95 protein-coding genes, 2 pseudogenes and 2 riboswitches are annotated in these 98515 nt (G+C 73.4%); of the genes and pseudogenes, 56 read left to right on the top strand and 41 right to left on the bottom strand.

The window, feature by feature from the left end:
- Positions 1-191: 191 nt before the first annotated feature.
- Positions 192-959: an enoyl-CoA hydratase/isomerase family protein gene (locus tag ACFYOS_RS25510; RefSeq protein WP_387146472.1), complete on the top strand. Its 768-nt coding sequence runs from the start codon at positions 192-194 to the stop codon at positions 957-959.
- A gap of 111 nt (positions 960-1070) precedes the next feature.
- Here ACFYOS_RS25510 and ACFYOS_RS25505 read toward each other — a convergent pair whose 3' ends face one another.
- Entirely contained in the window at positions 1071-2027 is a 957-nt protein-coding gene (locus ACFYOS_RS25505) for a ribokinase (RefSeq protein ID WP_387146469.1), read from the bottom strand.
- Between the two features lie 167 nt (positions 2028-2194).
- On the opposite strand from ACFYOS_RS25505, the gene ACFYOS_RS25500 reads away from it, so the two are divergent.
- The 6 genes from ACFYOS_RS25500 (at position 2195) to ACFYOS_RS25475 (ending at position 7863) form a co-directional block, all read left to right on the top strand.
- A complete protein-coding gene (locus ACFYOS_RS25500) occupies positions 2195-3277 on the top strand; it encodes a LacI family DNA-binding transcriptional regulator (protein WP_387146467.1) in 1083 nt (360 codons plus the stop codon).
- A 12-nt stretch (positions 3278-3289) separates the two neighbouring features.
- A complete protein-coding gene (locus tag ACFYOS_RS25495) occupies positions 3290-4342 on the top strand; it encodes an ABC transporter substrate-binding protein (RefSeq protein WP_387146464.1) in 1053 nt (350 codons plus the stop codon).
- 3 nt (positions 4343-4345) lie between these two features.
- Entirely contained in the window at positions 4346-4939 is a 594-nt protein-coding gene (locus ACFYOS_RS25490) for a hypothetical protein (protein WP_387146461.1), read from the top strand.
- Positions 4936-5763, top strand: a complete 828-nt coding sequence (locus tag ACFYOS_RS25485) for an ABC transporter ATP-binding protein (protein ID WP_387146458.1) — start codon at positions 4936-4938, stop codon at positions 5761-5763. The genes ACFYOS_RS25490 and ACFYOS_RS25485 overlap by 4 nt, the downstream gene beginning before the upstream one ends.
- Before the next feature lie 101 nt (positions 5764-5864).
- Positions 5865-7397: an ABC transporter permease gene (locus ACFYOS_RS25480; RefSeq protein ID WP_387146456.1), complete on the top strand. Its 1533-nt coding sequence runs from the start codon at positions 5865-5867 to the stop codon at positions 7395-7397.
- Between the two features lie 52 nt (positions 7398-7449).
- Complete coding sequence (locus ACFYOS_RS25475) at positions 7450-7863, top strand: OsmC family protein (RefSeq protein ID WP_387146453.1); 414 nt, start codon at positions 7450-7452, stop codon at positions 7861-7863.
- A 133-nt stretch (positions 7864-7996) separates the two neighbouring features.
- Here ACFYOS_RS25475 and ACFYOS_RS25470 read toward each other — a convergent pair whose 3' ends face one another.
- From ACFYOS_RS25470 to ACFYOS_RS25460, 3 genes are all read right to left on the bottom strand, one after another.
- Positions 7997-8440: an HNH endonuclease gene (locus tag ACFYOS_RS25470; RefSeq protein ID WP_387146450.1), complete on the bottom strand. Its 444-nt coding sequence runs from the start codon at positions 8438-8440 to the stop codon at positions 7997-7999.
- 327 nt (positions 8441-8767) lie between these two features.
- Positions 8768-10294, bottom strand: a complete 1527-nt coding sequence (locus tag ACFYOS_RS25465; protein ID WP_387146447.1) for an FAD-dependent oxidoreductase — start codon at positions 10292-10294, stop codon at positions 8768-8770.
- 38 nt (positions 10295-10332) lie between these two features.
- Positions 10333-10824 carry an MSMEG_6728 family protein gene (locus ACFYOS_RS25460; RefSeq protein WP_387146444.1) on the bottom strand — a complete coding sequence of 164 codons (492 nt, stop codon included), beginning with the start codon at positions 10822-10824 and terminating at the stop codon, positions 10333-10335.
- Positions 10825-10912: 88 nt separating this feature from the next.
- On the opposite strand from ACFYOS_RS25460, the gene ACFYOS_RS25455 reads away from it, so the two are divergent.
- The 4 genes from ACFYOS_RS25455 (at position 10913) to ACFYOS_RS25440 (ending at position 14037) form a co-directional block, all read left to right on the top strand.
- Entirely contained in the window at positions 10913-12694 is a 1782-nt protein-coding gene (locus tag ACFYOS_RS25455) for an NAD-binding protein (protein ID WP_387146442.1), read from the top strand.
- A 91-nt stretch (positions 12695-12785) separates the two neighbouring features.
- Positions 12786-13259, top strand: coding sequence for a hypothetical protein (locus tag ACFYOS_RS25450; RefSeq protein ID WP_387146440.1), 474 nt, complete (start codon positions 12786-12788; stop codon positions 13257-13259).
- Positions 13256-13609, top strand: a complete 354-nt coding sequence (locus ACFYOS_RS25445) for a hypothetical protein (protein ID WP_387146437.1) — start codon at positions 13256-13258, stop codon at positions 13607-13609. The genes ACFYOS_RS25450 and ACFYOS_RS25445 overlap by 4 nt, the downstream gene beginning before the upstream one ends.
- Positions 13610-13620: 11 nt before the next feature.
- Positions 13621-14037 carry a hypothetical protein gene (locus tag ACFYOS_RS25440; RefSeq protein ID WP_387146434.1) on the top strand — a complete coding sequence of 139 codons (417 nt, stop codon included), beginning with the start codon at positions 13621-13623 and terminating at the stop codon, positions 14035-14037.
- A 5-nt stretch (positions 14038-14042) separates the two neighbouring features.
- Here the strand turns inward: ACFYOS_RS25440 and ACFYOS_RS25435 are convergent, their stop codons facing one another.
- Together ACFYOS_RS25435 and ACFYOS_RS25430 are read right to left on the bottom strand one after the other, a co-directional pair.
- Positions 14043-15284: an APC family permease gene (locus tag ACFYOS_RS25435; protein ID WP_387146431.1), complete on the bottom strand. Its 1242-nt coding sequence runs from the start codon at positions 15282-15284 to the stop codon at positions 14043-14045.
- Positions 15285-15293: 9 nt separating this feature from the next.
- The gene (locus ACFYOS_RS25430) at positions 15294-16031 is read right to left on the bottom strand and encodes a phosphatase PAP2 family protein (RefSeq protein WP_387146495.1); all 738 of its coding nucleotides are present in this window, start codon (positions 16029-16031) and stop codon (positions 15294-15296) included.
- 140 nt (positions 16032-16171) lie between these two features.
- On the opposite strand from ACFYOS_RS25430, the gene ACFYOS_RS25425 reads away from it, so the two are divergent.
- Entirely contained in the window at positions 16172-17383 is a 1212-nt protein-coding gene (locus tag ACFYOS_RS25425; protein ID WP_387146428.1) for a DUF4032 domain-containing protein, read from the top strand.
- A gap of 144 nt (positions 17384-17527) precedes the next feature.
- On the opposite strand, the gene ACFYOS_RS25420 is transcribed toward ACFYOS_RS25425, so the two are convergent.
- Positions 17528-18046: a hypothetical protein gene (locus tag ACFYOS_RS25420; protein WP_387146425.1), complete on the bottom strand. Its 519-nt coding sequence runs from the start codon at positions 18044-18046 to the stop codon at positions 17528-17530.
- Positions 18047-18220: 174 nt separating this feature from the next.
- Between ACFYOS_RS25420 and ACFYOS_RS25415 the strand changes: the two genes are divergently transcribed.
- The gene (locus ACFYOS_RS25415; RefSeq protein ID WP_387146422.1) at positions 18221-19207 is read left to right on the top strand and encodes a helix-turn-helix domain-containing protein; all 987 of its coding nucleotides are present in this window, start codon (positions 18221-18223) and stop codon (positions 19205-19207) included.
- Positions 19208-19264: 57 nt separating this feature from the next.
- Here ACFYOS_RS25415 and nagA read toward each other — a convergent pair whose 3' ends face one another.
- Genes nagA through ACFYOS_RS25400 form a run of 3 tightly spaced genes read right to left on the bottom strand, consistent with a single transcriptional unit; the run spans position 19265 to position 22242 of the window.
- Complete coding sequence (nagA, locus tag ACFYOS_RS25410) at positions 19265-20374, bottom strand: N-acetylglucosamine-6-phosphate deacetylase (RefSeq protein ID WP_387146419.1); 1110 nt, start codon at positions 20372-20374, stop codon at positions 19265-19267.
- A gap of 21 nt (positions 20375-20395) precedes the next feature.
- Positions 20396-21316: an ROK family protein gene (locus tag ACFYOS_RS25405; protein ID WP_387146416.1), complete on the bottom strand. Its 921-nt coding sequence runs from the start codon at positions 21314-21316 to the stop codon at positions 20396-20398.
- Complete coding sequence (locus ACFYOS_RS25400) at positions 21313-22242, bottom strand: SIS domain-containing protein (protein ID WP_387146413.1); 930 nt, start codon at positions 22240-22242, stop codon at positions 21313-21315. The genes ACFYOS_RS25405 and ACFYOS_RS25400 overlap by 4 nt, the downstream gene beginning before the upstream one ends.
- A 199-nt stretch (positions 22243-22441) precedes the next feature.
- Here ACFYOS_RS25400 and ACFYOS_RS25395 point away from each other — a divergent pair, with 199 nt between their 5' ends.
- From ACFYOS_RS25395 to ACFYOS_RS25320, 16 genes and pseudogenes are all read left to right on the top strand, one after another.
- Complete coding sequence (locus tag ACFYOS_RS25395; RefSeq protein WP_387146492.1) at positions 22442-23227, top strand: DeoR/GlpR family DNA-binding transcription regulator; 786 nt, start codon at positions 22442-22444, stop codon at positions 23225-23227.
- A gap of 122 nt (positions 23228-23349) precedes the next feature.
- On the top strand, positions 23350-24363 hold the full coding sequence (locus tag ACFYOS_RS25390; protein ID WP_387146410.1) for an ATP-binding cassette domain-containing protein: 1014 nt from the start codon (positions 23350-23352) through the stop codon (positions 24361-24363).
- Complete coding sequence (locus ACFYOS_RS25385; protein ID WP_387146407.1) at positions 24360-25376, top strand: ABC transporter permease subunit; 1017 nt, start codon at positions 24360-24362, stop codon at positions 25374-25376. Before ACFYOS_RS25390 ends, ACFYOS_RS25385 begins: the two co-directional genes overlap by 4 nt.
- 135 nt (positions 25377-25511) lie before the next feature.
- Positions 25512-25943, top strand: coding sequence for a DUF3263 domain-containing protein (locus ACFYOS_RS25380; protein WP_387146404.1), 432 nt, complete (start codon positions 25512-25514; stop codon positions 25941-25943).
- Positions 25944-26030: 87 nt separating this feature from the next.
- Positions 26031-26933 (top strand): hypothetical protein, encoded by a 903-nt coding sequence (locus ACFYOS_RS25375; protein ID WP_387146401.1) that lies wholly within the window; start codon positions 26031-26033, stop codon positions 26931-26933.
- A gap of 149 nt (positions 26934-27082) precedes the next feature.
- Positions 27083-27592, top strand: a complete 510-nt coding sequence (locus tag ACFYOS_RS25370) for a GNAT family N-acetyltransferase (RefSeq protein WP_387146399.1) — start codon at positions 27083-27085, stop codon at positions 27590-27592.
- Positions 27593-27883: 291 nt separating this feature from the next.
- A complete protein-coding gene (locus ACFYOS_RS25365; RefSeq protein WP_387146397.1) occupies positions 27884-28333 on the top strand; it encodes a hypothetical protein in 450 nt (149 codons plus the stop codon).
- 1 nt (position 28334) lies between these two features.
- Entirely contained in the window at positions 28335-29534 is a 1200-nt protein-coding gene (locus tag ACFYOS_RS25360; protein ID WP_387146395.1) for an SRPBCC family protein, read from the top strand.
- Positions 29534-29755: pseudogene (gene gvpJ, locus ACFYOS_RS25355) on the top strand (gas vesicle protein GvpJ); the annotation flags it as partial. The gene ACFYOS_RS25360 and the pseudogene gvpJ (ACFYOS_RS25355), both read left to right, overlap by 1 nt.
- Positions 29756-29957: 202 nt before the next feature.
- Entirely contained in the window at positions 29958-30713 is a 756-nt protein-coding gene (locus tag ACFYOS_RS25350) for a GvpL/GvpF family gas vesicle protein (protein ID WP_387146392.1), read from the top strand.
- A gap of 3 nt (positions 30714-30716) precedes the next feature.
- Positions 30717-31058, top strand: coding sequence for a gas vesicle protein GvpG (locus ACFYOS_RS25345; protein ID WP_387146390.1), 342 nt, complete (start codon positions 30717-30719; stop codon positions 31056-31058).
- A gap of 1 nt (position 31059) precedes the next feature.
- Complete coding sequence (locus ACFYOS_RS25340; RefSeq protein ID WP_387146387.1) at positions 31060-31410, top strand: gas vesicle protein; 351 nt, start codon at positions 31060-31062, stop codon at positions 31408-31410.
- 46 nt (positions 31411-31456) lie between these two features.
- A pseudogene (gene gvpJ, locus ACFYOS_RS25335) lies at positions 31457-31612 on the top strand (gas vesicle protein GvpJ); the annotation flags it as partial.
- Between the two features lie 151 nt (positions 31613-31763).
- A complete protein-coding gene (locus ACFYOS_RS25330) occupies positions 31764-32570 on the top strand; it encodes a GvpL/GvpF family gas vesicle protein (RefSeq protein ID WP_387146384.1) in 807 nt (268 codons plus the stop codon).
- Positions 32561-32788: a gas vesicle protein gene (locus tag ACFYOS_RS25325; protein ID WP_387146381.1), complete on the top strand. Its 228-nt coding sequence runs from the start codon at positions 32561-32563 to the stop codon at positions 32786-32788. Before ACFYOS_RS25330 ends, ACFYOS_RS25325 begins: the two co-directional genes overlap by 10 nt.
- Positions 32785-33138, top strand: a complete 354-nt coding sequence (locus ACFYOS_RS25320) for a gas vesicle protein K (protein WP_387146378.1) — start codon at positions 32785-32787, stop codon at positions 33136-33138. Before ACFYOS_RS25325 ends, ACFYOS_RS25320 begins: the two co-directional genes overlap by 4 nt.
- A gap of 5 nt (positions 33139-33143) precedes the next feature.
- Here ACFYOS_RS25320 and ACFYOS_RS25315 read toward each other — a convergent pair whose 3' ends face one another.
- The 7 genes from ACFYOS_RS25315 to ACFYOS_RS25285 are packed head-to-tail and all read right to left on the bottom strand — an operon-like array spanning position 33144 to position 41341.
- Positions 33144-35486 (bottom strand): AAA family ATPase, encoded by a 2343-nt coding sequence (locus ACFYOS_RS25315; RefSeq protein ID WP_387146375.1) that lies wholly within the window; start codon positions 35484-35486, stop codon positions 33144-33146.
- A 55-nt stretch (positions 35487-35541) separates the two neighbouring features.
- Positions 35542-36003, bottom strand: coding sequence for a hypothetical protein (locus tag ACFYOS_RS25310; protein WP_387146372.1), 462 nt, complete (start codon positions 36001-36003; stop codon positions 35542-35544).
- Between the two features lie 28 nt (positions 36004-36031).
- Positions 36032-36796 (bottom strand): ATP/GTP-binding protein, encoded by a 765-nt coding sequence (locus ACFYOS_RS25305; RefSeq protein WP_387146369.1) that lies wholly within the window; start codon positions 36794-36796, stop codon positions 36032-36034.
- Entirely contained in the window at positions 36774-37220 is a 447-nt protein-coding gene (locus ACFYOS_RS25300; RefSeq protein WP_387146366.1) for a DUF742 domain-containing protein, read from the bottom strand. Before ACFYOS_RS25300 ends, ACFYOS_RS25305 begins: the two co-directional genes overlap by 23 nt.
- Complete coding sequence (locus tag ACFYOS_RS25295) at positions 37217-37681, bottom strand: roadblock/LC7 domain-containing protein (protein WP_387146363.1); 465 nt, start codon at positions 37679-37681, stop codon at positions 37217-37219. The genes ACFYOS_RS25300 and ACFYOS_RS25295 overlap by 4 nt, the downstream gene beginning before the upstream one ends.
- Positions 37678-40167, bottom strand: coding sequence for a nitrate- and nitrite sensing domain-containing protein (locus tag ACFYOS_RS25290; protein ID WP_387146360.1), 2490 nt, complete (start codon positions 40165-40167; stop codon positions 37678-37680). Before ACFYOS_RS25290 ends, ACFYOS_RS25295 begins: the two co-directional genes overlap by 4 nt.
- On the bottom strand, positions 40154-41341 hold the full coding sequence (locus tag ACFYOS_RS25285) for a hypothetical protein (RefSeq protein WP_387146357.1): 1188 nt from the start codon (positions 41339-41341) through the stop codon (positions 40154-40156). The genes ACFYOS_RS25290 and ACFYOS_RS25285 overlap by 14 nt, the downstream gene beginning before the upstream one ends.
- A 372-nt stretch (positions 41342-41713) precedes the next feature.
- Between ACFYOS_RS25285 and ACFYOS_RS25280 the strand changes: the two genes are divergently transcribed.
- Positions 41714-44584: an alpha/beta fold hydrolase gene (locus ACFYOS_RS25280; protein ID WP_387146355.1), complete on the top strand. Its 2871-nt coding sequence runs from the start codon at positions 41714-41716 to the stop codon at positions 44582-44584.
- Positions 44584-45471, top strand: a complete 888-nt coding sequence (locus ACFYOS_RS25275) for an ABC transporter permease (RefSeq protein ID WP_387146352.1) — start codon at positions 44584-44586, stop codon at positions 45469-45471. The genes ACFYOS_RS25280 and ACFYOS_RS25275 overlap by 1 nt, the downstream gene beginning before the upstream one ends.
- 48 nt (positions 45472-45519) lie before the next feature.
- Here ACFYOS_RS25275 and ACFYOS_RS25270 read toward each other — a convergent pair whose 3' ends face one another.
- Positions 45520-45825, bottom strand: a complete 306-nt coding sequence (locus ACFYOS_RS25270) for an ArsR/SmtB family transcription factor (RefSeq protein ID WP_387146349.1) — start codon at positions 45823-45825, stop codon at positions 45520-45522.
- 90 nt (positions 45826-45915) lie between these two features.
- Between ACFYOS_RS25270 and ACFYOS_RS25265 the strand changes: the two genes are divergently transcribed.
- The 3 genes from ACFYOS_RS25265 (at position 45916) to ACFYOS_RS25255 (ending at position 49722) form a co-directional block, all read left to right on the top strand.
- On the top strand, positions 45916-46881 hold the full coding sequence (locus ACFYOS_RS25265) for a DMT family transporter (RefSeq protein WP_387146346.1): 966 nt from the start codon (positions 45916-45918) through the stop codon (positions 46879-46881).
- Between the two features lie 79 nt (positions 46882-46960).
- A riboswitch (SAM riboswitch) is annotated at positions 46961-47093 on the top strand.
- 11 nt (positions 47094-47104) lie between these two features.
- The gene (gene thrC / locus ACFYOS_RS25260) at positions 47105-48394 is read left to right on the top strand and encodes a threonine synthase (protein WP_387146343.1); all 1290 of its coding nucleotides are present in this window, start codon (positions 47105-47107) and stop codon (positions 48392-48394) included.
- 308 nt (positions 48395-48702) lie between these two features.
- Positions 48703-49722 carry a GNAT family N-acetyltransferase gene (locus tag ACFYOS_RS25255; RefSeq protein WP_387146340.1) on the top strand — a complete coding sequence of 340 codons (1020 nt, stop codon included), beginning with the start codon at positions 48703-48705 and terminating at the stop codon, positions 49720-49722.
- Here ACFYOS_RS25255 and ACFYOS_RS25250 read toward each other — a convergent pair.
- Positions 49712-51922 (bottom strand): hypothetical protein, encoded by a 2211-nt coding sequence (locus ACFYOS_RS25250; protein ID WP_387146337.1) that lies wholly within the window; start codon positions 51920-51922, stop codon positions 49712-49714. The two genes, ACFYOS_RS25255 and ACFYOS_RS25250, sit on opposite strands and share 11 nt — an antisense overlap.
- Positions 51923-52062: 140 nt before the next feature.
- Between ACFYOS_RS25250 and paaN the strand changes: the two genes are divergently transcribed.
- Positions 52063-53736 (top strand): phenylacetic acid degradation protein PaaN, encoded by a 1674-nt coding sequence (gene paaN / locus ACFYOS_RS25245; RefSeq protein ID WP_387146334.1) that lies wholly within the window; start codon positions 52063-52065, stop codon positions 53734-53736.
- A gap of 52 nt (positions 53737-53788) precedes the next feature.
- On the opposite strand, the gene ACFYOS_RS25240 is transcribed toward paaN, so the two are convergent.
- The gene (locus ACFYOS_RS25240; protein WP_387146489.1) at positions 53789-54244 is read right to left on the bottom strand and encodes a GNAT family N-acetyltransferase; all 456 of its coding nucleotides are present in this window, start codon (positions 54242-54244) and stop codon (positions 53789-53791) included.
- Positions 54245-54523: 279 nt separating this feature from the next.
- On the opposite strand from ACFYOS_RS25240, the gene ACFYOS_RS25235 reads away from it, so the two are divergent.
- From ACFYOS_RS25235 to groL, 3 genes are all read left to right on the top strand, one after another.
- The gene (locus ACFYOS_RS25235; RefSeq protein ID WP_013288855.1) at positions 54524-54727 is read left to right on the top strand and encodes a cold-shock protein; all 204 of its coding nucleotides are present in this window, start codon (positions 54524-54526) and stop codon (positions 54725-54727) included.
- Positions 54728-54837: 110 nt separating this feature from the next.
- The gene (locus tag ACFYOS_RS25230) at positions 54838-55995 is read left to right on the top strand and encodes a hypothetical protein (protein ID WP_387146331.1); all 1158 of its coding nucleotides are present in this window, start codon (positions 54838-54840) and stop codon (positions 55993-55995) included.
- Between the two features lie 276 nt (positions 55996-56271).
- Entirely contained in the window at positions 56272-57894 is a 1623-nt protein-coding gene (gene groL, locus ACFYOS_RS25225; RefSeq protein ID WP_387146328.1) for a chaperonin GroEL, read from the top strand.
- A gap of 66 nt (positions 57895-57960) precedes the next feature.
- On the opposite strand, the gene ACFYOS_RS25220 is transcribed toward groL, so the two are convergent.
- The 3 genes from ACFYOS_RS25220 to ACFYOS_RS25210 all read right to left on the bottom strand — a co-directional run bounded on the left by ACFYOS_RS25220 (position 57961) and on the right by ACFYOS_RS25210 (position 61777).
- Positions 57961-58203, bottom strand: coding sequence for a hypothetical protein (locus tag ACFYOS_RS25220; RefSeq protein WP_387146325.1), 243 nt, complete (start codon positions 58201-58203; stop codon positions 57961-57963).
- Positions 58204-58292: 89 nt separating this feature from the next.
- Positions 58293-59219, bottom strand: a complete 927-nt coding sequence (locus tag ACFYOS_RS25215) for a GNAT family N-acetyltransferase (RefSeq protein ID WP_387146322.1) — start codon at positions 59217-59219, stop codon at positions 58293-58295.
- A 50-nt stretch (positions 59220-59269) separates the two neighbouring features.
- The gene (locus ACFYOS_RS25210; protein WP_387146319.1) at positions 59270-61777 is read right to left on the bottom strand and encodes a S8 family serine peptidase; all 2508 of its coding nucleotides are present in this window, start codon (positions 61775-61777) and stop codon (positions 59270-59272) included.
- A gap of 78 nt (positions 61778-61855) precedes the next feature.
- Between ACFYOS_RS25210 and ACFYOS_RS25205 the strand changes: the two genes are divergently transcribed.
- Positions 61856-63670 carry a glycerol-3-phosphate dehydrogenase/oxidase gene (locus ACFYOS_RS25205; protein ID WP_387146487.1) on the top strand — a complete coding sequence of 605 codons (1815 nt, stop codon included), beginning with the start codon at positions 61856-61858 and terminating at the stop codon, positions 63668-63670.
- Positions 63671-63732: 62 nt separating this feature from the next.
- Positions 63733-64242, top strand: a complete 510-nt coding sequence (locus tag ACFYOS_RS25200) for a hypothetical protein (RefSeq protein ID WP_387146317.1) — start codon at positions 63733-63735, stop codon at positions 64240-64242.
- A gap of 3 nt (positions 64243-64245) precedes the next feature.
- Here the strand turns inward: ACFYOS_RS25200 and ACFYOS_RS25195 are convergent, their stop codons facing one another.
- Positions 64246-65646: an FAD-binding oxidoreductase gene (locus ACFYOS_RS25195; protein ID WP_387146314.1), complete on the bottom strand. Its 1401-nt coding sequence runs from the start codon at positions 65644-65646 to the stop codon at positions 64246-64248.
- A gap of 58 nt (positions 65647-65704) precedes the next feature.
- Here ACFYOS_RS25195 and ACFYOS_RS25190 point away from each other — a divergent pair, with 58 nt between their 5' ends.
- A complete protein-coding gene (locus ACFYOS_RS25190; RefSeq protein WP_387146311.1) occupies positions 65705-66016 on the top strand; it encodes a DUF4031 domain-containing protein in 312 nt (103 codons plus the stop codon).
- A 42-nt stretch (positions 66017-66058) separates the two neighbouring features.
- On the opposite strand, the gene ACFYOS_RS25185 is transcribed toward ACFYOS_RS25190, so the two are convergent.
- Positions 66059-66694, bottom strand: coding sequence for a metal-dependent phosphohydrolase (locus tag ACFYOS_RS25185; RefSeq protein WP_387146308.1), 636 nt, complete (start codon positions 66692-66694; stop codon positions 66059-66061).
- 74 nt (positions 66695-66768) lie between these two features.
- Between ACFYOS_RS25185 and ACFYOS_RS25180 the strand changes: the two genes are divergently transcribed.
- Positions 66769-68028 (top strand): aromatic acid exporter family protein, encoded by a 1260-nt coding sequence (locus ACFYOS_RS25180; protein ID WP_387146484.1) that lies wholly within the window; start codon positions 66769-66771, stop codon positions 68026-68028.
- Between the two features lie 28 nt (positions 68029-68056).
- Here the strand turns inward: ACFYOS_RS25180 and ACFYOS_RS25175 are convergent, their stop codons facing one another.
- Positions 68057-69319 carry an aminotransferase class V-fold PLP-dependent enzyme gene (locus tag ACFYOS_RS25175; protein WP_387146305.1) on the bottom strand — a complete coding sequence of 421 codons (1263 nt, stop codon included), beginning with the start codon at positions 69317-69319 and terminating at the stop codon, positions 68057-68059.
- A gap of 51 nt (positions 69320-69370) precedes the next feature.
- Positions 69371-69491: riboswitch (SAM riboswitch) on the bottom strand.
- A 23-nt stretch (positions 69492-69514) separates the two neighbouring features.
- Here ACFYOS_RS25175 and ACFYOS_RS25170 point away from each other — a divergent pair.
- Entirely contained in the window at positions 69515-71005 is a 1491-nt protein-coding gene (locus tag ACFYOS_RS25170; RefSeq protein ID WP_387146481.1) for a PrsW family intramembrane metalloprotease, read from the top strand.
- Between the two features lie 45 nt (positions 71006-71050).
- Here the strand turns inward: ACFYOS_RS25170 and ACFYOS_RS25165 are convergent, their stop codons facing one another.
- Both ACFYOS_RS25165 and ACFYOS_RS25160 read right to left on the bottom strand, forming a co-directional pair.
- On the bottom strand, positions 71051-71218 hold the full coding sequence (locus ACFYOS_RS25165; protein WP_387146301.1) for a hypothetical protein: 168 nt from the start codon (positions 71216-71218) through the stop codon (positions 71051-71053).
- A gap of 82 nt (positions 71219-71300) precedes the next feature.
- Positions 71301-71648 (bottom strand): GroES family chaperonin, encoded by a 348-nt coding sequence (locus ACFYOS_RS25160; protein ID WP_387146298.1) that lies wholly within the window; start codon positions 71646-71648, stop codon positions 71301-71303.
- Between the two features lie 88 nt (positions 71649-71736).
- On the opposite strand from ACFYOS_RS25160, the gene ACFYOS_RS25155 reads away from it, so the two are divergent.
- Entirely contained in the window at positions 71737-73101 is a 1365-nt protein-coding gene (locus ACFYOS_RS25155) for an AI-2E family transporter (protein ID WP_387146295.1), read from the top strand.
- A 54-nt stretch (positions 73102-73155) separates the two neighbouring features.
- Here the strand turns inward: ACFYOS_RS25155 and ACFYOS_RS25150 are convergent, their stop codons facing one another.
- Positions 73156-75168, bottom strand: a complete 2013-nt coding sequence (locus ACFYOS_RS25150; RefSeq protein WP_387146478.1) for an ATP-dependent DNA helicase — start codon at positions 75166-75168, stop codon at positions 73156-73158.
- Between the two features lie 262 nt (positions 75169-75430).
- Here ACFYOS_RS25150 and ACFYOS_RS25145 point away from each other — a divergent pair, with 262 nt between their 5' ends.
- Complete coding sequence (locus ACFYOS_RS25145; RefSeq protein WP_387146292.1) at positions 75431-75937, top strand: DUF402 domain-containing protein; 507 nt, start codon at positions 75431-75433, stop codon at positions 75935-75937.
- Between the two features lie 9 nt (positions 75938-75946).
- Here ACFYOS_RS25145 and sigJ read toward each other — a convergent pair whose 3' ends face one another.
- Positions 75947-76900 carry an RNA polymerase sigma factor SigJ gene (sigJ, locus tag ACFYOS_RS25140; protein WP_387146289.1) on the bottom strand — a complete coding sequence of 318 codons (954 nt, stop codon included), beginning with the start codon at positions 76898-76900 and terminating at the stop codon, positions 75947-75949.
- 128 nt (positions 76901-77028) lie between these two features.
- Between sigJ and ACFYOS_RS25135 the strand changes: the two genes are divergently transcribed.
- The 3 genes from ACFYOS_RS25135 to ACFYOS_RS25125 all read left to right on the top strand — a co-directional run bounded on the left by ACFYOS_RS25135 (position 77029) and on the right by ACFYOS_RS25125 (position 79771).
- Entirely contained in the window at positions 77029-78006 is a 978-nt protein-coding gene (locus ACFYOS_RS25135; protein ID WP_387146286.1) for a PPK2 family polyphosphate kinase, read from the top strand.
- 132 nt (positions 78007-78138) lie between these two features.
- A complete protein-coding gene (locus tag ACFYOS_RS25130) occupies positions 78139-78765 on the top strand; it encodes a DUF47 domain-containing protein (protein WP_073837884.1) in 627 nt (208 codons plus the stop codon).
- Positions 78766-78769: 4 nt separating this feature from the next.
- Positions 78770-79771: an anion permease gene (locus tag ACFYOS_RS25125; protein ID WP_387146282.1), complete on the top strand. Its 1002-nt coding sequence runs from the start codon at positions 78770-78772 to the stop codon at positions 79769-79771.
- 42 nt (positions 79772-79813) lie between these two features.
- Here ACFYOS_RS25125 and ACFYOS_RS25120 read toward each other — a convergent pair whose 3' ends face one another.
- Positions 79814-80782 (bottom strand): Gfo/Idh/MocA family protein, encoded by a 969-nt coding sequence (locus ACFYOS_RS25120; RefSeq protein ID WP_387146279.1) that lies wholly within the window; start codon positions 80780-80782, stop codon positions 79814-79816.
- A gap of 70 nt (positions 80783-80852) precedes the next feature.
- Here ACFYOS_RS25120 and ACFYOS_RS25115 point away from each other — a divergent pair, with 70 nt between their 5' ends.
- Positions 80853-81680: an NUDIX hydrolase gene (locus tag ACFYOS_RS25115; protein WP_387146276.1), complete on the top strand. Its 828-nt coding sequence runs from the start codon at positions 80853-80855 to the stop codon at positions 81678-81680.
- Positions 81681-81692: 12 nt separating this feature from the next.
- Here ACFYOS_RS25115 and ACFYOS_RS25110 read toward each other — a convergent pair whose 3' ends face one another.
- Positions 81693-82649: a helix-turn-helix transcriptional regulator gene (locus ACFYOS_RS25110; RefSeq protein WP_387146273.1), complete on the bottom strand. Its 957-nt coding sequence runs from the start codon at positions 82647-82649 to the stop codon at positions 81693-81695.
- A gap of 62 nt (positions 82650-82711) precedes the next feature.
- On the opposite strand from ACFYOS_RS25110, the gene ACFYOS_RS25105 reads away from it, so the two are divergent.
- The gene (locus tag ACFYOS_RS25105; RefSeq protein ID WP_387146270.1) at positions 82712-83899 is read left to right on the top strand and encodes an epoxide hydrolase family protein; all 1188 of its coding nucleotides are present in this window, start codon (positions 82712-82714) and stop codon (positions 83897-83899) included.
- Between the two features lie 59 nt (positions 83900-83958).
- Here ACFYOS_RS25105 and pstB read toward each other — a convergent pair whose 3' ends face one another.
- From pstB to ACFYOS_RS25070, 7 genes are all read right to left on the bottom strand, one after another.
- Entirely contained in the window at positions 83959-84735 is a 777-nt protein-coding gene (gene pstB, locus ACFYOS_RS25100; RefSeq protein ID WP_387146267.1) for a phosphate ABC transporter ATP-binding protein PstB, read from the bottom strand.
- 20 nt (positions 84736-84755) lie between these two features.
- Positions 84756-85847, bottom strand: coding sequence for a phosphate ABC transporter permease PstA (gene pstA, locus ACFYOS_RS25095; RefSeq protein ID WP_387146263.1), 1092 nt, complete (start codon positions 85845-85847; stop codon positions 84756-84758).
- Positions 85844-86932, bottom strand: a complete 1089-nt coding sequence (gene pstC / locus ACFYOS_RS25090; RefSeq protein ID WP_387146260.1) for a phosphate ABC transporter permease subunit PstC — start codon at positions 86930-86932, stop codon at positions 85844-85846. Before pstC ends, pstA begins: the two co-directional genes overlap by 4 nt.
- Positions 86933-86964: 32 nt before the next feature.
- Positions 86965-88068, bottom strand: coding sequence for a phosphate ABC transporter substrate-binding protein PstS (gene pstS / locus ACFYOS_RS25085; protein ID WP_387146257.1), 1104 nt, complete (start codon positions 88066-88068; stop codon positions 86965-86967).
- A 300-nt stretch (positions 88069-88368) separates the two neighbouring features.
- On the bottom strand, positions 88369-89295 hold the full coding sequence (gene mshD, locus ACFYOS_RS25080) for a mycothiol synthase (protein WP_387146254.1): 927 nt from the start codon (positions 89293-89295) through the stop codon (positions 88369-88371).
- 66 nt (positions 89296-89361) lie between these two features.
- Entirely contained in the window at positions 89362-90207 is an 846-nt protein-coding gene (locus ACFYOS_RS25075) for a polysaccharide deacetylase family protein (RefSeq protein ID WP_387146475.1), read from the bottom strand.
- A gap of 180 nt (positions 90208-90387) precedes the next feature.
- The gene (locus tag ACFYOS_RS25070) at positions 90388-91101 is read right to left on the bottom strand and encodes a winged-helix domain-containing protein (protein WP_387146251.1); all 714 of its coding nucleotides are present in this window, start codon (positions 91099-91101) and stop codon (positions 90388-90390) included.
- A gap of 255 nt (positions 91102-91356) precedes the next feature.
- Here ACFYOS_RS25070 and ACFYOS_RS25065 point away from each other — a divergent pair, with 255 nt between their 5' ends.
- The 6 genes from ACFYOS_RS25065 (at position 91357) to ACFYOS_RS25040 (ending at position 95905) form a co-directional block, all read left to right on the top strand.
- On the top strand, positions 91357-92406 hold the full coding sequence (locus ACFYOS_RS25065; protein WP_387146248.1) for a hypothetical protein: 1050 nt from the start codon (positions 91357-91359) through the stop codon (positions 92404-92406).
- Positions 92407-92510: 104 nt separating this feature from the next.
- Positions 92511-93296: a DUF2993 domain-containing protein gene (locus ACFYOS_RS25060; RefSeq protein WP_387146245.1), complete on the top strand. Its 786-nt coding sequence runs from the start codon at positions 92511-92513 to the stop codon at positions 93294-93296.
- A gap of 122 nt (positions 93297-93418) precedes the next feature.
- The gene (locus ACFYOS_RS25055) at positions 93419-93496 is read left to right on the top strand and encodes an Ms5788A family Cys-rich leader peptide (protein ID WP_311202345.1); all 78 of its coding nucleotides are present in this window, start codon (positions 93419-93421) and stop codon (positions 93494-93496) included.
- 205 nt (positions 93497-93701) lie between these two features.
- On the top strand, positions 93702-94550 hold the full coding sequence (locus ACFYOS_RS25050; RefSeq protein ID WP_387146242.1) for a sulfurtransferase: 849 nt from the start codon (positions 93702-93704) through the stop codon (positions 94548-94550).
- Between the two features lie 5 nt (positions 94551-94555).
- Complete coding sequence (locus ACFYOS_RS25045) at positions 94556-94897, top strand: DUF1416 domain-containing protein (RefSeq protein ID WP_387146239.1); 342 nt, start codon at positions 94556-94558, stop codon at positions 94895-94897.
- 141 nt (positions 94898-95038) lie between these two features.
- Complete coding sequence (locus ACFYOS_RS25040; protein ID WP_387146237.1) at positions 95039-95905, top strand: hypothetical protein; 867 nt, start codon at positions 95039-95041, stop codon at positions 95903-95905.
- Positions 95906-95910: 5 nt separating this feature from the next.
- On the opposite strand, the gene ACFYOS_RS25035 is transcribed toward ACFYOS_RS25040, so the two are convergent.
- Together ACFYOS_RS25035 and ACFYOS_RS25030 are read right to left on the bottom strand one after the other, a co-directional pair.
- Positions 95911-97965: a glycogen debranching N-terminal domain-containing protein gene (locus tag ACFYOS_RS25035; protein WP_387146234.1), complete on the bottom strand. Its 2055-nt coding sequence runs from the start codon at positions 97963-97965 to the stop codon at positions 95911-95913.
- Positions 97962-98342 carry an SCP2 sterol-binding domain-containing protein gene (locus ACFYOS_RS25030; protein ID WP_387146230.1) on the bottom strand — a complete coding sequence of 127 codons (381 nt, stop codon included), beginning with the start codon at positions 98340-98342 and terminating at the stop codon, positions 97962-97964. The genes ACFYOS_RS25035 and ACFYOS_RS25030 overlap by 4 nt, the downstream gene beginning before the upstream one ends.
- Between the last annotated feature and the right edge of the window lie 173 nt (positions 98343-98515).

The raw sequence follows: 98515 nt of genomic DNA, 5'->3' as shown, positions 1-98515 counted from the left end.
CCGGCCAGAGCGTCACCCTGAAGTTCACCGGCACGGAGGACATCTCGCTGCAGACCTCCTTCGTCATCGACGACACCGCGGTGAACGTCTCCTGACGTAGCCGCCGAACCCGGGGCCCGGCGGCCACCCCAGGCGGGTGGTCACCGGGCCCCGCCGCTATGGTCGGCCGGACCACGGGCGGAGGGGGAGACATGTCGGACGCGGAGCTGACCGTCACGGTGACCGGCCCGGTGGCGACCGTGGTGATTCGGAATCCGGCCCGCCGCAACGCGATGACTCCGGCCATGTGGCGCCAGCTCCCGGTGCTGCTCGACGGCCTGGAGGCGGACCCGGCAGTACACGCGTTGGTGCTCACCGGCGCCGACGGCACCTTCTGCGCCGGCGCCGACCTCGGCGACCTGGACGAACTGCTGGAGGCCGGCGACGGCAGCATCGCGGTGGCCGCCGAGGAGCGGCTCGCGGATTTCGCCAAGCCCACCGTGGCCGCCGTCCGGGGCGCCTGCGTCGGCGGCGGGTGTCAGCTCGCCGTCGCCTGCGACCTGCGGCTGGCCGCCGCGGACGCACGGTTCGGCGTACCCCCGGCGCGGCTCGGGCTGGTCTACCCGGCGCCGACGACCCGCAGGCTGGCCCGGCTGGTCGGGCCGTCCGCCGCCAAGCACCTGCTCTTCAGCAGCGAGCTGGTGGACGCCGAGCGGGCGCTGCGGATCGGCCTGGTCGACGAGGTGCTGCCGGCCGACGCGCTGGATGCCCGGGTGGCGGCGCTCACCGCCGCCATCGCCGAGCGCTCCCGTCTCACCGTGGCGGCGGCCAAGGAGATCATTGACGGCCGCGCCGATGGCGACCGGATCGCCTGGTGGCACGGGCAGGTCCGGGCCAGCGGCGAGGCCCGCGAGGGGGTGGCGGCGGCCAACGAGCGTCGGCCGCCGCGCTTCGGCTGGGCGCCACCCGGCCGTCCCTGACCGCCGTTCGACCGCCCTCCGTCGGTGGGCGTCGAAGCCTTCGACGGGGATTGGGGCGATCAGGAAGTCCGCCGGCAGAACGGCAGGGCCGCGAACCGGCGCCGCGCTGGGTCACAATCCGGTGGCCGCCCAGGCGAGGGCGTCGTCCAGGTCGCCAGCCACCGGGAACGACGACTGAGTGCCTGGGCGGGCCACGCTGGCGGTCGCGCACGCACAGCCCAGCCGTGCGGCGGCCGTGGGTGGGAGCCCGGCGGCGAGCCCGTACGAGAATGCGCCGACGAAGGCGTCCCCGGCGCCGGTGGTGTCCACCACCCTCGTCTTCGGCGGCGTGATCCGGACGACGGCTCCCGAAGCGTCGAGGACGGCGGCACCTGCCTCGCCGAGTGTCGCCACGAGTTTCACGCCGAAGCGCTGCGCCACCTCGGCGAGCGTCGCATCCGTCGGGGCGCTGCTGACATCTTCCGCCGCCCCGGCTCCGGCCAGGAAGCCGAACTCCACCTCGTTGGGGATGAGCCAGTCGGTGACAGCGAGCAGTTCGGTGCTGATCTCCGCGGCGGGCGCGGGGTTCAGGATGGTGATCGCGCCCCGCGCCTTGGCCGCTTGAAAGCCGGCGGCGGTCACGGCCTGGGGAACCTCGAACTGCCCGACGACGACGTCGACCCCGGGGACCGACTCGACCGCGGTCTTCGCTTGATCTTCGGTCATGTAGGCGTTCGCGCCCGGAACACAGACGATCCGGTTGTGCCCACCAGCCTCCACCCAGATCGGTGCCACCCCGCTGCTGGCCTCCGGCGTGCGCGTGACGTAGGTGGTGTCGATCCCAGCCGCGTGGAAGTTGTCCACGGTCATGTCGCCGAAGACGTCGGTGCCGAGGCAGCCGACCATCCAGACGTGCGCGCCGAGTCGTCGTGCCATGACCGCCTGGTTGGCTCCCTTGCCGCCGAAGCCGAGGGCGAACTGGTCACCGATCAGCGTCTCGCCCGCGTCCGGGACCCGCGGCATGTACGAAATCATGTCGATCATCGTGCTGCCGATGACGACGATGCGCGCCCCTTCGACAGTGCTCATGGCGTGCGGTTCCAGGCCGTGGGGTGGCTGCCCAAGCTCATGCGTTGTCTCTCCGCGAGGTCGGATCTCGGGGATCTCTTCCAGGTGCTTGACGGGGATGCTCGCACGGTTCTACGGTCCGGTGCAATCGATACCAGGTTTCGATTTCAGAGGACGGGTGACCCGCGATGTCTGACGCGACGATTGCCGACGTGGCGCGCCGTGCCGGCGTCTCCGCGACGACGGTCTCGCGGTTTCTCGCAGGTCAGTCGGTCCGCGCGGCCGACACGATCCGGGCGGCCGTCCAGGAGCTGGACTATCGTCCGAGCCCGGTTGCGCGCAGCTTGCGCTCGGGACGTACGAGGTCGATCGCGCTCGTCGTTCCCGACGTCACCAACCCGTTCTTCGCCGCCGTGGTGAAGGGCGCGGAGGCGGTGGCACGGCAGGACGACTACAACCTGTTCCTCTACAACACCGACGAGAACGTGGACCGGGAGGTTTCCGTCCTCGCGGATCTTGTCGGCCGCGTCGACGGGGTCATCCTGGCGCCGACGGTCGAGTCCGACGACGCGCCGTTGCGCGCGCATCAAGCCGGTCTGCCTGTCGTCTTCCTCGATCGCGAGATCGGTGGGTCCCCGATGTTCGACGCCGTGCTGGTCGACAACGCCGGAGGAAGTCGACGTGCCGCGGAGCATCTTCTGGATCTCGGCCATCGGCGGATCGCGATCGTCAACGGCACCCAGCACTCGACCCCCGGCCGACAGCGCCGCGAAGGCTTCCTCGAGACACTGAAGTCGCGGGGGGTGGAACCGCCCGAGGCCTACCACGAGCTTGGCGATTTCCGTGAGGAGGGCGGCTACCAGTCGGTGATGCGCCTCCTCGCGCTGGAGCACCCGCCGACCGCCATCTACGTCACGAACAATCTGATGACGATCGGGGCGCTGCGTGCTCTGCACGACCTCGGCGTCCGGGTGCCGGACCAGGTGTCCCTCGTCGGCTTCGACGATCTCCAGCTGGCGGCGTTGCTGCCGCCGCCCCTCACGGTCGTCGACCGCCCGATGGAAGAACAGGGGGCCCTGGCCATGCGGCTCCTCCTCGGACGACTGCAGGACAGCCAGGACTCGACGCCGCGTCGGATCGTGCTGGAGACCAAGCTGCTGGTCCGCGGATCGACCGCGCCACCCCGGGATCCAGCACCGATCGCGGCCACCGGAAGCGCAACGCCGGCGCCCAGGCACCCCTTCCACACCTCTCACCGACGCCCGACCTGATTGGACATCGACATGCCGACCACTCGCCGTGACTTCTTGTCCGCGACCGCGAAAATCCTCGGTGGCGGGGCGCTCCTGGCCGCAGCTGGCGGAACTCTCGCAGCCTGCGGCGGAGACCCGACCGAATCCACCTCCACGGGTGCCGCCCCGGTCACCTTCCAACTCGGCTGGCTCGCGAACGTCGAAAACATGGGCATCTTCATCGCGGACGACGCGGGCTACTTCGCGAAGGAGGGCCTGCAGACGACCATCGTCCCGGGCGGACCGTCGGTGTCCGTAGGGCCCCTGGTCGCCAGTGGGAAGGCGTTCGTCGGACTCGACTCGGTCGACACCGTCGCCCGGGCGCGTAAGGAGGGCGCCCCGCTGAAGATCGTCGGCGCCACCCTGCAGAAGAACCCCTCGGCCGTGATGTCCCTGGCCAAGAACCCCATCCGTACGCCGCAGGACCTGGTCGGCAAGCGGCTCGGCGTGCAGCAGTCCGGCATCGAGATCTACAACGCGTTCTTCAAGGCGAACGGGGTGGACCCCAAGTCGGTCAAGTACGTGCCGGTCCAGTTCGACCCGGCTCCCCTGGTCAACGGCGAGGTGGACGCCTTCGCCTCCTTCCTGACGTCTCAGCCCATCCAGCTCAAGCGTCAGGGGATCGAGGCGGAGGCCTTCCTGCTCGCGGACTTCGGCTACGGACTGTGGGCCGACGCCTTCGTCGTCAGCGAGGAAACGCTTGCCGACAAGCAGAAGCGAGCGCGGCTCGTCAAGCTGATGCGCGCCAGCGTGAAGGGCTGGCAGGACGCGGTTCAGGATCCTCAGCGCGGGGCGAAGCTCGCCGTCGAGAAGTACGGAAAGAGCCTTCAACTCAACTCCGCCGAGCAGTTGCTCACCGCTCAGGCATTCGTCCCGCTGATCTCGACGCCGGAGACGAAGACCAACGGTCTTCTCGCCATGTCGAAGGACGGCATCGAGTCCAACATCAAGACGATGGCGTCAGTGGGCATCACCACCTCGGCCGAAGACCTGTTCGACACGACGATCCTGGAAGACGTGTTCCAGGGAAAGACCACGGTGTAGGTCATGACGACCGGGGAGGAGAGCGGGTCCGTGCGGCAGTTCGATCCGTGGACCAAGGTCAGGACGCTGCACGACCTCGCGGCGGACGAGGTCATCTCGGCGTTCCAGAAGGCGGTCCGTCGCGGCGAGCTCGAGGAGGCGACACTGCTCGCCTACGAGATGTACGCGACCAGCGAGGAGCTGGAGGAGTGCCTCTGGCACCGGCTGCAGGTCATCTCCGTGGAAGACGTCGGTTCGGGATCCTTCCTCGAGCCGGTCATTGTGGATGCGGTCTATCGCATGCACGCGCGCGTGCCGCGCGGGCGCGGCGACCGGTTCCTCTTCGCCGTGCACGCCATCCGCGTGCTCGTCGGTAGCACCAAGGACCGGACGTCCGACGAACTGGCCAACTGGGCGGCGGGGGTTGTGCAGAACGGACAGCGACTGCCGCAGATCCCGGACCATGCGCTGGACATGCACACCCGACGTGGTCAGGAGATGGGCCGCGACCTGCTCCATTTCCTGGAGACGGGCGCATTCGTGAACAACGAGGTCCCGCACCGGGACACGACCTACCGCGAGTGGCTCCTCGCGGCGGCGAGAGCGGAGCGGAAATGAGCGAGGTTGCGGCGCCCATCGGCGCAGCGGCCACCCCGCCAGCAGCGCAGGGGCTGGTCGCCGCCGGCGTGACCAAGTCGTTCCGGATGGGCCGATCCACCGTACTGGCGCTGAACGAGGTCGACCTGACCACCGCCAGCGGTTCCTTCACCGCCCTCCTGGGCCCCTCGGGCTGCGGGAAGTCGACCCTCATGCGGATCTTCGCCGGCCTTGAGACCGCCACCTCAGGTCGCGTGCTCGTGCACGGCCAGGAACCCGATCGGGTACGTCGCGAGCACCGCGTCGGCGTCGCCTTCCAGGATTCCGCGCTGCTGCCGTGGCGCAGTGTCGAGGCCAACATTCGGCTCCCGTTCCAGGTCGCCGGCCGAAAGGCGGATCCAGCGGAGATCCGTGATCTCATCAAGCTGGTGGGGCTCAACGGCTTCGAGCAGGCACGTCCCGGCCAGCTCTCCGGGGGGATGCGTCAACGCGTGGCCATTGCCCGCACCCTGGCGATGAACCCCGACGTGCTCATGCTCGACGAGCCGTTCGGCGCGCTCGACGAGATGACGCGGCAGCGTCTCAACCTCGAACTCCAGCGGATCTGGCTGGAGCGCGCGACGACGACGCTGTTGGTGACCCATTCGATCGCGGAGGCCGTCTTCTTGGCCGACCGGGTCGTGGTCATGGCGCGGCGGCCGGGCCGGGTCCTGTCGACGGTCGATGTCGACCTTCCTCGACCCCGCACCCCGGAGATCCTGCGGAGCGCCGAATTCCACGCGCTCTGCGACCACCTGGGCGAGTTGCTCTTCACCCAGCAGTCCACCGAAGAGGCAGAGCTCTGATGAAACCGAACCCGGCGGTGCGAGCACCCGCCTCGTTGGCGCTTGCCCCTGCGCCTGCGTGGCTGCGACGGGCGCTGCCCGGCGCAGTCGGACTCGGCCTGGTGCTGCTCGTCTGGACCGCGCTCTCGAGCGGCCTCGCCGATCTGAAGGTCATCCCGGCTCCGCTCGACGTGGCGGTCAAGATCTGGCAGGACCGGTCCGCGCACGAAGCGAACATGGCCGTCACACTGCGGGAGGCCATGGTCGGGTACGTCTGGGGCAACCTGGCCGCGATCCTGCTGGCCGTGCTCTTCGTTCGCCTCCCGGCGGTCGAGCGCGTGCTGCTCCGCCTGGCCATCGCGAGCTACTGCGTCCCGCTCGTGGCCATCGCGCCGATCCTCGTGGTGGTGCTTCCCGGTGACGCGCCGAAGGAAGCCCTCGCGGCGCTGTCCGTGTTCTTCACGACGCTCGTTGCCACTGTCGTCGGCCTGCGCTCAAGCGACAAGGCCGCCGTGGACCTCGTCCACGCCTGCGGCGGGTCGGGCTGGCAGACCCTGCGGCTGGTGCGGATCCGTGCCGCGCTGCCGAGCCTCTTCGCCGGTCTCCGCATCGCGGCCCCGGCCGCACTGCTCGGGGCAATCATCGGGGAGTATCTCGGCGCGAGCCGTGGATTGGGTGTCGCGCTCGTCCAGGCCCAATCGTCGTTCGAGGTGGAGCGGACCTGGGGGATCGCACTGGTGATCTCGGCACTGGCCGGGCTGCTGTATGCCGCCACCGCCGTCGTCGCCCGGCTGTTGACGCCTTGGGTGGGCAAGCAGCTGGATGTGGGAGCGGGCACCGTCGACGCTGCCGACCGCCGCGGCGGCAGGATTTACCGAGCGCTCGAAACCGCCGGCTTCCTGCTGCTGTCCGTGGCCGTGACGCTGGTCGGATGGTATGCGCTGCTTCGGCTGTTCGACCTGAACGGCTACTTCGCCAAGACGCCGGTCGATGTCTTCCAGTATGTCGCAGCCGACCCGGACGCCGCGGCGCATCGCCACGAGCTGTGGGCGGCGCTCAGGGTCACGCTGCTGGACGCGGCCATCGGCTACCTCGTGGGCACGGTCGTCGCCGTGGTGATGGCGATCGTCGTGGTGACCATTCGCGCGGTGGAACAGACGATGATGCCGGTCGCCATCGTTCTCCGGTCGGTCCCGTTGGTAGCCATGGCGCCGCTGATCGCGCTCGTCTTCGGCCGCGGCCTGCTCGGTGTGTCGGTGATCGTCGCGCTGGTCGTCTTCTTCCCCACCCTGGTCAACCTCTCCGTCGGGCTGCGCGCGGCACCGCTGCCCGCCTGCGATCTGGTCACCTCGATGGGTGGTTCGCCGTTCCACACGGTGACCATGGTCCGCCTGCAGTACGCGCTGCCGGCGCTGTTCGCGTCGGCACGGATCGCCGTGCCTGCGGCGATCGGCGGTGCGACCCTGGCCGAATGGCTGGCGACCGGCGACGGCCTGGGCAGCCTGCTCGTCGTCGCCTACAGCAGCTCGCGCTTCGGCACCCTGTGGGCCGGAGCGGTACTCGTGGTCGTCGTCTCGGTCGGTCTCTACGCGTTGATCAGTGCGGTCGAGCGACCGGTGCTCCGGCGCTACACACCCCAGTACTCGACGCGATGAGGAGCAGTGCCTCGGTAGTTTCGGTCGCATGACTGATGACACTTTCCGCTCGGTGGACATCGAGCGCACCAGCGTCGGGCGGTACGTCGCCCGGAACGTACGCGGCGGCTCGATCTCGATCGGGATGGGCGACGACGACAGCTTCACGCCGGTGGAGCTGCTGTTGGCGGCCATCGGCGGCTGCACCGCAATCGATGTCGACCTCGTGACCAGCCGGCGCGCGGAGCCCAGCGAGTTCACCGTGAAGGTGACGGGCGACAAGATCCGGGACGAAGCCGGCGGAAACCGGATGGAGAACCTGAGGGTGGAGTTCGTCGTCGCGTTCCCGGACGGCGAAGCCGGCGACGCGGCGCGGGAAGTGTTGCCGCGCTCCGTGCAGATGTCACACGACCGGCTCTGCACGGTCTCGCGCACCGTCGAGCTCGGCAGCCCGGTGTCGACCGTCATCGTTCCCCGCCCCAGTTAGCCCGCCGACTCGGGAGGCAGACGGAGCGCTCCGGCCCGGGAGCTCGCCGTGGGCACGACCACGCTCAGGGCCGGCGGGCGCCGCGCCGGAGGCGTACCTCCGACGCGGCCCCCCGTGCCCGCCGGCCGGCCCGTCACCGCCCGGCGAGCGCCGCCCAGCTCGGCGTCACCGGCTCGCGCCGCAGCGGCATGCCCGCCTCGGCCGGCGTCCGGTCGCCCTTGCGCTGGTTGCACTCGTAGCAGGCGGCGGTGGTGTTCTTCCAGGTGTTCCGGCCGCCGCGCGAGCGGGGCAGGATGTGGTCGATCGTGCTGGCCGGGGCGTCGCAGTACGCGCAGCGCCGGGCATCGCGGCGCAGCACGCCGGCCCGGGACCAGGCCGGGCCGGCGCTGAACCGCCAGCGGGTGACCACGTACCGGACGAGGCGGACCACGCGCGGCATCGGGAACACCCCGATCACCTGGTCCGGCTCGGCCTCGTGGATCTCGGCGACCCGCCGGCAGAGCATCCGGATCGCGTGCTGGACGGTGACCCGGTGCAGCGGGCCGAGGTCGGCGTTGATGACGAGGACGGCGTCCACCGGGCTCTCCCTTCACGATCGGTGGTGCGGCAGCAAAAAGCCGCCCGGTCCACGGGACCGGGCGGCGACGACGCGGGTAGGCGTCAGTCGGGCCTCCCGGCGCGGGGACCTTCGGCTCGGTAACCATCGACAGGCAGCATTGGCGACCCGCACGTGACGTGCGACAACGACATGACATGCTCCCCGACGGGCTGGTTGACCTTGCGGGGATCACGGTAGGCGCGGGGCGCAGCGGCGGGCAACGCATTTCGATGCCCCTGCCGACAGCGCCGCCGACCGTGAGAAGGGCACCCTTCTCGACACCAGGCGTCAAGAAGGCGCCCTTCCTTACCGCCGGGCGAGCAGGCCGCGGGGGCGGACCGAGCGGACCGGCTCGGCCGCGGTGCCCTCGGCCCGCAGGATCTGGTTGGCGGCGAGGATCCCGGTCGCCGCCGACCGCTCCATCAGCGCGCTCGGAAACTCCGTGCGGATCCCGTCGCCAGCCAGGTAGAGGCCGTCGGCGTCGGTGCGTACGCCGGGCCGCCGGGCATGACTGCCCGGGGCGAACGCGGGGGCCTGCGCCGCAACCCGGGCGCGCAGTTCGCGGACTCGCAGTCCGGCCGCCTCCGGCCAGAGCGCGGTCAGCTCGACCCGCATCCGCTCGGCCAGCTCCTCCGCCGGCACGTCCGGCTCGCAGGCGTACGCGTGCAGCTCGACCACCGAGCCGCCGGTGCGCTCGGCCCAGCGGCGCGGCTCCCGCTCCAGCCGGTGGTAGAGGGTCACCGAGTCCAGCGTGGCCTGCCGGGACACCCCGCTGAAGGGTGCCCGGTCCGGCGCGACGTCCCCGTCCAGCCAGTAGCGCGCCACCGCGTACGGCGGACCGGGCTTGCCGAACGCGGGCATCCGCGCCACCAGCCGGGGCGCCGCCGCGACCAGGCCGGGGGACGCGGCGACCAGCGCGGCGGTCGCGGGCGGGTCGACGGCGAGCACCACGTGCCCGGCGTCGTGGGTGCCGCCGTCGGCGGTGGTCACCCGCCAGCCGCCCGGCGTCCGGTCCAGTCGAGCGGCGGGGGTGCCGGTGCGCACCCGGCCGCCGTGCTGCTCCACGTGCCGGGTCAACGGCTCCCAGATCGCCGTGGCGTAGTCCTCGTCCGGGCAGTCGAAGGCCAGCCCCTCCGGGTTGCCGAGCAGGTAGAAGTGGAACTGGGCGATCAGCTCGGCGGCCGACATCTCCGCCTCGTGGTTGAAGAACGAGTGGGAGAAGACTTCGAAGAGCATCGCCCGGGCCCGGTCCGGCAGCCGCAGCGAGGTGAGCAGCTCGTCGGCGGTCCGCCCGTCGAACTCGGCGTAGGTGCGTACCGGGTCGTAGCTGAGCAGCGGCAGCGCGGCGTCCCGGTCCATCGTGCGCAGGTCGGTCAGGCGCAGGCTCGGGCTGCGTAGCAGCAGGGCGAGCAGGTTGGCCGGCGGCGCCGGGGGAAGCCGGCCGAACTCCTCGGTCGGCCACTGCGCCGACAGGATCGGATAGCCGGAGACCGGCTTGAGGAAGCCCAGGTCGGGGTCGACCCGGCGGAGGACCGACCGCCAGTTGTAGTACTGCCGGAAGAACGCGTGGAAGCCGTGCTCGTTGCGCTGCGGGCCGTCCGGCAGCTCCTCCGGCCAGGCGCCCAGCCGGCCGCCCAGGGTGCGCGCGGCCTCCAGCACGGTCACGTCCACGCCGCGTTCGGCCAGCACCACCGCCGCCGACATGCCGGCGATGCCGCCGCCGACCACCACCGCCCGCACCGGGCGCGGCACACGGGGTGCACCACCACCGCCGGGGTCCACCACGTGCTCGCGTACGCCGATGAGCCGACCGAACACTCGCGACAGTGCCATGTGTACCTTCCCTGCCGAGAGGCCTCCAGTCTGCCGGCTCAGCCGTCCGGCGGCAGCAGGCAGCGCCGCTGCCGATCCGACGCGGGCCAGACGTATTCCAGGTCGGGCGGGACGTCGCCGAAGCGCGGGCCGTAGTGCGCCGGGTCCTTGCGCAGCAGGGACGAGCGGTGGCTGCGGTGCAGGTCCTCCCGCCCCAACCAGGGCGGCAGCTCACCGGCCTCGGCCAGCTCCGCCTGGGTGCGGATGGTCTCGATCCCGCAGGCGGTGGCGAGATCGGTGGTCATGGTCGCCGCGCAGGTGTCCGCCCGGCCCGGCTCGGACCACACGGCGCACATGTCCAGCCCGTACCGGGTCAGTGCCTCCTCGTACCCGGCCCACATCTTCACCGCCGGGTGGTTGCGCCAGCCGTAGTCCGGCCGGGTCAGCCCGCGCAGCACCTGGATGGTCTCCACCCGCTGCTTGCCCAGCCGCTTCTGGTCCAGCGCCCGGGCGCTCGCCAGAAAGTCCGGGTACGGGAGGAACGTCTGCATGCCGCTGCTCTACCCGTACCTGGGAACACCATGCGTTCATGATCAAAGGGGGCTGCGCGTACGGCGATCGACTGACTACGATCCGGGCATGGCCGAGCCCCTGCGCGACCGCGCGCGCCGCGCGACCGGTTGGCGGCTCCGGATGAACGGGGACACCCGCCCGCACTACGTGGTCTGCGGCTCCGACCCGCTCACCTACTGGGTGGTCCGGTCGCTACTGGCCACCGAGTCGCCCACCGGGCAGGTCCGGATCACCCTGGTCCTGCCCGAGCGTCGCCGCTCCGACGGACCGGACGGCCGGGACCTCGAGGGCGTACAGGTGGTCCTCGCCGACCGGCTCGACGAGGCCACCTTCCGCCGGGCCGGCCTGGCCGGCGCGGACGGGTTGGCCCTGCTGCACCAGGACGACGTGGGCAACATGCACGCAGCGCTCTGCGCCCAGGAGGTCGAGCCCCGGCTGCGCCTGGTGGTACGCATGTTCAACACCAGCCTCGCCAACGGCCTGCGGCAGCTCTTCCCCGACTCGGCGGTCCTCTCCGACGCCTCGATGGCCGCCCCGGCGTTCGTCGCCGCCGCGCTGGGCGAGCTGGCCCCCACCCACTTCCGGCACGCCGGCCGCACCCTCTACGTGGCCCGCCGTGCCGACGTACGCCCGCAGGACGTGCTCTGCGGGCTGGCCGTCACGACGGACCCGCAGCTGGTCCGGGTGCTGCCCGCCGACGAGCCGTCGGCCGACGTGGTGCTGGCCGAGGCGACCGGGCAGCCACCCGGCACCGAGCTGGCCGCCCGCCGGCTGGTCCGGGCCCGGCGCCGCCGGGAGCCCGTGCTGGTGCTGCTCCGAGCGGTCCGCAGCTTCGCCACCCGCAAGATCGGTATCGCGGTGCTGGTGCTGCTGGCTGTGATCGCCGTCCTCGGCTGGCTGAACGCCCGCGCGTCGGATCTGAACTGGTCCGAGGCGCTCTACCTCACCCTGGTCACCACGCTGAGCGGGCAGGATCCGGACGTCAACAAGCCGGTCGCCGCTCAGGTCATGCAGGTGGTGCTCAACCTGGCCGGGTTGGCGCTGATCCCGCTGATCACCGCCGCCGTGGTCGACGGCATCGTCAACGCCCGGCTCGCCCTGCACAATGGCCGGATCCAACCCGACCGCACCGGGCACGTGGTGGTGGTCGGGCTCGGCAACATCGGCACCCGGGTGATGGCCCAGCTGCACGACTTCGGGGTCGAGGTGGTCGCCATCGACAAGAACCCCGACGCGCGCGGTGCCGCCCTCGCCCACCGGCTCGGCGTACCGCTGATCGTCGGGGACGCCGGGCTGGAGGAGACCCTGCGGGCCGCCTCGGTGGCCACCTGCCAGGCGTTGGTGGTGGTCTCCACCGACGACGGCACCAACCTGCGCGCCGCGCTGAACGCCCGCAGCCTCGACCCCGACCTGCAGGTGGTGCTGCGCCTCTTCGACGGCGACTTCGCCGAACGGGTCCAGAAGGCGTTCGGCATCGGCATCTCGCGCAGCGTGTCGTACCTGGCCGCGCCCGCGTTCGCGGCGGCGCTGCTGGATCGCGCGGTCATCGCCACCATCCCGGTCGACCGGCACGCGCTGCTGGTCACCGAGGTGCCGGTGGTCGCCGGCTCCCCGCTGGACGGCCGCCCGCTCGCCGCGGTGGCCCGCCCCGGCGAGGTACGCCTGCTCGCGCACACCCGGGCCGGGCAGAAGACCGACTGGTCCACCGACCCGCGCATGGTGATCCAGGCCGGGGACCGGCTGACCGTGGTGGCCCGGCGGGCCGGGTTGAGCGCCCTGCTCCGGGAGACCGCCCCGATCTCGCCGGAGCCCACGGGTCTGCCGGTGCCGCGCCAGCCGGAGGACTGAATGCGAGACGTCCCCCGGCTGGTACGGCTGGCCATCGTGATCAGGGTGTCGACAGCGCACGGGACAGGACTTCCACGGTAGTGTGGATGTCGTGGGTGCGGTCTACGAAGAGCTTCCCTTCAGCGAGTTCCTCCACCGGCCGGCGGCTGCTGCCGACCGGCTCGACAAGGTGCGGGCCCTGCGCTTGCGCCGCCGTGACGCCGGGGACCTCGCGCTGACCCGGGCCGACCAGTTGGAGCGGGACGCGATCGTCGTTGACTTCACCGCCCGGCTCCTCGCCGGTCTGGTGCGGACCGAGCCGGCTGAGGTGGTTCGCCGGGTGCTGAACGAGGCGCTGCCGTGGGTGGCCTTCCTACCCGACGCGGACGTCGACCAGTTGCTTGCCGAACTGACCACGGTTGCCCAGGGCGCTGCATCGCTGGAGAACCTGTCGCCGGTTGCGGTCCTGCTGACCCAGTGGCGGCATACCGCCGAGATTCATGCCGACCCGACCCTGCTGGAGATCGTGACCAGGGAGCCCAGCGGCGACCTCGGCCCGGTGCCGATGCCGGGCGCGGAGCGATGAGTCCGAAGCGCGGCGACCGGGCAGCTCCGCCCGCGGTCGATGGTGAGTACGAGCTGCGCTTCGCCGACTCGGCGGCCGCCGACGGCTGGGAGCAACTCGCCCGGCAGGCGGCCACGAACCTGCGCCGCGCCTACGACCTACTGCGCGCCGACCCGAGGTCGAAGGCGAGCTCGGAATGCCATCACCGGCTCAAGGGCTCGCTGGCCACCGCTCAATGGAAGGGCCAGGCCCTGGAACGCTGGCAGTACGAGGTCACCGGTGGTGGTCGCATCTGGTACCTGATCGATGACGACCGCCGCACGGTGTGGTTGACATACGCGGGCACCGCCCATCCTCGGGAGACCGACTGACGATGTCGTCGGTGGACCGCCTGGGTGCGGCCGGCTTGCCTGTCCTTCAAGCGCCGTACGCCGCGCCGGGGCTGCCCTCGCGTGCGGCGGCCTGGCGGCCGGTGATCAGCTCGCTGACGCACGCCGCCTGTCGAGTCGGCCACGACGAGGAGGATGGGCCGGCCCGCCTGGAGCGGGAGTGGCGCCGCCTCCTGGTCGAGCATCGCGTGGTGAGCGACGACGGCAGACTGCTGGTGAGCCTGTCGGGCGCGGACGGCGACTGGGCGCTGGTCCGGCTGCCGGACGAGCCGGTACGACTCGGAGAGCTCGGGCCCTACCGGGGGGAGCCGGAGTTCGTGGCCATGTCGGTCGCCGGTGACGTCGTCTGCGGGGTGACCGTCGAGGAATACGACATGTGGATCATCTGCACCCGACCCGCGCCCGAGTAGCGGGCTCAGGCTGCCCCGACGGCGTGGCGGAGGGCGTACCAGAGGGCGCCGAGGGCGAGCACGCCGAAGCCGGCGAGCACGCTCGCCACCGGCAGGTTGACCGCCAGCACCAGGCAGCCGACCAGCCCGAGCGCGGCGAGCAACTGCACCGGGATCCTCCGGTCCCGGTCGCGGCCCAGGGTGAGCGATGAGGCGTTGGTGATCGCGTAGTAGACCAGCACCGTGCAGCTGGAGAAGCCGATCGCGCCGCGGACGCCGCCGAGGGCCACCACCACGATCACCACGGCGGCGACGGCCAGCTCGGCGCGGTGCGGCACCCGGGTGCGCGGGTGCACGGCGGCCAGCGCACCGGGCAGGTCTCGGCGGCGGGCCATCGCCAGGGTGGTCCGGCCGACCCCGGCGAGCAGGGAGAGCAGCACCCCGGTCACTGCCACGGTCGCGCCGGCCCGGACCAGCCAGGCCAGTCCGGGCAGCCCGGCGGCCCCGACCACGTCGGCCAGCGGCGCGGCCGAGCCGGCCAGCCGCTGCTCGCCCAGCACGCCGAGGGCGACCACGGCCAGCACCAGGTAGATCGCCAGCACGATGCCGAGGGCCACCGGCACCGCGCGCGGGATGGTCCGCTCCGGTTCGCGTACCTCCTCGCCGAGGGTGGCGATCCGGGCGTACCCGGCGAAGGCGAAGAAGAGCAGGCCGGCGGCGGTCAGCACGCCCCGGATCCCGGTGCCGGCCACACCGTCCAGCCGGTCGAGGGCGACGTGCGGCGCGCCGGTCACCGCGACCACGGCGAGGACGGTGAGCACGACGCCGACCAGGATCCGGGTGGCGGTGGCGGTCTTGCCGATACCGCGCAGGTTCACCGCGGTCACCGCCACCACCGCGAGGACCGCGACGAGCCGCGCCCGCCCCGGCCAGAGGTACGCCCCGATGGTCAGCGCCATCGCCGCGCAGCTCGCCGTCTTGCCGACCACGAACCCCCAGCCGGCGAGGAAGCCGGCGAACGGGTGCAGGCGTTCCCGGCCGTAGACGTAGGTGCCGCCGGACTCCGGGTAGCGGGCCGCCAGCCGGGCCGAGCTGGTCGCGTTGCAGAAGGCGATGAAGCCGGCCAGGGCCAACGCGACCAGCAGCCCGAAGCCGCCGGCCGCCGCCGCGGCCGGGGCGAAGACCACGAAGACGCCCGCGCCGAGCATCGATCCCAGACCGATGACCACCGCATCGGGTACGCCCAGCCGCCGCGTCAGATGATCCACGCCCGGACCCTAGGGGTACGAGGTGAACGGGCGGTCCCAGTTCCGCAACCGTTCCGGCAACGGCAGGCCGTCCCAGGGCACCCGGTGCAGCAACCGGTCCAGCAGCAACCCGAGCAGCAGCCCGGCGACCGAGTCGGTCAGCCAGTGCCAGCCGAGGTAGGTGGTGGTGCAGAGCACGATCAGCGGCGGCAGCACCCGGACCATGGTGGCCAGCCGGGGTGGCATGGTCCGGCCGAAGGTGCGTAGCAGCGGCGCCAGCAGCAGGGCGAGCACGCCGTACCAGACGATCGCGTTGGCCACGTGCCCCGACGGGTAGGACTGGGCGAAGCGCACCGGCAGCTCGTGCTGGAAGAGCGGCAGCGTCTGCTCCGGCGACAGGAACGGCTCCTTCATGCTGGCGCTGGGCGCCGGCCGGGCGGTCCACACCTTGAGCGGCCCGATCGTCAGGTAGGTGAGCACGAACGCGACCACTGGCGGCAGCACCGGACGGACCGAGCGGAGCCGGATCGCCAGCAGCACGCCGAGGCCGGCCGCAAGGAGCGTCAGCGGGGTGCCCTGACCCAGCAGGTTAAGGATCCGGGCGGTCCACTCGGCAACGGTGGGACGGTGGGCGTCGGCCCAGTCGGCGACCGCACGGTCGAGACCGAAGAGGTGGCCGGTGGCCAGCGCCACGGTCAGCCCGACGAGGACGGCGAGCAGCAGCCCGTCGAACCACCAGCCGGCCGGTCGGACGGGCCGGAGCCGCAGCTTCTCGCGTACCCCTGTGGTCTCCCGCACGCGACCACGCTACCGGCCGTCGGCGGCGCCGGACCGGCGCGGGCGCCGGCGGCTGTGTGCCGGTTCACGATGGGAAGCGCTCGCCGGGGGAAGCGGTCACACTTGTGGCCGTGCGGATCACCTCGGCCCTCGTCGACCCGGCGCTGCTCGACCTTCCCTGGTCGACCCCGCTGGAGGAGTGGCCTGCCCAGCACCTGGTCGCACTGCCCCAGGGCATCTCGCGGCACATCGTGCGTTTCGTCCGCCTCGGCGATTACGTGTACGCGGTGAAGGAGACCGGCGAACGGGTGGCCGAGCGGGAGTACGACCTGCTCCGGGCCCTGGAGCGGATCGACTTCCCGTCGGTCGAGGCGGTCGCGATCGTGGCCGACCGGCAGACCGAGGACGGCGAGCCGCTGGATCCGGTGCTGATCACCCGGCACCTCCAGTTCTCGCTGCCCTACCGCGCGCTCTTCTCCCGGACGCTGCGGCCGGAGACCATGAACCGGCTGCTCGACGCGCTGGCGGTGCTGCTGGTCCGGATGCACCTCACCGGCTTCTTCTGGGGCGACTGCTCGCTGTCCAATACGTTGTTCCGCCGGGACGCGGGCGCGTTCGCCGCCTACCTGGTGGACGCCGAGACCGGAGCGCTGCACCGCTCGCTCTCCAACGGCCAGCGCGGCGAGGACCTGGAGATCGCCCGGGTCAACATCTTCGGCGAGGCGTTGGACCTCCAGGCCGCCGGGCTGCTGCACGAGTCGATCGACCCGGAGGTGGTCTGCGAGGAGGTCGTGCAGCGGTACGAGCGGCTCTGGCACGAGATCACCTACGAGCAGCAGGTAGAGCGGGCGGCCCGGCACGACATCGAGAGCCGGATCCGACGCCTCAACGAGTTGGGCTTCGACGTCGCCGAGGTGGCCATGTCGACGGCGGACAACGGCCGGTACCTGGTCCGGCCCAAGGTTGTCGACGCCGGCTACCACACTCGCCGGCTGCTCCGGCTGACCGGCCTGGACGCCGAGGAGAACCAGGCCCGCAAGCTCCTCAACGACCTGGACGCGTACCGGGTGGAGAGCGACCTGGCCGACGAGCAGCAGGCCGCGCACCGCTGGCTGACCGAGGTTTTCGAGCCGGTGGTCCGGGCGGTGCCGGCGCACCTGCGGCGCAAGCTGGAGCCGCAGGAGCTGTTCGCGCAGATCATCGAGCACAAGTGGCTGCTCTCCGAGCAGGCCGGCCGGGACGTCGGCATGCGCCACGCGGTGCAGTCGTTCCTGGCGGACGTGCTGGTGCACCGTCCGGACGAGCAGGCCGTCCTCGGCGTCGAGGTCCCCACCGCCGGCTAGATGTACTGCCCAGGGCGTTGCTCGCCCCCGGCCACGCCGGCGGTAGGCCACCAGCCTTCGACAGGGTGACCTACCGCAGGCGCAACGTGGTCGAACGCCGCTTCAACAGGCTCAAGCAACGTCGCACCCACGTTCAGGCTGAGCTCAGTCGAACGATGGCCACAGGCCGGTGTTGGGCGTCCAGAGGCCGAAGCGGTCGTAGTTTCCGGTGTATTGGTAGGGGATGCCGGCCCAGGCCTCGCCGTGGTCGGCGTCGAGCGCCCAGATGTCGGAGGGCGTGGTGACCTGGACGCCGGAATAGCAGTCGGCGCGGTCCTTGAAGTAGCCGAGGTCCTTGCTGGAATTGCTGCCGTACTTGACCATTACCCGGAGAACGACGCCGCGGCCGTTGGCGAGCTCATCGTGGACACAGAGGGTGAGCATGCGCATGGTGCGCGGCGTGCTGCCGACCTCGGCCCACAGCTCGTACGAGCCGATGATCTGACCGCTGGAGTTCTTCACCCACATGCGGCCGGTTCCCGGTGGCTGGTTCTCCAGAAATCGCCGCTGGAGGTAGTCGCCTGACTTCAGGGTGGGCAGCGCGGCGTAGGCGGTCGGTGCGAGCAGGGCCAGGACGGCTACGAATACGCCTCCGACCACTGTGGTGCGCAGGAAGGTCTTCATGGCCGTCGATCTTGGTGGCGGCCGATCACGGGCCGCAACGTCTTTGCCCCCTGCGGAAAACACCCTGGTCCGACGATGCCGGCCCGGAGTCGGTCGTCGCGATCCGGTCGGCGGAACCGTGACGGCTGGACGGTTGTCAGACTGGACGCACGTCCAGCCGACCCGGGAACCGTCATGCTTCGGATTCACTTCACCGCTGCCGACCTCGCCCGCACCCGGATCGCCCGTGCGCCTGACCCGCTGTGGGAAAGCGTGCTCAGCATGCACTGGCTGCGGGTCCGGTGCCCGGATCCGCTGCTGGCCGGGTGGCGGCAACGAACGTTCGGGTTGCTGCATCAGCGCCACGGTCACCGGGCCGAGGTGGCGTTGCCGCTGTCGATCAACCCGCCGGCGGGCTACTTCCCGGACTTCCTCACCCCCATCGAGGCGACCGGCGGGTTCGAGCCGGGACTGGACGCCCTGCTGCGCACGCCCAAGGCCAGACTCGCCTCCGACCTGGCGACGCTCGGGTCGACGGGGGTCCGGCTCCCATCGGCCGTCGCGGATCTGGCGGCTGGCGACGTGACCGCCCTGCGCCAGCTCGGGGCGGGCCTCCAGCGCTACTACCGGCTCGCGATCCTGCCCCTGTGGAACGCGATCCACTCCGCGTTCGACGCCGACCGGGCGTTGCGGTCCCGACGGCTGCTGAACCAGGGCCTGTCGGCGCTGCTCAACGACCTGCACCCGACCGTCAGGTTCGACGGCGGCGTTCTGACGATCACCGACTACATCGCCGAGCGTGACCTCCACCTGGACGGGAGGGGGTTGCTGCTCGTGCCCTGCTACTTCAAGCGGCACGAGAAGCCGATGGTGCTCGCCGATCCGCTGCTGCCGCCGGTGCTGGTCTACCCCATCCATCCGCACGCCCGCACGGTGTCGACGGCGGCTGCGGCCGGATCCCTGTCGGCCCTGCTGGGCGGTACTCGGGCCGCCATCCTCGTGCTGGCCGCCGAAGGCGGAACCACGTCGGAGATCGCCCACCGGCTCCACATCAGCGTCCCGTCGGCGAGCAGGCACCTGACCGTGCTGCGCTCCACGGGCCTGGTCACCAGTGCCCGCGACCGCAACGCCGTGCACCACACGCTCACCCCGCTGGGCCTGGCGCTGCTCAACGGCGGATGATCCGGCAGTCCGCCCTGTCCTACCGGGCGATTCCGCCGCTGGGCGCTGCGGGCCGCGTCACTCCACCCAGGCGCCGGCGCGCATCACCCGGACCACGTTGAGGTCGTCGTCGAGCACGACCAGGTCGGCCCGGAGGCCGGTCTGGAGCGCACCGACCTGGTTGCCCAGGCCGATCGCGCGGGCCGGGGTGGTGGCGACCATCCGGGCGGCGTCGGGCAGGGCGACGCCGGCCCCGACGGCGTGCCGCAGGGCGGCGTCCATGGTCAGGGTGCTGCCGGCGATCGCGCCGTCCCGGCTGAGCCGGGCCACCCCTTCGGCCACGGTGACGGCCTGACCGCCCAGCTCGTACTCGCCGTCGGGCATGCCGGCGGCGGCCATCGCGTCGGTGATCAGGGCGGCCCGCTCCGGGCCGGCGACCGTGGTGGCGAAGCCGAGCATGCCGTCGTGCAGGTGCACCCCGTCGGCGACCAGCTCACAGACCACGTTGGGGGCGTCGAGCAGGGCCACCACCGGCCCGGGCTCCCGGTGGTGCAGCGGGCGCATCCCGTTGAACAGGTGGGTGCCGACGCTCGCCCCGGCCGCCACCGCCGCCCGGGTCTGCTCCCAGGTGGCGTCCGTGTGCCCCACCGCCGCGACCACGCCGTGCGAGACGAGCAGCTTGATGGCCTCCAGTGCGCCGTCCCGCTCCGGGGCCAGGGTGACCATACGGACCGTCCCGCCGCCCAGCTCGATCAGCTCCGCCAGCTCCGCGATGGACGGGTCGCGGAGGAACTCAGGGTTCTGCGCGCCGCAGCGGTCCGCGGACAGGTACGGTCCCTCGAAGTGGACGCCGGCCAGCACGCCGGAGGAGACCAGCGGGCGGAAGGCGGCGGTGGCGTCCCGCATCAGCTCGAACGGCGAGCTGACCAGGCTGGCCAGCAGCGTGGTGGTGCCGTGCCGCAGGTGGAACGCGGCCGCCTCGCGGGCCGAGTCGGCGTCCCCGGTGGTGAAGGTGTGCCCGCCCCCGCCGTGGGTGTGCATGTCCACGAAGCCCGGCACGATCCAGTGCCCGTCGCGCACCGACGGGTACTCGGCGACCCCACTGATCCGGTCAGCCCTGATTTCCACGCAGCCCTGCCGGATCACGCCGGTCGGGGTCACCACCTTGCCGGTCACGCGCAGGGTCATCGGCTCCTCATCTCCAGGGGGTCAGGCCCGGGCGTCCAGGGCGAGCAGGGCGGCACCGAGGCAGCCGGCCTCGTCGCCGAGGGCCGCCGCGACCAGGCGCGGCTCCCGGTGGAAGGTCAGGCGTTCGCGCAGTGCCGCGCGCAGCGGGTCGAGCAGCCGGGCACCGGCCTGGGCCAGCCCGCCGCCGAGCACGACGGTCTCCACGTCGAACAGCGCCTGGCCGGTGGCGAGGCCGTCGGCGAGCGCCTCGACCGCCTCCTGCCAGACCCGGCCGGCCAGCGGCTCGCCGGCCGCCGCCCGGTCCGCCACGTCGGCCGCGGTGGCCGGGGCGCCGGCCAGTTCGGCGTACCGGCGGCCGATCGCGGAGGCGGAGGCCACCGCCTCCAGGCAGCCGGGGCGGCCGCAGCCGCAGCGCGGGCCGTCGGGGCGTACCAGGATGTGGCCGATCTCGCCGGCGGCGCCGTGCGCGCCGGCGGCGGCCGACCCGTGGACCACGTGGGCGGCGGCGATGCCGGTGCCGATCGCGACGAAGAGCACATGGTCGGCGTCCCGCCCGGCACCCAGCCGGGCCTCCGCCAGGCCGCCCACCCGCACGTCGTGGCCGAGCGCCGTCGGCAGACCGAGCCGCGCCTGCGCCAGTTCCCGCAGCGGTACGTCCCGGAAGCCCACGTTCGCCGACCAGACCGCGACGCCGCGGGCCTCGTCGACCACCCCCGGTACGGCGATCCCGCAGGCCACCGCCGTCAGCCCGTCGGCGCGGGCCTTGCCGGCCAGCCCTTCGGCGACGTCCAGGATGGTGCCGACCACCGCCTCCGGACCGCGCGACGCCTCGGTGGCGTGCCGTTCGACGTGCACCGTGGTGCCGTCCGGACGGACCAGGGCGCACTTCATCCCGGTGCCGCCCACGTCCAGCGCGACGACGACCTCGCCGCTTGACGTCACGCGAGCACCACGGAGCGGGTCAGGTGCCGGGGTGCGTCGGGGTCGAGGCCGCGGCTGGTGGCCAGCGCGACGGCGAACCGCTGGGCGATGATCAGGTCGGCCATCGGGTCGACCGGGGTACGCCCGGCCGCCCAGCTGGTCAGCACCGTGTGGCAGCCGTGCGTACGGCTGTGCACGAAGGTGGCGCCGGTGGCGGCGACGTCCTCGGGCAGCCCGTCGGGGATCCCGCCGAACGCCCAGACCAGCCGGCCCGGGGCGCCGATCGAGATCGGGCCGTGCCGGTAGTCCATCGCCGGGTACGCCTCGGCCCAGAAGGTGGCCGCCTCCCGGCACTTCAGCGCGGCCTCCTGGGCCAGCCCGACAGTCCAGCCGCGACCCAGGAAGGTGACCTGCTCGATCCGGGCGGGGTCGATCGGCAGCGGCGCGCGGATGGCGACCTCCGCGTCGGCGGCCAGCCGGCCCAGGTCCTCGCCGAGGTGGGCGCGGAGCAGCGCGAGGGCGGTGGTGGCGAAGCGGGTCTGGACGACCGCGCGCTCGTCGGCGAAGGGCATGGTCACCGCGGCGTCGGCCAGCTCGACGGCCGGGGAGGCGGGGTCGCCGACCAGGACCGTGGTGGGGACCTGGCCGCGCAGCGCGCCGAGCAGCTCCAGCACCTCAGTGGTGGTGCCGGAGCGGGTGATCGCGATGAGCCGGTCGTAGCGGCGGCCGGTGGGGAACTCGCTGGCCTGGAAGGCGTCGGTCTCGCCCTGCCCGGCCTGCTCGCGCAGCCCGGCGTACGCCGTGGCCATGAACCACGACGTGCCGCAACCGACGACGGCGACCCGCTCGCCGGGGCGCGGCAGGCGGTCGGCGACGGTCGGGGCGAGCCGTGCCGCCTCCCGCCAGCAGTCGGGCTGGCTAGCGATCTCCGCGTGCACGTACGCCATGACAACTCCTCGCCAGGGGAGACCTTGCGCAATACGGCGCGATATAGCCGCCTTTCGCGCGCCATTCTGCGCGAACCCGGGTGGCCGTGGCAACCGTCTCTCAGATCGCGCAGGTCAGGGTTTTGCGCCTTGGTAGTTTCGCGCACTACTGTGCACGCAATCAATCACCCTTCGTGCAGAGTCAGTGGAGGCCCCCGCGGTGGACCGGTACGCCCGATGGAACGCGTTGCTCGAGATGCTGACCGACAACGGACGGGTCAGCGTCGAGGAGGCGGCCGAGCGCCTGGACGTCTCCCAGGCGACCATCCGGCGTGACTTCGACCAGCTCGCGCAGCAGCAGATGATCACGCGTACCCGGGGTGGGGCGGTCGCCAACGGCGTCTCGTACGACCTGCCGCTGCGCTACAAGACCGCCAAGCACTCGGCCGAGAAGCAGCGGATCGGGGCGGCCGCCGCCGCGCTGGTCTCCCCGGGCACCGTGGTCGGTCTCAACGGCGGCACCACCAGCACCGAGGTGGCGCGGGCCCTGGCCGTCCGGCCGGACCTCAACACCAGCGCCGAGGGCGCCCAGCTCACCGTGGTCACCAACGCCCTGAACATCGCCAACGAGCTGCTGGTCCGCTCGCGGATGAAGGTGGTGGTGGCCGGCGGCGTGGTCCGGCCCAAGTCGTTCGAGCTGGTCGGCCCGCTGGGCGGGGCGCTGCTGCGCGAGGTGACGCTGGATGTCGCCCTGCTCGGCGTGGACGCGATCGACCCGCAGCTCGGCGCCGCCGCCCACCACGAGGGCGAGGCGGCGATGAACAGCCTGATGGTGGCGCGGGCGAAGCGGGTCGTCGTGATCGCCGATTCGTCCAAGCTGGGCGGACACGCCTTCGCTCGGATCTGCCCGGTGGACCGGGTGGAGACGCTGGTGACCGACTCCGGCGCGTCCCCGGCCGTGGTGCAGGCGTTCCGGGACGCCGGCGTGCACGTCGTCTGCGCCTGAGGCACACCCGTCCGGCGCGTTCGACGCGATTTTCGGCGGAACCCGATGCATACGCGGTATTGTCTTCGCCTGCATACCGCGTATGGTGACCGCTGTCGCCTAACTCATCGGGGGAGGTCAGCTTGACGGCTGTCCTGGAGATCGAGGGTCTCCGTAAGACGTACCGGAGCCGGAGCCGGAGACGCGGGACACGCCACGCGCTCGACGGCTTCGACATGCGGGTCGAGGCCGGGCAGGTGCACGGCTTCCTCGGCCCCAACGGCTCTGGCAAGACCACCACGCTGCGGACGCTGCTCGGCCTGATCCAGCCGAACGGCGGACGGATGGCCATCCTGGGCCGGGAACTGCCGCAGGCGCTGCCGGCGGTCGCCGGCCAGGTCGGCGCCATCGTGGAGAGCCCGCAGTTCTTCCCGCACTTCTCCGCCCGCGACACCCTCGGCCTGCTCGCCCGGGCCGGCGAGCTGCCCCGGCAGCGGGTCGACGAGGTGCTGGAGCTGGTCGGGCTGCGGGACCGGGCCGGCGAGCGGGTGAAGACCTACTCGCTCGGCATGAAACAGCGGCTCGCGGTCGCCTCCGCGCTGCTGAAGAACCCGAAGCTGCTGATCCTGGACGAGCCCGCCAACGGCCTCGACCCGGGCGGCATCCGGGAGATGCGCACACTGATGCGGGACCTCGCCGCCGCCGACATGACCGTGGTGCTCTCCAGCCACATCCTCGGCGAGATCCAGCTCATCTGCGACTCGGTCACCATCATCTCGCTGGGCCGGCGGGTCGCGTTCGGGCCGGTCGAGCAGGTGCTCGCCGCGCACTCGCACGGCGCGGTCCGGGTCCGCCTGGAGGCGGCCACCGACCTGCCCCAGGCGGCCGACGCGCTGACCCGGGCCGGGATCCGGGTCGCCGCCGAGCCGGACCACCTGATGCTCTCCGGCGTCGACAAGCCGGCCACGGTCAGCCGTCTCCTCGCCGAGCAGGGCCTCTACGTCAGCGAGCTGACGCCCGTCGCGGTCGACCTGGAGAGCGTCTTCCTCGAACTGACCGCCACCGCGCCGGTCCCCGGCCAGCACCGGCAGGTCGACCAGTCCGCGAAGGTCGGTGAGCCGGGCACCGGCAGCACCGGAGGAGGTTGGGGCGCATGAGTTTGTACGTCACCGAGCTGCGCCGGCTGGCCAAGCGCCGGCTCACCCGGCTGCTGTTGGTCCTGCTGGTGCTCGGGCTGGCCGGGGTGGCCACCGCCTTCAGCTTCTCCAGCCACAAGCTGTCGAAGGAGGTCGTGGCCGAGGCGCAGGCGAAGGCCGATGCCGACTACCAGCGCGAGCTGGCGAACTGGCAGCGGAACGTCGCCGACTGCGATGCGGCCAAGGCGCGCGGGGACCAGAACACCGAGGACCGGTACGGACCGAACTGCGGCCGGGACTGGCAGCCGCAGCCGGAGATGTTCGATCCGAAGTGGAACCTGCCCTACCAGTTCGACTTCCGGGGCGAGTTCCCGATGTTCATCGCCGTCTTCGCCGGCGCGCTGGCGCTCTTCGCGTTCATCGTCGGCGCCTCCTTCGTCGGGGCGGAATGGAGCACCGGCGGGATGATGAACCTGCTGCTCTGGCGACCGAAACGGCTCGCCGTGCTGGGCACCAAGCTGGCCGCGCTGCTGACCACGGTGCTCGGGGTGAGCCTGGTGCTCGGCGCGTTCTGGACCCTGGCCTTCTGGCTCGTCGGCAGCTACCGGGGGACCACCGCCAAGGTGACCGCCGGGGTGTGGCGGTCGCTCGGGCTCGACGGCCTGCGGGCGGTCGGGATCATCCTGGCGGTCGGCGCGGTCGCCTTCGCGCTCGCCTCGCTCGGCCGGCACACCGCGATGGCGCTGGGCGCCGCCGTGGCGGTCTTCGCGATCAGCGAGATCGGCATCCGGATCGCGGTCGGCGTGCTCTCCGTCCCGTTCGGCGGGCGGTACGTCCTCTCCACGTACGCCCAGGCGTGGTTCATGAAGAAGGCGCAGCTGCTCGACTACCAGGCATGCGAGTTCACCAAGGGCCAGTGCCAGCCGGCCGAGCTGGTGCTCACCTGGCAGGACTCTGCGCTGGTGTTCGGCCTGGGCGGCGCGCTGGCGCTGGTCGCGGCCTTCTGGTCGATGCGCCGGCGGGACATCGCCTGACCGTCCGGCGCGGCTCGCCGCGCCACCGACCGGCCCGGACACCGCGTCCGATGCGGCCGGGGCGGGCCCTGGTTACGCTGGGGTCCCCCCGGCCGGTGGTCCCCGCGCCGGTTGTCCGCCCTCCCGAGGAGCGCCATGCCCGCCGACGCCTCCGCGGCCGCCACCGACCGGCCCGAGCCGTCCGGGCCCACCGACACCGCGCGCCGCGAGTCCGGCGTCACGGTCCCCCCGCCCCGGTCCGCTCCCGCCGTCGAGGCCGACCCCGCCCCGCACGCGTCCGACCCGGTCGCCGACGTCGCGACGGGCGCCGACGCGGGCGTCGCGGACGGTGGACCGGGTGAGCTGACCGAACGGGAGCGGCGGATCCTCGCCTTCGAGCAGCAGTGGTGGAAGCACGCCGGAGCCAAGGAGCAGGCGATCCGGGACACCTTCGGGCTCTCCGCGACCCGCTACTACCAGCTGCTCAACGCGCTGCTCGACCACCCGGCCGCGCTGGCCGCCGAGCCGGTGCTGATCGGCCGGCTGCGCCGGCTGCGCTCGTCCCGGACCCGCAACCGCCGACGCTGACCGGTTCAGTTCTCGTCGGTCCGTACGGCCACCGGCGGCATGGCGTCCGCCGGTCCGGGTAGGCGGGCGGCGACGGAGGGAGGACGGATGGGCGCACCAGATCGCCGGTACCCGACCGGGAGCCGGCCGGCGCGGCCGGTCGGGACGGCGCCGATGATGCGGGTACTTTCCGCCTCCGACCCGTCGCACGGCCGGCTGGAGAACGAGGACGTGGTCTTCGGCTTCGGCCCGCTGGTCGGCGTCCTCGACGGGGCCACCGTGCCGGGCGGCTACGACACCGGCTGCGTGCACGGGCCGGCCTGGTACGTCCGGCACCTGGCCGCCCGGATCGGCCTGGCCATCGCGGCCCGGCCGGCGGCGACGCTGATGAGCAGCCTCGCGGCAGCCATCCTGGCGGTCCGTGCCGACCACGGCGACGAGTGCGACCTCGATCATCCGGGTACCCCGTCGTCCACGGTGTGCCTGCTCCGGGAGGGCGGCGACCAGGTCGACTACCTGGTGCTCTGCGACAGTCCGTTGGTGCTGGACACCGGTGGCGAGGTCAGCGTGGTGTCCGACGAGCGGCTGGCCGCCGCCACGGCGGACCTGCGCCGGACCGCCCACACCCTGCCCGGCGACGACGTCGATCCGGCGACCCGGTTCCACCGGTCGGTGACCGTGCAGCGGGCGCAGATGAACCGGACCCACGGCTACTGGGCGGCCGCCAGCGACCCGGACGCGGCGTACCACGCGCTGACCGGGACGCTGCCGCTGCGCGGTCCCGGGGCGTTGCGGCGCGCCGCACTGCTCAGCGACGGCGCGTCCTGCGCGGTCGAGGAGTTCGGCCTCTTCGACTGGGCCGGGCTGCTGGACGTGGCGGCCGCGGAGGGGCCGGCGGGGCTGATCGGCCGGGTCCGGGCCGCCGAGCGGGACCATCCGGACCGGCTGCGCCGGCACAAGCGGACCGACGACGCCTCGGTGGTGCTCTGCGAGTTCGATTCGCCGGAGTGAGCACCCTCACCGAAGAACGACCGGTCGGCTGACAACTGAGCGTGAGGCGGAACACCCCGGGGGTACGACCGGCCGACACCCTCGGCCGGACCGGCAGTCTGCGCCCAAAGGGGTGGACTTGGGCCGGTACGGCGGGCAGACTGCGGCTCGTGACGGGTGCCGTACGACTGGAGCCGGTGGACGAGCGGAACCTCGAGCCGTTGCTCTCCGTAGCGGCCGCCGAGGCCGAGCCCGAGGACGTCATGCCCCCGATGGAGGCCCCGGCCGGGTGGTCGCTGGCCCGTCGGGAAGCGTTTCGCGAGTTCTACCGGGCGAGCTTCGGTGGGCTGGACGGCCCGACCCGCACCCGGATGTACGCGATCGTGGCCGGCGGCGAGGTGGTCGGCATGGTCCGGATGACCCGTTGCGACGAGCCGGGGACCGTGGAGACGGGCATGTGGCTGGGGCGTTCGGCCCGTGGTCAGGGCCTCGGCGCGGCCGCCCTGCGCGAGCTGCTGAATGCGGCCGCGGCGGCCGGGATGCGGACCGTGGTGGCCGAGACGACTCCGGACAACCTCGGTGCGATTTCCGTGCTGAAGAAATGCGGCGCGGAATTGCGCCCACAGGGCGGAAAGCTGCGTGCGGAAATGTGCCTAGATTCGGTGCTGCCGGCCCGCTGACGTTGTTGCTTACCTTCGTGTAATTATCTCCTTCTCCCTGCTCAGGACAGCCCGTCTGACCGCTTTGCGGGGGTATCTCCGGCACCCTCACCGCCTACCCGATTGCGCTGTGACCGAGGCGTCGGAATGGACGCGGAAATGTTTTGCGATTGGGGCCACGGGTACTGCCGGCCGGGTCCGCTGATTCGGGACGCCGGTCGCAGGCCCATTTCCCGCTGATCCCCGGTAGCTGTTTCCGGGCCTGCTCCACGCAAGAGGTGTCCGCTTCCGCCGGGGAGCGAAGGAGAACTGATGAAGAGTGGAGCCCGGATCGCCCTGGCGGTCGGTTTCGGCTATGTCCTCGGCCGCCGCAGGAAGTTGCGTACCGCCCTCACCCTGGCCGCCGCCGTGGCCGCGGGTCGGGCCAGCCAGAACCCCGGCGGCCTGCTGAAGTACGGCACAGATCTGCTGAACGCGCCCCAACTTGGCAACCTGACCAGGCTGGGCGGACCGCTGGCCACGGCCGGCAAGGCCGCGGCCACCGCCGCCGCCGGCAGTGGCATCGAGGCGTTGAGCGGCAAGGTGCGCGGCAGCGCCGACGCCCTGCGCCGGAAGTCGGCCGGTCGGGCCGGCGCGGAGCGGGAGCCGGCGGAGCGCTCGGCCCCGGACGAGGAGCCGGAGCTCGACGAGCAGCCCGAGGCGCCGGAGGACGAGGACCGGGCCGAGCGCCCGGTCGTCGCGCGTCGACAGCGGAGGCGGTGACATGGCGACCGAGAACCTCGCCGACAAGGCGCGCGACCAGCTCGGTGGCGAGCTGCGCAACCTCGCCGCCGCCATCGGGGAGCGAGCGGTGCAGGTCGTGACCGAGCGGATCACCGGTGCCACCGGCCGGCTCAGCGACTACGCCAAGCAGGGCGGCGGCCCCGGTCTGGTCGCCGCCGCCACCGGCGCGCAGAAGCTCGCCGAGGGCCACTCCCCGATGAGGGCCATGTTCCATGCCGGCCTGGCCGGCGGTAAGGAGAAGCTGATGTCGGCGTTCGGCGGCGGCGGCACGGGCGGCACGGGCGGCAAGGGCGGCAAGAAGCTCAAGCTCACCAACATCGTCGAGACGATCGAGGTCGGCGTGCCGGTCCAGGTCGCGTACAACCAGTGGACGACCTACGGCGACTTCCCGAGCTTCATGAAGAAGGTGGAGCAGGCCGACCGCGAGTCCGACGAGAAGATGACCTGGAAGGCGCAGGTCTTCTGGTCGCACCGGAGCTGGGAGTCGACCATCGTCCGGCAGATCCCGGACCGCCTGATCCACTGGCGGTCGAAGGGCGAGAAGGGTTCCGTCGACGGCACGGTCAGCTTCCACGAGGTCGGCCCCGAGCTGACCAGGATCCTGGTCGTCCTCGAGTACCACCCGCAGGGCCTGTTCGAGCGCACCGGCAACCTCTGGCGAGCCCAGGGCCGCCGGGTGCGGCTGGAGCTGAAGCACTTCGTCCGGCACGTGATGACCCACACCGTGCTCGCCCCAGACTCCGTCGAGGGCTGGCGCGGTGAGATCGAGGACTCCCAGGTGGTCAAGGACCACGAGACCGCGCTCCACGAGGAGCAGGAGGCCCGCGAGCGGCCGGAACAGGGTCGCGCCGAGGAGGCCGAGGAGGAGCGCGAGGAGGAGCCGGCGGAGGAGCGCCGGCCCGCCGAGCGCGGCCGCCGCCGGCCGCCGCAGCGCCGCCGTCCGCCCGAGGAGGAGGAGGAGTACGAGGCCTACGACGAGGGTGACGACTTCGACGACGACGAGTACGCCGAGGAACCCGAGGAGGAGCAGCCCTCGCCGCGCCGCCGGCAGCCCGAGCGGGCCCGCCGCCCGCAGCGCGAGGACCGGGAACCCCGCGAGGAGCGGGCCCGCCCGGTTCGCCGTACCCCCGAAACCCCCCGACGACCGGTGGTCCGCCGCCGGCGAGAGGAGCGTGACTGATGACGATCGCCTCGACATCGTCTCAACCCGGCAGCGCCCTGGAACGGACCGGCGGCGGGGCAGGTGGCACCCTCGCCGACGTCGTCGAGACGGTGCTGGACAAGGGCGTGGTGATCGACGCGCAGGTGTCGGTCGCCGTGGTCGGCATCCAGCTGCTGGAGATCAACGCTCGGATCGTGATCGCGAGCGTCGAGACGTACCTCCAGTTCGCCCAGACGGTCGACCGGCTGAGCATCGTGCCGAAGGGCACCAAGGGCCTGCCGGACATCGTGGGTGACACCGCCAGTGGGGCCGCCAAGGGCAGGGCCCTGTCCGGCCTCGGCCAGGCGGCCAAAGAGATCACCGGGGTGGTGGTCGACTCCCTCGGTGACCGGGACGGCGACCGCCCCCGGCAGCGCCGCAGCTGGGATGAGGAGCGCTGAGATGGCTCAGGAAAACGGACTGTTCATCTACGGCATCGTGCCGGCCGACGTGGAGCCGACCCCCGACGCGGAGGGGGTGGGCAACCCGCCGGGTGAGGTCACCGCGATTCGGCACGGGGACCTCGCCGCGCTGGTCAGCGAGGTCGGGCTGGAGGAGCCGATGGGCCGGCCGGCCGACCTCACCGCGTACGAGCGGCTGGTGGACGGCACGGCGGCGGTCGCGCCGGTGCTGCCGGTCCGGTTCGGCACGGTGGTGACCGGCGCGGACGCGGTGGAGGACCTGCTGGAGGCGCACCACGATCGGTTCGCCGCCGCCCTGGCCGAGCTGGAGGACCGCGTCCAGTACACCGTGCACGGGCGCTTCGACGAACGGGAGTTCATCGGCGGCTTCCTGGCGGAGGACGCCTCCGCCGCCGCGCTCGCCGACCAGGTGCGCGGCCGGCCGGAGGTGGAGAGCCGAGAGCAGCGGATCCGGCTCGGCGAGATGATCGGCCAGGCGGTGGAGCTGCGCCGGGAGGCGGAGAACCGCGACCTGATCGACGTGGTGGGCCGGCTCGCGGTGGCGAACGTCCCACGCCAGCCCAGCCACGAGATGGACGCGGTGAACGTCGCCTTCCTGGTCGCCGTGGACGACGAGGACGAGTTCGTCCAGGCGGTGGAGGACTTCGCCGAGCAGCGCCGGGACCTGATCCGGATGCGGCTGATCGGGCCGCTCGCCGCGTACGACTTCGTCAGCGCGCACCAGTTGGTGGAGTGAGCCGTGGACATCCTCTGGGGGCTGCTGACTCTGCCGTACGCCCCGGTGCGCGGGCTCACCGTCGTGCTCAAGGTGGTTGCCCGGGAGGCGGAGTGGCAGCAGCACAACCCGGTCAACATCCGGCGGGAGCTGGAGGATCTGGACCGGGCGGCGGAGGCCGGCGAGATCAGCCCGCAGGAGCGGGATCGGGCCCAGCAGCAGGTGCTGGACCGGCTGACCACGCCGGCCGCCGTCCCCGGTCGGACCCCGTCCCGGGAGACGGGCGCCGGCCGGCGGCGGCAGCGGCCCGTCCGCTGGCGGACCGCCGGTCGACGCGGTGAGCAGCATCGCGGACGAGGGAGATGACATGGCACCAGGACGCACCCGCGGCGATGGCGACCGCGAGCGCTGGCGCGACCGCGACGTCCGCGACAACGACTCGTACGCCGAAGAGGAGGAGTACGAGGAGGTGTCGGCGGCCGAGGCGGCTCGGGAGGGGCTGCGCCAGATCGTCGAGCTGACCGGCAAGGACCCGCTCGGGATCACCTCGATCCAGCCCACCGACGACGGCTGGCTGGTCGGGGTGGAGCTGGTCGAGGACCATCGGATCCCGGCGTCGACCGACCTGCTCGGCCTCTACGAGGTGGAGCTGGACCTGGCCGGCAGCCTGCTCGGTTACCAGCGGAAGCGCCGCTACCAGCGCGGCAAGGGGGACTGAGATGACCATTGGACGGAGTCCGTCGGTGGTGCAGAACTCCGGTCAGGTGCTGCCGGCCGGGCACGAGCCGGCGAACCTCGGCGACATCCTCGAACGGGTCCTCGACCGAGGCATCGTCATCGCCGGTGACATCCGGGTCAGCCTGCTCGACATCGAGTTGTTGACCCTGAAGCTGCGGCTGGTCATCGCCTCCGTGGACACCGCGCGGCAGATCGGCATCGACTGGTGGGAGCACGACCCGTGGCTCAGCTCCCGGGCCCGCCCACCCGTCGAGCCGGGCCCGCGCGACCCGGAGGAGGTCGAGGCGTCCCGGCGGCCGCGGGTCGCCGCCCGGGCGGAGAGGGAGGAATGGGATGAGTACGACCGCTGAGCCGGCTGCGGCGATCGAGAGCGGCGTCTGGCTGCACGGGGTGGCCGCCGAGGTCGCCCCGGCGACGCTGGCCGGGATCACCGGGATCGCCGGCACGCCGGCCCGGGCGGTGACCGCCGCCGGCCTGGTCGCCGTGGTCAGCGACGCCCCGCTGGCCGAGTACGGCGAGGAGGCGCTGCGCCGCAACCTGGAGGACCTGGCCTGGCTGGAGCGGGCCGCCCGGGCGCACCACGCGGTGGTGGACGCGCTGTCCCGGTCCGGCGCGGTGGTGCCGGCCCGGCTCGCCACCGTGCACCGGGACGACGACCGGGTGACCCGGGTGCTGGTCGAGCGGCACGACGAGCTGGCCGGCACGCTGACCCGGCTCACCGGCCGCGAGGAGTGGGGCGTCAAGGGGTACGTCGTACCGGGTGCGACGCCGCCCACCGGGGAACCGGCCGGTGGGGGTGGGGCCGGCGTGGCGTACCTGCGACGACGGAAGGCCCAGCTCACCGCCCGGGAGGAGGGGCAGCGGATCACCGCCGACGCGGCGGCCGCCGTGCACGCCGCCCTCGCCGGGTACGCGGCCGCCGCCCGGCGGCACGCCCCGCAGGACCGGCGCCTCTCCGGCGCGCCCACGGCGATGGCGCTCAACGGCGCGTACCTGGTCGACCGGGACCGCCTGGACGGCTTCGCCGTGCTGGTACGCGAGCTGGCAGAGCGGCACCCGGAGATCCGGCTGGAGCCGACCGGCCCCTGGCCGCCGTACTCCTTCGTGGCGGAACCCTCGGCGGAGCCGGCATGGGCGTGACCACGCTGGCGCCCAGCAGCGCCGACGACCCGCTGGCCTACCGGCCGGTGGCCCTGGTCGACCTGCTCGACCGGGTGCTCGCCACCGGCGTGGTGATCACCGGCGACATCACCCTGGCCATCGCCGACATCGACCTGGTCCGCGTCTCGTTGCGCGCGTTGATCGCGTCGGTCGGTGCGCTCGCCCCGGACCCGTCCGACGTGGAGGTGACGTCATGACCGGGCGCGACGAAGCGGCCGAGCTGGCGGCGGCGCTGGGGGAGCCGCGGTGGCAGGCGCCCCAGGTCCGGCCGCTGGACCGCCGGCTCACCGTGGACCAGGACTCCGTCGAGCGGGGGCTGGCCAGCCTGGTGCTCACCGTCATCGAGCTGCTGCGCCAACTCATGGAACGGCAGGCGCTGCGCCGGGTCGACCTCGGTGACCTCACCGAGGAGCAGGTCGAGCGGATCGGCACCACGCTGATGGCGCTGGAGGAGCAGATGACCCAGCTCCGCGAGTACTTCGGCCTCGCCCCCGAGGACCTCAACCTCGACCTCGGGCCCCTCGGCCCGCTACTCCCCACCGACTGACCCGGTCAGCGGTGGCGGGCCGCGTAGGACGCCAGCCAGGCGACCTGGGTGGGGTCGAGGGAGGGGCCGACCCGGGTGCGGGCGGTCGCCACGTGGGCGGCGGTGACGGTGCTGGCGGTCAGCGACTCGCGCATCGCAGCGAGGGCTGACTCGCGGACCAGGGCGGTGCAGTCGGCGGCGGAGAAGCCGTCCAGCTCCTCGCCGAGCGCGACCAGGTCCACGTCGGGCGCGAGCGGGACGTCCCGGGCGGCCGCGCGAAGGATCTCCGCCCGGGCCGGGCCGTCCGGCGGCGGCACGTACACCAGGCGTTCCAGCCGGCCCGGCCGGAGCAGCGCCGGGTCGACCAGGTCCGGCCGGTTCGTCGCGCCGACCACCACCACGTTGCGCAGCGCCTCCACCCCGTCCAGCTCGGTGAGCAGGGCGGCGACCACCCGGTCGGTCGTACCCCCGTCGGTGGCCTGGCCGCGGACCGGGGCGAGCGCGTCGACCTCGTCCAGGAAGACCAGCGTGGGCGCGGCCTCGCGGGCGCGGCGGAACAGCTCGCGGACCGCGCGTTCGCTCTCGCCCACCCACTTGGAGAGCAGCTCCGCGCCCTTCACCGACAGCACGTTGGCCCGTCCGGACCCGGCCAGCGCGGTCACCAGGTAGGTCTTGCCGCAGCCGGGCGGCCCGTAGAGCAGCACCCCGCGCGGCGGCGTCACGCCCAGCCGGGCGAAGGTGTCCGGGTAGGTCAGCGGCCAGAGCACCGACTCGGTCAAGGTCTCCTTGACCTCGTGCAGGCCCCCCACGTCGTCCAGGGTCACCGAGGCCAGCTCCAGGGTGGACGCCGCCATCGTGGTGGGCCGGACCACCTCCAGCGCGGCGGTGAAGTCGGCCATCGCCACGGTGGGCGTCTCGGCCGCCTTCTGCCGCAGCGCCGCGCGCACCCCGGCCTCGCGGACCAGCGCGGCCAGGTCGGCGGCCACGAACCCGGGGGTACGCCCGGCCACCTCGTCCAGGCGGACGTCCCCGGCGAGCGGCACCTGCCGGGTGAGCACGGTCAGCTGCTCCCGCCGCAGCGCCTGATCCGGCAGGGGGACGGTGATCCGCAGCGCGAGCAGGTCCGGGCCGCGCAGTCCCGGGTCCACCGCCTCGGGCCGGCCGGTGGTGCAGACCACGGCCGCCCCGGCGCGGACCGTCTCGGCGACGACCTGCCGGAACACGGTGGCCACCGGACCCGGCTCGTCGGCGGGGGCCAGCGCCTCCACGTCGGTGACCAGCAGGACGGCGGGTCCGCCGGCGCGTACCGCCGCGGCGGCCTCGCGGAGCCGGCCGGCGGCCGCGTCGTTGCTCAGCGCGGCCAGCTCAGGGGCCCAGATCGGGCAGACCCGGGCGCGTACCCGGGCGGCGACCGCGCGGACCAGCGCCGACTTGCCCGAGCCGGCCGGCCCGCTGAGCAGGACGCCCAGCGAGATCGTGGTGCCGAGCCGGCCCAGCACCTCCCGGTGGTGGAAGCCCAGGTCGAGCAGCTCGGTCAGCTCCTCGGCCTGCGGGCGCAGCCCGGGCAACTCGTCCACGTCGGGCGCGTCCTCGGGGCCGACCAGGCCGGCGGTCGCCGGCGCCACGCCGGTCCCACCGGCCGCCCGGGAAGCGCCGCCGACGGTCGGGCCCGTCCCCGGGGCGAATCCGGTGGGGGAGGCCGCGGGCCTACCGGCCGGGCCGGGCGTCCCGCCCGGGGCGCCGGCGGTGAGCCGACCGGTCGCGTCCTGGCCGACCGGGCCCGAGCCGCGGGTGGCCGGACCGTGCTCCCAGCCGACCACGCTGTCCATGGTGACCAGCCCGCCGGCCGCGGGCTCGGCCGCGACCACGGTGAGCAGGGTGCTGGTCCAGGCGTACCCGACGGTGTTGGCGAGGCTGCGCCGGGCGGCCTCGACCAGGCCGCGGGCGGCGGCGTCGGGGAGCACGTCCTGGGGCAGCAGCGAGACATCGTCCCCGGCGGTGACCACCTTGCCGAGCAGGGCGAGGCGGAGCATCTCCGGCGAGACCGCGACGACGATACCGACCGGGCCGGCCAGGGTCACCCCACGGGCCGGGGTGACCGGCAGCGGGCTCACCGTCACCTGCCCGCCGTCGCGGACGCCGAGGTTGCCCAGGAGCAGGTCGTCGGCGTAGAGCAGGGCGGTGCTCGCGGTCGGCTCGGCCGGGGCCGCGATGCCGGCGGTCACCCGCCGGCCGGCCAGCCGCACCGGGTCGCCGGGGCGCAGCGCCAGCGCGGTCAGCACCTCGGGGTGCAGGCGGACGACGCCGCGCCGGGCGTCCAGCGCCGCCGGCCGCAGGCTCGCGGTGAGGGTCAGGTCCGGTTCGGCCACCCGCCCGACAGTAGCCGCCGGCACCCACGTGGTGCCCGTGGCGCGTCCCGCCGGATCATTGCGGGTCGGTGTCCTCCAGCAGGGACGGGTCGCGCCGGATCATCTCGGCCAGCCGGGCGGCCGGGTCGGGGACCATCGCGTCCTGCCCGGGGGCGGGCACCGTCTTGGCCGACATCGGCCAGGCCGGTGGGGGAGTCGGGTCCGGCGCCGGCGTGACCGTCACCTCCGGCCCCGACCAGGAGACCCGCAGCGGGTACGCCTGCCCGCCGTGCTCCACCTGCAGGTTGACCGCCAGTCCGGGATGTTCGGCCACCACTTGGCGTACCGCCTCGGCGACCTCCTCGAGCGGATTCCGCCGCTCCGGTCCGGGCGCCCCGCGCAGCCGGTAAGCACCGTACCCCTCCCGCGTCACCGGTCCGGTCTCGTCCGCCTCCTCGCCCGGAGCCGGCCCCCGGCGGCGCTGCGCCTCCTCGCGGCGCGCGAGCCGGGCCAGTGTCTCGTCCAGATCACCTCGCATCGCGTCCACCCCTTTCGTGAAACGGCTACTACCCAGCGGCCGGCTCAGAACCCCTCTCGCGGGTCGCCCGGTCCAGCGCCCGGTCCAGCACGACCAGCAGGGCGTCCCGGACGGAGAGCCGGTCCCGGGCGTCGAACTGCACCAGCGGCACGTGCTCGCCGATCGCCAGCGCCCAGCGGATCGAGGGCAGGTCGAGCGCCGACCGGCCGTCGAAGGCGTTCACCCCGACCGCGAACGGCAGCCCGGCCCGCTCGAAGAAGTCGATCGCCGGATAGCAGTCGTCCAACCGGGCGCCGTCCACCACCACCAGCGCGCCGAGCGCCCCCCGGGCCAGGTCGTCCCACATGAAGCCGAAGCGGGCCTGGCCGGGCGTGCCGAAGAGGTAGAGCTTGAGGCTGCGGTCGATGGTCACGCAGCCGAAGTCCATCGCCACCGTGGTGGCGGTCTTCGCGGAGTCGGCACCCGGGTCGTCCACGCCGATGCCGGCGCTGGTCATCTCCGCCTCGGTGGTCAGCGGGGCGATCTCCGAGATCGCGCCCACGGTGGTGGTCTTGCCCACCCCGAAGCCGCCGGCGATGAGGACCTTCACCGGGATCGGCGCCCGGGTGGTCGCGGTCCGGGTCGGAGCCGACGCGCCGGCCACCGGCGGCCGGTACGGCCGCGGCGCGGCCGGCGGTATCGCGCCGGTGACCGGGTCCGGGGCGGCCGGACCGCCGTACCGGGCGGCGGCGCTGTTCGCGGCCGGTCCGCCCATGGCGGCGGCCGGCCAGTCAGGAGATCGCACGGAGTCCATCAATCACTCGCACGATGACGTCGGGGTCGACGTCCTCGTCGGCGTCGTCGGCGTGCACGTCGAGGTGACCGGCGGCCCGCAGGTCGCCGATCAGTACCCGGGTCACGCCGAAGTGCATCCGGGTCCGGGCGGAGATCTCCGCGACCGAGATCGGGTCGGCGCAGAGCGCGACGATCGCGGCCAGTTCCGGGGCGAGCCGGGCGCTGACCGCCCACGAGCCGCTCTCCGGCCGCGCGCTCACCTGGGTCTCCAGGCCGATCGCCGGGTCACCGGCCCGGCCGGCGGTCAGCACGAACGGTCGCGGGCGCGGCGGTTCGGCGTCGGCCTCGTCCAGCTCCTCGCCCGGGGACGGCGAGCGCAGGTAGGGGCGGATCCGGACCTCGGGTTCCGGGTCCGCATCGTCGCCGGCCGCCTCCGGCGTCATTGCTGTACGGCGTTCTTCAGCTCGGCGATCAGCCGCGGGCTGAGGGTGCCCCCGGCCCGGCCGGCGAAGAGCGTCATCTCGTACGCCACGGTGCCGAGGTTCGCCGAGCGGTCGGCGACCACCCCGAGCACCGAACCGCTGCTGATCGCGCTGATCAGCAGGTAGCCCTCGGCCATGTCCACGATCACCCGGTTGAGGCCGCCCAGCGCGTACCAGCTCGCGGCGCCGCCGGCGAGGCTGGTCATGCCGGAGACGACCGCGGCGAGCCGTTCCGCGTTGGACTTGTCCCTGATGGCCGACATGGCCATCAGCAGCCCGTCGGAGGAGACGGCGATCGCCTCGATGACCCCGGCCGTGCTGGAGGTGAACGAGTCGAGCAGCCAGTTGAACGTGCGCGCCTCGGGGCTGAGCCCGCCGGTGGAGTTCTGGTCGACGTTGTCGTGCAGGAAGGGGCTGGTCACCGTGATGCGTCCTCTTCGTAGCGGCGGTCTGGACTGACTTCGCGCAGAGCACGGGCGACGCCCGCCTCGAACTCGGTGATGAGGTCGCGGACCTCGGCCGGGTCTCCGGGGTGCTGGCTGGCCGGCGGGGTGGCCGGCAGCGGGGAGGCGAGCAGGTTCGCGCCCGGCACCCGCCGGCTGAGCTGCGGCCGCCCAGGGGTGGGCGCGACGCGGTCCGCGTCGCCCTCGGCCCGGCGTACGCCGTCCTGGAACGCCTCGACCAGCGCGCGGACCGTGGCCGGGTGCGCGGTGGTGCCGTCCACCGGCCCGACGGCCGGCGTGCGGGCCGGCAGGCTCGCCCCGGGCACCCGCTGTCGGATCACCGGCCGTAGCTCGGACCGCCCGGTCGGCACGTCGACGGCCGGAGGGACCGCCGATTCGACCGTGCCGGTCCCGGCGGCCGAGGGCTCGGACCCGGCGCCGAAGGCGTTCCAGGGCACCCCGGACTCGATGCTGAGGGTGGCCCGGCTCAGCAGCACCGGGTCGAATCCGGGGCGCTCCTCGGCGGGGGGCGCCGCCGGCGTCCGGACCGGCTCGGGCAGCGCGCGCCGCTCCCGGGGCGGCACGGCGGCCCGCGCCACGGTGGCGCCGGGCCGCGCGGGCCGGCGGACCACCAGCAGGGCGGCGGGGATCTCCAGCCGGGCGGTCACGCCGCCACCCGCGGTCGGTGCCAGGCCGACCGTCCAGCCGTGCCGGCGGGCCAGCCGGCCCACCACGAACAGCCCGAGCACCTCGGTCGGGGCCAGGTCGAGCCGCTCCCGGCGGGTGAGCCGGGCGTTCTCCTCGGCCAGGCGTTTCTCGGTCATGCCGATGCCCCGGTCCACCACGGTGAGCCGGCCGCCGCCGTCGGTCAGCTCGCCGGACACCGTCACCCGGGCGTGCGGCGGGGAGAATACGGTGGCGTTCTCCATCAGCTCGGCGAGGGCCAGCACCAGGTCGCCCGCGATCGCGGGCGCGGCGGACACCCCGGGCGGGACCTTGACATCGACCCGGGTGTAGTCCTCGATCTCGCCGAGCGCGAGCCGCACCACGTCGGCCAGCGGCACCGGCGCGACGTGCCCGTCCGTGCCGCGGGCACCGGAGAGCACCACCAGGCTGCCGGCGTTGCGGCGCAGCCGACTGGAGATGTGGTCGAGCCGGTACAGGTGCTCCAGCCGGCCCGGGTCGGTCTCCTGCCGTTCCAGCCGGTCGATCAGCGCGATCTGCCGGCCGACCAGGTTCTGCGTACGCCGGCCGACGTGGCCGAACATCTGCGCCACGTTGCGCCGGCCGGCCACCTGGCGTTCGACCAGCCGGGCGGCGGTGCGCTGCACCCGCTCGAACGCCCGGGCCAGGTCGCCGATCTCGTCCCGGGCTTCGACGTCCACCGGGTCGAGGCGGACCGGCTGGACGGACTCGGCCTCGTCGTCGACCACCCGGGTCAGCTCGGCCTCGGCGACCCGGGCGACCCGGTCGGCGGAGCGGGTGAGCCGGGTCAGCGGCCGGGCCACTGTACGGGCCACGGCCATGCTGAGCAGCACCACGATCAGCAGGATCAGGGCGGCCGCCGCGCCGACCAGCCAGGCGGCGGTGAGCGCCTCCCGGTGGTCGGTGGCGGTCTCGGCGATGACGTCCGCGACGATCTTCTTCGCCACGAACTGGCCGAGGGCGATCATCGAGCGGACCGAGGGGAAGAGCGCGTCCAGCGGCACGGCCGCGATCGCCGCCACCGGGTCCTGCACGCTGTCGGCGAGGAAGGTCGGGCTGGTCCGGGCCGCCACCGCCGCGTCGTCCAGCATGGCCAGCTGGTACTGCTCGGCGGTGATCAGCTTGCGGAACCGCTGGTTGTCCACCTGGAGCGCGGCCACGCAGGCGATGTAGGCGGTGGACGCCGTCGGGTCGCCGGTCGCCTTGACCAGCACGATCAGGGTGGCGCAGGCGCCCAGCCCCTCGTCGGCGCGGAGCAGCGCGTCCAGTGCCAGCACCTGCCGCCCGGCCGAGGTGTTGGTGTCCACCTGGAGCGGCAACCGCAGCGCATCGATCAGCGCCAGGTCGACCGCGCCGAACGCCGCCATGATCCGGTCCGGTGTCGCGGTCCCGGCGAGCACCGCGGTCCGCAGGTCGGCCAGCGTGTGTACGCCGTCGAGGGCGGCGGCAACCGGGGCCGGCAGCGACTCGGCCCGCAGGTCGGCGACCCGGTCGTCCACGGCCGTGGACTGCTGGATCAGCTCGGTCCGGGTCACCCGGCCGAGCAGCAGCCCCACCGAGAGCAGCCGTTCCTGCTGTAGGTCCTGCACCAGGCTGCCGATCCGGCTGGCCGTCCGGACGGTCTGCGCGGTGTCGGCGGCCCGCTGGGCGGCGGCGACCCGGTCGAGGACGACCGGCACGGCCAGCCCGACCATGCTGAGCAGCGGGATGATCACCAGCAGGGCGAGTTTGCCCCGGATCCGGAGCCTACCGAGCAGCATCGAACGGCCCCCACCGCTCGGCTTCGCCGCCTCGGCCCACCCCGACCGGCTGCAGCTGCCCGCCCGCGGTCGACGGGAGCTGGTCCGCCCCGGCCGGGGCGAACGCCCCCGGCGACCGGCCGGCCCCCGCGGACTCGGGGCTTTCCTCGGCGGCCCCGCGGCGGGCCCGGCGCAGCGCGGCGAGCAGTGTCCCGGCCAGCACGACGAGCAGCACGGCGGCCACGGCCACGGCGGCCACGGCCAGCAGCCGGTCCCGGTCGAGCCGGTCCCGCCGCTCCTTCAGCAGCGTGTCGAGCTGGTCGAGGATCACCTGCCGGAGCTGCCTGGCGGCCCCCTGCGCGCTGAGCCGGGCGGCGGAGAGCTGGCCCGGGTCGGGCCCCGCCTGCCCGGTCGACACGGAGTGCGCCGCGAGTGCCTCGACCGAGCGCTGGTAGGTGTCCAGCGGCGTGAGCACGTTGGGGCCCAGGTCGGCGCTCTCCGAGCTGTCCACGGCCGCCCGCAGGTCGGCGACCAGGTTGGTGGCGGACCCGAGTGCGCCCACCCGGAGCTCGGCCAGCTCGGCGGCCGTCGTGCCGGCCCGGGTTGCGGGCCGCCGGGGGGCGAGCGCGGCCAGATCGGCGAGCCGGCCGGTGGCCACCACCGCCTGGGGCAGGTCCCCGCCGATGCCGTCCTGGAGGAAGAACGAGTCCGACCGCGCATCGCGGACCAGGCCGGAGCTCTCCCGCACCTTGCGGTGCAGCGCCAGCAGCAGGTCGGTGACCTCCCCGTACGCCAGGTAGGCCGCCTCGGGGTCGGTGAGCTCCCGGTCCGGCAGGGCCTCCAGCTTGGCCCGGAGCCCGGCCCAGCGTTCGTGGCTGCGCAGCTCGTCGTCGACCGCGCTGTCCACCTCCGCTGCCCGCGCGACGGCGGCGGTGAGCGCCTCCCGGGAGACCGGCCGCCCGGCGACCGCGGCGGACTGGGCGTCGACCAGCGCGTCGGTGACCGGCCCGAGGGCCCGCAGGTAGCGCACGCCGAGCCGTTCCCGGACCGCCAGGTCGCGGTCGTCGCCGGTGTGCCGATGGGTCTGCAGGAAGAGCAGGCCCAGCGGGGCGAGCAGCGCCATCACCAGCAGCAGGGGCAGGGCACGGCCCGGTGCGGAGGGCCGTCGACGGACCCGCGGTGCGGGGACTGGCATGGTCTGTCTCCTCCGGCGACGGCGGGGGACGCTGCGGTGCCGGGATCGCCGTGCGCGGTCCCGTTCACCGGACCGGAAAGTATCCGAACCACGCGCAGGGCGTGACCGTTCGGTGAGTCAGCTTCACGTCATTTCGGGCCAGGTCACGTCTGGTTGACCTGGTGGACACGCAGCGTCCGGAGTGGCCGGCGAGATGGTCGGATCGAGGCGATTCGCGAGCGTAGATGTGAATTCGCGGGATTCGAATTCATCCCGCTGAGATACCTCTGGACCTTCGGCGGTCGACGAACCTCGCGCACCGAACGGTGCAGCCGGACGGACGTACGGCGGATCTCAGGCGGCGCTCAGGTTCCGGGCCGTACCGTGTGCCGCATGAGATCACCGCTCTCCGCCGCGCGGCTCCGGCGTGCCCTGGCCACCCGCCGCCGTCGGGTCGTCGCGGCGGTGGTGGCGGTCGTGCTGGTGGCCGCCGCGGTCCTCTGGGCCGCCCGGCCGCAGCGGCCGGACTTCCGGACCGAGTCGGCCCTGGTGACCGTCCGCTCCGGACCGGACGGCGACCAGGCGGTAGACCTGGACACCACGCTCTACCTGCCCCGGGACGCCTCGGCCCGGCACCGCGTCCCGGCCGTGCTGCTGGCGCACGGCTTCGGCGGCACCAAGGAGTCGGTCCGCTCCGACGCCGAGGACCTGGCCGCCCGGGGGTACGCCGTGCTCACCTGGACCGCCCGGGGCTTCGGCCGCAGCGGCGGCGAGATCCACCTGGACAGCCCGGACTACGAGGTGCGGGACGCGTCCCGCCTGCTCGACCGGCTGGCCGCGCGGCCGGACATCCGGCTCGACGCGGCCGGCGACCCCCGGGTCGGCGTCGTCGGCGGCTCGTACGGTGGCGGCCTGGCCCTGCTGTTGGCCGCCCAGGACCGCCGGGTCGACGCGATCGTCCCGATGATCACGTGGAACGACCTGTCCCGGGCGTTCCTGCCGGAGAGCACCGGCAAGGGGCCCACCGACGGCGTGTTCAAGAAGGGCTGGGCCGGCATCTTCTTCGGTGGCGGCGGGAGCGCCGGCTCCGGCCCGGCCGGCGTCTCCGGCAGCACCGCCGGCCGGCCCGAGGGCGCTCCCGCGTCGGCCGGTGCACCCAGCCCGCAGCCCGGCGCCGGCCCCGGCACGGGTTCGGGGCGCGCCCCGGGCGGCGCCGCCGACCCGTCCTGCGGTCGGTTCGCCGCCGACGTCTGCGCCACGTACCTGCGGATCGCCACCACCGGACGGGCCGACGCCGCCGCGGTCGACCTGCTGCGCCGCTCCTCGCCGGCCGGAGTGCTCGACCGGATCACGGCGCCCACCCTGCTGGTGCAGGGGGAGGCGGACACCCTCTTCCCGCTCACCGAGGCGGACGCGAACGCGCGGGGCATCGCCGCCGCCGGCACCCCGGTCCGGGTCGCCTGGTTCACCGGCGGCCACGACGGCGGCGAGGGGCCCACGTCCGACTCCGACCGGGTGAAGTTCCTGACCGCGCAGTGGCTCGACCACTACGTCAAGGGCGAGGGGTCGGCGCCCGGCGAGGTCTTCACCTTCTCCCGGATCGCCGGCTTCGACGCGCTCGACCGGGGGCTGGTGGCCACCGGCTACCGCACCGCCGACTACCCCGGGGTCACCGGGACGGGCCGCCGCGAGGTCGCGCTCGCCGGGCCACCCCAGTCGATCGCCAATCCGCCCAACGGCAACCCGGCCGCGATCAGCGCGGTGCCGTTCGCCGGGGCGCTCGGCTCGCTGCTCAACGGGGTGGCCGGTGACATTCCCGGCCAGCACGCCCGGTTCGAGTCCGCGCCGTTGGACGAGCCGGTCGACGTGGCCGGTGCGCCCACCGTACGGATCCGGGCGGCCTCGCCGACCGGCGAGGCGGTGCTCTTCGTCAAGCTCTACGACGTCGACCCGAAGGGCGCGGCCACCCTGCCCGACGGCCTGGTCGCCCCGATCCGGCTGACCGGCCTGCCGAAGACCGTCGACGCCGCCCAGCCGGTCACGGTGACCCTGCCGGCAATCGTCCGTCGGATCGAGGCCGGACACCGACTGCGGGTCGTGGTGGCCACCTCCGACCAGGCGTACGCCACGCCGGCCGAGCCGGCGGTCCACACCGTCGCCCTCGGCGAGGGCCCGCTGGTCCTGCCCACGGTCGACGCCGCGCCGATCCCCACCACCGCCACGGTGTGGCGCTGGGTGCTGGCCGGCCTGCTCGCCGCCATCGCGGTCGGGCTCGTGGTGGTCGTCCTGGTCGCCCGCCGCCGGCACCGCCGGCAGGACAGCTCCGTCCATCCGGAGTACGCGGGCGTCCCGCTCGCCGTCCGGGCGCTCCGCAAGGAGTACGCGGACGGCTTCGTCGCCGTCTCCAACGTGGACTTCGAGGTGCACCCCGGCCAGGTGGTCGGCCTGCTCGGACCGAACGGCGCCGGCAAGACCACCACCCTGCGGGTGCTGATGGGGCTCACCCAGCCCACCGCCGGCGAGATCTACGTCTTCGGGCACCGGCTGGTGCCCGGTTCGCCGGTGCTCTCCCGGATCGGTGCTCTGGTGGAGGGACCCGGCTTCCTGCCGCACCTGTCCGGCCTGGACAACCTCAAGGCGTACTGGCGGGCGACCGGCCGGCCGTGGGCGGACGCGCACTTCGACCAGGCGCTGGAGATCGCCGGGCTGGGCGCCTCGGTGCACCGACGGACGAAGAACTACAGCCACGGCATGCGGCAGCGGCTCGCCATCGCGCAGGCCATGCTCGGTCTGCCCGAGCTGCTGGTGCTCGACGAGCCGACGGACGGCCTGGACCCGCCGCAGATCGCCGAGATGCGCCGGGTGCTCCAGCGGTACGCCACCGACGGCCGGGCGGTGCTGGTCTCCAGCCACCTGCTGGCCGAGGTGGAGCAGACCTGCACCCACGCGGTGGTGGTGAACAAGGGGCGGATCGTGGCCTCCGGCCCGGTCGAGGAGATCGTCGGCGAGTCGCCGAGCGTGCTGTTCGACGTGAGCGACCCGGACGCGGCGCGCGACGTGCTCGACCGGCTGGGCGGCGTACGGGTGCTGCCCGACGGTGACGGCGGGCTGGTGGTGGACACCAACGGCACGGCCCGCAGCGAGGTGGTGGCCGAGCTGGTCCGGGCCGGCATCGGGGTGGACCGGGTGGTGCCCCGGCGCCGCCTGGAGGACGCGTTCCTCGCCCTGGTGGGCGAGAACTCTCGGGGAAGCGGGGACCGGTGATGGGGCAGTCATCAGCCGTGGACACGGCGGTACGCGCCGGGGCGGCGGCCGGGTACCGGCCGTCGGCCACCCTGCCGTTCCTGGCGGAGTTCCGGCGGCAGGCGTCGCGGCGGCGTACTCAGCTCGCGCTGGGGTTCATGGTGCTGCTGCCGCTGATCATCCTGGTCGCGTTCCAGTTCAACAGCGGCAACGAGGACCGGAACCGGAACAACGAGTTCGGCAGCCTGGTCGACCTGGCCATCTCGGGCGGGTTGAACTTCACCCTCTTCTCGATCTTCGTGTCCTCGTCGTTCCTGCTGGTCGTGGTGGTGGCGCTGTTCTGCGGGGACACGGTGGCCAGCGAGGCGAGCTGGGGGAGCCTGCGCTACCTGCTGGCGATTCCGGTGCCGCGGGCCCGGCTGCTCACCGTGAAGCTCCTGGTCGCGCTCGCGTACTCGGCGCTGGCCCTGCTGCTGCTCGCCGGCACCGCCCTGCTCGCCGGCACCCTCCGGTACGGCTGGTCCCCGCTGCGTAGCCAGGTCTCCGCCGAGCTGGCCCCGGGCGACGGGCTGGTCCGCCTGCTCGCGGTGCTCGGCTACCTGGCGGTCGTCCTGCTGGTGGTGGCCGGCCTGGCGTTCCTGCTCTCGGTGACCACGGACGCCGCGCTCGGCGCGGTCGGCGGGGCGGTGCTGCTCTGGATCCTCTCCAGCATCCTGGACCAGATCACCGCGCTGGGCGGGCTGCGCGCGCTGCTGCCGACCCACTACAGCACCGCCTGGCTGGGCCTGCTCTCCACCCCGGTGCAGACCGACGACCTGGTCCGCGGCATCGTCTCGGCGGTCGTCTACGCCACCGGATTCTGGGGTCTGGCCTTCTGGCGCTTCACCCGCAAGGACGTCACGAGCTGACCCGGTCGCCGAGCGGCCGACGACAGCGGCTGCAGCCGGAGGGCGGGCTCAGGAGCCGGTGGGTGCGGCGAGCACCGCGTCCAGCAGGCCCGGGTAGAGGCGGTCCAACTCCTCCCGGCGCAGCCGGACATACCGGCTGGTGCCGGCGGCCCGGGTGCGGGTCAGGCCGGCCTCGCGCAGCACCTTGAGGTGGTGGCTGCGGGTGGCCTTGGAGACGCCGAACTCGAAGGTGCCGCAGGCGTATTCCCCGCCCTCGGCGAGGGCGCGCACGATCTGCAGCCGCACCTCGTCGGCCAGGGCCGCCAGCACGGCGGTGACCGGTACCTCCCGCAGCTCGGGTTCGCGCAGCTCCATGTGACCAGAGTAACCCATGTTCGACATTCGTCGAACAACCTCCTAACGTCGATGCCGTTGGTTCGATGGTTCTCGAACGTAGGAGCTGTGTTGCGATCTCGTCACGCCGCCTTCCCGCTCTTCGCCGTACTGAGCTGGGGCGTCATGTTCCCGGTCCTGGCCAGCGCGCTCACCCGGGTGGACGCGCTCAACCTGACCACCGCCCGGTACGTGCTCGCCACGGCCGTGCTGCTCGCCTTGCTGCTGGCCAGGGAGGGGCTGGCCGCCCTCCGGGCGGACGGGCGCGGCGGCGAGGTGGCGTTGCTCGGCGTGGTCGGGTTCGCCGGCTTCAACGTGCTCACCAACCTCGCGCTCGGGCACGCCGCCCCCCAGCAGATCGCCCTCTTCGTCGCCACCACTCCGCTGGTCACCCAGCTCGTCAGGTGGGCGCGGGACGGCGTACGCCCCCGGCCGGCGCTGCTCGGCCTGTCGCTGGTCGCCCTGGTCGGCGTGGGTCTGGTGATCACCCGAGGCCGGCCCGACGGGCTGGGCCAGTTCGGCGTCGGCGGGCTGCTCATGATCGGCGCCGTGCTCAGCTGGGCGATCTACACCCACGGCGCCAGCCGCTTCCCCGAGCACTCCGCGCTGCGGTACACCACGCTGACCGCCGTCGCCGGCACGCTCGCCATGCTGGCCGCCAGCGCCGTCGCGGACCTCACCGGACTCCAGCACGCGCCGGCCGTCGCCGCCCTCGTCGCGGTCGCCCCGCAGCTCGCATACGCGGTGCTGGTCGCCGCGGTGCTCGCGGTGCTCGCCTGGAACACCGGCGTACGCCGGCTCGGTGCGGCCGACGCGGCGCTCTTCATGAACCTGGTCCCGATGACCACGTTCGTGGTGCAGATCCTGCGCGGCTACCGGCCCGGCGAGGTGGAGCTGGTCGGCGCCGCGCTGACCATCGCCGCCCTGGTCGCCGCGAACCTGGCCACCCGGACCCGGAAGGCGCCCGCCACCCCCGCCCCGGCCGCGGTGGTCGACCACCCCGCGGTGGTCGAGCCCGTCGCCGTCGTCGCCCGCTGACTCGGCCGGGCGCTCACTGCGTGGGAAGCCCAGGTGGCGGTCGCGGGGGCTCGGCATAGACTCGGCGGCACAACTGCATACCTCATCCAGAGGGGCTGAGGGATACGGCCCGACGACGCCCCGGCAACCACCCGCGCGCTCGACGACGAGCGACGCCGGGCAGGTGCCAATTCCGTCCCCGCCGCGCGAGGCGATGCGGGGAAAGATGAGAGGACTCCTCGACATGACGTCGACGCTTCCCGCCACCTCCGGCATCGACACCACCCTGAGCCCGGCCCGGGCCCTGGTCTGTCGCGCCTGTTCGGCGCGCTACCCGCTCGCCGCGCAGCACGCCTGCTACGAGTGCTTCGGCCCGCTGGAGGTCGACTACGACACGGCCGCCCTGGCCAGCGTCACCCGCGAGCAGATCGAGGCCGGCCCGAAGAACCTCTGGCGGTATGCCGCCCTGCTCCCGGCCGGCCAGGACCCGGGCACCCGGGTGACCCTCGACCCCGGGCTGACCCCGCTGGTCGCCGCCCCGCACCTTGCCGCCGAACTCGGCATCAGCGCCCCGCTCTGGGTCAAGGACGACAGCGGCAACCCGACCCACTCGTTCAAGGACCGGGTGGTCTCGGTGGCGCTGACCGCCGCCCGGGCGCTCGGCTTCACCCGGTACGCCTGCGCCTCCACCGGCAACCTGGCCAACTCGGTGGCCGCCCACGCGGCCCGGGCCGGCGTGCCCTCGGTGGTCTTCATCCCCGGCGACCTGGAGCAGGGCAAGGTGGTGACCACCGCCGTCTACGGCGGTGACCTGGTCGCCGTCGACGGCTCGTACGACGACGTGAACCGGCTCTGCGGCGAGCTGGTGGAGACCGACGAGTTCGAGGACACCGCCTTCGTCAACGTCAACGTCCGGCCGTACTACGCCGAGGGCTCCAAGACCCTCGGCTACGAGGTCGCCGAGCAGCTCGGCTGGCGGATCCCCGCCCAGGTGGTCATCCCGATGGCCAGCGGCGAGCTGCTCACGAAGATCGACAAGGCGTTCTCCGAACTGGTCGAGATCGGCCTGGTCGAGGCGCCGGCCGGGGGCTGGAAGGTGTTCGGCGCGCAGTCCGCCGGCTGCAACCCGATCGCCACCGCGCTGCACACCGACAGCGACACCATCGTCCCGGTCAAGCCGACCGGCATCGCCAAGTCGCTCAACATCGGCGACCCGGCCGCCGGGCTCTACGCGCTGGAGGCGGTCCGGCGCACCGGTGGCTGGATGGAGTACGCCGACGACGACGAGATCCGCGCCGGGATCCGGCTGCTCGCCCGGACCGCCGGGGTCTTCGCCGAGACCGCCGGCGGCGTCACCGTGGCGGTCCTGCGCAAGCTGGTCGAGTCCGGAAAGCTCGACCCGGCGGCCGAGACCGTCGTCTTCAACACCGGCGAGGGCCTGAAGACCCTCGACGCGGTGGCTCCCCAGGTCGGCCCCACCCACCGGATCAAGCCCTCGCTCCGCGCCGCCCGCGACGCCGGCCTCCTCGGCTGACCCTCCCTGGGACTGTTGATCAATTCATGCTTCCGGGGGAGGGGCGGATCGCCCGGGTGGGGGATCGGGGAGATCCGGTGGGTAACTGGCTTTTCGCTGTGAGTGTGGAAAACCCGCCGACAAGGACTTGACGGCAGGAACCGGACGGCGCAAGATGCTCCGTGCGGGAGGGCTTCCGCCGGAGACTTTTCAAGTTCTTGCGACCCAACGCCGGAGGCGTTGTGCGGACGTCCCTCCCGACCAACGTCCCGATCGGGCCAGCGTAAATCGCTGGCCCGATCGGCGTATCCGGGGCCACCCTCGGGGGCATGGGCATCACGATCGCGCCGTTCGACGCCGCCGACCAGGCCGCGATCGATGAGGCGTACCGGATCGGCGCGGCGGCCAACGACGCCGACCTGCCGGACTTCCCGCCGTTCTGCCGGCAGCGGTTCACCGCCGCCGTCCGGCATCCGATGCCGGGCAGCCTCCGGCTCTGGACGCTGGCCCGGCTCGACGGAGAACCGGCCGGATACCTGGCGCTCGACCTGCCGCAGCTCGACAACACCGACAACGCCGACGCCGAGCTGGTGGTGCATCCCGGGTACCGACGTCGGGGCGTCGGGCGGGCGCTGCACGAGCACGGCCTGCGCCTGCTGCGCGCGCACGGCCGCAAGCGGGTCATCGCGGTGACCGTGTCGGCGCTGCCCGGGGGAGTGGCCCGGCCGGAGGCGGGCAACGCCTTCGCCGCCGCGACGGGTGCCCGGCCGGCGCTCGCCGAGGTGCGCCGCCGGCTGGACACCGGCCGGCTGGACCTCGCGGCCCTCGACACCCTGGCCGCGGGCGCACGGGCGCACGCGACCGGTTACCGCACCGTCCGCTGGCGGGGCGCCACCCCCGAGGAGTACGCCGCCGACGTGGCCTACCTCGACGGCCGGCTGATGGCCGACGCGCCCCTCGGGGACCTGGAGTGGGAGCCCGAGCAGGTCGACGTCGAGCGGCTACGCGGCCGGGAGCGGGCGCTGCACGCCCGGGGCCGTCGCGGGTATCACCACGCGGCGGTGCACGAGGCGTCCGGCCGGGTGGTCGCGTGGACCCTGATCGACCTGGGCCCGAGCGCCGACTGGCACGCCTGGCAGCAGATCACCATCGTCGACCCGGCGCACCGGGGGCACCGGCTCGGCCTGCTCGTCAAGATCGAGAACCTGCGGTACGTGCTCGACCACGAATCGGCCCTGCGGGCGATCGACACCTGGAACGCCGCCGAGAACCAGCACATGGTCGCGATCAACGAGCAGCTGGGCTTCCGGCCGGTGGACGCCTGGACGGACTGGCAGCTCACCCTCTGAGCCCGCCGTCGCCGGGGCCGGCCGAATGCAGTCGCCCCACCAGCTCACCGACCGCCCAGTTGAAGTCGTCCGGTTTGAACCGGTGCCCGCCGATCTCCGGCGGAACCGTGTCCCCGGCCGGGATCAGCAGCCCCGTCGGGTCGCGTACCTGGCGGTCCACCCGGACGGCGGGATTGTCGCGATCCTTGTCGTCGGCCTCGAAGACCGGCCCGCCGACCGAGTCGGTCCGCCGCCACAGGTTGATCCACCGCCAGTCCAGTCGGTCACCGATCTCCCGCAGCACGTCCGGCCCGATGTAGGCGGGGAAGATCCGGCTGTTGAGCCCCCCCAGCGGGGTGCCGTAGGTCAACAGCGCCACCCGGGCGCGGGAGGATTCCGGCAGTTGGAGAACGGTCACCGCGGCTAGCACGCTGCCGTGGCTCTGCCCGGAGAGCACGACCGCGTCCCCGCCGGCGGTGAGGTGGGCGATTCGGCGGGTGAGGTCCGGCACGGCGCGCTCGGCGTAGCACGGGGCGGCCAGCGGATGCGCCGCGCGCGGCCAGAAGGTGGCGAGTTCCCAGAGCACGCTGACCATCCGCATGGCGGACGACCGGTACGCGAACAGGCCCGCCCCGAACAGGAACAGCGCGAACAGTCCGACCAGCAGGCCGCCCAGGTCGGTCACGAAGATCACCGGACGGGCCAGCGGCGGCCCACCCAGTCGCCGGGCAAGGTTCTCCGGCCCCTGACCCAGCACCGACAACCCGGCCGCGCCGAAGCTCAGCGCGGCCAGCAGCGCGTACGCCGCCAGGAGCAACGGGGCGAGCCGGTCCGCGGCCCGGGCCCGGATGATCTTGTTGACCACTGCCCGTACCCGTTCCGGAGCCGCCCGGGGCGCTTCCGGATACTCCCGCTGGACGGTCTCCTCCGCCGTCCGTCGATGCCGGGTTCGCTGGTAACGGCCGACCAGCGCGGCCACGGCGACGGCGAACAGCAGCGCCGCCGAGACACCCAGGGCCGCCCAGCGGTAGGCGGCCGGTGGGGAGAGCGGCGGGGCGCCCGGCGGCAGCGGACGAGCCGGCGTTGGGCTGGAACCCCGGTCCAGGTACTCGGCGATGCCGAAGCTCAGCCCCGAGGAGTACGACACGGCCAGCCCGATCGCGATCGAGACCACGACCGGCGCGGCGAGACCCAGCAGCGCCGATCGACCCTGGCCCGGCCGCCGCGCCAGGACAAGGGCGGCCAGCGCCAGGAGCAGCACCATCTGGGTGGCGAACAGGCCGGCGACCAGCACGTCGTACCTCGGCAGGCCACCCACGGCGGACCAGGGCGCCCGCGGCGCCGCGGCGTACGCCAGGGTCAGCCCGGTCAACGTGATCATCGCCCAGCGGAAGAGGCGGCCCGCGCGACGCGACCACCGGGCGGCCGGATGTTCGAGCTGGGGCAGGCAGAGCGCCACCAACGCGGCGGCGAGCAGGCCGGCGGACGCGGCGAGCAGCGCGTAGCCGGGGAGCCCGCGGTGGTGCGGGGCCACCGCCAGCAGCAGGGCCAGGTCGAGCGTCGCCAGCGAGATCCCCACGTGCAGCGACCGCAGTCGGAGCAGCAGCGCCCGGTTGTCCCAGAAGGCCGGGGTGTCGAGCCGGTCCGCGCCGAGCTCCGGCGGCGTCGACGTGGTGTCCTCCGGAAGCTGCCAGGTTCGGCCACTGAGCCGCCACATCAGGGCGATCCCGAGGATCGGCAGCAGGGCGAGCAGGGCCAGACGCCGCCCGGGCAGCACGCCGCCCAGCCAGGAGATCTCCCGGCGACCCTCCAGGCACCGCGCGTACTCCGCGCACTGCCAGGCGAGCAGGTCGAGGGCGACCCCCACGATCGACAGCACGTACATCGCGGTGAGGGTCGCGGCGAGCAGCCGGCAGAGCGCCTTGCCGGCCGCGCCCACGCGGCCGCCGGGCGGCAGCATCCAGATGGCGATGTTGGCGAGCATGAAGGGCAGGAGCAGGACCAGCGAGAAGGTCCGGGTGGCGGTTCCCCCGGTGAGACCGCTCCAGTGGTACGCCTCCAGTCTGGTGCCTTCGGCGCCGTGCGGATCCCCGTAGCCCGGGCATACCTGGTAGAAACCGGCGTCCCGGTCTCCGGCCACCCGGCTCACGATCGGCCGGTTCAGCGTCGCCTCCGGGCCGCGGTCGGCGACCCCGTGCACCCGGATCTCGGTGGTTCCCACCCGTGACCGTCCCCTCCTCGTCGCCGGCCGCGCGGTTACCCGGAGCCGGTCCGGTCATACCGCGCCCGAGCGGCGGGCGGCGATCTGACTTGTGACAGGCCCCTACTGATCTGGTGGGTTGCTGTTGCATGATGGCGGGCATGACGGAGACCCCGCACCCCCTGTACGACAGGCACGCCGACACCCTCAACCGGGCGCTGACCGCAATCACGGAGCGCGGGTACTGGTCCGCCTATCCCGAGTCGCCCAGCCCCCGCGTGTACGGCGAGACCGCCGCCGCCGACGGCAAGGCGGCCTTCGAGGCGTACCTGAACGCCGACTTCCCCCTCGACCAGACGGGTGACGGTGGGACCGTCGCCACCGAGGTCAGCCCGTTCGGCGTGGAGCTGAACGTGCGCTACCCGCACGCCGCCCCCGACCAGCTGGTGGCCGCCGCCACCGCCGCCCTGCCCGCCTGGCGCGACGCCGGCCCGCAGGCCCGGGCGGGGGTCTGCCTGGAGATCCTCGACCGGCTGCACCGCAACGTCTTCGAGCTGGCGAACGCGGTGCAGTTCACCAGCGGTCAGGCGTTCGTGATGGCCTTCCAGGCCGGCGGCGCGCACGCGCTGGACCGGGCGCTGGAGGCGATCGCCTACGCGTACGCCGAGATGACCCGCCACCCGGGGACGGCCGGCTGGGAGAAGGCCGCCGGCAAGGGCGACCCGCTGCGGATGAGCAAGACCTTCCACGTGGTGCCGCGCGGCGTGGCGCTGGTGATCGGCTGCAACACCTTCCCGACCTGGAACTCGTACCCGGGGCTCTTCGCCTCGCTGGCCACCGGCAACCCGGTGATCGTCAAGCCGCACCCGCGCGCGGTGCTGCCGCTGGCCATCACCGTGAAGTACGCCCGGCAGGTGCTCGCCGAGGCCGGTTTCGACCCGAACCTGGTGCAGCTCGCGCCGGAGGCGGCGGGCGAGAAGCTCGCCTCCACCCTGGCCCTGCACCCGGCCGTCAAGATCGTCGACTTCACCGGCTCCACCGAGTACGGCGACTGGCTGGAGGCCAACGCCCGGCAGGCCGCCGTCTACACCGAGAAGGCCGGCCTGAACACGGTGGTGATCGACTCCACCGACGACTTCGCCGGGCTGTGCCGCAACCTGGGCTTCACCCTCACCCTGTACAGCGGTCAGATGTGCACCACCTCGCAGAACCTGCTGATCCCCCGGGGCGGCATCGAGACCGACCAGGGACACAAGAGCTTCGACGAGGTGGCCGCCGGGATCGCCGCGGCGGTCGGCAAGCTCACCGCCGACCCGGCCCGGGGCGTCGAGCTGACCGGGGCGATCGTCAACGACGGCGTGCTGGAGCGGCTGGATGAGGTCAGCAAGGTCGGCGCGCCGGTGCTGGAGTCGCGGACGGTCGAGCACCCGTCGTTCCCGGGCGCGGTGGTGCGTACGCCGACCATCGTGAAGCTGGACGCCACCGACACCGCGACCTACTCGCGGGAGTGGTTCGGGCCGATCTCGTTCGCCATCGCCACCAACTCCACCGCGCACAGCCTGGAGATCCTGCGGACGACGGTGGGGGACAAGGGCGCGCTCACCGCGGGCGTCTACGCCACGGACGAGGCGGTGCTGGACGCGGCCGAGGCGGCGGCGATCGACGCCGGCGTGCACCTGTCCTGCAACCTGACCGGTGGGGTCTTCGTCAACCAGTCGGCGGCGTTCTCCGACTTCCACGGCTCGGGGGCGAACCCGGCAGCCAACTCGGCGCTCACTGACGGGGCGTACGTGGCCAACCGGTTCCGGATCGTGCAGTCGCGTCGCCACGTCTGAGGTGACAGGAGGGGCCCCTCCTCACCGTTTCCGGTAGCGAAGGGGCCCCTCCTCACGCCGCTCGGCGCATCTGGAGTTCGTTGAGGGCGGGGATCGTGGGGTGCGGGACGCGGATGCCGGTGTCCACGAAGCCCAGCTTCTGGTACGCCCGGTAGGCGCGGTCGTTGCCGACCACCACCTCCATCATCAGCTCCGGCCGGCCGCAGGCCCGGGACCAGGCGGCCACCTCGTCCACCAGCGCGCCGAGCAGCCCGCTGCCCCGCCAGGCCGGCGTGACGTAGACGGCGTAGATGAGGGTCAGCCCCGGCTCCTCCGGGGCGACCGTGCCGCCGGCGTGGCCGACCAGGCGACCGCCCGGGTCGGCGACGAACTGGGCGGTGGCATCGCCGCGGGAGACCGCGGCGACCCGGGCCGCGTAGTCGGCGTGTGGACGGGCGGCGGCCTCCGCCACCGTCTCCAGGAACGCCAGCGGCGAATCGGCGAGCATCTCCAACCGGAGCGCCCGCATCCGGGCGGCGTCCTCCGGGCGGACCCGGCGGACGGTCGTGGTCGTGGTGGGCGCGCTGGTCACCTCGCATGCATACCGGAGTGTGGCTGGCCGCGTCCGACCGGGTCGGATGTCGGCCGAACTATGCCCGATTTGTGGTCGTGCGCCGTCGTCACTCCTCGTGTAGCGTGCGATTTCGGTCACCGATTCAGCGTCGCCGATCGCCGAACCGGTGGTCCACCGGTGCCGGTCCGCCGGCCTCCGGGTTGTGGAACGCCGCGCAGAGTGAGGAAGTGCACCGTGGCACAGGGCACCGTCAAGTGGTTCAACGCCGAGAAGGGCTACGGCTTCATCGCCGTCGACGGCGGGCAGGACGTCTTCGTCCACTTCTCCGCGATCGAGATGGACGGCTACAAGGCGCTGGACGACGGCCAGCGGGTCGAGTTCGAGATCGCCCAGGGCCAGAAGGGGCCGCAGGCGGAGCGGGTTCGCGTCATCGCCTGATCCCGTCGCCGCCCGTTCGGCGGCGTTTTACCCCGACCTGGGGGCTGCGCTGCGGGCGCGCACCAGGGAAGATCGTGAGCCGTTCCAGCCATCGCCGCTGAGGAGGGTTCATGTCCGACCAGCCCCCGTCGGGTTCCACCGAGCCGGTGCCCCCGGCGTCGTCCGGTGTCCCGGCCGACCCGGCCGCGCCGTGGCAGCCCGCCTACCCGCCGGTGCCGGGCCATCCGATCTATCCGGGCGGGCCCGGTCAGCCTGCGTACCCGGTGCCCGGTCAGCCCGGGTTCGCCGCGCCGAGCGGCCCCGGGCAGCCCTGGGGACCGTACCCGGGGGACCCGGCGGGCCATCCGCAGGGCTGGGTGTGGCCGGCGCCGGGGGCGTATCCCGGACAGCCGATGCCCGGCTACGGCTACGGCTGGTACCCGGGCCTCGACCCCGGCGACCCGCTGGTCACGCCCCCGCAGGCCGGGGTCGGCGGCTGGTTCGCCCGGTGCTCCGGCGCGCTGCGTCGCGGCTGGCGGCAGCTGCTGCCGATCGTCCTGATCACCCAGGGGGTGCCGGCCGCGGTGATCGCGGTCGTCTCCCTCGCCCTGGCCCCGACGGGCCAGCCCGTCGCCGGCCCGGACGGCACCCCGGTCCTGCCCGACGGCTATTTCACCGACTTCTTCGCCTTCTACGGCGTGCTGATCCTGGCCGCGCTGATGTTCGGCCCGCTGCAGAGCGCGGGTTGGGCCGCCGGCGCCTGGGTGATCACCCGCCAGGCGGCCGGCGAGCCGGCCGGCGTCGGGGCCGCCTGGCGGTACGGGTGGCGCCGGGCGCTCGGTCTCTGGGGCTGGACCATCGTCGTCACGCTGCTGATCACCGTCGGTGTCTGTGCCTGCGTGCTGCCCGGGGTCTACGCGGCCTTCGCGGTCGCCCTGTTCGGCCCGGTCTACCTGTTCGAACGGCAGGAGCCGATCAGCCGCGCGTTCCGCCTCTTCCACCAGCGGTTCGGGATGGTGCTGGGTCGGGTCGCGCTGGTCGTGGCCGCGCTGTTCGTCGCCACCCTGCTCAACGGCGTGGTGGAGACGGTCAACCGGCTGATCTTCGGCGAGCACCCGCTGAACGCCCCGGGCACCGGTGCGGGCGCCGTGCTGCTGGCCGTGGCGGGCATCCTGCTGGTCACCCCGGCCTACCTGGCGCAGCTGATCGGGCTGGTCGTCACGTACGCCGAACAGCGGGCCCACGAAGGTCCGGTGAACGCCGCCCGACTCGCCGCGGAACTCGGCTGAGCGGGGGCATCGTGCTTGCACTCGGCTAGGGAGAGTGCTAAACAGGTCATTGGCACTCGCGTATGGTGAGTGCCAATGGTCGGGGCGGTAGGGCCACGGCCGCGCCGGTGTCTAGATGGCGCCGGGGCGGCACGGGGCCGGTCGTCGCGGGCTGTCCGGCCCGACCGAGGAGACGTCGCCGTCGCCAGGTGGCGACGTCCCCAAGGTGCGTACACCAGGCGGCCCATCCGGGGACACTCCCGGGTGGCCCGTGAGTGTCCAGGAGGACAACGCCGTATGGCCAAGATGATCGCGTTCGACGAAGAGGCGCGCCGCGGCCTCGAGCGGGGCATGAACCAGCTCGCCGACGCCGTGAAGGTGACCCTCGGCCCCAAGGGCCGCAACGTCGTGCTCGAGAAGAAGTGGGGTGCCCCCACCATCACCAACGATGGTGTGAGCATCGCCAAGGAGATCGAGCTCGAGGACCCGTACGAGAAGATCGGCGCCGAGCTGGTCAAGGAGGTCGCGAAGAAGACCGACGACGTGGCCGGTGACGGCACGACGACGGCGACCGTCCTGGCCCAGGCCCTGGTTCGCGAGGGCCTGCGCAACGTGGCTGCGGGCGCCAACCCGATGGCCCTGAAGCGGGGCATCGAGGCCGCCGTGGCCAGCGTCTCGGAGGAGCTGCTCAAGCTCGCCAAGGACGTGGAGACCAAGGAGCAGATCGCCTCCACCGCCTCCATCTCGGCTGGTGACACCAGCGTCGGCGAGATCATCGCCGAGGCGATGGACAAGGTCGGCAAGGAAGGCGTCATCACCGTCGAGGAGAGCAACACCTTCGGGCTGGAGCTGGAGCTCACCGAGGGTATGCGCTTCGACAAGGGCTACATCTCCGCGTACTTCATGACCGACCCGGAGCGTATGGAGGCCGTCTTCGACGACCCGTACCTCCTGATCGTCAACAGCAAGATCTCGTCGGTGAAGGACCTGCTCCCGATCCTGGAGAAGGTCATGCAGTCGGGCAAGCCGCTGTTGATCATCTCCGAGGACATCGAGGGCGAGGCCCTGGCCACCCTGGTCGTCAACAAGGTGCGGGGCACCTTCAAGTCGGTCGCCGTCAAGGCGCCGGGCTTCGGTGACCGCCGCAAGGCCATGCTGGCCGACATCGCCATCCTCACCGGTGGCCAGGTCATCAGCGAGGAGGTCGGCCTCAAGCTGGACGCCGTCGGCCTCGACATGCTGGGCCGCGCCCGCAAGGTCGTGGTGACCAAGGACGAGACGACCATCGTCGACGGTGCCGGTGACGCCGACCAGATCCAGGGTCGGGTCAACCAGATCCGGGCCGAGATCGAGAAGAGCGACTCCGACTACGACCGGGAGAAGCTGCAGGAGCGCCTGGCCAAGCTGGCCGGCGGTGTTGCGGTGATCAAGGTCGGCGCGGCCACCGAGGTCGAGCTCAAGGAGCGCAAGCACCGCATCGAGGACGCCGTCCGCAACGCGAAGGCCGCCGTCGAGGAGGGCATCGTCCCGGGTGGTGGCGTCGCGCTGGTGCAGGCCGGCAAGACCGCCTTCGACAAGCTGGACCTGACCGGCGACGAGGCGACCGGCACCCAGATCGTCAAGATCGCGCTGGACGCCCCGCTGCGGCAGATCGCCGTCAACGCCGGCCTGGAGGGTGGCGTCGTCGTCGAGCACGTCCGCAACCTCGAGCCGGGTCACGGCCTCAACGCCGCGACCGGCGAGTACGTCGACCTGCTCGCGTCGGGCATCATCGACCCGGCCAAGGTGACCCGTTCCGCGCTGCAGAACGCGTCGTCGATCGCCGCGCTGTTCCTCACCACCGAGGCGGTCGTGGCGGACAAGCCGGAGAAGACCCCGGCCGCCCCGGCTGGCCCGGGTGGCGGGGAGATGGACTTCTGAGTCCAGCTCCACCAGCACGCCGAAAGGGGGCGGGCCGCGTCAGCGGTCCGCCCCCTTTTCGTACGCTCAGGTCGGCAGCGGCCGCTGGTTGCGCCGTTTGTGCGCCCGGTCGTACGGCGGTGGGATCCGGATCGGCTCGTCCACCAGTTGCAGCGGTTCCTCGGCGGGAGGTTCACCGGTGTCGGCCATCTCCGCCAGTTGCTCGGCGTCGCCGTAGTCGAGCCGATCCAACGGCAGTTGCCCGGGGAGTTCGCCGGCCGGACGCCAGCTCGCGGGCTGTTCGTCGGTCCGTTCGTCATCCGTGGTCATGGCTGCCTCCTCTACGCCCCGACGGTAGGCGGCCGTCAATGACCGGGAGGGGTGAATGGCAATATAAACGTCTATGTAACTTACATTACTTATGTCCGGTCGAGGTCCTTCCGGTACAGGAAGAACACCCGCTCGATCCGCGCGCCCGCCGCCCCGGAATAGAACGGCACCGGACCCACCCAGCCGATCTGCGCCGCGCCGATCCCCGCCGCCGCCTGGTCGCGCAGGCACCGCCGGAGCAGCACCCCGCCGATCCCCGAGCCCTCGGCCGCCGGTGCCGTGCCCATCGGGCCGAACCAACTCGGCCGGGACGAGCCGTACGCGGCGAAGCCGAGGATCTCGCCGTCCCGCTCCGCCAGGTGCGCGCCCGCGTCGGGCCGGCCCAGCGACCCGGCCAGCTCGTCGTCCCACGCCCCGCCGAAGGTGGCGCGGGCGAACGCGGCCAGCGCCGGCAGGTCCCCCGGCTCGGCCCGGCGTACCGTCGCGCCCGCGTCGGCCAGCCGGCGCTCGGTGGCCTCCGTGGACCGCACCGCGGGGGAGCCCTCGGCCAGGTCCGCCGTCATGTTCCACGCCGTACGGTCCTGCCGGTAACCGAGGCGCAGCGCGGCGCAGACCGCCGGGGTGTACCGCACGTCGATGCCCGGCCAGGCGTAGTGCGGCGGGTTCCCGGCGAGCAGCAGTTCGGCCGCGCCGAGTCCGGCGAGCCGCCGTTCCGCCTCGGCCAGCAGCGCCCGACCGACACCCCGGCGTCGTTCCTCCGGGGCCACCGCCAGCAGGTCGACGTGGCCGAGCTGGGGATCCCGGCCCGACAGCGAGCCGACCAGCACCCCGATCAGCTCGTCGCCGCGAACCGCGCCGAGCCGCAGCACCGGCCGGTCGGCGGCCGCGCGGGCGGCCAGGGTGTCGACGACGGCCGGCGCCTCGGCCGCGTCCTCCGGCAGGTCGAGCGCCCGGCGGCACAGGTCGACGACCGCGGGCAGGCGGTCGGGCTCCAGCTCGATGATCTCCGCGTCCATGGTCGCCGACCCTAGGCCATTCGCCGCCCGACCGACAGGGTTGTTAACAGTCAGGCGGAGGGTGCGGCCTGCTTCGCGGCGCGGACCGCGGCGTACGCGTCCACCAGGCCCGCGCCGACCAGGTCGGGCTCGCCACCGCAGCGGTCCCCGACCCGGGATACGCCGGCCGGACCGGCCGTGTCGAGGAGGATCCGCCGGGTCCGCGCCAGGTCGCCGACGAGCGCCGGGTTCGCCGACCACATCAGTGCCACCACCCCCGCCACCTGCGGCGTGGCCATCGAGGTGCCGTCCAGGGTGGCGTAGCCGCCCCCGGGGTACGCCGACAGCACGCCCGCCCCCGGCGCGACCAGGTCCGGCTTGGCGACGCCGCCGGCGGCCGGGCCCCGGCTGGAGAACCGGGTGAGCTGCCGGTCCCGGTCCACCGCACCGACCGTCAGCACGTCCGGGTACGGGGCCGGCGGATCGGCCACCGAGCCGCAGTACGGGCCGGTGTTGCCGGCGGCGGCCACCACCAGGATGCCGGCCGCGGCCAGCGCGGCGGTCGCCGGCCGCAACGCCCCCGGGTCGCAGCCCTCGATCGGCGGGCAGCCCCACGAGTTGGTCAACACGTCCGGCGCGCGCTGAGGCCGACCGTCGGTGAACGGGTCCCCGCCGGGCGGGAACGGGGCCAGCATGAACTGCAGGCAGTCCAGGTAGTGGGCCGGGCTGCCCAGGTTGCGGTCCAGGTTGACGCAGCCGACCCAGCGCGCGCCGGGCGCCACGCCGATCCCGTCCCGGCCCACCGCGCTGCCCACCGTGTGGGTGCCGTGACCACCCCGGTCGTGCGGGGTACGGGTGTGCTCCCACGGGTCGTACCAGGAGTCGTCGCCGCCCCGGAAACCGGTGGCCAGGGCCGGGTGCCGGACGTCCACCCCGGAGTCGGAGCTGCCGACCACCACGCCCGCGCCGGTCACGCCCAGTTCGGACCAGACCCGGTCCGCGCCGATCAGTGCGACGTTCCACGCCGGGCGGGTCGGCGGGGCCGCGGTGCCACGCGCCGGGGGCGCCGCCGCCGGCAGGGGACGCAGCCGCTGGCTGACCAGCACCCGGGCCACCTCCGGCCGACCGGAGAGCCAGGCCCGCACCTCCGGCCCGCCGTCCGTCTCGATCGCGTTGACCAGGTAGTACGGCGTGGGGTGCAGGCGCAGCCGGGTCAGCTCGCCGCGCAGGTCGCGCTGTGTCCGGTCGGCGGTGGCCACCAGGCGCCGGTAGACCTCGGCCGCCCGGGCGTCCCGCCCGGCCCGGCCGGGCGCCCCGACGGGGATCCCCGTCAGGTCGGCCTGCTCGCGCAGCACCACGAGCAGTCGATCGCCGTACAGTCCGGGCTGGCCGGGGACGAGGTACACCACGGCCACGGCGGCGAGCAGGGCCGCGGCGGTCAGCCCGGCCACCCCGCGCCGGGGCGCGCCGGCACGGGGGCGGGCCAGCAGCACGCCGTACCCGAGGGCGAGCAGGACCGCGACGGCGAACCCGAGCGCGCTCGCGACCGCGACCCAGAGCGGCACGTCGCGGCTGGTCGCCAGCAGGACGGTGATCTCCTCCGGGTCGGTGAACGCGAGCGGCCCGAGGAGCGCGAGACCGACCAGCCAGCGGACCGGGGCCCGGCCGGCCGGGACGCCGGAGCGGCGGGCCGCGGCCGCCAGCGCCCCCAGCGCGAACCCGAGCGGCGGTAGCAGGAACAGGGCGGGCAGTTGCGCCCCGGACTGCCCGGTCCCGGCGGCCAGCAGCACCAGGGTGACCCCGGCGACCAGGCCGCCGACCAGCACCAGCCGGGCCGGCCGGGGCGGCTCCCCGACCGCGAACCGGGCCCAGAACGCGGGGTCGAGCAGCGCCCCGGCGAGCGCGCCGACCGCGGCCGCGGCGAGGACGGCGAGCAGCGTCTCCAGGGCGCCGCCGAGCGCGCCCACCCAGGCCCAGGGCAGCAGCGACGCCAGCCCGGCGGCGATCGCGAGCAGGGTGACCCTCCCGAACCCCCGCCCGCCGGCCGCCGCCTCGTCCGCGCCCGGCGTCGCGTCGGCTGCGGTGCCGCCCGGACCGGCGGCCGCACGCGGCGCGGGCGGCACGACGGGGGGCGCGGCGGCCGCGCGGCGCCGGGACAGCCGACCCAGGACCAGCACGAGCAGGGCGGCGGTGACGGCCAGCGTGGCCAGGTACGCCTCCTCGTGCACCGGCGGCAGGGTCCGGAGCAGGGTCAGCGCGCCGAGCGCCACGGTGCCGGCGAACCAGGCGCGACCAGTGGCCCGGACCGCCGGGGACCGGGGCAGCAGCGCGAGCGCCAGCGTGGGCGTGCCCACCAGCAGGACCGTGGCCAGCGCGACCACCGGCCAGGCCGGCACCGCCCGGTCCAGGCCGGCGACCAGCACCGCCTGGTCGACCGCCCAGCCGCCGAGCTGCCCCACCACGGTGACCAGCACCGCCCAGACGCCGGTGAGCGCGGCCGCGACCACCGGCCACGGACCGGTCCCCCGGGGACCGGGAACCGGTGGTGCGACCGGGGCTGCGGGGGGACCGACCGTCATGACCAACACGGTACGGGCGGGCAGCAGATGCCGCCGGAGCGCCGGGACGGTTACCGTGGACGGGTGCGCGACCCCAACGTGTCCCGATCCGTGGCCGGTCAGCTCTCCATCGAGCGCCGCGCCGACGACCTGCGCAAACTTCGCGCCGAGCGGTTCGACGTGCTGGTCATCGGCGGTGGCGTGACCGGGGCGGGCACCGCGCTGGACGCCGCCTCCCGCGGGCTGAAGGTGGCCCTGGTGGAGGCGCGGGACTACGCCGCCGGCACGTCCAGCCGGTCCAGCAAGCTGATCCACGGCGGCCTGCGCTACCTGGAGCAGTTGGAGTTCCACCTGGTCCACGAGGCGTTGACCGAGCGCGGCCTGCTCGCCACCCGGCTCGCCCCGCACCTGGTGCGCCCGGTGCCGTTCCTGGTCCCGCTGCCCGCCGAGGATGGGCTGCGCGACCTGCCGCGACGCTTCTTCCGCCGCTCCTACTACGGCGCTGGGGTGGCCGCCTACGACGCCTTCGCCGGGATCTTCGGCGGCGGTCGCGGCATGCCGCTGCACGGGCACCTGACCCGCGAGGGCGCCCGCCGGGTCTTCCCGAGCCTGCGCACCGACAAGCTGGCCGGGGCGATCCGCTACTACGACGGCCAGGTCGACGACGCCCGCCTGGTGGCGACGCTGGCCCGCACGGCGGCCAGCCTCGGGGCGACCGTGGTGACCAGCGCCCGGGCGGTCGGGCTGATCCGGCAGGCCCGCGAGGTCACCGGGGTCCGGGTCCGCGACCTGGAGGCGCCCGCCGGATCGCCCGACGCCGAGTTCGAGGTACGCGCCCGCACCGTGATCGCCGCGACCGGTGTATGGAGCGACGACATGTCCCGGATGCTGAACGATGTCGGGCTGCGGCCCGGCGTACGGGTCCGGGCCTCCAAGGGCGTCCACCTGGTGGTGCCCCGCTCGGCGATCACCGGCGAGACCGGCCTGATCCTGCGTACGGCCACCAGCGTGCTCTTCGTCATCCCGTGGGGCGGCCACTGGATCATCGGCACCACGGACACCGACTGGCGGCTCGACCGGTCCCACCCGGCGGCCACCGCCAAGGACATCGACTACCTGCTGGCGCAGGTCAACACGGTGCTGGACCGGCCGCTGACCACCGACGACATCGAGGGCGTCTACGCCGGGCTGCGCCCGCTGCTGGCCGGCGAGGCCGACTCCACCTCCAAGCTCTCCCGGGAGCACGCGGTGGTCGAGCCGATGCTCGGGCTGCTGCTGGTGGCCGGCGGCAAGTACACGACGTACCGGGTGATGGCGTCGGACGTGGTCGACCGGGCGGTCCACCGGCTCGGCTGGACCCGGCCGTCGCGTACCGCCGACCTGCCGCTGCTCGGCGCCGACGGGTACGCGGCGATGTGGCGGGACCGGGCCGACCTGGCCCGCCGGCACGGCATGCCGGTCGGCGTGGTCGAGCACCTGCTGGAGCGGTACGGCACGCTCACCCGCGACCTGCTCGCCCTGATCGAGGCCGACCCGCTGCTCGGCTCCCCGCTCGCCGGCGCCCCGGAGTACCTGGCCGCCGAGGTGACGTACGCGGCCCGCGCCGAGGGAGCGCTGCACCTGGAGGACGTGCTGACCCGGCGTACCCGGATCTCCTTCGAGACCAGCCACCGGGGCCTGGAGTCGGCCGAGCACGCCGCGGAGCTGATGGGCGCGGTGCTGGGCTGGGACGAGGCGACCCGCGCCCGTGAGGTCGCCCACTACCGGGCCCGGGTCGAGGCGGAGCGGCTGTCGCAGGCGATGCCCGACGACGTGGCCGCCGACGCGGCCCGGCTGGGCGCCCCGGACGTGCGCGGTTTCGCGGCCGACCGGGGTGCCGACGGCGACAGCGCCGAGCTGCCGACCTCCCGGTGACCGGCCGGTAACGTCGTCCGGAGGATACCGGGCGCTACCTACGGAAGTGTAGGTTTCCGTGCGTGGTTCGCCCAACATGGTCGCGCGTCGTCCCGCTGGCCGCCGGCGTCCTGCTGGCGGTCGCTCTGACCGGCTGTTCCCTGTTCGACCGGGCCGAGGGCTCCACCACACCGAGGCAGCCGGCCGGGGACCCGACAGCCGGGGCGGGGCGCCGGGTCTCCCTGGTGCAGCAGGTCGGCCCGGAGGGCTTGCCCCGAAACCTCGACGTGGACCCGAGCGGGCGGTGGCAGTGCCGGGACTGCGCCGGCGACGGGGTCGACTCGACCGGCCAGCTCACCGCCGAGCAGACCCACCGGTTGCAGCGGATGCTCGCCGACCCGGCCCTGGCCAGCGAGACCGACGAGGCCCGCCAGTACAAGCAGGGCTGCATCGACGCGTTGACCTCCACCCTGCTGATCCCGCCGGGGCTGACCATCACCTCGCAGGACTGCCCGGGCGAGGAGCGGCCGCCGGTGGGCTACCAGATCCTGCTGCTGCTCACCCAGGCCACCCCAGCCGAGGACAGGGGGTGAACGTCAGAACACCTTGCCGGGGTTGAGCAGCCCCGCCGGGTCGAGGGCGGCCTTGATCGCCTGGTGCACGCGCACCCCCACCGGGCCGATCTCCCGGGCCAGCCAGTCGCGTTTGAGCAGCCCGACGCCGTGCTCGCCGGTGCAGGTGCCGCCGAGCTCCAGCCCGAGTCGCATGATCTCGTCGAAGGCCCGCCGGCCGCGCGCCACGCTGGCCGGGTCGGCCCGGTCGACCACGATGTTCGGATGCATGTTGCCGTCGCCGGCGTGCCCCACCACGCCGATCGGCACAGCGCACTCCTCGGCGATCCGGGCCACCCCGTCCAGCAGCGCCGCGAGCGCCCCGCGGGGCACCGCCACGTCGTCGATGACCAGGCCACCGTTGCCGTCGGGGAAGGTCTCGGCGGCGAACTTCTCCATCGCCGGGTGGGCGAGCCGGCGGGCCTGGAGCAGGGCGGCCGCCTCGGCGGCGTCGGTGGCCGCGTAGACCTCGTCGGCGCCGGCCGCCTCGCACACCTCGGCGAGCCGGGCCAGGTCGCCGGCCGCCCGGGCCCCGGTGTCCACGGCCGCCAGCAGCAGCGCCTGCGCGTCGGTGCGCAGCCCCATCGGCCGGTACGCCTCGATGGCCCGCAGGTGGGTCCGGTCCAGCAGCTCCAGCAGGCTCGGGGTGAGCCCGCGTTCGGCGATCCCGGCGACCGCCGTGCCGGCCGTCGCCGTGGTGGGGAAGACGGCGACCAGGGTCAGCGACTCCTCCGGCGCCGGCCGCAGCGAGACGGTCACCTCGGTGATCACCCCGAGGGTGCCCTCGGAGCCGACGAAGAGCCGGGTCAGGTCGTATCCGGCGACCCCCTTGGCGGTGCGGCGGCCGGTGCGCAGCACCTCGCCGGAGGCGAGCACCACCTCCAGGCCGAGCACGTACTCCGTGGTGACGCCGTACTTGACGCAGCACATCCCGCCGGCGTTGGTGGCGACGTTGCCGCCGATGGTGGAGGACTCCCAGGAGCCCGGGTCCGGCGGATACCACAGCCCGTGCTTCGCCACCTCCCCGGCCAGCGTCGCGTTGACCACGCCGGGCTGCGTCACGGCGATCCGGCTCACCGGGTCGATCTCCAGGATCCGGTCCATCGCCACGGTGCTCAGCAACACCGCGCCGTCGACCGCGTTCGCCGCGCCGGCCAGCCCGGTCCGCGCCCCCTGCGGCACCACCGGTACGCCGTGCCGGCCCGCCGCCCGGACCACCACCGCGACCTCCTCGGTGGTCCGCGGGCGCACCACCACCAGTGGAGTGCCGGCGTCGCAGAGGTCGGCCTCGTCCCGTTCGTGGATACGGAGCAGGTCCGGGTCGGTGAGCACGGCGGCGTCACCGAGCGCGGCCCGCAGTTCGGCGAGGAGGGGGTTGGCGGCCATGCCGGGAAGGCTAGGCCGTGCCGATCGTGATCATCAACCGGGCGTACCGTTGGTCGTCGTGCTCTACCTGGACCGCCCCTCGGTGCCCTGGCGGGGCCGGCTCTGGTCGCACCTGATCAGCGACGTCTCCTACGCCGAACTGCACGCGTTCGCCGAGGCGCTGGGTGCGCCCCGGCGCGGCTTCGACCGGGACCACTACGACCTACCCGCCGAACGCTTCCCGATGGCCGTCTGGCTCGGCGCCCGAGTCGTGCCCTCCCGCGAGATCGTCCGCCTCCTCCGCACCGCCGGCCTCCGCCGCCCCAAACACCTCCACCACCCCGTCCCCACGCCGCGCGCGCCTGCCCGTCGGGTGGGCCATTCGGGCTGATCTGCGCCCTCTCCCGGCACCCAAGGTGCAAGATCGCCGGGGTCAGGTCAGGGAGCGGAGCTCCCGGGTGAGGTTGGCGCGGGCGGGGGCCTCCCAGCGGGCGTGCGGCTCGGGGAGCCGGTAGAGGGCGGGCAGCGCCAGGAGGGCCGCCAGGACCCGGGCCCGGCCGGCGCGGAAGTCCGGGTCGGGGACGTGGGCGTACTCGTGGCGGACGGCGGCGGCGTAGCCGTCGTAGTCCCCGGGCGGGGCGGCCAGGATCGCCAGGTCGGCGTCGCAGAGCAGGGCGCCGTCCGGATCGTCGACCGGCACCATGTGCCCGGCGGTGAGCAGCACCAGCCGGCGCACCTCGGTCACCACCTCCGCCGGCAGCCCGGCGTCCGCGAGCAGTGCGCCGGCCAGGTCGGCGCTGGCCCGCTCGTTGGCGTCCGCGCCGGCCCGCGGGTCGTAGACCGCGTCGTGGCACCACGCCGCCAGCCGGACCAGTTCCGGGCGGCGGGCCGACCCGGCGTACGCGTCGACGACGTCCAGCACCGCCCGCAGGTGCGGCACCGCGTGGTAGTGCCGGTGCGGCTCCCGCCAGGCGGCCAGCAGCCGTGCCCCGGCCCGCTCGACGCCGGCCGGGTCGGCCGCCCCCGCCCCGCGGGCCGTGTCCCGCCACCGCTCGATCAGCTCGTCCACCCGGTGCAGTCTGCCGCACCGCCGCCGGACGGGAGGATTCACCGGGGGCGGGACGGGTAGTCCCGGCCATGGCCGTGGCCCGGGACCGACGACCGCCGTTCCTGCGGCGTGCCCCCCTGCGCGAAGGGTTGGTCGACCTCGACGGGCCCCGAATCGCCGAGGCGATGGACGAACTCCGGAACCGCAGCAAGGCCACCCTGCACGACCGCGTGCACCGGGTGCGTACGGCTGCCGGCCTGGCGGTCCAGGCGGGCCTCGCCGCCGGGCTGGCCTATCTGGTCTCCCACCGGTTGCTCAACAACCCGCAACCGGTGTTCGCGCCGATCTCCGCGGTCGGCACCCTGGCCGCCTCGGTCGGCCAGCGGTTCCGCCGGACGGTCGAGCTGATCATCGGGGTGGCGGTCGGGGTGGCCGTCGGCGACTTCCTGATCTACCTCCTCGGCACCGGGGCCTGGCAGCTCGGCCTGGTGGTGACCGCGGCCATCCTGCTGACCATCTTCGCCGGGGCGAGCGTGGCCATCGTGATCCAGGCGGCGGCCACCGCCGTGCTGATCGTGACGCTCAGCCCGTCCACGCAGAACATTGAGTTCCCACGCTTCGTGGACGCGTTCATCGGCGGTGGCATCGCCCTGGTGGTGACCGCGATCCTCTTGCCGCTCAACCCGTTGCGCGTGATCAACCGGGCCGCGCGGCCGGCGCTGGACCTGCTCGCCGGGCAGCTCGACGTCTGCGCCGAGGCGCTGCGGAGACGGGACCGGAGCGCGCTGCAGCAGGCGCTGCACCGGCTGCGGGAGAACAAGGAGGAGCTGGCCGCGCTCTCCGAGGCGATCGAGGGCGCCAAGGAGACCATCACCATCTCGCCGGCCCGCTGGCACCGGCGCAGCGAGCTGACCCACTATGCCGAGGCGGCCGACCCGATCGACCGGGCGATGCGGAACAGCGGCACGCTGATCCGGCGCTCCGTCACCATGATCGAGGACGAGGAGCCCATCCCCGAACCGATGCCCGACTCCATCGCCCACCTCGCCGAGGCGGTACGCCTGCTCCGGCACGAGTTCGCGGCCGGTGAGGAGCCGGACGACGCCCGGGAGCGGTCGCTGCGCGCGGTCAGCGAGGCCGGCCGGGCGTACGCCGAGGGCGTCGGCTTCTCCGGCAGCGTGGTGATCGCCCAGGTGCGTACCACCGCCAGCGACCTGCTGGTGGCCTCCGGGATCGACCAGGAGGAGGCGAACCGGCTGGTCCGGCAGGCGTTCGGCGAAAAGGAGCAGCGCACCGGCGAGACCACCGAGCAGAGCCCCGCCCCCAAACCCCCCACCGCACCCCCCGTCGGCTGACCCCTCCCGATCGCGCCGCAGGTGCGGGTCAGGCGAGGGTGGCGAGGGCGGTGAGGAGGGCGTCCACGTCGGCCCGGGTGGTGCCGAGGCCGAGGCTGGCGCGGAGCGCGGTGGGCGGCAGGTCGCCCCGGCCGCTGCGGGCCGCCGCCTCGGCCAGCAGTCGCCGGGCCAGCGGGTGGGCGCAGAAGAGCCCGTCGCGTACCCCGATCCGGTGATCGGCCGCCAGCCGCGCCGCGACCTCGGCGGAGTCCCGACCGGCGACCACGAAGGAGACGATGCCCACCCGGGGCGCGTCCGGCCCGAAGGTCCGCAGCTCCACCACGTGCGGCAGGGCGGCGATCCCGTCCCGCAGCCGAGCCAGCAGCGCCTGCTCCCAGGCGTGCAGTGCGTCCCGGTCGGCCTCGGCGAGCGCGGCGCAGACCGCCGCGAGGGCCACCGCGCCGAGCAGGTTCGGGGTGCCCGCCTCGTGCCGGGCCGGCCCGGTGGCCCAGCGCACCTCGTGGGTGGCCGCGCCGACGTGGCTGGTGGCCCCGCCCCCCGCCAGGTACGGCGGGGCCGCGTCCAGCCAGTCGCCGCGCCCGACCAGCACACCCGCGCCGAACGGGGCGTACAGCTTGTGACCGGAGAGGGCCAGGTAGTCCACGTCCAGCGCGGCCAGGTCCACCGGGGCGTGCGGGGCGAGCTGGGCGGCGTCCACCAGGATCCGGGCACCGTGCCGGCGGGCCACCCGGGCCAGCTCGGCCACCGGCCAGCGCTCCCCGGTCACGTTGCTCGCGCCGGTCACCGCGACCAGCACGGGCAGGCCGGGCCGGGCGTCGCGGGACAGCTCGGCGAGGGCGGCGTCGAGGGCGCGGACCGCCCCGCCCGGGCTGTCGGGGACCGGGAGCCGGACCGAGCCGCGCGGCCAGGGCAGCAGGTTGGCGTGGTGCTCGCCGGCGAAGGTGACCACGGTGGTGCCGGCGGGCAGCGCCCGGGCCAGCAGGTTGACCGCGTCGGTGGTGTTCCGGGTGAAGATCACCTGGTCGTCCGGCCGGGCGCCGAGGAAGTCGCCGACCGTCTGCCGGGCCCGTTCGTACGCCAGCGTGCAGCGCCGCGACAGCGCCCCGGCGCCGCGGTGCACGCTCGCGTACCAGGGCAGCAGCTCGGCCACCGCGTCGGCCGCGGCCCGCGCGCACGGCGCGCTGGCGGCGAGGTCCAGGTTGATCTCCCCCGGTACGCCGAGGACGCCGAGCGGGTCCGGCCGGGTCGGCGCCGGCAGCGTGGGCAGCGAGGGTACGAGGGTGACGGTCATGCCGGAACCTCCCGGGTCCAGGGGGACCCCGGGGTATGGGCACCGGGACGGGGTCCGCGCTTGCCCAGCACGCGGTTCGGGCTGGGCCCGGTCATCACCCGGGGCACCCCACCGCGAACTCGACGAGGGTTGCCGGCCAGCAAGCCGGGGCTTGACGCTGGCGCTCGTGACCTGCCCCGGAGCATAGCGGGCGTGATGCGGCCGGACCAGAGGGCCGCGGGTGACTACGCTGACCGCATGGCCGACACCCCGCCCGGCGGAGCCCTGCCGCCGCCGCCGACCGCGCCCGCCGCCGCTCCGCCGGGGTCGCCGACCCCCCGGATGCCACTGCGCCGGCTCGGCTGGCGACGCGTCGTGGTGCTTGCCGTGGTGGTGCTGGTAATCGCCAGCGGGGCGATCTTCATGCTCTACACGCTCGGCTCCAACCTCGGGGCGGAGGCCCTGCTGGTCGGCGTCGTGGCGGCGATCCTGCCGGTGCCGGTGCTGGTCTCCTGCTTCCTCTGGCTGGACCGGTACGAGCCGGAGCCGGTCCTGTACCTGATCTTCTGCTTTGTCTGGGGCGCGTTCGTCTCCACCGCCGTCTCGCTGCTCGTCAACGAGGCCGGCGCCCGGCTGTTCAAGGGCTGGGGGCTGCCCACGGCGCTGACCGCGGTGCTGGTCGCCCCGTTCATCGAGGAGTTGACCAAGGCGGCCGGCCCGATCCTGCTGCTGATCTTCCGGCGCCGGGAGTTCTCCGGGATCACCGACGCGCTGGTCTACTGCGGGCTCTCCGCGATCGGCTTCGCCATGGTGGAGAACATCCTCTACCTGGGCGGTTACGGCTACCGCACCGGCGTCGAGGAGTACGGCCCGGCCACCGGCGCCCAGCAGGTGATCGCCATCTTCATCGTCCGGATCCTGCTCTTCGGCTTCGCCCACCCGCTGTTCACCTCGATGACCGGGGTGGGGCTGGGCATCGCTGCCCGCACCGCCGACCGGCGGGTACGCGTCCTCGCTCCGATCGCCGGCCTGCTGCTGGCGATGATGCTGCACGGCACCTGGAACCTGCTGCCCTCGCTGGCCGTGGCCACCGGGCAGCCGGTGATCGTCCTGTACGGCTACATCGGCGTGATGGTGCCGATCTTCTTCGGCATGGTCGGGCTGGCGATCTGGCTGCGGGCCTGGGAGGGGCGGCTCACCGAGCGCACCCTGCCGGACTACGTCCGGGCCGGCTGGCTCACCCCGCCCGAGGTGGCCGCGCTGGGCAGCCTCGGGCGGCGGCACGCCGCGCGTACCTGGGCCCGGCGGGTGGCCGGTGACGGCGGGGTGAAGGCAATGCGCGGATACCAGTTCGCGGCCACCCGGTTGGCGCTGCTGCGGGACGGGATGCGCCGGGGGTTGGACCGCAAACCGGCCGAACGGGACCGGACGGCGCGGGAGGAACGGGAGCTGCTGGACGCGATCGGCGCGTACCGGGCGTTCTTCGTGGGCCGCGATCCGCAGGCGCCGGTCGGGGTGTGGGACGGGCAGCGCTATCACCTGCGGTTCCCCGACGGGTCGCAGCGGGCGGTCGAGGCGCCGGACGAGCCGGTGGTGCCGATCCCGGTGGTGCTGGCCCCGCCGCCGCCCCCGGCGTTCCCGGCCCCCTACGGCCCGCCCGGCTGGTACGGCCCGCGCCCGGCCGCCCCCTGGCCCCCCGGCACCTGACGGCGGCCCGCAGGGCCGGCCCGCGCCCGCACCCTCCCGCGGGGATCAGGTCATCACACCGGTCATGAAGTCGCCGAGGCCCTGGAAGATGGCCATCAGGCCCGCCCCGAGGCCCTTGAACATCTGCGCCGCGCCGTCCGGCCGGAAGGCCATGAAGTAGATCAGGAACGCCAGGAATCCCCAGGCGAGAATCTTCTTGATGACTACCGGCATGATCCCCTCCCCAGGGCGCTGAGGTGCCTGGGCTTCCCGCCGGGCGGCGGTGCAAACGGCGCCCGGGGGCGGGGGAGGTGTCCTAGAGGTAGAGGCCGGTCGAGCCGGTCGACTCCTTCTCCACCCGCTCGGCGGCGACGGCGTGCACGTCCCGCTCGCGCAGCAGCACGTACGCCCGGCCGTGCAGCTCGACCTCGGAGCGCTCGTCCGGGTCGAAGAGCACCCGGTCGCCGGCGACGATGGAGCGCACGTGCGGGCCCACCCCCACGGCGGTGGCCCAGGCCAGCCGCTTGCCCACCGCCGCGGTGGCCGGGATGACGATGCCGGCGGTGGATCGGCGCTCACCCTCGCCGTTCTCCGTACGCACCAGCACGCGGTCATGCAGCAGACGAATCGGCAGCCCGGAGTCGAGGTTCTGGTCGGCGGTCACGCGAAGACGCTACCCCGTGCGCCGTGGTCGATCGCGTGGTGGTTGACCGGAACCGCACCCGGGCAATGTGTGGCGACGTCGCCCTAGGGTGGGACCGACAGACGTATCCTGTCCCCCCTGTTACCTGGGCGGGCGAAGTTTGCGGGAGGTGCGCTTGAGCCGCTTCGAGGCGATACGCGGACGGCTCCGCCGGGCGTACGAGTCCGGCCGCGATTCGGCGCGGGCCAACCGGGCCGACCCGGAGAACGCGCCGGGGGAGTCGGGGGTGGCCTCGCCCTCCTCGCCGGGTCCGGCGGCCCCGGCCGCGGCGACGGTGGTCGGCGCGGAGCCGCCTGCCGTCACGCACGCCACGACCACCAGCCGGGACGACGCCGAGGTGCCGCACGCGCTGCGGATCGCCGCGGCCTGGTCCTGGCGGCTGATCGTCGTCGGCATCGTGACCTGGTCGCTGCTCAGGATCGTCGGCACGATCCGCATCGTGATCATCCCACTGGCGGTCGCGCTGCTGCTCTCGGCGCTGCTCGCCCCGGCGGTCGGCTGGCTGCTCAAGGCCCGCTTCCCCCGGTCGCTGGCGACCGGCGTGGTGCTGGTCGGCGGTCTGGCCGCGGTGATCGGCACGCTGACCCTGGTGGTGAACGAGTTCATCCAGGGCGTGCCGGAGCTGAGCAACAAGTCGTCGCAGGGCGTACGGCAGATCCAGAACTGGCTCAAGACCGGCCCGCTGCACCTCTCCGACCGCCAGCTCAACCGGTACATCGACGAGGCGCAGGGCTGGATCAACGGAAACACGGAGAAGTTCACCAGCGGGGCGTTGTCCACCGCGGCCACCCTGGCCGAGGTGCTCACCGGCACCATCCTGGTGCTCTTCGCGACGTTCTTCTTCCTTCGCGACGGCAACAAGATCTGGCGCTTCCTGGTCCGGCTGCTGCCGGTGGCCGCCCGCTGGAAGGTCGACGACGCCGGCCGGGCCTCCTGGTCGACGCTCGGGGCGTACGTCCGGGCCACCGTGCTGGTCGCCTTCATCGACGCGGTCGGTATCGGGATCGTCCTCGTCATCTTCGACATCCCGTTCGCGTTCCCGCTGGCCGCGCTGGTGTTCCTCGGGGCGTTCATCCCGATCGTCGGGGCCGCGCTCTCCGGCGGCGTCGCCGTGCTGGTGGCGTTGGTCGACAGCGGCCCGGTGACCGCGTTGATCATCCTGGGCGCGGTGATCGGCGTGCAGCAGCTCGAAGGGCATGTGCTCCAGCCGCTGATCATGGGCCGGGCGGTGGCCATCCACCCGCTCGCCGTGATCATCGGCATCGCCGCCGGGGTGGTGCTCGCCGGGATCGCCGGGGCGCTGGTCTCGGTGCCGCTGATCGCGGTGCTCAACACCGCCGTCCGCCGGCTCGCCGCCCGTACCGTGCCGGACACCCCGCCGGACGCCGTGGTGGTCGCCTCCCAGGCGCCCTGAGCGCGACCGTGCCGACGCCCGCGCGACCCGGGAGGGTGCGCGGGCGTCGCGCGCTTAGCTCTTCCCGAGCCGTTCCAGCGCGCCCCGGGCCACGTCCGGACGGGTGGTGTACCAGAACGGCGGCAGGCTGCGCCGCAGGAACGGGCCGTAGCCGCGGGCGGTCTCCAGCCGGGAGTCGAGCACCGCGACCACGCCCCGGTCGCCGGTGGCCCGGATCAACCGGCCGACGCCCTGGGCCAGCCGGACGGCGGCGATCGGCACGCTGACCGCCGCGAAGCCGGAACCGCCGTTGGCGTCCACCGCCGCCGCGCGGGCCGCGGCCAGCGGCTCGTCCGGCCGGGGGAAGGGCAGCCGGTCGATCACCACGAGCTGGCAGGAGTCGCCCGGCACGTCCACCCCCTGCCAGAGCGACATCACCCCGAACAGGCAGCTCTCCCGTTCCTCCCGGAACCGGCGGACCAGCAGCGGCAGCGCCTCCTCGCCCTGGAGCAGCACCGGCAGGTCGGTCCGCGCGCGAAGCAGCTCCGCGGCCTGCTGTGCGGCCCGTCGCGAGGAGAAGAGCCCGAGGGTACGGCCACCGAGCGCGCCGACCAGCGCCAGCAGCTCCTCGCCGGCCGGCCCGGGCAGCCCCGAGACGCTCGGCCGGGGCAGGTGCGCGGCGACGTAGAGGATGCCCTGCCGGGCGTAGTCGAACGGCGAACCGACGTCGAGCGAGCTCCACCCCGGCCCCTCGGTGGCCGGCACGGTGCCGACCGCGGCCCGGCTGCCCTCGGTGCTCGCCACCGGGGCGGTGGCCACGGCGGTCGCCCGGCCGGCGGCGGCCGCGGTGGCCAGCGCGGCGGCGGCCGGGGACGGCGGGGTGGGCGGCGGCGCCTCCAGCCCCAGCGCCCGGGCCACCGTGTCGAAACGACCGCCCAGCGCCAGGGTGGCCGAGGTGGCGACCACGGTCCGCTCGTCGTACAGGTGGGTGGCGAGGGTGCCGGCGACCGAGAGCGGCGCGACCACCAGCGCCCGGCGGTTGCCGTTCTCCGGCTTCTCCACCCAGGCCACGTCGTGGTCGGCCTCCTCCAGCAGGCGCTGCGCGGTGGTGGAGAGCTCGTCCAGCACCGCCTTCGCCTGCTGCTTGCGGACCGGGTCCGGGTCGTCGGCCTTGATCTCGCCGATCCCCTCCAGAGCGGCCCGGGTCGCCGAGTCGAGCAGTGTGCACGCCTCGCGCAGCGCGGGCGGCAGGCCGGCGGTGAGCCGTCCGGCCGGCGCCTCGGCGAGCCCCACGGCGAGCGCGTCGCCGGCCTCGGTGAGCCGCTCGGCGACCTCCGGGCGGAGCAGCGGGCGGGCCCGGCGGGCGGACCGGTCGATCAGCTCGGGGACCAGCTCGGCCTGCGCCGCCGAGGAGACCCGGTCGGCCAGCTCGTGCGCCTCGTCGACGACGAGCAGTTTGTGCGGCGGCACGATGTGCCGGCCGGCGAGCATGTCGACGGCGAGCAGGCTGTGGTTGGTGACCACGATGTCCGCCTCGCGCGCCCGGGCCCGGGAGGCCTCGGCGAAGCATTCCTGCCCGAACGGGCAGCGGCTGGCGCCCACGCACTCCCGCGCCGGCATCGAGACGGTCCGCCAGACCTGGTCGTCGACCCCCGGGTCGAGCTCGTCCCGGTCGCCGGTGGCGGTCTCCTCCGCCCAGTCGCGGACCCGCTGGATCTGCTTGCCCAGCCGGCCCGCCTCGCCCAGCCATTTCGTGCCGCCGCCGGGGCGGGGCGCGTCGAAGAGGGTGTCCTCCGGCTCCTCCTCGGTGGAGCTGTCCAGCCGGGCCAGGCAGAGGTAGTGGTGCCGTCCCTTCAGCACCGCGAAGGTGGGGCGGCGGCCGAGCAGCGGCTCCACCGCGTCGGCCAGCCGGGGCAGGTCGTGGTCGACGAGCTGGGACTGCAGGGCCAGGGTGGCGGTGGAGACCACCACCGGCCCGTCCACGGTCAGCGACGGGGCCAGGTACGCCAGCGACTTGCCGGTGCCCGTGCCGGCCTGGACCAGCAGGTGCTCGCCGGAGGCGATGCTCCGCCCGATCGCCTCGGCCATCTGCTGCTGGCCCGGCCGGGCCGCGCCACCGGGGACCGCGCCCACCGCCGCGGCCAGCAGTTCGCCGCCGCTAGGCCGGCCGCCCCGGCGCTTCTTTCCGACGGTTGGACCGGTGGCGGTGCGGGGCGGGGTCACCGTGCGACCGTACCCGCCGGGCCCGACACCGGCCCCGCCGCGCCGCCGCGTGGCGCGGTTCCGGTCGGTTCGCGTCCGGTTACCTGCCGATCGCGTCGCGTGGCCGGAATCGGTTAGGGTGCCAGTCATGCCGAGCGACGTGGTCCGCGTGATCTACCGCAAGTACGACGGCAGCGCCCACCGCGACTACCCGGCCCGCCGGCTCGCCGAGGACGATCTCGGCGTGTGGCTCGGCGTGCCGGCCGGCACCGAGTCGGTCTACCACGGCCGGCCCTCGGTCGAGCAGATCCCGTTCGTCCTGCTGGTGCCCAGGCACAGCTGGTGGACCGCCATGTTCAACCCCCCGCCCCGGACCAGCGAGGTCTACTGCGACATCGCCACCCCGGCCCGCTGGGAGGGTGCGGACACGGTCCACCTGGTCGACCTCGACCTGGACGTGGTCCGCCGCCGGGCCACCGGCCTGGTCGAGCTGCGCGACGAGGACGAATTCGCCGAGCACCGCGAGCGCTTCGGCTACCCCGACGACCTGGTCGTCGAGGCCGAGGCGGCGGCCGGCTGGCTGTTCGGCGCGCTCGCCGACGGCACCGAGCCGTTCGCCACGTCGTACCGGAAGTGGCTGGCCCTGGTGGTCTGAGCCGGCCCGTCAGTGCGGCGGCCAGCCGGCCTGCGTCCCGACCGCCGGCAGCCGGGTCACCTTCTCCGGGTTGAGCTGGTTGAAGACGCCGGTGATCCGGCCCTCGTGCACGGCGAACGAGGTGACCATGCGGATCGGCCGCCCGTCCCGGTAGACGGTCTCCGCCTGCCACCCCAGTGCACCGTCCACCAGCACGGGCCGGGCCAGCACCTTCCCGCCGTACCGGCGACCCTGGCCGAACAGGCCCAGGATGAAGCGGCTGACCAGCTCCGCCCCGACCACCGGGCGGCGGGCCGCCGGGAAGTGCCCGCCGCTGTCGCCGATCAGCACCACGTCCGGGGCGAGCACCTGGACCAGCCGGTCCAGCTCGCCGGACTCCACGGCGGCGGTGAAGGCCGCCAGCACCCGCTGCTGCTCGGCCAGGTCGGCGGTGTGCCGGGGGACGTCCGGGCCGCTCACCGCCCGGCGACCCCGCGAGGCGAGTTGCCGGGCCGCGGCCGGGGTGGTGCCGAGCACCTCGGCGACCGTGGCGAACGGCACGGCGAAGACGTCGTGCAGCACGAACGCGACCCGCTGTTCCGGGGTCAGCCGCTCCAGCACCAGCAGCAGCGCGGTGCCGAGCTGGTCGGCGCGGACCGCCCGCTCGGCCGGGTCCGGGGCGAACCCGTTCGCCGTGGGCAGCTCGCTCACCATCGGTTCCGGCAGCCACTGGCCGGGGTAGGCCTCCCGGCGTACCCGGGCGGAGCGGAGCACGTCCAGGCAGATCCGTGAGCAGGTGGTGGTCAGCCAGGCACGCAGCTCCCGGACCTGGGCGCGGGTGGCCGGATCGGCGAGCGCCGACGCGTACCGCAGCCAGGTCTCCTGCACCGCGTCCTCGGCCTCGCTCCGGCTACCCAGCATCCGGTACGCGACCGCCATGAGGTGGCCGCGCTCCGCCTCGAACTCCGCCGCCAGATCCGCCACGCCCGCTCCCTCCCCGATGGAACACATTCTCCCCCCACCCCTGGACGTTTCACGAGGGCGGGGGCGACGAGGGCCGGGCGGGGACTGCTCGGGAGGCGGGGGTGGGCGGGCTGGGTGAGGATCGGGGGATGAGCGGAGTCGACGAGGTGGTGCGGCCCGAGGGCGGGTCGGTGCGGGAGCTGCTGCGGGTGGCTCCCGGGGCGGTGGAGCTGGCGGCGATCGACCCCCGGTCGACCCCGGGCCTGCCGGCGGCGGCCGGCACCGGGAAGCAGCGCAAGGAGTGGGCGCGGGCGCAAGTGGAGCTGCTCGGCGCGGAGCTCGGTCGCCAGCAGGAGATGCTGTACGCCGCCGCGAAGGAGGCGGCCGGGCCGGAGGCACCCGCCAGCGCCCCCACCCAGGCCGGCGCGCACCTGGGCGGCCAGCGCCCGCGCCGGGTGCTGCTCGTGCTCCAGGCGATGGACTGCGGGGGCAAGGACGGCACGATCAAGCGGGTGGCCGGCGCGATGAACCCGCTCGGTCTGCACATCCGGTCGTTCGGGCCGCCCACCGAGGAGGAGCGGCGGCACGACTTCCTCTGGCGGATCCGGCGCGCCCTGCCGCCGCCCGGGTACGTGGGCGTCTTCAACCGCTCGCACTACGAGGACGTGCTGGTCGCCCGGGTCGAGGGGCTGGTCGACGAGCCCACCTGGCGGGCCCGGTACGACATGATCAACGACTTCGAGTGGGAGCTGACCGAGGGCTCGATCACCCTGGTGAAGGTGATGCTGCACATCTCGTACGCCGAGCAGGGCGAGCGGCTGATGGAGCGGCTCACCGACCCGACCAGGTACTGGAAGTACAACCCCAGCGACCTGGACACCCGGGCCCGCTGGGACGACTACCAGGCCGCGTACGCGGACGCGCTGCGCCGCTGCGGCACGGACGCCGCGCCCTGGTTCGTGGTGCCGGCGGACCGGAAGTGGTACCGCGACTGGGCGGTGGCCCACCTGCTGCGGGAGACGTTCGACGCGTTGGATCTGGGGTATCCGGCAGCCGATTTTGACGTCGAGCGGGAGCGCGAGCGGTTGCGGAGCCAGAACGAGAGGGCCAAGGTGAACGGCGGGTGAACGAGCGGTGAATCGGGCCTGACCAGGGGTGGGCCGGCGGATGCCCGGTTCCGCGGGGTACCTAGCATGCCCAGAGCACGCGCCCTTCGGGGCGACGGCCACCCTTCCACCGACACTGACGAGGTCCGTGCTGTGAAGTTTTCCTTCCGTCCCACCGAGGGCGCTTTCTACGAGCTCTTCACCAGGGCCGCGCAGAACCTGGTGCGGGGTACCGAGCTCCTCAACGAGCTGGCGCTGCCCGGCGTCGATGTGCAGTCGGTCAGCGAGCGGCTGACCGAGGTCGAGCACGACAGCGACCAGATCACCCACGAGCTGTTCAAGAAGATCAACTCTACCTTCATCACCCCGTTCGACCGGGAGGACATCTACCGGCTGGGCTCGCTGCTCGACGACGTGATGGACCACCTGGAGGCGGTCGGCAACCTGCTCTACCTGTACGGCCTGACCAAGCTCCCCGCGCTGCCGCGCGAGCTGCACGAGCTGGTCAACGTGCTGGACCAGCAGGCCAAGCTGACCGCCGACGCGATGCCGCAGCTGCGGTCGATGAAGAACCTCGAGGACTACTGGATCGAGTGCAACCGCCTCGAGAACGACGGCGACCAGGCGTACCGCATGCTGCTGGTCCGCCTCTTCTCCGGCGAGTACGACGCGCTCACCGTGCTGAAGATGAAGGAGGTGGCCGACGAGCTGGAGGCCGCCTGCGACGCCTTCGAGCACGTGGCGAACACCGTCGAGACCATCGCGGTCAAGGAGTCCTGATCCCGTGACTCCCGAACTCATCGCCGTGCTGGCGGTGATCGTGGTCGCCATGGCCTTCGACTACACGAACGGCTTCCATGACGCGGCCAACGCGATCGCCACCAGCGTCTCCACCCGGGCGCTGACCCCCCGGTTCGCCCTCGCACTGGCCGCCGTCGGCAACTTCGTCGGTGCGCACTTCGGCGCCGGCGTGGCCAAGACCGTCGGCGACGGCCTGGTCACCCTGCCCACCGGCGTGACCAGCCTGGGGGTGGTCTTCGCCGGCGTGCTCGGCGCCATCGCCTGGAACCTGATCACCTGGTACTTCGGCCTGCCGTCGTCCTCCTCGCACGCCCTCTTCGGCGGCCTGGTCGGCGCCACCCTCTTCTCCGGCGGCGTCGTGCAGTGGGGCAACATCGTCGACAAGGTCATCATCCCGATGGTGCTCTCGCCGGTGGTCGGCCTGGTGCTCGGCTTCCTGGTCATGCTGGCGATCCTCTGGCTGTTCCGGAAGGGGCAGCCGGCCAAGCTGAACCGCGGCTTCCGCTGGGCGCAGACCGCCTCGGCCGCCGCTATGTCCGTCGGCCACGGCATGCAGGACGCCGCCAAGACCATGGGCATCATCGTCCTGGCCCTGTACACCGGCGGCTTCCAGCACGATAAGACGCACATCCCCGGCTGGGTGTTCTGGACCTCGGCGGCCATGCTGGCGGCCGGCACCTACGCGGGCGGCTGGCGGATCATCCGGACCCTCGGCCGGAAGATCATCGACCTGGGCCCGCCGGAGGGCTTCGCGGCCGAGACGGTGGCCAGCGCGGTGCTCTACTTCAACGCCCTGGTGCTGAAGGCCCCGATCTCCACCACGCACACGATCACCTCGGCGATCATGGGCGTGGGCGCGACCAAGCGGCTCACCGCGGTCCGCTGGAACGTGGCCGGCAACATCGTGATCGCCTGGATCATCACGTTCCCGGCGGCGGCGGCCATCGCCTGCCTGGCGTACCTGCTGGTCCGCCCGCTGTTCTGAGCGCATGAACGTGAGGGGTCCCCCGCCGCGGCGGGGGACCCCTCACGCGTACGAGACGCCGATCCGGGCGCGGATGTCGTCCAGCAGCGCCATCACCTCAAGGGTGGCGGCGTGCGGCACCAGTGGGCTCTCGGTCAGCCCGGCGGCCAGGCAGCGCTGCACCTCGATCGCCTCATCCTGGTAGCCGCCGCCGGTCAGGTCCGCCGGGATGGTCTCCGGCTCCGCGCCGAGCCGGTGCAGCACCGCCGCGCCCGGCCGGTAGAACGGCTCGGGCAGGTCGATCCGGCCGGCCGTGCCGGTGATCGAGGCGGTGATCGCGGTGGCGCCGACCATCCCGCAGCCCAGCGTCGCCACCGCGCCGAAATCCCAGCCGAACACGATGCCGGTGTTCTCGTCCACGCCCTCCGGGCTCAGCTTCGCCCAGGCCTGCACGTGCTGTGGCACACCGAGCAGCAGGTGGGCCAGGCTCACCGGGTAGACGCCGAGATCGAGCAGGGCCCCGCCGCCCAGCGTCCGGGCCCGCATCCGGTGCTCGGGCGGGAACGGGCCGGCCGCCCCGAAATCCGCCCGTACGCTCGTCACCTCGCCGATCGCGCCCGCCCGGACCAGATCCAGCACCTTCAGGATCAGCGGGTTGGTCCGCATCCACATGGCCTCCATCAGGAAGAGGCCGCGGGCCCGGGCGGTCTCGACCAGCTCGGTGGTGGTCGCCAGGTCGAGCGTGCACGGCTTCTCCACCAGCACGGCCTTGTCGCCGGCCAGGCAGGTCATGGCCGCCTCGTGGTGGGCGGCGTGCGGGGTCGCCACGTAGATGACGTCCACGTCCGGGTCCGCGGCCAACTCCGCCCAGGAGGCGTACGCCCGGGGGACGTCGTGCCGGGCGGCGAAGAGCTCGGCGCTCTCCCGGGTCCGCGAGCCGACCGCGACCAGTTCCGCCCCCGGCACCAGCCGCAGGTCCTCGGCGAAACGTCCCGCGATGTGGCCGGTGGCCAGGACTCCCCAACGCGTCATGCCGGCACGCTATCCCGGACGGCCACCAGCCGGGCGGATGATCCACCGGTCGGGAACTAGGCTGGTCAGAATGACGATCGACGGCTTCGCCGCACCCCCCGCCCTGGTGGAGCACGCCCGCCGGTTCCACGCCGAGGGTGGCGTCCCGGCCGTGCCGCGGGTCGCGGCCACCGTGCTGCTGCTCCGCCCGTCCGGCGCGGAGTTCGAGGTGTACCTGATCCGCCGGGTCGCCGCGATGACCTTCGGCGGGATGTACGCCTTCCCCGGCGGCGGGGTGGACCGCTCCGACTCGCAGGCGCACCTGGACTGGGCCGGCCCCGAGCCGGCCGCCTGGGGCGACCGCCTCGGCCTCGCCCCGGACGCCGCCCAGGCGGTGGTCTGCGCGGCGGCGCGGGAGATCTTCGAGGAGGCCGGGGTGCTGCTGGCCGGCCCGGATGCGGCGACCGTGGTCGGGGACGTGAGCGGCGACGACTGGGAGAACGCCCGGCAGGATCTGGAGGCCCGCCGGACCGGCTTCGCCGACCTACTGGCCGGGCGACGGCTCACCCTCCGGTCCGACCTGCTGCTGCCGTGGAGCCGGTGGATCACCCCCGAGTTCGAGCCGCGGCGCTTCGACACGTACTTCTTCGTGGCCCTGCTGCCGGAGGGGCAGCGGACCCGGGACGTCTCGGGCGAGGCCGACCACACCCTGTGGCTCCGCCCGGCGGACGCCCTCACCCGGGCGACGGCCGGCGAGCTGACCATGCTGCCGCCGACGATGGTCACCCTGGCCGAGGTCGCCGCCGCCGGCGACCTCGCGGGCGTGGCCCGCGCGGCGGCGGACCGCGACGCCGCCACCCCGGTCACCCCCCGTCTCGACCTCCCCGACGACGGCGAGCCCCGGTTCGTCCTGGGCTGAGCCGCGTCGGCGTCACCCGGCCGCGCGCCGGTAGCGCTCGCCGAGGGTACGCAGCAGGGCGGCCAGCTCCGGTGGGTCCTGGACGGTGAAGTCGGCGTCGAGGAGGCCGAGCCACACCGCGACGGTCTCCAGCCGGTCGGCGCCGGTGTGCAGGACGCAGCGGTCCGCGTCGACCGGCTCGACGGTGCCCACTGCCGGGTTGATCCGCTCGGCCACCACCTCCGCTGGGGCGTGCACCAGGACCCGGGCCCGGTGCCGCCAGGCGGCCGAGGAGACCCCGCGCCGGACCTGGTCCACCACGTCCTCGGGCAGCTCCCGGGGCGCGAACCGCGGGCCGGTCGGGGTACGCGGGCTGATCCTGTCCACCCGGAAGGTCCGCCAGTCGTCCCGCCGCGGGTCGAAGGCCACCAGGTACCAGCGGCGGCCCCAGTTGACCAGCCGGTACGGCTCGACGTCCCGGCGGTCCGTCGTCCCGTCGTGCCGGACGTAATCGAAGTGCAGCCGCTCCCGGTCCCGGCAGGCCGCGCTGATCGTGCTGAGCGTCGCCGCGGCCACGGTCGGGCCGGGTTCGTCGTGCGGCACCCGGACGGTGTGCGTGTGCAGCGCGGCGACCCGGCGCCGTAGCCGGTGGGGGAGCACCTGTTCCAGCTTCGCCAGCGCCCGCAGCGAGGTCTCCTCGATCCCGGTCACGCTGCCCGCGGCGGCGGTCCGCAGCCCGACTGCCACCGCCACCGCCTCCTCGTCGTCGAGCAGCAGCGGTGGCAGGGCCGCTCCCGCGCCGAGCCGGTACCCGCCGACCGCGCCCCGGGTGCCGTGCACCGGGTAGCCGAGGGCGCGCAGCCGCTCCACGTCGTTGCGGACGGTCCGGGTGCTCACCGACAGGCGCTCGGCCAGTTCGGTGCCGGTCCATTCGCGCGGGGTCTGCAACAGCGACAGCAGGCGCAGCAGCCGCGCCGAGGTCTCCAACATTCCTCGGATTCTGCCCCTGTATTAGGAACAAGGCGTTCCTAATCGACCTCTACGGTCGAGTCATGCCTGAGAACACCGCGATCGTTCCGTTCCGTATCGACATCCCGCAGGCCGAGCTGGACGACCTCGCCGACCGGCTGGCCCGGACCCGGTGGACCGAGGAAGTGCCCGCCGGCTCGGCGGAGGCCCCGGCCGGGCCGATCCCACCCGGCTGGGAGTACGGCGTCCCGCTCGGCTACGTCAAGCGGCTCGCCGAGCGCTGGCGGACGACGTACGACTGGCGGGCCTGGGAGGCGAAGCTCAACGCGTACCCGCAGTTCACCACAGAGATCGACGGGCAGAGGGTGCACTTCCTGCACGTCCGGTCGCCCAGGCCGGATGCCACCCCGCTGATCCTCACCCACGGCTGGCCGACCACCGTGGTCGAGTGGCTGGACGTGATCGGGCCGCTGACCGACCCCCGGGCCCACGGCGGCGACCCGGCCGACGCGTTCCACCTGGTCATCCCGTCGGTCCCCGGGTTCGGTTTCTCCGGCCCGACCTGGGAGCGGGGCTGGAACCGGTTCCGGGTCGCCCGCGCCTGGGCGGAGCTGATGCGCCGCCTCGGGTACGACCGCTACGGCGCGGCCGGCAATGACCTCGGCGCGTTCGTCTCGCCAGAGGTGGGCCGGGTCGACCCGGAGCACGTGCTCGGCGTACACGTCACCCAAGTCTTCTCGCTGCCCTCGGGCGACCCGGACGAGCTGGCCGCGCTCACCGAGGAGGAGCGGGGCAAGGTGGCGTTCGCCGACTGGTTCGTGCAGCGACGGGGCGGCTACGACAAGCTGCACTCGACCGAGCCGCAGAACGTGGCGCACGCGCTGGCCGACTCACCGGTGGGCCTGCTCGCCTGGTTGGCGCAGCTGATGGGGGAGCAGCTCGACCCCGACTACGTGCTGACCAACGCGACGATCTACTGGCTGACCAACACCGCCGCCTCCTCGGCCCGCTACTACTACGAGGACGCCGAGGTGGTCCCGCCGACGCAGAAGGTCAACGGCCGGGGCACCGAGCCGCTGGAGCCGACCACGGTGCCGCTCGGGCTGGCCAACTTCGCCTGGGATTTCCAGTCGATCCGTACGCTCGCCGAGCGGGACCACAAGAACATCGTCTCCTGGCAGACCTACGACCGGGGCAGCCACTTTGCCGCGCACGACGTCCCCGACCTGCTGGTGCAGGACGTCCGGCGGTTCTTCGCGCGGCTGCGCTGAACACGCGGAAGGCCCCGGTCGGGATCGACCGGGGCCCGCGCGGACCGGGAACCAGCGGCTCAGCCGAAGCGGCCGGTGATGTAGTCCTCGGTCTTCTTCACGCTCGGGTTGCTGAAGATCTTCTGGGTGTTGTCGTACTCGATCAGCCGGCCCGGGTCGCCCGTCCGCTCGATGGAGAAGAACGCGGTCCGGTCCGACACCCGGGCGGCCTGCTGCATGTTGTGCGTGACGATGACGATGGTGAACTTGTCCTTGAGCTGGAACATCAGGTCCTCGATGGCCAGCGTGGAGATCGGGTCGAGGGCCGAGCAGGGCTCGTCCATCAGCACCACCTGCGGCTCGACCGCGATGGTCCGCGCGATGCAGAGCCGCTGCTGCTGACCGCCGGAGAGCCCGGCGCCCGGCTTGCCGAGCCGGTCCTTCACCTCGTCCCAGAGGTTCGCCGAGCGGAGCGCCTTCTCGGCCGCCTCCTCCAGGATGGACTTCCGCTTCACGCCGTTGAGCCGCAGCCCGGCCACCACGTTCTCGAAGATGCTCATGGTGGGGAACGGGTTGGGCCGCTGGAAGACCATGCCGATCATCCGGCGGACCGCGGTCACGTCGACGTCCCGGTCGTAGATGTCCTGGTTGTCGATGGTCAGGCTGCCCTCGACCCGGGCGCCGGGAAGCACCTCGTGCATCCGGTTGATCGACCGCAGGAAGGTCGACTTGCCGCAGCCCGACGGGCCGATCAGGGCGGTCACCGTCTTCGGCTCGACGGTCAGGCTGATGTTCTCGATCGCCTTGAAGCCCCCGTAGTACGCGGTGACGTTCGTGGCTTCGATGCGCTTGGCCATGGTGGCGGTACCTCCGGGGTTCATCGGGCGAGCCGGTTGCGACGGGCCAGCAACTTCGCCGCGATGGTCAGGATGAGAACGAGGGCGACCAGGGTCAGCGCCGCGGTCCACGCCCGCGCCGGCGAGTACTTCGAGGCATCGCCGGCCTGCTGGTAGACGAAGAGAGCCAGCGACGACTGGTTGTTCTCGAACGGGTTGAAGTTGATCGCGGCGCCGCCGCCGGCGACGAGCAGCACCGGGGCGGTCTCGCCGGCGGCCCGCGCGATGGCGAGCATCACGCCGGTAACGATGCCCGGCATTGCCGTCGGCAAAACGACCCGCAGGATGGTCTTCCACTTCGGCACGCCGAGGGCGTACGCGCCCTCACGCAGCGGCGCCGGGACGAGGCGGAGCATCTCCTCGGTGGAGCGGACCACGGTCGGCAGCATGAGCACGCTCAGCGCCAGCGCGGCGGCGAAGCCGGAGAAGCCCGGCCGGCCGTCGTTGAACACCGGGGAGACGATCAGCACCCAGAAGGCCAGGATGAACAGGCCGGCGACGATCGACGGGATGCCGGTCATCACGTCCACGAAGAAGCGGATGGTGAAGGCGAACCGGCCCCGGCCGTACTCCACCACGTAGATCGCGCAGAGCACCCCGAGCGGGACGGTGATCAGGGTGGCGATGCCGACCTGCTCCAGCGTGCCCACGATGGCGTGGTACGCGCCGCCGTTCGCGTCCCGTGCCCCGATGTTGTTCATCGAGGTGCCGAAGAAGTTGCCGTCCAGCCGCTCGACGCCCTTGCTGACCAGGGTCCAGACCACCGAGGCCAGCGGCAGCAAGGCCAGCACGAAGGCGGAGTGGATCAGCGCGCTCCAGGTGCGGTTGCGGGCGGACCGGCGGCCCTCCACCGCGTTGGCCGCGACGAAGAGGCCGGTCAGGTAGAGCAGGGCGGCCACGACCACGACCAGGACCGGGCCGCCGATGCCGGCGCCGTACACGATGCCGGCGGCGGCCAGCAGGGCCACGACGGCGACGGCGGGCGCGACGTACGCCGGAAGCCGCCGGGCCCGCAGCGTGGCCGGCTGTGCCGGCGGCCGCGGGCGGTGGTTGGTGACGGTGGTGGTGGTCATGCGGCCGACTCCGTGAATTCGCGGCGGCGGTAGATGATCGCCCGCGCGGTGATGTTGACGATCAGCGTGATCGCGAAGAGCACCAGGCCGGAGGCGATGAGCGCGCCGCGGCCGGTGTCGTTCGCCTCGCCGAACGCGTTGGCGATGTTCGCGGCGATGGTGTTGCCGCCGTTCTGGATCAGGTTGAAGGAGATGCCGAACGTGATGCCGAGGGTCATCGCCAGGGCGATGGTCTCCCCGAGCGCCCGGCCCAGGCCGAGCATCACCGCGGCGATGATGCCGGGCCGGCCGTACGGCAGCACGGCGGTGCGGATCGTCTCCCAGCGGGTGGCCCCCAGCGCCAGGGCCGCCTCCTCGTTGGCCCGGGGCGTCTGGAGGAAGACCTCGCGGGAGAGCGAGGTGATGATCGGCAGCACCATGATCGCCAGGACCAGGGCGCCCAGCAGGATCGACCTTCCGAACGGGCCGTCCCCGCCGAAGATCGGGATCCAGCTGAAGTACTTGTTCAGCCAGACGGAGAAGTCCCGCACCGGGTTGATGAAGATGTCCCGCCCCCAGAGACCGAAGACCACGCTGGGCACGGCGGCCAGCAGGTCGATCAGGAAGCCGAGCGCGGTGCCCAGCCGGCGGGGCGCGTAGTGGGACAGGTAGAGGGCGATGCCCAGGGCCACCGGTACGGCCATGAGCAGCGCGAGGGCCGAACTGAGGACGGTGCCGAAGGCGAGCGTGCCGATGCCGAACTTCGGCTGGGCCTGGTTCGGCGACCAGCCCTCGTAGGTCCAGAAGTTCTCGGTGTTCGCGCGCAGCGCCGGCACGGCCTTGGAGATCAGGAAGACCGCGATGGCCGCGATGATGACCAGCACGGCGGTGCCGGCGGCCATGGTGAGGCCACGGAAGGCCTTTTCCGCACCGAACGCCTTGGCCCGGGGCAGCGCGCCGCCGCCGCCGAGCCCGTTGTCAGGCGTACGAGGGGTTCCGGGGATCTCGGCCACACGCGCCGAGGCACCGGCGGACCACCCGTCACTCTTGGTGACGGTGTGGCCGCCGGTGCCGGCGTGCGCCGAGCGCTGAGGGATCTGACCCATCTGCTCGCTCGCTTCGAAAGTGGTGGTTACGGTCAGGAGAGGTTCTTGACCGCGGCCTCGACCTTGGTGCGGACCGAGTCCGGCAGCGGGGCGTAGCCCAGCTCGGAGAGCTGCGACTGGCCCTCGCTGCTGGCCGCGTAGCCGAGCAGACCCTTGACCAGGGGGAGCTTGTCGGCCGCGAGGCCCTTGCTGCAGGCGATCTCGTAGGTCACCAGGACGATCGGGTAGGCCCCGGCCTCCGTGGTGTTGTAGTCGATCGACATCTTCAGGTCGTCGCCCTGGCCCTCGACCTTGGCGCCGGCGATGGTCTTGCCGGCGGCGTCGCCGGTCAGCTCGGTGAACTCACCGGCACCGTTCTTGATCTTGGCCTTCTTCAGACCCGAGTTGTCGGCGAAGGAGAGCTCCATGTAGCCGATCGAGCCGTCCGCGCCCTTGACCGCGCTGGCCACACCGTCCGAGCCCTTGGCGCCGGTGCCGCCCGGGGCCTTCCACGCCTTGGCGTGGTCGAGGGTCCAGTCGGCGGAGGCGGACTTCGACAGGTACTTGGTGAAGTTGTCGGTGGTGCCCGACTCGTCCGAGCGGTGGACGGTCTGGATGGTGGTCGACGGGAGCTTGGCGTCCGGGTTGTCGGCCTTGATCGCGGCGTCGTCCCACTTGGTGACCTTGCCGGTGAAGATCTTGGCCAGGGTGGGCGCGCTGAGCTGGAGGTTGTCCACGCCGGTCACGTTGTAGGCGACCGCGATCGGGCCGATGACCATCGGCAGGTGGATGGCCTGGCCGCCGGCGCACTTGGCGTCGGCCTGCGGCTGCTCCTCGGGCTTGAGGGCCGAGTCGGAGCCGGCGAAGTCGGCGGTGCCGGCGATGAAGGCCTGGATGCCGGCGCCCGAGCCGGAGGGCTCGTAGTTGATGGTGGTGCCGGCGCACTTCTGCTGGTAGGCCTTGATCCACTCGGCCATGGCGTTCTTCTGCGCGGAGGAGCCCTGCGCGTTCAGCGTGCCCTTGCCGCAGTCGACGGCGGCGGCGGAGCCGGAGGCGGAGGTGCCGGTCGGCTCGTTGTTGTCCGAGCCGCACGCGCTGAGACCGAGCACCGCGGTAAGAGCCAGGCAGGCGATGGCGCCGTGCCGCTGGAGCTTCACTTGAGGGGTTTCCCTTCACGTCTTTGGTCAGGTCGCCCGGGGCGGGCCCGGGTGCCGGCACTGACCGGCTGACACGAAAGCTAGAAGTGCCAGGTAGCCGGTTCGCCGGTCGGAAGTGAACGGAAGATGAACAGGTGCGGCCGGCGGCGTGGCCGTGGGCTGAGGAAGGGTTGTCCGTTACGTGAACTCGCGGCCCACTATCGCAAAAAATACGATTTTTCCGGGCAGTCGTTATCCGGCCGAGTCCACCGCGTGACGCTGCCGTGACCGCTGGGCGGGCCGGGCATCGGTCACCGGGGCTCAGCCGAGGTGGTAGTTGACGTGGGCCGACCAGCGGGCGAAGCCGAGCCGTTCGTAGAGCGCCACCGCCGCGGTGTTGGACTCGTCGACGTAGAGCATCACCCGGTCCAGTCCCCGCCGGTCCCGCAGGTACGCCAGCCCGGCCGTGGTGAGCGCCCGCCCGAGCCCGCCCCGGTGCGCGGTCGGGTCCACCCCGAGCACGTAGACCTCGCCGATCCGGGCCGAGCCGGGCCGCTCGTGCACCTTGGTCCAGTGGAAGCCGAGCAGGCGGCCGGTCGCGGAGTCCGCCGCGAGCAGGAAGCCGGCCGGGTCGAACCACGGCTCGGCGAGGCGTACCCGCAGGTCGGCAAGGGTCCACCGGCCCTGCTCGGGGTGTTGGGCGAACGCGGCGCTGTTGACCGCGAGCCAGGCCTCGTCGTCCTCGCCGGGGCGGAACGCGCGCAGCTCGACGCCGTCGGACAGGACCGGCTCGGGAAGGGCCGCGGTCAGCGGTCGGCGTAGCTGCCAGAGCACCCGGGCGCGGGCGAAGCCCAGGTCGACCGCGAGCGCGGCGGCCGACGGGTGGTCGCCGTGCGCCCAGGCCCGCAGCGGCCCGGACGCCGCGGCCAGCACGCCACGGGCCAGCGCCCGTCCGGTGCCCCGCCGCCGGTACGCCGGGTGCACCGCCAGCTCGACCCCGATTCCGCCCGTCGGGTCGGTGGTGTCGAGGTGGGCGTAGCCGGTGAGGGTGTTGTCGGTGGCCCGGGCGGTGAGGTGCACGGCCGGCGCCTCCGGGTCCCGCAGCCGCAGCAGCACGTGCTCGTCCAGCGGGTCGGCGCCGTCCGCGTCCCCGGCGATGCGAGCCAGCGCCAGCACCTCGGCCACCTCGACCGGCGCCAACCGGTCGGCGCGGACGACACGGTCGGCGGTCGGCGCGGTGCTGCTCATCCCGCCACCGTAGTCCGCGGCGAGCCGCCGATCATGCCGGACGCGGGCGCGGGCCGGTGGTGGTCGTCACGTCGTGTCGGTCGGCAGGGCCTCCAGCTGGAACCGGTCCAGCAGCGCGGGCAGGAGGCGCTGCAACGCCTCGACCGTGCCCGAACGGTCGCCGCCGGCGTCGTGCATCAGCACGATCGAACCCGGTCGCGTCTGGGACATCACCGTGGTGGTGATCTTCGCGGCGCCCGGCGCCTGCCAGTCCGACGGGTCGACCGCCCAGTGCAGCGGGGTCATGCCCAGCTCCTCGCAGGCCGACACCACCGGGGGGGTCCAGGCCCCGCCGGGCTGCCGGAAGTACGCGATCGGCGCGTCCGGCACCGCGGCCCGGATCGCGTCACTGGTCCGCAGCAGGTCGGCCCGGATCGCGTCCGGCGACCGCTTGCCCAGCGCAATGTCGTGGTTCCAGGAGTGGTTGCAGAGCGTGTGCCCGTCGGCCACGATCGCCTCGATCAGGTCCGGGTGCTCCTGGGCGTTCTGCCCCACCACGCAGAAGGTGGCCTTGACGCCGTACTCCTTGAGCAGGGCGAGTACCTGGGGGGTGTACTGCGGGTCCGGTCCGTCGTCGAAGGTCAGCGCGACCCGGGACGAGCCGGTGGAGATCCGGCTGCCGTACGGGCCCTCGCCGTCGTCGGCCGGCTGCCGGCGATCCTCGGACGGGCTGGGGCTCACGGTGGCCGGTGCCGGAAAGTCGGTGGCGGGCGGCTGCTCGGCGTAGTGCGGCCTGGTCACGCTGGCGGCGACCCCGGTGCTCCGATGCGGCTGCTCGGGGACCAGGCTGCGGCCGAGCGCGTACGTCGAGGTGAGCAGGGCGGCCAACACCAGGATCACCATGCCGGCCGCGCGGATCGTCGTGGCCCGCATCAGCAGTTCCGCCCGTTCGGATCCCGGCACGGACCTGACATCGCCCCCGTGGTCACCACACGCACCGTTGCCCCCCTTAAGCCCGACCAATCCGGCAGCCAGCATAGAACCGGCCAGTCAGGTAAAAAGGGGCATATGGTGGGGCAGTCCTCCGAAGAGGGAAAGTGGGCGGGCCTGCGGTCAGACGGGCAGCGGGGCGGGCTCCGACTCCGGCAGCGAACGCGACGGCGGCACGACGAACTTGTAGCCGACCTGGCGCACGGTGCCGATCATCGACTCGTACTCCGAGCCGAGCTTGGCGCGCAGCCGCCGGACGTGCACGTCGACGGTGCGGGTGCCGCCGAAGTAGTCGTACCCCCAGACCTCGCGGAGCAGCTGGTCCCGGGTGAACACCCGGCCGGGGTGCTGGGCCAGGAACTTCAGCAGCTCGAACTCCTTGTAGGTGAGGTCGAGCGGGCGACCCTTGAGCTTCGCCGCGTAGGTGTCCGGGTCGATGGTGAGCTCGCCGGCCCGGATCGAGCCGCCGGCACCGGCCGTCGCGCTGCTCAACCGGCCGACCGCGAGCCGCAGCCGGGCCTCCACCTCGGCCGGCCCCGCCCCGGCCAGGATGACGTCGTCCACGCCCCAGTCCGCGTTCAGCGCGATCAGGCCGGCCTCGGTGACCACCGCGACCAGCGGCACGCCGAGCCCGGTGGCGTGCAGCATCCGACAGGTCGCGCGCGCCTCGCTCAACTCGGAGCGGGCGTCCACCAGCACGGCGTCCGGGCTCGGGCCGGAGACCAGCGTGCGTACGTCGCGCGGCGCGGTGCGGACCGAGTGCGGCAGCAGGTCGAGCGCCGGCAGCACCGCCGATGGTTCACCTGCGCGCGCGGTCACCAGCAGCAGGAGCTCCACACGATCACCTCCGTCCCGGCGGCCCTACGACCGCGCGCGACCAGCGGCACTCCGGGGCAGGGGTGGCGCGCTGAGAACTTGCGTGGGTCCCGGCGTCGCTGACGGGCGGGTAGCGGCTTGAGCGTAACCGATTGCCCGCCCTTCACCTCCGTGCCCTTTCCTGTTTGTCCGATCTGCCCCTGATCGCGGGTCAGGTTTTAACGTTGCCGAAACCGTGACCTCCGCCGGGGCGGCCCGGTCTGGCACGATCGGGGCGTGTTTCCCTCGACCTCGCCCGACGCGGGCCACGACCGGTGGGCCGACGACGCGCGTCCGGGGCCGGCCGGCCCCTCCCGTGGCTACCCGCCGGGCCCGCGCACCGGCCCGGCCGACGACGGCGGGGCGCAGCCCGGGCGGAAGGGCCCCCGCCGGCTCCGCAAGGGCGGTCCGGGACGGCGGCCCGACGACGCCGTGGACGAAGAGCCCGTGGAGGAGGTGCCGCCGGTTCCGGTACGCCGCCCGCTGGCCCTCACCGTGGCCGGCTTCGCCGCGCTGCTCGGCGTCGGCCTGGTGCTCGGCGCGCAGACCGCCGGCCCGGGGCACCGGCTGCCCTTCGCGTTCATCATCTTCGGCGTCCAACTGCTCTTCGTGCTCGCCTGGACGATGGCCATGCGGCCGCCCGCGCTGCTGGTGGTCGCGCTGGTCAGCGCCGCGGTGGCCGGCATCGCCGACGCCGCGGCCGTGCAGTCCGAGATCGCCGCGCTGGCCCCGCTCGGGTACGCCGCGGCCGCCGGCTTCGTGCTCGGCGTGCTCGGCCAGTTGGTCCGCCGGGTGGACCGGGTGCGGGTGACCGACTCGCTCGGCAGCACCCTGCTGATCGTGGTCGGCGTGGTGGCCTTCGCCACGCTGATCGTCCTCAGCCGGATCCCGAAGGGCACCCAGGCGATCACGGTCTGCCTCACCGCCACCGGCGTCGCCCTTCTGGTGGCCCGGCTGACCGACGCGGTGGCGCCCTGGCCGCGGCTCGCCCCGCAGGTGCCGCGGGGCGCCGCCGGCGTCGTCGCGGGCGCCATGCTCGGCACCCTGACCAGCGCGGTGCTCGGCAGCTACCTGGTCGGCTTCACCCCGACCAGCGCCGCCCTGGTCGGGCTGGTCACGGCGGCCACCGCCGTGCTGGCCGACCTCGCCGTGGGGTACGCGGAGGCGGGCCGGCTGATGGCCGGCGAGCCGCCGACGATGTGGGTCGCCCGGCACATGCAGGGCCCGCTCGGCGGGTTCGCCCTGGCCGCACCGGCGGCGTACGTCATGTGTGTGCTCTTCCTCTGAGCGTGCGGTTGGGGAATCGACGCCTCGGGTAAGTACCGTTGCGCCCCGGGCGGCGCGGACGTCGCCCGGCGGGACGGTGACCGGCAGCGAGGACAGGAGGCGGCGTGGCAGAGGCCTACCCGGCGTACGAGGAACGGCCCCGGCGGCGCGGCCGGAAGTTGCTGATCGGTTTCGTCGTCCTGCTCCTGGTCCTGGCCGGGCTGCTGGCCGTCGCCGACCGGGTGGCGGCCGGGGTGGCCGAGCGGGCCATCGCCGACCAGGTGAAGCAGGAGGTCGCCAAGCAGGACGCGCAGTCCGCCCCACCCAAGGTCGACGTGGGCGGCTTCCCGTTCCTCACCCAGGTGCTCGCGGGCAGGTACGAGCACATCTCGGTCGTGCTGACCGACGTGCAGGGCAAGGTGCAGGGCGACGCGGTCAGCGTGCCCCGGCTCGACATGGACGCCCGCAACGTGAAGGCGTCGCTGGACACCCTCCGATCCGGGCAGGGGGACGTGGTCGCGGAGCGCGTCGACGGTCGCGGCACGATCACGTACGACAGCCTGGCGAAGCTGCTCGACCGGCCCGGCCTGAAGCTGGGGGAGCAGAACGGCAAGCTGGCGGTCACCGCGCCGGTGGACATCCTGGGCGCCAAGTTCACCGTCAACGGCACGGCCGACGTGACGGTCGCGAACGGCAAGGTGGCCCTGAAGTTCAAGGACCTGACCGCCGAGGGCCTGCCGAACCTGCCGCTGGCCAGGAGGGCGCTGGCCAACTACGCCCAGGCCATCTCGATCAACGTGCCCCTGCCGCAGTTGCCGTTCCAACTCAACGTCCGCAAGGTGGAACCGAAGCCGGACGGGCTGGTGGTCACCGCCGACGCGAAGAACGTGCCCATCAACTCCGTCCGCTGACGGAATCTCCGCGCACGGCCCGACCACCGGTCGGGCCGTGCGCGTCCTCCGGGCCGGTGGCCCGTCCCGGATGCTGGTCGGCCCGGTGGCTTCGGCCGGACCGGCTGGTAGTGTCCCTTTCCATGGGGACGCTCCTCACCAAACGGCGCGCGGTCGACCTGTGCCGCGTGGCCACCTGCCTGTGTCGCCCCGTCATCTGACGGCGGGGCTGTCCTCGGCCGCCTAGGCGGCCACCGGCACGCAGGGTCCGCGTACCCTCCGGTGTCTCCCTTCTCGCCCGGCAGCGGCGCCGTCGCACGTACCCGTGATCCGTTCCTAGTCCTGGGTCCCGCGCGTGGTGCGACAATCATCAACTTCGATCTCCGCGCGCAGGCTCACCCTCCATCCTCACCAGGGAGTGATCTGATGAGTCGCGACACCGCACTCCTCTCGGCCGAGTGGGCCGAGAAGAACATCGACGCCCCGGGCGTCGTCTTCGTCGAGGTCGACGAGGACACCTCGGCCTACGACACCGGCCACCTCGCCGGTGCCGTCAAGCTCGACTGGAGGACCGACCTCCAGGACCCGGTCCGCCGGGACTTCGTCAACCAGGCGCAGTTCGCCGCGCTGCTCTCCGCGCGTGGCATCGGCAACGACGACACCGTGATCCTCTACGGCGGCAACAACAACTGGTTCGCCGCGTACGCGTACTGGTACTTCAAGCTCTACGGCCACCGGGACGTGAAGCTGCTCGACGGCGGCCGCAAGAAGTGGGAGCTGGACGCCCGCCCGCTGGTCACCGACCCGGTGGAGCGCCCGGCGACGGCGTACGTCGCGCAGGAGCCGGACGCCTCGATCCGTGCCTTCCGTGACGAGGTGGTCGCCGCGATCGGCATCAGGAACCTGGTCGACGTGCGCAGCCCCGACGAGTACGCCGGCCGGCTGCTCGCCCCCGCCCACCTGCCGCAGGAGCAGGCCCAGCGGGCCGGCCACGTGCCGACCGCGATCAGCGTCCCGTGGTCCAAGGCGGCCAACGAGGACGGCACCTTCAAGTCCGACGACGAGCTGCGCAAGATCTACGCCGACGCCGGCCTCGACGACGGCAAGGAGACCATCGCCTACTGCCGGATCGGCGAGCGCTCCTCGCACACCTGGTTCGTGCTCCAGGAGCTGCTCGGCCACCGCAACGTGAAGAACTACGACGGATCCTGGACCGAGTACGGCTCGCTGGTCGGCGTGCCGGTGGCGCTCGGCGATGAGCCGGGGGAGGCCTGATCAGCATGACTGCTCCTACCGCAGCAACTGCTGCCACCGCCGCCGGTTGCGCCGCTCCGGACCAGGCCGCCCCGCTGCCGGCCAGCCTGGACCTGGAGAAGGAGACCGTCATCACCGGCCTGGTCAAGGCCGAGTCCGGTGAGACCGTCCCGGGCGCGTACGTCCGGCTGCTCGACTCCACCGGCGAGTTCACCGCCGAGGTGGTGACCTCCCCGGCGGGCCAGTTCCGGTTCTTCGCCGCGCCGGGCTCCTGGACCCTGCGGGCGCTCTCCCGGCACGGCAACGGCGACACCGCCGTCACCGCCGCCCGCGGGATCAACGAGGTGACCGTCACGGTCGCCGCCTGACCCACGCTCTGATTCGTGGCCCGTCATCCCCTTCGGGGGTGGCGGGCCACTGGCGTGTCCGCCCCGCGGTCCGCGGCGAACACTGGCCTGTGGGCTGACCGGGCCGGCGGGGGCGTCGCCGCCGCGTGACACGATGGCCCGGTGAGTGGTGCCGTCCAGACGGGGTACGCCCCCCCGCCGTCCCGTCCCGACCAGCCGGCGTCCGGCCGGCGTTGGCTGCGCTGGCTGGTGGCCGCGACCGTGGCGTGGGCGGTGCTGCTCGTCGGAGTGACCTGGTGGTCGGTGCGGCACGACCCGCCGACCGTGAAGGAGCAACGCTCGCTGGACCAGGCCGGGCCGGTGGTGGACCGGGCGGTCGGCCGGCTGACCGCGGCCGTCGGGCGGGACGGGGTGTCGGCGATCGTGCCGGACCGGATCGAACGGGGCTGCCGGGTCACGCCGCTGGAGGACGGCGCCGAGTTGGCCCGCGGCGTGGAGGTCGTCATCGCCGGTGACGACGTACGCGATCTGCTCCAGCGGGTGGCCGACCGGCTGCCGCCGAGCTGGCGGGCGGGCGTCGCGGCGTCCGCCGACGGGCCGGTGCTGCGCGCCGACGCCGGCGAATTCGTCGCCGTCGAGGGCCGCGCCAGCGGGCCCGGTCGGGTGCTGCTCACCGCCGCCACCGGCTGTCGACCGGTCGGCGCCGGCTACCGGCCCCCGACGGCCGCGGCCGAGGGCGAGTCCGCCGAGGCCACCCGCGCCGTGCGTCGCTGGGGCGGCGCGGCCGGGCCGGTCCAGGTGCTCGCGGCGCCCTGCCCCGGGGGTGGCACGGCCCGGACCGCCCGGGCCGAGACCGCCGGCGGCCCGACCGGGTCACCACTGGCGGCGGCGTTCCGGGACGCCGCCGATGGCGCCCAGGTGGTACGCGACTCCGACGACCGCTACGCCCTCCGGGGCGGCGTCTCGATCCTGGCCGAGCGCGCCGGCGACCGGGTGCGGGTGGCCGTCACCACCCCCTGCCCCGGCTGACCAGGTCAGTGCCCGCGACGGTCGTCGTGCGGGCTCCGGCTGCGGCCCAGGGCGTCCACCCGGCCCCACCGGCCAGGGATGTCGAGCAACTCCACCCGGCCCATCCCGTCGGGCACGGCGGGGTCGATGATCAGGTGCTCGCCCTGCGGTTCCAGGCCGAGCATCACCCGCAGCAGCAGCAGCGGCGTGCCGGCCGACCAGGCCTGGGGACTGCACGCGGTCGGGTACTGCACCGGGTAGTCGGTGAGATCGCGCTCGTAGCCGGCGAACGCCTCGGGGAGCCGCCCGTGGAAGTAGCGGGAGGCGCTGAGCATCGCGTCGCAGATCTGGCCGGACTCCTTTCGGAAGCCGTACCTCGAGAGTCCCCAGGCGATGATCGAGTTGTCGAACGGCCAGACCGTGCCGACGTGGTAGCCGATCGGGTTGTAGCGACCCTGGTCGTCGGCGAGGGTCCGCACGCCCCAGCCGGAGAAGAGGCGCGGCCCGAGCAGGTGCCGGGCGACCGCCGGCGCCCGTGACTCGTCGACGATGCCGGTCCACAGCAGGTGGCCGATGTTGGAGGAAAGGGCGTCCACCTGCCGCCCGTCCGGGTCCAGGGCCAGCGCGTAGTACTCCCGGTCCGGGATCCAGAAGTCCCGGTTGAACCGCTCCTTCAGCGCCGCCGCCTCGCGCTCCAGCCGGTCGGCGTACGCGGGGTCGTTCCAGAACGTCCGGGCCAGCCGGGCGCCGCGCAGCTTGGCGTCGTAGGCGTATCCCTGCAGTTCGCAGGTGGCCCGGGGGAAGCCGGGCAGCCGGCCGTCGGAGTAGGAGATCGAGTCCCAGGAGTCCTTCCAGCACTGGTTCGCCAGGCCGGTCTCCGGGTTCCGGGTCAGGTACGAGACGTACCCGGTGCCGAGCAGGTCCCCGTACGTGTCGATCCAGGCCAGCGCCGCCCGGGTCTGGTGCTCCAGCATCCGGACCAGGTTGGTGTCCCCGGTCCACCGCTCGTACTCGTCGAGCAGGATCACGAACAACGCGGTGGAGTCGGCCGAGCCGTAGTACGGGGAGTGCGGCTGTTCCTCGAAGCCGGCGGTCTCGCCGTACCGCAGCTCGTGCAGGATCTTGCCGGGCTCCTCGTCCCGGAAGTCGTCCACCCGGCTGCCCTGCAGGCCGGCCAGGCTCAGGATGGTCGGCGGCACCAGCTCGGGCAGGAACGGCAGCACCTGGAGCGAGGTGAAGAGGCTGTCCCGCCCGAACAGGGTCATGAACCAGGGCAGGCCGGCGGCGAGCAGCCGTACGCCGAGCGCGATCGACTCGTACCGGAGGGCGGTCAGGTCGTTGAGGCTGCGCCGGTACGCCCCGGCCAGCGGCTCGCAGTCGCAGCCCAGCTTCGGGGCCTGCGCGATCAGCTCGTTCTGCTCGGCGTGGATGGCCGCGACCGAGCGGTGGCCGCCCAGCGGCAGGGTGGCCCGGATGTCCTCGCCCCGGGCGCCGTAGATGACCGTGCCGATGTGCAGCCGGGTGGTCCATTCGCCGTGCGGCCCGACCCGGATCCGGTAGCTCATGCCGCCCTCGTCGATGTCGGCGGGTGCGGTGGTGCTGATCACGGCCTCCCGGTGGAAGCCTTCCCGGCGGTAGATGAGCCGGAGCTCGTTCTCGCCGACGGTCGGCGTGGTGCGGCCCTTCTTCTGCCGCTTGTGCTTTATCTCGAACAGGTCGGCGAAGTCGGAGCCGATCTCGAGCCGGAGCACGAACTCGGCCTCCTGCTCCGCGTGGTTGAGCAGGGTCAGCTCCTCGTCGAAGCTGCCGCCGACCGTCCGGCTGCGGATCACCGACACCTTGGCGTCCAGGTAGTGCGTCGGCTCGCCGGGGACCAGGAAGAACCTGGTCCGGTACGACTGCGAGTCGTCGATGGAGAGGGCGTGCAGCTTCTCGCCGTTGAGGGTGAGGATCCAGGTGGAGATGAACCGGGTGTCGAAGGAGAAGAGCCCGGTGGGGAAGTCGAAGGACGGCTCGATGTTGCCGCGTCGGTCGCTGACCAGGAAGGTGTTGCCGTCCAGGATGCTGACCCGCTCCTTCATCCCGACCGGCCGACGTGCTCACGGGCGATCTGGCGGGGGTCGCGGGTGCCGGGCGGGTCGGGGAAGAAGCGGCGGAAGAGCAGGAACAGCAGCACGTTGCCGCTGAACGTGGCCTCGTTGCGGAACACCGCCGCCATGGCGGCCGCGCGACCGGTGGTCAGCTCCTCGAACAGCTTGGCGCCGACGGTGAAGGTGGCGTCGGCCGCCCGTCGCTCACGGCTCACCCGGGCCGTCCCGGGCGCCAGCTCCACGTACCAATGCTCCGTGCGGTTGCCTTCGGTCAGGTCGACCTGGAGGGTGCCGCTGGTCGGGCCGCGCAGCACCGCCGGGGCATGCGCCGGCAGCGACGCGAAGAACTTCTCGATCGCCTCACCCACAGGGGAATCGTAGGCAGCGGCCGGACATGTCGGGTCATTATTGGCGCTCCGCCCAGAACGGACACAGTCCGCGGCCGGCTAGACGAGTAAGTCCTAAGCGTGGTCAGTGGTCGTAGGCGATCAGTGACCTGGTGAGGGGTGCTCCGTTGGCCCTGTTGTGCCAGATCGCGGCG

This window comes from Micromonospora sp. NPDC005806, assembly GCF_042871425.1.
In the GTDB taxonomy this organism is placed as follows: domain Bacteria; phylum Actinomycetota; class Actinomycetes; order Mycobacteriales; family Micromonosporaceae; genus Micromonospora.
This window is presented reverse-complemented; position numbering and strand designations above follow the sequence as displayed.

Bases quoted from the DNA above. Each gene is read 5' to 3' on its own strand.
- ACFYOS_RS25385 (WP_387146407.1), top strand. From the start codon at position 24,360: ATGAGTTTGTACGTCACCGAGCTGCGCCGGCTGGCCAAGCGCCGGCTC.
- ACFYOS_RS25325 (WP_387146381.1), top strand. From the start codon at position 32,561: ATGGGCGTGACCACGCTGGCGCCCAGCAGCGCCGACGACCCGCTGGCC.
- ACFYOS_RS25230 (WP_387146331.1), top strand. From the start codon at position 54,838: ATGTCCGACCAGCCCCCGTCGGGTTCCACCGAGCCGGTGCCCCCGGCG.
- ACFYOS_RS25110 (WP_387146273.1), bottom strand. From the start codon at position 82,649: ATGTTGGAGACCTCGGCGCGGCTGCTGCGCCTGCTGTCGCTGTTGCAG.
- ACFYOS_RS25135 (WP_387146286.1), top strand. From the start codon at position 77,029: ATGAGCGGAGTCGACGAGGTGGTGCGGCCCGAGGGCGGGTCGGTGCGG.
- ACFYOS_RS25285 (WP_387146357.1), bottom strand. From the start codon at position 41,341: ATGCCAGTCCCCGCACCGCGGGTCCGTCGACGGCCCTCCGCACCGGGC.
- ACFYOS_RS25075 (WP_387146475.1), bottom strand. From the start codon at position 90,207: ATGCGGGCCACGACGATCCGCGCGGCCGGCATGGTGATCCTGGTGTTG.
- ACFYOS_RS25465 (WP_387146447.1), bottom strand. From the start codon at position 10,294: ATGGCACTGTCGCGAGTGTTCGGTCGGCTCATCGGCGTACGCGAGCAC.
- ACFYOS_RS25035 (WP_387146234.1), bottom strand. From the start codon at position 97,965: ATGAAGGAGCGGGTCAGCATCCTGGACGGCAACACCTTCCTGGTCAGC.
- ACFYOS_RS25165 (WP_387146301.1), bottom strand. From the start codon at position 71,218: ATGCCGGTAGTCATCAAGAAGATTCTCGCCTGGGGATTCCTGGCGTTC.
- ACFYOS_RS25490 (WP_387146461.1), top strand. From the start codon at position 4,346: ATGACGACCGGGGAGGAGAGCGGGTCCGTGCGGCAGTTCGATCCGTGG.
- ACFYOS_RS25510 (WP_387146472.1), top strand. From the start codon at position 192: ATGTCGGACGCGGAGCTGACCGTCACGGTGACCGGCCCGGTGGCGACC.
- thrC (WP_387146343.1), top strand. From the start codon at position 47,105: ATGACGTCGACGCTTCCCGCCACCTCCGGCATCGACACCACCCTGAGC.
- ACFYOS_RS25290 (WP_387146360.1), bottom strand. From the start codon at position 40,167: ATGCTGCTCGGTAGGCTCCGGATCCGGGGCAAACTCGCCCTGCTGGTG.
- ACFYOS_RS25400 (WP_387146413.1), bottom strand. From the start codon at position 22,242: ATGGCGTACGTGCACGCGGAGATCGCTAGCCAGCCCGACTGCTGGCGG.
- ACFYOS_RS25050 (WP_387146242.1), top strand. From the start codon at position 93,702: ATGAGTCGCGACACCGCACTCCTCTCGGCCGAGTGGGCCGAGAAGAAC.
- groL (WP_387146328.1), top strand. From the start codon at position 56,272: ATGGCCAAGATGATCGCGTTCGACGAAGAGGCGCGCCGCGGCCTCGAG.
- ACFYOS_RS25495 (WP_387146464.1), top strand. From the start codon at position 3,290: ATGCCGACCACTCGCCGTGACTTCTTGTCCGCGACCGCGAAAATCCTC.
- ACFYOS_RS25455 (WP_387146442.1), top strand. From the start codon at position 10,913: ATGGCCGAGCCCCTGCGCGACCGCGCGCGCCGCGCGACCGGTTGGCGG.
- ACFYOS_RS25210 (WP_387146319.1), bottom strand. From the start codon at position 61,777: ATGACGGTCGGTCCCCCCGCAGCCCCGGTCGCACCACCGGTTCCCGGT.
- ACFYOS_RS25105 (WP_387146270.1), top strand. From the start codon at position 82,712: ATGCCTGAGAACACCGCGATCGTTCCGTTCCGTATCGACATCCCGCAG.
- ACFYOS_RS25240 (WP_387146489.1), bottom strand. From the start codon at position 54,244: ATGCGGGCGCTCCGGTTGGAGATGCTCGCCGATTCGCCGCTGGCGTTC.
- ACFYOS_RS25045 (WP_387146239.1), top strand. From the start codon at position 94,556: ATGACTGCTCCTACCGCAGCAACTGCTGCCACCGCCGCCGGTTGCGCC.
- ACFYOS_RS25305 (WP_387146369.1), bottom strand. From the start codon at position 36,796: ATGGACTCCGTGCGATCTCCTGACTGGCCGGCCGCCGCCATGGGCGGA.
- ACFYOS_RS25145 (WP_387146292.1), top strand. From the start codon at position 75,431: ATGCCGAGCGACGTGGTCCGCGTGATCTACCGCAAGTACGACGGCAGC.
- mshD (WP_387146254.1), bottom strand. From the start codon at position 89,295: ATGAGCAGCACCGCGCCGACCGCCGACCGTGTCGTCCGCGCCGACCGG.
- ACFYOS_RS25340 (WP_387146387.1), top strand. From the start codon at position 31,060: ATGGCACCAGGACGCACCCGCGGCGATGGCGACCGCGAGCGCTGGCGC.
- ACFYOS_RS25375 (WP_387146401.1), top strand. From the start codon at position 26,031: ATGGGCGCACCAGATCGCCGGTACCCGACCGGGAGCCGGCCGGCGCGG.
- ACFYOS_RS25055 (WP_311202345.1), top strand. From the start codon at position 93,419: ATGGGGACGCTCCTCACCAAACGGCGCGCGGTCGACCTGTGCCGCGTG.
- ACFYOS_RS25445 (WP_387146437.1), top strand. From the start codon at position 13,256: ATGAGTCCGAAGCGCGGCGACCGGGCAGCTCCGCCCGCGGTCGATGGT.
- ACFYOS_RS25365 (WP_387146397.1), top strand. From the start codon at position 27,884: ATGAAGAGTGGAGCCCGGATCGCCCTGGCGGTCGGTTTCGGCTATGTC.
- ACFYOS_RS25280 (WP_387146355.1), top strand. From the start codon at position 41,714: ATGAGATCACCGCTCTCCGCCGCGCGGCTCCGGCGTGCCCTGGCCACC.
- ACFYOS_RS25175 (WP_387146305.1), bottom strand. From the start codon at position 69,319: ATGACCGTCACCCTCGTACCCTCGCTGCCCACGCTGCCGGCGCCGACC.
- ACFYOS_RS25350 (WP_387146392.1), top strand. From the start codon at position 29,958: ATGGCTCAGGAAAACGGACTGTTCATCTACGGCATCGTGCCGGCCGAC.
- ACFYOS_RS25310 (WP_387146372.1), bottom strand. From the start codon at position 36,003: ATGCGAGGTGATCTGGACGAGACACTGGCCCGGCTCGCGCGCCGCGAG.
- ACFYOS_RS25500 (WP_387146467.1), top strand. From the start codon at position 2,195: ATGTCTGACGCGACGATTGCCGACGTGGCGCGCCGTGCCGGCGTCTCC.
- ACFYOS_RS25360 (WP_387146395.1), top strand. From the start codon at position 28,335: ATGGCGACCGAGAACCTCGCCGACAAGGCGCGCGACCAGCTCGGTGGC.
- ACFYOS_RS25415 (WP_387146422.1), top strand. From the start codon at position 18,221: ATGCTTCGGATTCACTTCACCGCTGCCGACCTCGCCCGCACCCGGATC.
- ACFYOS_RS25150 (WP_387146478.1), bottom strand. From the start codon at position 75,168: ATGGCCGAGGCGATCGGGCGGAGCATCGCCTCCGGCGAGCACCTGCTG.
- ACFYOS_RS25320 (WP_387146378.1), top strand. From the start codon at position 32,785: ATGACCGGGCGCGACGAAGCGGCCGAGCTGGCGGCGGCGCTGGGGGAG.
- ACFYOS_RS25460 (WP_387146444.1), bottom strand. From the start codon at position 10,824: ATGCAGACGTTCCTCCCGTACCCGGACTTTCTGGCGAGCGCCCGGGCG.
- ACFYOS_RS25170 (WP_387146481.1), top strand. From the start codon at position 69,515: ATGCGGCCGGACCAGAGGGCCGCGGGTGACTACGCTGACCGCATGGCC.
- ACFYOS_RS25505 (WP_387146469.1), bottom strand. From the start codon at position 2,027: ATGAGCACTGTCGAAGGGGCGCGCATCGTCGTCATCGGCAGCACGATG.
- ACFYOS_RS25120 (WP_387146279.1), bottom strand. From the start codon at position 80,782: ATGACGCGTTGGGGAGTCCTGGCCACCGGCCACATCGCGGGACGTTTC.
- ACFYOS_RS25220 (WP_387146325.1), bottom strand. From the start codon at position 58,203: ATGACCACGGATGACGAACGGACCGACGAACAGCCCGCGAGCTGGCGT.
- paaN (WP_387146334.1), top strand. From the start codon at position 52,063: ATGACGGAGACCCCGCACCCCCTGTACGACAGGCACGCCGACACCCTC.
- ACFYOS_RS25195 (WP_387146314.1), bottom strand. From the start codon at position 65,646: ATGGCCGCCAACCCCCTCCTCGCCGAACTGCGGGCCGCGCTCGGTGAC.
- ACFYOS_RS25115 (WP_387146276.1), top strand. From the start codon at position 80,853: ATGACGATCGACGGCTTCGCCGCACCCCCCGCCCTGGTGGAGCACGCC.
- ACFYOS_RS25300 (WP_387146366.1), bottom strand. From the start codon at position 37,220: ATGACGCCGGAGGCGGCCGGCGACGATGCGGACCCGGAACCCGAGGTC.
- ACFYOS_RS25420 (WP_387146425.1), bottom strand. From the start codon at position 18,046: ATGAAGACCTTCCTGCGCACCACAGTGGTCGGAGGCGTATTCGTAGCC.
- ACFYOS_RS25485 (WP_387146458.1), top strand. From the start codon at position 4,936: ATGAGCGAGGTTGCGGCGCCCATCGGCGCAGCGGCCACCCCGCCAGCA.
- pstC (WP_387146260.1), bottom strand. From the start codon at position 86,932: ATGGGTCAGATCCCTCAGCGCTCGGCGCACGCCGGCACCGGCGGCCAC.
- ACFYOS_RS25215 (WP_387146322.1), bottom strand. From the start codon at position 59,219: ATGGACGCGGAGATCATCGAGCTGGAGCCCGACCGCCTGCCCGCGGTC.
- ACFYOS_RS25380 (WP_387146404.1), top strand. From the start codon at position 25,512: ATGCCCGCCGACGCCTCCGCGGCCGCCACCGACCGGCCCGAGCCGTCC.
- ACFYOS_RS25255 (WP_387146340.1), top strand. From the start codon at position 48,703: ATGGGCATCACGATCGCGCCGTTCGACGCCGCCGACCAGGCCGCGATC.
- ACFYOS_RS25270 (WP_387146349.1), bottom strand. From the start codon at position 45,825: ATGGAGCTGCGCGAACCCGAGCTGCGGGAGGTACCGGTCACCGCCGTG.
- pstA (WP_387146263.1), bottom strand. From the start codon at position 85,847: ATGACCACCACCACCGTCACCAACCACCGCCCGCGGCCGCCGGCACAG.
- pstB (WP_387146267.1), bottom strand. From the start codon at position 84,735: ATGGCCAAGCGCATCGAAGCCACGAACGTCACCGCGTACTACGGGGGC.
- ACFYOS_RS25330 (WP_387146384.1), top strand. From the start codon at position 31,764: ATGAGTACGACCGCTGAGCCGGCTGCGGCGATCGAGAGCGGCGTCTGG.
- ACFYOS_RS25275 (WP_387146352.1), top strand. From the start codon at position 44,584: ATGGGGCAGTCATCAGCCGTGGACACGGCGGTACGCGCCGGGGCGGCG.
- nagA (WP_387146419.1), bottom strand. From the start codon at position 20,374: ATGACCCTGCGCGTGACCGGCAAGGTGGTGACCCCGACCGGCGTGATC.